The 115,343-nt window shown below is 64.9% G+C and carries 86 protein-coding genes and 1 riboswitch; of the genes, 47 read left to right on the top strand and 39 right to left on the bottom strand.

Features of this window, described 5'->3' with window-relative positions; all coding sequences use genetic code 11:
• Positions 1-24 precede the first annotated feature (24 nt).
• Positions 25-1,302: a sensor domain-containing diguanylate cyclase gene (locus ACODTW_RS15935; RefSeq protein ID WP_488947040.1), complete on the bottom strand. Its 1,278-nt coding sequence runs from the start codon at positions 1,300-1,302 to the stop codon at positions 25-27.
• 402 nt (positions 1,303-1,704) lie between these two features.
• Between ACODTW_RS15935 and ACODTW_RS15930 the strand changes: the two genes are divergently transcribed.
• Both ACODTW_RS15930 and ACODTW_RS15925 read left to right on the top strand, forming a co-directional pair.
• The gene (locus tag ACODTW_RS15930; protein ID WP_488947039.1) at positions 1,705-2,511 is read left to right on the top strand and encodes a transporter substrate-binding domain-containing protein; all 807 of its coding nucleotides are present in this window, start codon (positions 1,705-1,707) and stop codon (positions 2,509-2,511) included.
• Entirely contained in the window at positions 2,508-3,293 is a 786-nt protein-coding gene (locus tag ACODTW_RS15925; protein ID WP_488947038.1) for an amino acid ABC transporter permease, read from the top strand. The genes ACODTW_RS15930 and ACODTW_RS15925 overlap by 4 nt, the downstream gene beginning before the upstream one ends.
• A 42-nt stretch (positions 3,294-3,335) precedes the next feature.
• On the opposite strand, the gene ACODTW_RS15920 is transcribed toward ACODTW_RS15925, so the two are convergent.
• The 6 genes from ACODTW_RS15920 to ACODTW_RS15895 form a co-directional block, all read right to left on the bottom strand.
• Positions 3,336-4,499 (bottom strand): aspartyl/asparaginyl beta-hydroxylase domain-containing protein, encoded by a 1,164-nt coding sequence (locus ACODTW_RS15920; protein ID WP_488947037.1) that lies wholly within the window; start codon positions 4,497-4,499, stop codon positions 3,336-3,338.
• Between the two features lie 453 nt (positions 4,500-4,952).
• Positions 4,953-6,416, bottom strand: a complete 1,464-nt coding sequence (locus tag ACODTW_RS15915; RefSeq protein ID WP_488947036.1) for a cobyric acid synthase — start codon at positions 6,414-6,416, stop codon at positions 4,953-4,955.
• Positions 6,416-7,027 carry a cob(I)yrinic acid a,c-diamide adenosyltransferase gene (gene cobO, locus ACODTW_RS15910; protein ID WP_488947066.1) on the bottom strand — a complete coding sequence of 204 codons (612 nt, stop codon included), beginning with the start codon at positions 7,025-7,027 and terminating at the stop codon, positions 6,416-6,418. Before cobO ends, ACODTW_RS15915 begins: the two co-directional genes overlap by 1 nt.
• Positions 7,027-7,545, bottom strand: a complete 519-nt coding sequence (gene cobU / locus ACODTW_RS15905) for a bifunctional adenosylcobinamide kinase/adenosylcobinamide-phosphate guanylyltransferase (RefSeq protein WP_488947035.1) — start codon at positions 7,543-7,545, stop codon at positions 7,027-7,029. Before cobU ends, cobO begins: the two co-directional genes overlap by 1 nt.
• On the bottom strand, positions 7,545-8,336 hold the full coding sequence (locus ACODTW_RS15900) for an ABC transporter ATP-binding protein (protein ID WP_488947034.1): 792 nt from the start codon (positions 8,334-8,336) through the stop codon (positions 7,545-7,547). The genes cobU and ACODTW_RS15900 overlap by 1 nt, the downstream gene beginning before the upstream one ends.
• Positions 8,337-8,390: 54 nt before the next feature.
• Positions 8,391-10,247, bottom strand: coding sequence for a TonB-dependent receptor plug domain-containing protein (locus tag ACODTW_RS15895; RefSeq protein WP_488947033.1), 1,857 nt, complete (start codon positions 10,245-10,247; stop codon positions 8,391-8,393).
• Positions 10,248-10,470: 223 nt separating this feature from the next.
• A riboswitch (cobalamin riboswitch) is annotated at positions 10,471-10,669 on the bottom strand.
• A gap of 310 nt (positions 10,670-10,979) precedes the next feature.
• Between ACODTW_RS15895 and ACODTW_RS15890 the strand changes: the two genes are divergently transcribed.
• The 3 genes from ACODTW_RS15890 (at position 10,980) to ACODTW_RS15880 (ending at position 17,833) form a co-directional block, all read left to right on the top strand.
• Positions 10,980-13,016 carry a methyl-accepting chemotaxis protein gene (locus ACODTW_RS15890; RefSeq protein WP_488947032.1) on the top strand — a complete coding sequence of 679 codons (2,037 nt, stop codon included), beginning with the start codon at positions 10,980-10,982 and terminating at the stop codon, positions 13,014-13,016.
• Positions 13,017-13,097: 81 nt separating this feature from the next.
• A complete protein-coding gene (locus tag ACODTW_RS15885) occupies positions 13,098-14,333 on the top strand; it encodes a metallophosphoesterase family protein (RefSeq protein WP_488947031.1) in 1,236 nt (411 codons plus the stop codon).
• Positions 14,333-17,833, top strand: a complete 3,501-nt coding sequence (locus tag ACODTW_RS15880; RefSeq protein WP_488947030.1) for an ATP-binding protein — start codon at positions 14,333-14,335, stop codon at positions 17,831-17,833. Before ACODTW_RS15885 ends, ACODTW_RS15880 begins: the two co-directional genes overlap by 1 nt.
• A 5-nt stretch (positions 17,834-17,838) precedes the next feature.
• Here ACODTW_RS15880 and ACODTW_RS15875 read toward each other — a convergent pair whose 3' ends face one another.
• Positions 17,839-19,362, bottom strand: a complete 1,524-nt coding sequence (locus ACODTW_RS15875) for an FAD-binding oxidoreductase (protein WP_488947029.1) — start codon at positions 19,360-19,362, stop codon at positions 17,839-17,841.
• 452 nt (positions 19,363-19,814) lie between these two features.
• Here ACODTW_RS15875 and ACODTW_RS15870 point away from each other — a divergent pair, with 452 nt between their 5' ends.
• Both ACODTW_RS15870 and ACODTW_RS15865 read left to right on the top strand, forming a co-directional pair.
• Positions 19,815-22,214: a TonB-dependent receptor plug domain-containing protein gene (locus tag ACODTW_RS15870; protein WP_488947028.1), complete on the top strand. Its 2,400-nt coding sequence runs from the start codon at positions 19,815-19,817 to the stop codon at positions 22,212-22,214.
• A 10-nt stretch (positions 22,215-22,224) separates the two neighbouring features.
• Entirely contained in the window at positions 22,225-23,544 is a 1,320-nt protein-coding gene (locus ACODTW_RS15865) for an aminotransferase class V-fold PLP-dependent enzyme (protein ID WP_488947027.1), read from the top strand.
• Positions 23,545-23,854: 310 nt separating this feature from the next.
• Here the strand turns inward: ACODTW_RS15865 and ACODTW_RS15860 are convergent, their stop codons facing one another.
• The 7 genes from ACODTW_RS15860 to ACODTW_RS15830 all read right to left on the bottom strand — a co-directional run bounded on the left by ACODTW_RS15860 (position 23,855) and on the right by ACODTW_RS15830 (position 32,701).
• On the bottom strand, positions 23,855-25,168 hold the full coding sequence (locus ACODTW_RS15860) for an MFS transporter (RefSeq protein ID WP_488947026.1): 1,314 nt from the start codon (positions 25,166-25,168) through the stop codon (positions 23,855-23,857).
• 17 nt (positions 25,169-25,185) lie between these two features.
• Positions 25,186-26,574 carry an aldehyde dehydrogenase family protein gene (locus ACODTW_RS15855; protein ID WP_488947025.1) on the bottom strand — a complete coding sequence of 463 codons (1,389 nt, stop codon included), beginning with the start codon at positions 26,572-26,574 and terminating at the stop codon, positions 25,186-25,188.
• A 3-nt stretch (positions 26,575-26,577) separates the two neighbouring features.
• Positions 26,578-28,824, bottom strand: a complete 2,247-nt coding sequence (locus ACODTW_RS15850) for a TonB-dependent receptor (protein WP_488947024.1) — start codon at positions 28,822-28,824, stop codon at positions 26,578-26,580.
• A 99-nt stretch (positions 28,825-28,923) separates the two neighbouring features.
• Entirely contained in the window at positions 28,924-30,111 is a 1,188-nt protein-coding gene (locus ACODTW_RS15845) for an alanine racemase (protein ID WP_488947023.1), read from the bottom strand.
• A complete protein-coding gene (locus tag ACODTW_RS15840; protein WP_488947022.1) occupies positions 30,104-31,501 on the bottom strand; it encodes a D-arabinono-1,4-lactone oxidase in 1,398 nt (465 codons plus the stop codon). Before ACODTW_RS15840 ends, ACODTW_RS15845 begins: the two co-directional genes overlap by 8 nt.
• Positions 31,502-31,517: 16 nt before the next feature.
• Positions 31,518-31,898 carry a c-type cytochrome gene (locus ACODTW_RS15835; protein ID WP_488947021.1) on the bottom strand — a complete coding sequence of 127 codons (381 nt, stop codon included), beginning with the start codon at positions 31,896-31,898 and terminating at the stop codon, positions 31,518-31,520.
• A gap of 170 nt (positions 31,899-32,068) precedes the next feature.
• Positions 32,069-32,701, bottom strand: coding sequence for a TetR/AcrR family transcriptional regulator (locus tag ACODTW_RS15830; protein ID WP_488947020.1), 633 nt, complete (start codon positions 32,699-32,701; stop codon positions 32,069-32,071).
• 447 nt (positions 32,702-33,148) lie between these two features.
• Here ACODTW_RS15830 and ACODTW_RS15825 point away from each other — a divergent pair, with 447 nt between their 5' ends.
• Both ACODTW_RS15825 and ACODTW_RS15820 read left to right on the top strand, forming a co-directional pair.
• Positions 33,149-35,713: a TonB-dependent receptor gene (locus ACODTW_RS15825; protein WP_488947019.1), complete on the top strand. Its 2,565-nt coding sequence runs from the start codon at positions 33,149-33,151 to the stop codon at positions 35,711-35,713.
• A gap of 51 nt (positions 35,714-35,764) precedes the next feature.
• Positions 35,765-37,033, top strand: coding sequence for a histidine-type phosphatase (locus ACODTW_RS15820; RefSeq protein WP_488947018.1), 1,269 nt, complete (start codon positions 35,765-35,767; stop codon positions 37,031-37,033).
• 201 nt (positions 37,034-37,234) lie between these two features.
• Here the strand turns inward: ACODTW_RS15820 and ACODTW_RS15815 are convergent, their stop codons facing one another.
• Both ACODTW_RS15815 and ACODTW_RS15810 read right to left on the bottom strand, forming a co-directional pair.
• Positions 37,235-38,566, bottom strand: coding sequence for a sigma-54-dependent transcriptional regulator (locus ACODTW_RS15815; RefSeq protein WP_488947017.1), 1,332 nt, complete (start codon positions 38,564-38,566; stop codon positions 37,235-37,237).
• On the bottom strand, positions 38,563-40,332 hold the full coding sequence (locus ACODTW_RS15810; RefSeq protein WP_488947016.1) for a sensor histidine kinase: 1,770 nt from the start codon (positions 40,330-40,332) through the stop codon (positions 38,563-38,565). The genes ACODTW_RS15815 and ACODTW_RS15810 overlap by 4 nt, the downstream gene beginning before the upstream one ends.
• 181 nt (positions 40,333-40,513) lie before the next feature.
• Between ACODTW_RS15810 and ACODTW_RS15805 the strand changes: the two genes are divergently transcribed.
• Positions 40,514-40,870 carry a hypothetical protein gene (locus tag ACODTW_RS15805; protein ID WP_488947015.1) on the top strand — a complete coding sequence of 119 codons (357 nt, stop codon included), beginning with the start codon at positions 40,514-40,516 and terminating at the stop codon, positions 40,868-40,870.
• 132 nt (positions 40,871-41,002) lie between these two features.
• Here ACODTW_RS15805 and ACODTW_RS15800 read toward each other — a convergent pair whose 3' ends face one another.
• Positions 41,003-42,337, bottom strand: coding sequence for a dicarboxylate/amino acid:cation symporter (locus ACODTW_RS15800; RefSeq protein ID WP_488947014.1), 1,335 nt, complete (start codon positions 42,335-42,337; stop codon positions 41,003-41,005).
• Positions 42,338-42,777: 440 nt separating this feature from the next.
• Between ACODTW_RS15800 and ACODTW_RS15795 the strand changes: the two genes are divergently transcribed.
• Both ACODTW_RS15795 and ACODTW_RS15790 read left to right on the top strand, forming a co-directional pair.
• A complete protein-coding gene (locus ACODTW_RS15795; protein ID WP_488947013.1) occupies positions 42,778-43,782 on the top strand; it encodes an NAD-dependent epimerase/dehydratase family protein in 1,005 nt (334 codons plus the stop codon).
• 4 nt (positions 43,783-43,786) lie between these two features.
• Positions 43,787-44,890 carry a DegT/DnrJ/EryC1/StrS family aminotransferase gene (locus ACODTW_RS15790; protein ID WP_488947012.1) on the top strand — a complete coding sequence of 368 codons (1,104 nt, stop codon included), beginning with the start codon at positions 43,787-43,789 and terminating at the stop codon, positions 44,888-44,890.
• A 39-nt stretch (positions 44,891-44,929) separates the two neighbouring features.
• On the opposite strand, the gene ACODTW_RS15785 is transcribed toward ACODTW_RS15790, so the two are convergent.
• From ACODTW_RS15785 to ACODTW_RS15775, 3 genes are read right to left on the bottom strand one after another with little or no spacing between them, the layout of a single operon-like run.
• Positions 44,930-46,510, bottom strand: a complete 1,581-nt coding sequence (locus ACODTW_RS15785) for a hypothetical protein (protein ID WP_488947011.1) — start codon at positions 46,508-46,510, stop codon at positions 44,930-44,932.
• Positions 46,507-47,499: a glycosyltransferase family 2 protein gene (locus tag ACODTW_RS15780; RefSeq protein ID WP_488947010.1), complete on the bottom strand. Its 993-nt coding sequence runs from the start codon at positions 47,497-47,499 to the stop codon at positions 46,507-46,509. Before ACODTW_RS15780 ends, ACODTW_RS15785 begins: the two co-directional genes overlap by 4 nt.
• Positions 47,496-48,227 (bottom strand): class I SAM-dependent methyltransferase, encoded by a 732-nt coding sequence (locus tag ACODTW_RS15775; RefSeq protein WP_488947009.1) that lies wholly within the window; start codon positions 48,225-48,227, stop codon positions 47,496-47,498. Before ACODTW_RS15775 ends, ACODTW_RS15780 begins: the two co-directional genes overlap by 4 nt.
• 242 nt (positions 48,228-48,469) lie before the next feature.
• On the opposite strand from ACODTW_RS15775, the gene ACODTW_RS15770 reads away from it, so the two are divergent.
• Complete coding sequence (locus ACODTW_RS15770; RefSeq protein WP_488947008.1) at positions 48,470-49,048, top strand: PadR family transcriptional regulator; 579 nt, start codon at positions 48,470-48,472, stop codon at positions 49,046-49,048.
• Between the two features lie 2 nt (positions 49,049-49,050).
• Positions 49,051-49,866, top strand: coding sequence for a siderophore-interacting protein (locus ACODTW_RS15765; RefSeq protein ID WP_488947007.1), 816 nt, complete (start codon positions 49,051-49,053; stop codon positions 49,864-49,866).
• A 6-nt stretch (positions 49,867-49,872) separates the two neighbouring features.
• On the opposite strand, the gene ACODTW_RS15760 is transcribed toward ACODTW_RS15765, so the two are convergent.
• Complete coding sequence (locus ACODTW_RS15760) at positions 49,873-50,337, bottom strand: hypothetical protein (RefSeq protein ID WP_488947006.1); 465 nt, start codon at positions 50,335-50,337, stop codon at positions 49,873-49,875.
• Positions 50,338-50,482: 145 nt separating this feature from the next.
• Here ACODTW_RS15760 and ACODTW_RS15755 point away from each other — a divergent pair, with 145 nt between their 5' ends.
• Together ACODTW_RS15755 and ACODTW_RS15750 are read left to right on the top strand one after the other, a co-directional pair.
• Positions 50,483-51,580: a DUF2891 domain-containing protein gene (locus ACODTW_RS15755; protein WP_488947005.1), complete on the top strand. Its 1,098-nt coding sequence runs from the start codon at positions 50,483-50,485 to the stop codon at positions 51,578-51,580.
• A 132-nt stretch (positions 51,581-51,712) separates the two neighbouring features.
• Positions 51,713-52,303, top strand: coding sequence for a 3TM-type holin (locus ACODTW_RS15750; protein ID WP_488947004.1), 591 nt, complete (start codon positions 51,713-51,715; stop codon positions 52,301-52,303).
• On the opposite strand, the gene ACODTW_RS15745 is transcribed toward ACODTW_RS15750, so the two are convergent.
• The 5 genes from ACODTW_RS15745 to ACODTW_RS15725 form a co-directional block, all read right to left on the bottom strand.
• Positions 52,263-52,889 (bottom strand): LysE family translocator, encoded by a 627-nt coding sequence (locus tag ACODTW_RS15745; protein ID WP_488947003.1) that lies wholly within the window; start codon positions 52,887-52,889, stop codon positions 52,263-52,265. The genes ACODTW_RS15750 and ACODTW_RS15745 overlap by 41 nt on opposite strands.
• Positions 52,890-52,941: 52 nt before the next feature.
• Positions 52,942-53,805 carry an ROK family protein gene (locus tag ACODTW_RS15740; RefSeq protein ID WP_488947002.1) on the bottom strand — a complete coding sequence of 288 codons (864 nt, stop codon included), beginning with the start codon at positions 53,803-53,805 and terminating at the stop codon, positions 52,942-52,944.
• A gap of 18 nt (positions 53,806-53,823) precedes the next feature.
• The gene (locus ACODTW_RS15735) at positions 53,824-55,647 is read right to left on the bottom strand and encodes an alpha-amylase family glycosyl hydrolase (protein WP_488947001.1); all 1,824 of its coding nucleotides are present in this window, start codon (positions 55,645-55,647) and stop codon (positions 53,824-53,826) included.
• Between the two features lie 112 nt (positions 55,648-55,759).
• Positions 55,760-58,228 (bottom strand): TonB-dependent receptor domain-containing protein, encoded by a 2,469-nt coding sequence (locus ACODTW_RS15730; protein ID WP_488947000.1) that lies wholly within the window; start codon positions 58,226-58,228, stop codon positions 55,760-55,762.
• A 177-nt stretch (positions 58,229-58,405) separates the two neighbouring features.
• The gene (locus tag ACODTW_RS15725) at positions 58,406-59,047 is read right to left on the bottom strand and encodes a LysE/ArgO family amino acid transporter (protein WP_488946999.1); all 642 of its coding nucleotides are present in this window, start codon (positions 59,045-59,047) and stop codon (positions 58,406-58,408) included.
• 56 nt (positions 59,048-59,103) lie between these two features.
• On the opposite strand from ACODTW_RS15725, the gene ACODTW_RS15720 reads away from it, so the two are divergent.
• Together ACODTW_RS15720 and yddG are read left to right on the top strand one after the other, a co-directional pair.
• Positions 59,104-59,574 (top strand): Lrp/AsnC family transcriptional regulator, encoded by a 471-nt coding sequence (locus ACODTW_RS15720; RefSeq protein WP_488946998.1) that lies wholly within the window; start codon positions 59,104-59,106, stop codon positions 59,572-59,574.
• Positions 59,571-60,470 (top strand): aromatic amino acid exporter YddG, encoded by a 900-nt coding sequence (yddG, locus tag ACODTW_RS15715; protein ID WP_488946996.1) that lies wholly within the window; start codon positions 59,571-59,573, stop codon positions 60,468-60,470. Before ACODTW_RS15720 ends, yddG begins: the two co-directional genes overlap by 4 nt.
• 4 nt (positions 60,471-60,474) lie before the next feature.
• Here yddG and ACODTW_RS15710 read toward each other — a convergent pair whose 3' ends face one another.
• Both ACODTW_RS15710 and ACODTW_RS15705 read right to left on the bottom strand, forming a co-directional pair.
• A complete protein-coding gene (locus tag ACODTW_RS15710; protein ID WP_488946995.1) occupies positions 60,475-61,251 on the bottom strand; it encodes an FAD binding domain-containing protein in 777 nt (258 codons plus the stop codon).
• 4 nt (positions 61,252-61,255) lie between these two features.
• Positions 61,256-61,732 (bottom strand): (2Fe-2S)-binding protein, encoded by a 477-nt coding sequence (locus tag ACODTW_RS15705; RefSeq protein ID WP_488946994.1) that lies wholly within the window; start codon positions 61,730-61,732, stop codon positions 61,256-61,258.
• 152 nt (positions 61,733-61,884) lie between these two features.
• Here ACODTW_RS15705 and ACODTW_RS15700 point away from each other — a divergent pair, with 152 nt between their 5' ends.
• Genes ACODTW_RS15700 through ACODTW_RS15685 form a run of 4 tightly spaced genes read left to right on the top strand, consistent with a single transcriptional unit; the run spans position 61,885 to position 66,677 of the window.
• Positions 61,885-62,877, top strand: a complete 993-nt coding sequence (locus tag ACODTW_RS15700; RefSeq protein ID WP_488946993.1) for an NAD-dependent epimerase/dehydratase family protein — start codon at positions 61,885-61,887, stop codon at positions 62,875-62,877.
• 1 nt (position 62,878) lies between these two features.
• Positions 62,879-64,816 (top strand): NTP transferase domain-containing protein, encoded by a 1,938-nt coding sequence (locus tag ACODTW_RS15695; protein WP_488947065.1) that lies wholly within the window; start codon positions 62,879-62,881, stop codon positions 64,814-64,816.
• On the top strand, positions 64,813-65,802 hold the full coding sequence (locus ACODTW_RS15690; RefSeq protein WP_488946992.1) for a hypothetical protein: 990 nt from the start codon (positions 64,813-64,815) through the stop codon (positions 65,800-65,802). Before ACODTW_RS15695 ends, ACODTW_RS15690 begins: the two co-directional genes overlap by 4 nt.
• Complete coding sequence (locus ACODTW_RS15685; RefSeq protein ID WP_488946991.1) at positions 65,799-66,677, top strand: LicD family protein; 879 nt, start codon at positions 65,799-65,801, stop codon at positions 66,675-66,677. Before ACODTW_RS15690 ends, ACODTW_RS15685 begins: the two co-directional genes overlap by 4 nt.
• Here ACODTW_RS15685 and ACODTW_RS15680 read toward each other — a convergent pair.
• Positions 66,652-67,914, bottom strand: coding sequence for a glycosyltransferase family 9 protein (locus tag ACODTW_RS15680; RefSeq protein ID WP_488946990.1), 1,263 nt, complete (start codon positions 67,912-67,914; stop codon positions 66,652-66,654). The two genes, ACODTW_RS15685 and ACODTW_RS15680, sit on opposite strands and share 26 nt — an antisense overlap.
• 185 nt (positions 67,915-68,099) lie before the next feature.
• On the opposite strand from ACODTW_RS15680, the gene ACODTW_RS15675 reads away from it, so the two are divergent.
• From ACODTW_RS15675 to ACODTW_RS15640, 8 genes are all read left to right on the top strand, one after another.
• On the top strand, positions 68,100-70,154 hold the full coding sequence (locus ACODTW_RS15675; RefSeq protein ID WP_488946989.1) for an alpha/beta hydrolase family protein: 2,055 nt from the start codon (positions 68,100-68,102) through the stop codon (positions 70,152-70,154).
• 170 nt (positions 70,155-70,324) lie between these two features.
• Positions 70,325-70,939, top strand: a complete 615-nt coding sequence (locus tag ACODTW_RS15670) for a glutathione S-transferase family protein (protein ID WP_488946988.1) — start codon at positions 70,325-70,327, stop codon at positions 70,937-70,939.
• Between the two features lie 35 nt (positions 70,940-70,974).
• Complete coding sequence (locus ACODTW_RS15665; protein WP_488946987.1) at positions 70,975-73,047, top strand: 2Fe-2S iron-sulfur cluster-binding protein; 2,073 nt, start codon at positions 70,975-70,977, stop codon at positions 73,045-73,047.
• Positions 73,048-73,071: 24 nt separating this feature from the next.
• Positions 73,072-73,251 carry a hypothetical protein gene (locus ACODTW_RS15660; protein ID WP_488946986.1) on the top strand — a complete coding sequence of 60 codons (180 nt, stop codon included), beginning with the start codon at positions 73,072-73,074 and terminating at the stop codon, positions 73,249-73,251.
• Positions 73,252-73,275: 24 nt separating this feature from the next.
• Positions 73,276-74,166 carry a LysR family transcriptional regulator gene (locus ACODTW_RS15655; protein WP_488946985.1) on the top strand — a complete coding sequence of 297 codons (891 nt, stop codon included), beginning with the start codon at positions 73,276-73,278 and terminating at the stop codon, positions 74,164-74,166.
• Between the two features lie 76 nt (positions 74,167-74,242).
• Positions 74,243-75,802 (top strand): carboxylesterase/lipase family protein, encoded by a 1,560-nt coding sequence (locus ACODTW_RS15650; protein WP_488946984.1) that lies wholly within the window; start codon positions 74,243-74,245, stop codon positions 75,800-75,802.
• A gap of 38 nt (positions 75,803-75,840) precedes the next feature.
• A complete protein-coding gene (locus ACODTW_RS15645) occupies positions 75,841-76,590 on the top strand; it encodes a helix-turn-helix transcriptional regulator (RefSeq protein ID WP_488946983.1) in 750 nt (249 codons plus the stop codon).
• 71 nt (positions 76,591-76,661) lie between these two features.
• A complete protein-coding gene (locus ACODTW_RS15640; protein ID WP_488946981.1) occupies positions 76,662-77,582 on the top strand; it encodes a DMT family transporter in 921 nt (306 codons plus the stop codon).
• Between the two features lie 20 nt (positions 77,583-77,602).
• On the opposite strand, the gene ACODTW_RS15635 is transcribed toward ACODTW_RS15640, so the two are convergent.
• Together ACODTW_RS15635 and ACODTW_RS15630 are read right to left on the bottom strand one after the other, a co-directional pair.
• Positions 77,603-79,987, bottom strand: a complete 2,385-nt coding sequence (locus ACODTW_RS15635; protein WP_488946980.1) for a glucan 1,4-alpha-glucosidase — start codon at positions 79,985-79,987, stop codon at positions 77,603-77,605.
• Positions 79,988-80,148: 161 nt separating this feature from the next.
• A complete protein-coding gene (locus ACODTW_RS15630; protein ID WP_488946979.1) occupies positions 80,149-81,264 on the bottom strand; it encodes a hypothetical protein in 1,116 nt (371 codons plus the stop codon).
• Between the two features lie 442 nt (positions 81,265-81,706).
• Between ACODTW_RS15630 and ACODTW_RS15625 the strand changes: the two genes are divergently transcribed.
• From ACODTW_RS15625 to ACODTW_RS15610, 4 genes are all read left to right on the top strand, one after another.
• Positions 81,707-82,984 carry a sugar MFS transporter gene (locus ACODTW_RS15625; RefSeq protein ID WP_488946978.1) on the top strand — a complete coding sequence of 426 codons (1,278 nt, stop codon included), beginning with the start codon at positions 81,707-81,709 and terminating at the stop codon, positions 82,982-82,984.
• A 130-nt stretch (positions 82,985-83,114) separates the two neighbouring features.
• On the top strand, positions 83,115-84,203 hold the full coding sequence (locus tag ACODTW_RS15620; protein WP_488946976.1) for a LacI family DNA-binding transcriptional regulator: 1,089 nt from the start codon (positions 83,115-83,117) through the stop codon (positions 84,201-84,203).
• Between the two features lie 41 nt (positions 84,204-84,244).
• Entirely contained in the window at positions 84,245-85,228 is a 984-nt protein-coding gene (locus ACODTW_RS15615; protein WP_488946975.1) for a glucokinase, read from the top strand.
• Positions 85,229-85,310: 82 nt separating this feature from the next.
• The gene (locus tag ACODTW_RS15610; protein WP_488946974.1) at positions 85,311-86,264 is read left to right on the top strand and encodes a D-glycero-alpha-D-manno-heptose-1,7-bisphosphate 7-phosphatase; all 954 of its coding nucleotides are present in this window, start codon (positions 85,311-85,313) and stop codon (positions 86,262-86,264) included.
• Here ACODTW_RS15610 and ACODTW_RS15605 read toward each other — a convergent pair whose 3' ends face one another.
• The gene (locus ACODTW_RS15605; RefSeq protein ID WP_488946973.1) at positions 86,265-87,437 is read right to left on the bottom strand and encodes a DUF3667 domain-containing protein; all 1,173 of its coding nucleotides are present in this window, start codon (positions 87,435-87,437) and stop codon (positions 86,265-86,267) included.
• Between the two features lie 207 nt (positions 87,438-87,644).
• Between ACODTW_RS15605 and ACODTW_RS15600 the strand changes: the two genes are divergently transcribed.
• Entirely contained in the window at positions 87,645-89,570 is a 1,926-nt protein-coding gene (locus ACODTW_RS15600; protein WP_488946971.1) for an outer membrane protein assembly factor BamB family protein, read from the top strand.
• A 221-nt stretch (positions 89,571-89,791) separates the two neighbouring features.
• Here ACODTW_RS15600 and ACODTW_RS15595 read toward each other — a convergent pair whose 3' ends face one another.
• A complete protein-coding gene (locus ACODTW_RS15595; RefSeq protein ID WP_488946970.1) occupies positions 89,792-90,565 on the bottom strand; it encodes an enoyl-CoA hydratase/isomerase family protein in 774 nt (257 codons plus the stop codon).
• A gap of 192 nt (positions 90,566-90,757) precedes the next feature.
• Between ACODTW_RS15595 and ACODTW_RS15590 the strand changes: the two genes are divergently transcribed.
• The 4 genes from ACODTW_RS15590 to ACODTW_RS15575 all read left to right on the top strand — a co-directional run bounded on the left by ACODTW_RS15590 (position 90,758) and on the right by ACODTW_RS15575 (position 94,646).
• Positions 90,758-91,177 (top strand): PaaI family thioesterase, encoded by a 420-nt coding sequence (locus ACODTW_RS15590; protein ID WP_488946968.1) that lies wholly within the window; start codon positions 90,758-90,760, stop codon positions 91,175-91,177.
• A 109-nt stretch (positions 91,178-91,286) separates the two neighbouring features.
• A complete protein-coding gene (locus ACODTW_RS15585; protein ID WP_488946967.1) occupies positions 91,287-91,649 on the top strand; it encodes a hypothetical protein in 363 nt (120 codons plus the stop codon).
• Positions 91,650-91,746: 97 nt separating this feature from the next.
• Positions 91,747-93,495: an ATP-dependent nuclease gene (locus tag ACODTW_RS15580; protein ID WP_488946966.1), complete on the top strand. Its 1,749-nt coding sequence runs from the start codon at positions 91,747-91,749 to the stop codon at positions 93,493-93,495.
• Positions 93,492-94,646 carry a UvrD-helicase domain-containing protein gene (locus ACODTW_RS15575; protein ID WP_488946965.1) on the top strand — a complete coding sequence of 385 codons (1,155 nt, stop codon included), beginning with the start codon at positions 93,492-93,494 and terminating at the stop codon, positions 94,644-94,646. The genes ACODTW_RS15580 and ACODTW_RS15575 overlap by 4 nt, the downstream gene beginning before the upstream one ends.
• A gap of 208 nt (positions 94,647-94,854) precedes the next feature.
• Here ACODTW_RS15575 and ACODTW_RS15570 read toward each other — a convergent pair whose 3' ends face one another.
• The 3 genes from ACODTW_RS15570 to ACODTW_RS15560 are packed head-to-tail and all read right to left on the bottom strand — an operon-like array spanning position 94,855 to position 96,648.
• Positions 94,855-95,595, bottom strand: a complete 741-nt coding sequence (locus ACODTW_RS15570) for a ThuA domain-containing protein (RefSeq protein ID WP_488946964.1) — start codon at positions 95,593-95,595, stop codon at positions 94,855-94,857.
• 4 nt (positions 95,596-95,599) lie between these two features.
• Positions 95,600-96,136 carry a VOC family protein gene (locus ACODTW_RS15565; protein WP_488946963.1) on the bottom strand — a complete coding sequence of 179 codons (537 nt, stop codon included), beginning with the start codon at positions 96,134-96,136 and terminating at the stop codon, positions 95,600-95,602.
• Positions 96,133-96,648 (bottom strand): MaoC/PaaZ C-terminal domain-containing protein, encoded by a 516-nt coding sequence (locus ACODTW_RS15560; RefSeq protein ID WP_488946962.1) that lies wholly within the window; start codon positions 96,646-96,648, stop codon positions 96,133-96,135. Before ACODTW_RS15560 ends, ACODTW_RS15565 begins: the two co-directional genes overlap by 4 nt.
• A gap of 119 nt (positions 96,649-96,767) precedes the next feature.
• Here ACODTW_RS15560 and ACODTW_RS15555 point away from each other — a divergent pair, with 119 nt between their 5' ends.
• Together ACODTW_RS15555 and ACODTW_RS15550 are read left to right on the top strand one after the other, a co-directional pair.
• Positions 96,768-97,085 carry a 2Fe-2S iron-sulfur cluster-binding protein gene (locus ACODTW_RS15555; RefSeq protein ID WP_488946961.1) on the top strand — a complete coding sequence of 106 codons (318 nt, stop codon included), beginning with the start codon at positions 96,768-96,770 and terminating at the stop codon, positions 97,083-97,085.
• 37 nt (positions 97,086-97,122) lie between these two features.
• Positions 97,123-97,881 carry an SDR family oxidoreductase gene (locus ACODTW_RS15550; protein WP_488946960.1) on the top strand — a complete coding sequence of 253 codons (759 nt, stop codon included), beginning with the start codon at positions 97,123-97,125 and terminating at the stop codon, positions 97,879-97,881.
• A 64-nt stretch (positions 97,882-97,945) separates the two neighbouring features.
• On the opposite strand, the gene ACODTW_RS15545 is transcribed toward ACODTW_RS15550, so the two are convergent.
• Positions 97,946-98,263 (bottom strand): Rieske (2Fe-2S) protein, encoded by a 318-nt coding sequence (locus tag ACODTW_RS15545; protein ID WP_488946959.1) that lies wholly within the window; start codon positions 98,261-98,263, stop codon positions 97,946-97,948.
• Between the two features lie 11 nt (positions 98,264-98,274).
• Positions 98,275-99,438, bottom strand: a complete 1,164-nt coding sequence (locus ACODTW_RS15540) for an acyl-CoA dehydrogenase family protein (protein ID WP_488946958.1) — start codon at positions 99,436-99,438, stop codon at positions 98,275-98,277.
• 281 nt (positions 99,439-99,719) lie between these two features.
• Here ACODTW_RS15540 and ACODTW_RS15535 point away from each other — a divergent pair, with 281 nt between their 5' ends.
• The 6 genes from ACODTW_RS15535 to ACODTW_RS15510 form a co-directional block, all read left to right on the top strand.
• Positions 99,720-100,481: an SDR family NAD(P)-dependent oxidoreductase gene (locus tag ACODTW_RS15535; protein WP_488946957.1), complete on the top strand. Its 762-nt coding sequence runs from the start codon at positions 99,720-99,722 to the stop codon at positions 100,479-100,481.
• 16 nt (positions 100,482-100,497) lie between these two features.
• Entirely contained in the window at positions 100,498-101,787 is a 1,290-nt protein-coding gene (locus tag ACODTW_RS15530; RefSeq protein ID WP_488946956.1) for an aromatic ring-hydroxylating oxygenase subunit alpha, read from the top strand.
• A 187-nt stretch (positions 101,788-101,974) separates the two neighbouring features.
• Positions 101,975-102,943 carry a thiamine pyrophosphate-dependent dehydrogenase E1 component subunit alpha gene (locus ACODTW_RS15525; protein WP_488946955.1) on the top strand — a complete coding sequence of 323 codons (969 nt, stop codon included), beginning with the start codon at positions 101,975-101,977 and terminating at the stop codon, positions 102,941-102,943.
• A gap of 14 nt (positions 102,944-102,957) precedes the next feature.
• The gene (locus ACODTW_RS15520) at positions 102,958-103,971 is read left to right on the top strand and encodes an alpha-ketoacid dehydrogenase subunit beta (RefSeq protein WP_488946953.1); all 1,014 of its coding nucleotides are present in this window, start codon (positions 102,958-102,960) and stop codon (positions 103,969-103,971) included.
• A complete protein-coding gene (locus tag ACODTW_RS15515; RefSeq protein ID WP_488946952.1) occupies positions 103,964-105,706 on the top strand; it encodes a dihydrolipoamide acetyltransferase family protein in 1,743 nt (580 codons plus the stop codon). The genes ACODTW_RS15520 and ACODTW_RS15515 overlap by 8 nt, the downstream gene beginning before the upstream one ends.
• A gap of 633 nt (positions 105,707-106,339) precedes the next feature.
• The coding region (locus ACODTW_RS15510) for a beta strand repeat-containing protein (protein WP_488946951.1) at positions 106,340-115,343 on the top strand (9,004 nt) is incomplete at its 3' end.

The raw sequence follows: 115,343 nt of genomic DNA, 5'->3' as shown, positions 1-115,343 counted from the left end.
AAATCCTGTCGGGGACTGACCGCATCAGGCCGGTTCCAACTGCCGCTGGCGGACGCGGTTGCGGCCGGCGCGCTTGGCTTCCAGCATGGCCATATCGGCGGCATGGATCAGGGCCTCGCCGTCCTGCGGCCCGGCGGGACCGATGGCGGCGACGCCGATGCTGACGGTGCAGGTGATCCGCCCGGCGCGCGTCATGATCTGAAGGCCGGCGATGGCGGCCCGCAACCGTTCTGCGGCCTGCATCGCTTCCTCTGCCGCGGTTCGCGGCAGAAGGATGACGAATTCCTCTCCCCCGAACCGACAGCAGGCATCGCCCGCCCGCATGCTGCCAGCGATGCAGTTGGCAATGGCGCGCAGCACCTCGTCCCCGGCAAGATGGCCCAGTGTGTCGTTCACCTGCTTGAACCGGTCCACATCGACCAGCAGCAGGGACATGTCCTGCCCACTGCGGCGCACCCGGATCATATCCTGTTTCAGGATGTCCCACATCGTGGCCCGGTTGAACAGGCCGGTCAGCGAATCATGGGTGGCCAGCCGGTAATATTCGGCTTCCTGCGACAGCCGGTCGCTGATGTCACGGATGGCTGCCAGCATCAGCCGCCCGTCCCCGTAATCCAGACGCGACAGCGACACTTCCACCGGGATTTCGTGATTGTCCGCATGCAGGGCGAAAACCCCACGGCGCCATGCCATATGGGTGTCGGCGTCGCTGTTGTCGCGGAACATGGTGACCAGCTTCTCATGCCCGGCACGAAACCGCGCGGGCAGCAGCATCGACAGCGTCTGGCCCACCATCTTTTCAGCGGCGTGCCCGAACAGGCGCTCCGCCGCGACGTTGAAAAAGCGGATCGTGCCGCCGGCATCCACGCCGACCAGCGCATCAGGGGCATGTTCCGCCACGGTGTTGGGCGGGGCATGCGCATCATGGCGCCGTTGCAGCCTTCTGATCTCCGCCGCCAGGTCCGGAGCGTGGAGCATGCCGGCCGGCAGGACATAATCCACGCCCAGCCGGCGCAGTGTGGCTTCATTCCCCGTGGAGCCGTCCCGCACCAGACTGAGCAGCAATGCCGCTCGTCCCGTGTTGGACAGCAGATTAAGCAGCCATTCAACACCTGCCAAGGCATCGGGGTCGACAATGATGGCGTCGAAATGCCGGCCGATCATTGCCGGGCTGGAAAGCGCCTCCGACAGGTCGTGGGGCGAAATTCGGACCAGCGTGAGATCGGGAGAGGCCAAGGCCTCTGGCGTGCCGATTGCCGGGCATCCTTCCGTTCCCGACGCGCTGATGAGCAGGATCTGCATATAGGGGAATGTGTGAAATTGCGATTCACGGGAACCCTATCTTGAACAACTCAAATTGACAATTATTATGAATACGTCTGAATCGTATAATATCTTTGTTTGGAATTCTGATTTTATGATTTCAGGTTTTCTTTAACATTCGGATAGCAAAGGAAATTCTACAGAAATAAAGGACAAATCCTGCATCGATTTTCTGGAAAGTGGATGAAACTTGGATTTGCAGTATTGGCAATATCGCCCCATCGTTCACTCAGACAAATTTTCGTAGGGATAGCTTGTTCTTCGCGGCTCTGAACAGGAGGTGGATAGGGATGAAGTCTGCTGCCGGCTGAACCGCCCGGATTTACTGTTGACCATATGCCGCACCGCGGTAACCATGCCCCCTTTATGATTGGAGCTGTCATGGATATGGACCGCCGCCGCCTGTTGACCGCCGCCCTGTCCTTGCCCGTCGCCCTGCCGGCCCTGGCGCAGGGGGCGTCAATGCTGGACCGGGTGCGCAAGGCGGGGGTGCTGCGGGTGGGGACGACGGGGGATTATTATCCCTATTCGTTCCGCGACCTGAAGACCGGTGGCTTTCAGGGCTATGAAATCCAGGTGGCGGAGCGGCTGGCAGCCGACCTTGGGGTGAAGCTGCAACTGGTGCAGGCCACCTGGCCGACGCTGGTCGCCGGCATGATGGCCCGCAAATACGATATCGCCGCCACGGGGGTGACGGTCACCCCGGAGCGGGCCAAGGCCGTGGCCTTCAGCAAGGCGTATCTGCGCCCCACCTTCATCCCGCTGATCCTGAAGAAGGATGCTGAACGTTTCAAAAGCTGGGATGACCTGGACCAGACCGGCGTCACCATCGCGGTGCAGCAGGGGACGGCACCGGAGACCATGGCGAAGAAGGTCTTCACCAGGGCGCGCATCCTGTCCGTGGCTGATCCCGTCATTGATTTCACCGAAGTGCTGGCCGGTCGTGCCCAGGCCGCCTTTACCGACAATCTGTATTTCATGACCAAGATCGGGCGGGAATATCCGCAGCTGACCATGCTGACCAATGGCGCCCGGCCCGGCACCGACACCGAAAATGCCATCATGACGCCCTTGGGCGATCCGGTCTGGGTGGACTGGCTGAATGGCTGGGTCGATGCGCGCACAGCGGACGGGTTCTTTGCCGGCTTGTTCAAGGTCTGGTTCGAAGGCATGGGGCCCGGGAAGTGAGGCTGCCGTTGCGCCTGTTGTCACCCCTGTTGCTGCTGCCCCTCCTGACCGGGTGCAGCGGCGAGGGCTGGCACATTGTCGATCCGACGACGGCGGAGGGCTGGGGCAACCTTTCTTTCCTCCTGGCCGGTGCCGGCCTGACCCTGGGCCTGTCGGCCATGGCGCTGGTGCTGGCCATGGGTGTCGGGCTGGTCACGGCTGTGGCGCGGGGCAGCCGGCTGCGGCTGCTGCGGCTGATCAGCGGCGCCTATGTCGAACTGATGCGCACGCTGCCGCTGTTTGTGCTGTTGCTCTGGGTTTTCTATGCCCTGCCCATCCTGGTGCAGGGGCTGGACCCGGACGGGGTTGGCTTTGCCCTGTTCGGCTGGATCGCGGAACTGACGCCCTTCACCGCCGCTGTCATCGCCCTGGCCCTGAATGCCGGCGCCTTTCTGTCGGAGATTTTCCGGGCGGGGATCGAAGGGGTGCCCAGGGGACAGGTGGAGGCGGCGCAGTCCCTGGGCATGGGGCGCTGGCTGACGCTGCGCCGCATTGTCCTGCCCCAGGCGCTGCGGCGCATGCTGCCACCGATCGTGGGGCAGTTCATCCACACGGTTAAGGACAGTTCACTGGCGTCCGCCATCGGTCTGGCCGAACTGACCCGCCGCGCCACGGAATTGCAGACCCAGACCTATCGCCCGCTGGAGCTTTATACGCTGCTGGCGCTGGAATATCTGGTGATCCTGCTGCTGCTGTCCCGCCTGTCCCGCTGGCTGGAAGGACGGTGGGGCGGGGAACGATAGGCAAAAGAAAGGGGACGGCGCTGTCGCCCGCCGCCCCAGGGGTCAAATGCCGCCGTCGGCCACCGTACCGGTCACATCGTCCATGCTGGTCATGATGCGGGTATAGGCTTCCCGTTCCACATCCGTCAGGTGGGGATGCCAGACGTCGAAGATCAGAACGACGCGGACGTGGTCGCTGTTGTTCCAGGCCTCATGCTCGATCGTGTCGTCGAAGGCCCAGGCCTTGCCTTCCTGCCATTCGCGCGTGTCATTGCCGACACGGAAGCCGCAGCCGGGCGGCACGATCAGGGGCAGATGCACCACCAGACGCGTGTTGGCCACGCCATGATGGGGCGGGATCTGCGTATGCGGGTTCAGCACGGAGAACATGGCGACGGGCGAGCGGTTGGGCACGCGCGGCTGCGGCATCTCCGCCAGCACGTCCATGGTCACGGGACAGCGCGCGGTATTCACCTCCACCGGCCGTCCGCCTTCCAGCAGATGGATGGCGCTCCAGCGTTTGGAATTGTTCAGTGCCCGCCACTGATCCAGCGGTGCCCAGTCCGGGTACTGGATGTAGGGGGCCATGCGGGCCTTGTCCGGGTCTTCCATCACCTGGAGCATTTCGCGCCGGATATCGTCGGTTCCAGCCTCCAGTCGGTCCATCCAGGGACAGTCGGCGCGATCAAAGAACTCAATGGTCGGCAAACCGGGGAAATGGAAATGGGTCGGCTTGGGTGGGTAGAATTTCCGCCGTCCGACAATATGATCGATCATCAGATCGACCCGCTTCGTCTCTGACCGGCCCAGCGCGCCTACGGAACTGCGCAGTGCATCCTCCAGTTCCCGCAGATAATCACCATGCACCTGCTGTGCCCGCGCGATGGCGCGGCGCGTCGGCTCGTCATAGACGGCACCCGGCTGATACTGGGTCAGGGCATTGCCATAGGTCTGCGCCGCCTGCCGCTTCAGCCCCTGCGTCTCCAGCAGGTGTCCGCGCATCAGCAGGGCCAGGAAATTGCGGGGATCGACCCGCAGGACATTGTCCAGTGCGGCATGGGCCGCCGGCATATCCCCGACAGCGCGGCAGGCCACAGCGAGATTGAGACCGATGGACAGGTCGGTGGGAAAACGCTGTGCCGCCTCTTCCAGCATCTCCCGCGCATCACGCAGCCGACCCGTCGCCATCATGCGCATGGCGGTCACATTGGCATCGGGCGCGGTCATCTGGGATATCGCCATACGCCTAGTCCTTTGAGTCTAACCGGAGCGCCGTTGCTATGGCAGAAGCGCTAGACCAATTCGGATCATAGGCATGGGTCCAATTCTGTCCAGACCCCACTTGCAGCTTATGCTTAATTGATGGTTAAGACGGTAACGCCCATCTCCAAATATGTCAAATTACGTCAGCATTGCCCAAAACATGGGCATCTCTTTATTCTTCAGTAGGTTAATGATTGATGCGCTGTCCACGGCCGTTACAGAATCGGAACAATTCGGCACAGACTGGTCGGTGACAGCTCCGTAACGGCCATGCCAGGAAGGTGCCACCTGCGACGGCGGGCGGGCCGTGGGCGCGGGTTCATGCCGCCCACCACCCCTGTGGCCTGGGGGCTTCGGCTGCCATGCATTGTATGGACATTATGCAGTCCGCCTTATGACTGCGGCCCCGGCTGTTCCTTATCGGGCCACGGCCAGCAGGCCATCAAGGTCCAGATGCTCTTCCACCCCTTGCGCGCACGCATCCAGGGCGGCATCGACCGTCGCTTCATAATTCATGGTGGCGGTCAGCCCGAACGCTTTCAGGAAATGCCTGCGGAAGGCGTCAGCGGAGAACAACCCGTGCAGATAGGTGCCGGTGACGCGGCCATCCGCCGTTCCCGCCCCGTCCGCGGCTCCATTCAACAGGTGGATCAGTGGCCGGGCGGCATCCGCCCCCGTGGTGACGCCGACATGCATCTCATAGCCGGCGACGGGGATATCAGCGTCGGCCAGATGGCCGCTGACATAGCGCAATTCCTTGCGGTCGGTCAGCACGGTTTCAACATCCAGCCAGCCCAGCCCATCGACGCTGCCGGCCGGCCCCTCGATCCCGGCGGGGTCGCTGATCCGCCGGCCCAGCATCTGATAGCCGCCGCAGATGCCCAGCACACGGCCGCCCCGCCTGATATGGGCGTGGATGTCGACGTCCCAGCCCTGGGCCCGCAGGAAGGCCAGATCGGCGATGGTGGACTTGCTGCCGGGCAGGATGATCAGGTCGGCATCGGCCGGCAGGGGACGGCCCGGCGGCACCATGGCGACGGAGACGCCCGGTTCCAGGCGCAGCGGATCGAAATCATCAAAATTGGCGATGCGCGACAGCATGGGCACGGCGATGCGCAAGCCCAGCCCCGGTCCCGCCCGCCAGTGGTCCAGCACGACGGCATCTTCGGCCGGCAGGCGCGATGCGGCCGGCAGGAAGGGCAGAACGCCGAAGGAGGGCCAGCCCGTACGCCGCGCAATCTCCGTCAAGCCATCATCGAACAGCCTGATATCGCCCCTGAACTTGTTGACGATGAAGCCCTTTATGGCGGCGCGGTCCGCATCGTTCAGCACGGCATGGGTGCCGACCAGGCTGGCGATCACGCCGCCGCGGTCGATATCGCCGGCCAGGATGACCGGCACATCGGCGGCCAGGGCAAAGCCCATATTGGCGATGTCGCGGGCGCGCAGATTGATTTCGGCCGGGCTGCCCGCCCCTTCCACCAGGATCAGGTCGGCCCCCAGCCCCAGGCGCTGGTAGCTGTCCAGCACGGCCGACAGCAACTGCCCCTTGCGTTGCTGATAGTCGGCGGCCTGGGCCGTGCCAGCCATGCGGCCCTGCACGATGACCTGGGCGCCGACATCGCTCTGCGGTTTCAGCAGCACCGGGTTCATATGGACCGACGGGGCGACGCGGGCGGCGCGGGCCTGCAGCGCTTGCGCCCGCCCGATCTCCCCGCCATCGTCGGTGACCGCGGCATTGTTGGACATGTTCTGCGGCTTGAAGGGCCGCACGGACAGGCCGCGATTGGTAAAGGCACGGGCCAGGGCTGCCACCAGCAGCGACTTGCCCACATCCGATCCCGTCCCCTGGATCATCAGGGCGCGCGGCCGCCGTGCCATCAGAACTCGATCCCCGCCTGGGCCTTGATGCCGGCATTGAAGGGATGCTTGACCAACTGGAATTCGGTCACCAGATCGGCCACTTCCACCAGGGCGGGGCTGGCGTTGCGGCCCGTCAGCAGCACATGCAGGTTGGGCCGGCGCGAGACCAGGGTCGCCAGCACCTCTTCGGCAGGCAGATAGCCATAGCGCAGGGCGATATTGATCTCGTCCAGAACAATAAGGCGATAGCGCGGATCGGCGAACATGGCCCGCGCCTTGTCCCAGGCATGGGATGCGGCCTGGATATCGCGTTCCTTGTCCTGGGTTTCCCAGGTGAAGCCCTCTCCCATCACATGATGGTCGATCAGATCATCGAACCGTTCCAGCGCCACCTGTTCGCCCGTCGCCCAGGTGCCCTTCAGGAACTGGATAAAGCCGACGCGGAACCCGTGGCCGGCTGCGCGCAGCATCAGGCCCAGGGCCGCCGTCGACTTGCCCTTGCCATTGCCGGTATGGATCATCAGCAGGCCCTTCTCCTGCTGGCGTTCAGCCACGCGGCGATCCATCAGGGCCTTGCGCCGTTCCATCTTGGCACGGTGGCGGGCCGCCTCCTCCACGGGGATGATCATCACGCTGTCTCCTTCAGCACCATGGGCAGGCCGGCGGCCATGAACAGGACGCGGCCGGCGATCCGGGCGATGTCCTTGTGCAGCCGTCCCGCATGGTCGCGAAAGCGGCGGGAAAGTTCATTGTCCGGCACGATGCCCAGTCCGACCTCATTGCCGACCAGCACGCAGGGAACAACCAGCGTGGGCAGAAGTTCCAGCAAGGCTGCGCATTCAGCTTCAACATCGCTGCCGGCCAGCATGATATTGGTCAGCCACAGGGTCAGGCAATCGACCAGCACCGGATGACCCGCCCGGTCGGCGGCGCGCAAGGCCCCTGCCAGGTCCAGCGGTTCCTCCAGCGTGATCCAGCCGGGGGCGCGGTCGGCGCGGTGATGGCGGATGCGATCCAGCATTTCCGCGTCCAGCGCCTGCGCCGTGGCGATGTAGGTCCAGGGGCTGGGCAGTGCGGTGATGATCTGTTCGGCCTGCCGGCTTTTGCCGGAACGGGCCCCGCCAATGATCAGGGTCAGGTCGGCCATCATAGTGCTTCCAGGCTGCGGCGCTGCCAGGGCAGCGCATAGGGCATGCCGTGGTGGCCGCCGCGGATCAGGTCTATGCCATAGACATTTTCCACCACGCCGGAATCAAGTACCTGCGTGGGCTTCCCGTCCGCGGCCACCCTTCCCTGCCCGTTCAGCAGGCACAGGCGTGTGCAATGACGCAATGCCAAGGTCAGGTCGTGAAGCACGACCACCACCCCCATCCCGCCCGCCGCCAGCGCTGCCAGCAATTCCATCACCTGCAGCTGGTGATAGGGGTCCAGTCCTGCTGCAGGCTCGTCAGCCAGCAGCAGGCGCGGCTCGCCGGCCAATGCCCGGGCCAGCATGACACGCGCCCGTTCGCCCCCCGACAGCGCCGTGACATTGCGGTCGGCCAGCCCGGCCACGTCGCATTGTTCCATGGCGCGGGCGATGGCAATCCGGTCGGCCGCCGCCTCCCCGTTCCAGGGCGTGGCATGGGGCAGCCGGCCCAGCGTCACCACACGCTCCACCGTCAGTGGCCAATGGCAGGCGGCACCTTGTTCCAGATAGCCGATACGCCGGGCCCGGTCGGGCCGGGTCCAGGCGGAAAGCGGCTTATCCTCCAGTTCCACCACACCCGCGCCGGGGGACAGGAGGCCGGCCATGACCGACAGCAGGGTGGATTTGCCGGCGCCGTTGGGGCCGATCAACCCGACGCACTCGCCGGCTGCCACGGACAGGTCGATACCGGACAGGACGGACCGCCCGCCCCGCCGCACCTGGATCCCGCGCACCGACAATAACGTCATGGCACCCTCCATCAAGGATGACGCCGGATGCCACCGGCGCCATCCATTCATGCATCAGAAGGAGACGCTGACCCCGCCGAAGGCCGAACGGCCGGGCGCGCGGTAGCTGCGGACCTCCTGATAGTCCTTGTCGAACAGGTTCTCCACCCGGCCAAACAAGCTGACACTGTCCAGCACCTGCCAGCGGGCGGTGACATCAACCACGGTGGCACCATCCAGGACGGGGGCCGTGGCCGCGGCATTGTCACGCTGCTTGCCGAAATAGCGCAGGGCCGCCCCCAGATCGATGCCCGACCCGACGGTCCAGTCGATGCTGGCATTGACGGTATCCTGCGGCCGGCGCGGCAGGTCCAGGCCCGTCGTCCGATCCTTGGCATCCAGATAGGTGTAATTGGCCTGCAGCAGCACCGTTTCGATCGGGCGGGCTTCGAAGGTCAATTCGATGCCCTTGGTGCGGGCCTTGGCGATATTCACATAGGCGCTGGTGAAACCGATCATGTCGTCATAGCTGTTGCGGAAGACGCTGGCGCCCAGCGTCACCTTGCCGTCCAGCAGGCGCTGCTGGACACCGGCATCGACACCCTTGCCGTCTTCGGCCTTCAGATTGGCATTGCCGTACCAGGGGGCGTAGAGCTGGTAGAGCGACGGGGCCTTGTTTGCCGTGCCATAGCTGGCACGCAGGATGGTGCCCGTCTGCTGGATTTCATAGGCGCCGGTGGCGCGCCAGGTGGCCTCCGTGCCGAACTGTTCATTATCGTCGATGCGGCCGCCCAGGGTGATGGTCAGGGCCGGCGTGATCGCCGCCTGATACTGGGCGAAGGCCGACTTGGTGGTCAGCGCGTCGTCAATATCGGTGCTGGTGGTCGTGCCCTGGGTATTGGTGGTCTTGGCGCTTTCTTCGTCCACCGACAGGCCGATGGTGGCGACGTCATTGCCACGCAGACGCAGATTGCCCTGATAGTCCAGGGCCTTGCGCCGGCTGTCGAAGGTGGAGAAGCGGTACCAGCCCGTGGGCTCGTCGAAATCGCGGTCGGTGCTGGCATAGCTGGCGGTCAGGCTGTTCTCAAACGCGCCATCCAGCAGGGTCAGCACGCCGCCGGCCCGCGCGTACCAGGTTTCCTTTTCCTGGCTGGCATCGCCATCGGCGGCGAACGGGTCGTATTCGCTGTCCATCCAGGACCAGCCGGCATTGGCTTCGATCCGGAAATTCTCCGTGGCCTTGTAGCCAAGGTGACCCGACACGGACCGCGCATCGGTGCCGTCCTTCTCATTCCCGACAAAGGTACGGGAGAAGCCGTCGGTCGACAGGTTGCTGGCCGTGGCAGCATAGCTGACCTTGTCCTCGGAACCCGACACGGAGGCCTGCTGGCGGAACGTGCCATAGGCACCGCCTTCGACCGTGCCGCGGAAATTCGGCGCGCCTTCGCCCTGACGGGTGATGACATTGATGACGCCGGCCATGGCGTCATTGCCGTACAAGGCACTCTGCGGGCCCTTCAGCACCTCGATCCGGTCGATATCGACGGTCATCAGGCTGTTGAAGTCGAACTCGTTACCCGTGCTGGCGGCGTCGTTCACCTCTACCCCGTCAACCAGCACCTTGACCATGCCGGCTTCCGATCCGCGCAGGCGCAGGGTGGAGGTGCTGCCCAGCCCGCCGGTGCGGGAAATGGACACACCCGGCAGGCGCTTCAGCACGTCCAGCGCCTGTACCTGCTGGCGCCGCTCGATCTCGGCACTGTCGATGACATTGACCGTGCTGCCCACCCGGTCGTCCGATGTCGGCACACGGTTGGCGGTCACAATGATTTCCGCCACCTGCACGGCGTCGGACTGGGCCAGGGCGGCCGTCGCGGGCAGCAGGGCGGCAGCACTCAGCAGCATCGCGCGAAAAGACTTGTTTACCTTCACTTTTGACACCCTTCCGTTTCGTTCATGACGATACCGGACGGTGTGCGGACAAGAGGATGCGATGGCGGATCCCGAACGGGACGCCTTCCCCCTGCCTACCGAATGTCAGTTCCCGGACGGGGTCTGTTGCCCCCGATGCCGACCTGGTTCACCCGCGCACTCCTTCCGAAGCGCCTACGCGAAACGGTGAACCGTCCCATCAGGGCACCCCGCCCAATGGCCGCGCGACGCATTGCCGATGGCAGGTCTCCTGGCTTGCGGGTCGTCGATCCGCCCGGCCTTCCCAGTTTCCCAGTGGCCATATCGGGCATCACTCGCCGCTTACAGTTGCGGGGGCAGCCGTGGCTTTGAACACCGTTGCCGGTGACGTACCACGTTCCCTTTTCATCCCCTTGCGGGGAACCATCGATGTTTCCGTCTTATCCTGCGCCGCATCGAACCGGCAAGCACGCCGTGTGTCATGGCAGCCGGCAGCCTGGCTCATGCTTGGGGTGGGATCGTTCCCAATGAATAGTTTGCAACAATTGAAACTCGATCCCGCCTTAATAAATGACACACTTTCGTGGTATGTGCCTTGGTGCCAATTCAACACGACAGTAACATCCGGCCGTACACATGTATCGATCGGACCCAGAATCGTGCCTATTGGTCGTCATATGTCACGGACAGCGGGAACGGGGGCCGATCTTAATGCTTTCGGCAATGAAATCATCTTTGAAAACCAGATTACTGATGTCAGGCATTGCCCTGTGTCTGGCCCTGGGGTTGGGCCTGACGGCGATGGAGGCTTTCCTGTCGCACCGGACGATCAAGTCGCAGGCGCAGGAAACATTGCGCGAGGCGGCGGGTGAATACCAGCTGATTGCCGCTGATGTCATCGAACGCGCCATCCGCAACGCCACAAACATCAACGCAATGATGGAAGGCGGCGTCAAAAGCAATGGTTTCAGCCGGGATCTGGTTACGACCCAGACCATGGCCGCCGTCGGGGCCAATCCCAACATTGTCGGCGTCACCGTGGCGTTCGAACCGGACGGGTTTGACGGCAATGATGCGGCCGCCATCGGCCAGCCGGGAACGGATGCGAAGGGTCGTTTCGTTCCCTATTACTTCCGCAAGGGCGATGGGACCGTCGGCATAGAGCCATTGATCATGACGGTCGAGGCGGGGATCAAGGAATGGTACCTGGACCCGATCGAACTGAACCGGACATTGCTGACCACGCCCTATATCTATCCGGTCGAGGGCAAGGATGTGCTGATGGTGACGGTGTCGGTGCCCCTGCACCGAAGCGCCAAGGTTGTCGGCGTCACCACAACAGACCTGGCATTGACGGCGCTTCAGCAGCAGTTTGCCGATTTCCGGCCGCTGGGGGCGGGTGACGTCCGGTTGCTGGCCCACAACGACCATTGGGTGGTGCATCCCGATTCCGCCCGCTTGAACAGTGCATTGGAAAAAGGGGCGCTGGCCGATCTGGTCGCGCGCGTCCGGCGGGAAGGCCATGCTGTTCAGGAAATGCTGCCGCTGGATGGTGGCGACCGGATGATCGTGGCAGCGCCGGTGGCCTTCAGTGGCGTGAAGGAACAATGGACGCTGGTGGTGACCCTGCCCATCGGGGTGGTCAACGATGCCCAGATCGCCAACACCACCACGCTCGCCATCATCAGCGTCCTGTTGATCATGGCTGCCGCCATAGCCTTTGCCTGGATGGGTAACAGCGTGACGAAGCCGATCCTGGCCCTGACCGATGCCATGACCAGGCTGCGCCAGGGCCAGCTTGACACATTCGTTCCCGGTGCCGACCGTCCCGACGAAATCGGCCATATGGCGGAGGCCGTGCAGGAATTCCGTGACGGGCTGGCTGAGGCGGAAAGGCTGCGGGCCGACGGCGCCAGGCGGGAGGCGGAGGCGGAAGCGACGCTGCGCGCCGACCGCCAGGCGCTGGCAGAGCGGTTCGAGCGCGAGGTGGGCGCCCTGCTGCGGGCCGTCACCGACAGCGCGGGACAGATGCTGGACCAGATGCGCCAGATGTCCGGGGATTGTGACGACACCCAGCAAAGCGCTTCCATCGGCGCCTCGGCCGTCACCCAGGCCGCGTCCAACGTGCAGACCGTCGCTGCCGCCGCAGAGCAGCTGCGGGCGTCAATCGCGGAAATCGGCAGTCAGGTACAGATGTCCGCCACCGTCGCCTCCCGTGCCGCCGAAGAAGCCGGCACCGCCACAGGCACGGTGGATGAACTGACGCAAAGTGCCGAACGCATCGGCGCCGTCGTCAGCCTGATCTCCGACATCGCAAGCCAGACCAACCTGCTGGCGTTGAACGCAACGATCGAGGCAGCAAGGGCCGGAGAAGCCGGAAAGGGCTTTGCCGTGGTCGCATCGGAGGTGAAAAATCTGGCGACGCAGACGGCCAGGGCCACGGAAGAGATCGCCGAGCTGGTCGGCGGCATCCGCAATTCCTCCGGCGAGGCGGCGCGGGCCATGAACGGCATCGTGACCACCATCCGCACCATCAACGAAACGGCAACCGCCATTGCCGGCGCGGTGGAACAGCAGACGGCCGCCACGCAAGAGATTGCCCGCAATGTGAATGAGGCGGCGCGCGGCACGGAGGAGGCGTCGCGCGCCATCCAGGGCATCGCCGACAAGGTGCTGGCGGTGACCGAAGCGGCGGTGACGGCGCTGGACCGGGCCACCAAGGTTCGTGGCAGCGCCGGGGAGGCCGACCAGCAGGTTGGCCGCTTTGTCGCCCATATCCGCCAAGGCTGACAGAAGCGAAACGATTGCGGAACATCGCCCGGAACGGGTAAGGCTTAAGGCCCGATCCCGTTCCGGTGCCCCCGTCCGCCCATGCGCTTCCTGCACGCTGCCGACATCCATCTGGACAGCCCGCTGCTGGGCCTTTCCGCCCGCGCCGGGCATCGGGCCGACCGCCTGGTGGGGGCCACCCGCCGGGCGCTGGCCCGTCTGGTCGATCTGGCGGTAGAGGAGGAGGTCGCCTTCCTGATCATCGCCGGCGACCTTTACGATGGCGACTGGCGCGATTTCCAGACGGGGCTTTATTTCGCCGAACAGATGGCCCGGCTGGAACGGGCAGGCATCCCGGTCTTTCTGCTGCGTGGCAACCATGATGCCGAAAGCACCATGACGCGGCGCCTGTCGCTGCCGCCCAATGTGCAGGTATTTGACCATAAGAAGCCGCAGAGCTTCCGGCGCGACGATCTGGGCGTCGTCCTGCACGGGCGCAGCTTTCATACCCGCGATGTCACCGACAATCTGGCGGCCACGTACCCCGCCCCGGTGGCCGGTCTGCTGAATATCGGCGTGCTGCACACGGCCCTGGACGGCAGGCCGCCGCATGCGCGCTACGCGCCCTGTTCACCCGCCGATCTGAAGGCCAAGGGATATGATTACTGGGCGCTGGGCCATGTGCATGAACGCGCCATCATTGACCGCGACCCCTGGATCGTCTTCCCCGGCAATCTGCAGGGCCGCCACGCCAATGAAACGGGGGCGAAGGGCGCCACCCTGGTCACGGCCGACCGGGGATGCATCCTGGATGCCGCGCATGTCGTGCTGGACGATGTACGCTGGGCCCGGGTTGAGGTCGATCTGAAAGGATGCGTCGGCGAAGCGGAGATGGCCGATCGCATCGTGACGGCCCTGTCCAGCGCTCGCGATGATGCCGGTGATCGCACGCTGGCCGCCCGCCTGATCCTGACCGGACGTACAGCACTGCACCGCCGGCTGAAGGCAGATGCCGCTCGCCTGGACGCTGAAGCGGAACTGGCGGCGGCACGGGCCGGCGGTGATATCTGGATCGAGCGCGTGTCCGTCCATACCCAGGATCAGGCCGATGCGCCAACCCTGTCGGGCGACGCGCTGGCGGAACTGACATCCGTGCTGCGCAGCCTGCGTGACGATCCCCACGCCCTGGCGCCCCTGCTGGACGATATCGCCCAGTTGAAGACCCGCCTGCCCGAGGCGGCGCTGGCCGGCCTGGAGCTGGATGGCGAGGGGGCACTGACGGCGCTGCTGGATGACGCAGAGGCGCTGCTGCTGGACCGGATGGCGGGGGAAGGCTGATGCGCATCGACCGGCTGGATCTGGAACGCTACGGCCATTTTGACGGGACCAGCCTGGACCTGTCGGCGGGCGATGTGCGCCTGCATATCGTGCATGGCCGGAACGAGGCGGGCAAGTCGACCGCCCTCTCCGCCATCTGCGATCTGCTGTTCGGGGTGCCGGAACGGTCCGGCCTGGGCTTTCGCCATGGCAATAATGCCCTGCGCATCGGCGCGGCCCTGCGGCTGACCGATGGCAGCGTGCTGGAGGTGAAGCGGCGCAAGGGGCGGACGGCCACGCTGCTGGACGCCGATGGCGCCGCCCTGCCCGACAATCTGCTGGCCCCGCATCTGGGCGGGATCGACCGGGCGGGGTTTGAGCGGCTGTTCGGTCTGGATCATGAACGGCTGCGTCAGGGCGGCGACGCCATGCTGGCGGCCGGCGGCGATCTTGCCCAGACCCTGTTCCAGGTCGGGTCCGGCCTGTCGGGTCTTAAGGATGTCGCGGCCCGGCTGGTGCGTGACGCGGATGAGATCGGCAGTCCCCACCGCAAGCAGCAGTCCAAGCCGCTGTGGCAGGCGGTGGAGGCCCATGGCGAGGCGGCGGCCCGCATGCGCAACGAAGCGACCAGGGCTGACGCCTGGGACGCCGCCGTCGCGGCCGTGGAGACGACCCGCAGCCAGTTGACGGCCCTGCGTGAGGGGCTGTCGCAGGCGCAGACGGCGCGCAGCCGGCTGGAACGGTTGCGCCGCGTGCGTCCCCTGCTGGCGCGACTGGATGATCTGGCGGCGGCGCTGCTGGCCGCGGGCGACGGGCCGGATCTGCCCGACAGCCTGTTGGTCCAATGGCGTCAGGCGGAGGCCGGCCTGCTGTCGGCCGAACGGCAGGTGCAGACCGCCGGGGCCGAAGCGGATGCGGCGGAAGCAGCCCTGGCGGAGGCCGGCGAGGAGCCGGCCCTGCTGGCGCTCGCCGTCCGGATCGAAGCCCTGTATCAGCGGCAGGGAGAAATCGCCAAGGCCCGCGCCGACCTGCCCCGCCGCCGGCAGGACCGCGATCAGGCGCTGCATCGGCTGGAACGGGCGGCGCGTGATATCGGTCTGCCGCCCGATCTGGAGCGATTGGGTCGAAATGTGCCTGACCGGCTGCTGGTCGCCCGTATCCGCGACCGGGTGAAGGCCCATGCGCGCCTGGACCAATCGCTGGCCGACATCCGGCGGCGCGAAGAAATGGCTGCCGCCGCTGCCCGTCAGGCCGAACGCCAGCACGGTCCCGACGCACCCGACCCGTACGACCTGTCCGCTGCGGAGGCCGCCTTCACGGCGGCCCAGCGTCTGGGCGAGGTGGAGTTGCGGCTGTCCCGGGCGGAGCGGGCGCAGGCCGAGGGCCGCGGACGGCTGACGCAGGCCGTGGCCCGGCTGGGCCGATATGCCCACGATGCTGACCGCCTGGCGGGCCTGCCCCTGCCTGCATCCGATGCCGTCGAACAGCAGCGTCAGCGTGAAGTGTCGCTGGAGGCCAAGCGCCTGCGTCTGGCCGAGGATCGCCGGCAGCTGGAGGAAGAGGCCCGTCGCCATCGCCAGACCCTGCGCGAATTGAAGGCGGATGGTGAAGTGCCGACCCCGGCGGCGATTGCCGAAGCCCGGCGTCAGCGCGATCTGTCCTGGGCGGGCTTGCGTCCGCTGCTGGACGGCGGCGGGAAGGCCCCGGCCGATGCAGTCCCGGCATTCGAACACAGCCTGCGCACCGCCGACCTGCTGGCCGACCAGCGGGAGCAGGAAGCGACGCGGGTCGCCCGCTTTGTCCGTGCCGAAAGCGATCTGGCGATGTGCCTGGAGCGGCTGGACGATCTGGACGGTGACGCCGCACAGCTGGAGACGGCCGCCGCCGCACTGGCGGCGGAATGGACGGACATGTGGCGGCCATCGGGGATCGAACCCGGTGGACCTGCGGAAATGGCAGCGTTTCTGACCCAGGCCGCCGCTGTGCTGGCCACGCGGGAACAGCAGGGGCAACTGGTCGAGGCCGTAGCGGCGTTGACAGCCGAGGATGGGCAGTGCCGCCGCCACCTGACACAGGTATTGACCTTGTGCGGCGTGGCCGTCCCGGTGGACGGCACCCTGTCCGTGCTGCGCACCCAGGCCGAAGCCGCGGTGACCCGGGCCCGGCAGGCCAGCGACGCCGCCGCCCGGACGGCACAGGAACGCCAGCGCACAATTCTGGCGCTGGAGCAGGCCCGTGCCGATCATGACCAGGCCCTGGCCGACCTGACCGCCTGGCGTGACGGCTGGGCTGCCGATATGGACGCTATCGGTCTTTCTCCGCAATCCGGCCCGGCAGAAGCGGAAGCCGCCCTCAGCACCTGGGAGGATATCGCCGGAGAGTTGAGGGAGCTGCACGGGCTGGATCATCGCATCGTGGCGCTGGAGAAGGACATCGCACTCTATGTCGCCGAGACGCAGGCGGTGACGGTGGAGGCTATGCGCCTGTCCCCCCGTCTCGACCTGCCGGATGATGTCCAGTTGCTGCCCGCTGCCCTGTTCAGCACCCTTGCCGCCGCGCGGGAGCAGGCCGCCCGCCGGCAGGTACTGGCGCAGCGCCACGACAGGGCGCGGGAGGCGTTGCAGATCGCGGAGCAGGACCTGTCCCGTTGCCGCGATGCACTGTCGGACCTGCGCCGTCTGCACCGGCTTTCGGTGGAAGATGACGTGGCGGCCCTGGTTACCGCCGCGGGCAACCGCCGCACGCTGAAGCGACAGGAAGCCGCCCTGCTGGCTGAACTGGCCCAGGCCGGTGATGGAATTGACCCGGCGCAGCTGCGGGCCGATGTGGCCGATATCGACCCCGATGCCACCACGGCGGAGGCGACAGTGCTGGCCGCGGAGATTGACCGGGCGCAGGCCGACCTGCCGGAGGTATCAGCCCGGCTGCGCGATGCGGAACGTACGCTGGAGGAACTGCGCCAACGGGCCGGTATCGGCGGAGCGGCCCAGGACGCGGCCGATGCCGCGGCGCGGGCGGCAGCGTCGGCCGGGCGCTGGCTGCGGCTGCGCGCAGCCTCGCTGCTGCTGTCGCAGGCGGTTGAGCGTTATCGGGACCGCAACGAACATCCGCTGCTGATCCGCGCCGGGCAGATCCTGGCGGCCATGGCGGCCACGGGCGGCAACCCCATCCAGCGGCTGAAGGTCGATTATGGCGATGCCGATCATCCCGTGCTGGTGGGTGTGCGCGCCGACCGCAGCGATCTGGGCGTGGAAGGGATGAGCGAGGGCACGCGCGACCAGCTTTACCTGGCCCTGCGCATCGCGGCCGTGGAGGCGCATGTGCGCCAGTCCACCCCCCTGCCCTTCGTGGCCGATGATCTGTTCATCACGTCGGACGAGGCGCGCACGGCGGCCGGGCTGCGGGCGCTGGCCGAACTGGGCGGTGCCACACAGGTGGTGCTGTTCACCCACCATGAATATGTGGTGCAGGCGGCATCGGCCACCCTGGGCGACGCCGCCTGCATCCATCGGCTGGCCTGATTGCGTCAGGCGGGCTTGATCCCCTGCGCATAGGTGAAGAAGGAGGCTGGGTCGACCTCCCGCTTTACCTGCTGCAGGCGGGCATAGTTGGCACCGTAATAATCCTTCGACCAGTTGGCCAGACTGGGGTCGGGGAAGTTCTGGTAGGCGCCGACCGCGCCTGTGCTTTTGTTGGCGATCTCATAGAACAGGTTCTGCCAGTTCAGGTTCTCGGCGACCCGTTCCTTGCTGTCGGTGGGCACCCACCAGTTGGCTTCCACCGAGAACAGCCAGTCATAACCACGATGGACATAGGCCGTGGCGTCGGCCTTCACATCATTCACCGCACCGCCCGCCTGGAAGAATTTGAAGGCCACCGGCATGGCCGTGCCCGGCTGTTTGGCCGCGGCGGCGAACATGGCGGCCACAGAGTCCTTGGTAATCCCCTTGGCCAGCATGTAGCTGGACTTCTCCTGATAATAATAGGGGAAGGTCGCTTCGCTCAGATAATCCTGTGCGGCCCAATAGGGAATGTCCTTATGGAGGAACTTCTTTTCCGCCACCTTCCACAGGTCGCCGAAAATCCCCTCCAGCGTCTTGCCGGTCCCGGAATGCAGCTGCGCCAGGATGGAGATGGACATGCCGGTTCCCTGGCAGCGCTGCGCCAGGCTGGGCAGGGTGACGCTGATCTTGCTGCCGAACTCGTTGGGTTCGTTGGGCAAGGTGGTCAGCAGCGTGTGGAGCACCTTTTCCAGATCCTTGGTCCAGATCAGTTCACACACCGACACCTTGTCGACGGGGAAGGTCTGCAGGGTAAAGCCGGTATTGATGCCGAAATTGCCACCGGCGCCGCCACGGCAGGCCCAGAACAGGTTCCTGTCATTGCTGTCGTCCGCCAGATGCACGGCACCGTCGGCCGTCACCAGCTCAGTTGACCGCAGCAGGTCCGACCCGACGCCATAGCGGCGCATGTTGAAGCCGATGCCGCCACCCAGCAGGAAGCCGGCCGCCCCCACGGCGTCGCAACGCCCATGGGTGACCGTGCGGCCGATGCGTTCCAATTGCTTGTAGACGATGGAATTCAGCGTACCGCCCTTGACCAGGACAGTGCCCTTCGCCTTGTCGATAACCTCCACGCCGGTCATCAGCGACATGTCGATCAACAGGCCCTTGGTCGCTGAATAGCCCGCGTAATTGTGGCCGCCGGACCGCACCGCGAAAGGCAGCCCCATCTTCTTCACCCAGGCGATCGCAGCCTGGACATCCATGGCGGTGACACAGCGGGCAATCCCTTCCGGCAGCAGATCGTAGCGCAGATTGTTGGGCCGGCACACATCCGCGAAGAACGGATCGCCGGGGCGCAGGACGCCGCCGCTGACCTGCTTGGCCAGATCCGACCACGCGGAGGGCGGCGGGCAGGCAGCACCCCCCGCCAGCGCATCCGCCGCCAGGGCGGCAGCCGGCGTCATGGCTGCTACCTCTGCCGCCACGGCGAAACGGCCTACCCCCACCAGGAAATTACGACGCGACGGCTCAACGGTACGTAGCATGGCTATCCCTCCCAAATTATCTTTTAATCTTATAAGGGCATATGACTAACCGGTCAACTTGACCGTGTAGGGCATAGGATAGTTGCTAGTTTTCGGGGCCCCGTCCCGATTCCCGGTTAGATGGTGGCTGATGCCATACAGCACCATATAAATTGTATATTGTGGGGGCATGCGGACCGAACGAAATGACAATTCCAGGCCAGTTCGGATGGCCCTGGATTATCAGAGCCAAAGACAGGAGATAGATCCAATATAATGGTTAATTATAAGGAGATTTATGTTAACCATTTCTGTGAAATATTCCGGTAGCGAACGCCTGAACATGAAATGATCACGATCATGTAATAAATATTGCCCGAGCACGTCATCTTTACGCGGTAGAGGGGCCTCATCGCCTTTTCAGTCGCGGCGCGTTCTCGCGTCGTTGGCACCCATTGCAATGAGAAGACAAAATGAAGCTTCGCTCCGGCACTGCCCTGGTCGCGCTGTCGCTGACGGCCATGCTGTCGCCCGCCCTGGCACAGCAGGCCGCCACCGGCTCCGAACTCCAGTTGGACGAAATCATCGTCACCGGCACGCGCAAGGCGCAGCGGACGGCGTTCGACACGCTGGCCCCGGTGGACGTGATCGGTGGCGGCACCATCGACCAGACGGTGTCGAGCGAGCTGGTGGATGCGCTGGCCCAGTCCATCCCGTCCTTCAACGTACAGCGCCTGCCGGCGAATGATGGCTTGGCCTTTGTCCGCCCGGCCACGCTGCGTGGCCTGTCGCCGGACCAGACGCTGGTCCTGGTCAATGGCAAGCGCCGGCACCGGTCGGCCCTGCTGGGCAATCGCGGTGCGCAGGGGGCCGATCTGGCCCAGATTCCGTCCTTTGCCATCAAGCGGATCGAGGTACTGCGCGACGGTGCCGCCGCCCAGTACGGATCGGATGCGATTGCCGGCGTCGTCAACATCATCCTGGATGACCAGCCGGGCGTGCAGGCCTTCAGCCAATATTCCAAATATTATGAAGGCGATGGCGAGAACTGGCAGGCCGGCGCCCAGGCCGGCTGGGAAATCGGCCAGGGCGGGCATGTGACCGGCACGGTGGAATGGAACAAGTCCGACGCCACGTCGCGCACGCGCCAACGCCCCGACGCCATCACCTTCCAGCAGGCCAACCCCACCCTGTCCGTGCCCAACCCGGTACAGCGCTGGGGCCAGCCGGAGCTGGAGACGGTGCGTCTGGCGCTCGACAGCGCCCTGCCGATCAATGATGACGGCGCGGAGGCCTATCTGTTCGGCACCTATGGTCAGGGCGACGGCTGGACCGACTTCAACTGGCGCAACCCGGCCAGCACCAGCAATGTCTATAAGAATACCAGCCTGTTCCCCGGCTGGAACGCCAGCCAGGTCTATCCCACCGGCTTCACCCCCCGCTTCGGGCAGGAGGATGAGGATATCAGCGTCACGGGCGGCCTGCGCGGCGACATCGCGCAGGGCCTGCATGCCGATCTCTCCACCTCGTTCGGACGCAACCGCATCGATTACAAGATGAAGGAGAGCATCAATGCCTCCATGGGGCCGTCCAGCCCCACCAGCTTCGATGACGGGTCGCTGATCCAGGAAGAAAAGAATATCAATCTGGATTTCGTCTATGACTGGGATACGGGTGCCCTGTCCGGCCCCGTCAATGTCGCTTTCGGCGGGGAGCGGCGCGAGGAGACCTATGAGATCAAGGCCGGCGACCGTGCCTCCTGGCTGGTCGGGCCCGGCGCATCCGTCGGGTTGGCCACCGGGTCAAACGGTTTCCCCGGTTACAGCCCGGAACAGGCCGGCAGCTTTGACCAGACTTCCTATGCCGGCTATGTCGATGTGGAAGCGCCGCTGACCGACATCTGGACCGTCGGCGTCGCCGGCCGGTATGAGGATTTCTCCGAATTCGGCCATACGACGGACGGCAAGATTTCCACCCGCGTCGAGATTCTGCCGGAACTGGCGCTGCGCGGGTCGGCCTCCACCGGCTTCCGTGCGCCGACGCCGGGCCAGGCCAACAGCACCCGCACCTCGCAGGGGCTGGATACGGTGACGTTGAACACCTTCACGTCGGGCCGGCTGTCGCCATCCAACCCGGTGGCCCAGTATTTCGGCGCCAAGCCGCTGAAGCCGGAGCAGTCGACCAACCTGTCGGCCGGTCTGGCCTTCCAAAATGGTGACGGGCTGTCGCTGACGGCTGATCTGTACCAGATCAAGCTGACCGACCGGTTCAGCCAGTCCTCCAGCTTCACCGTCACCCCGGCCGTGCGCGCGCAACTGATCGCGCTGGGAGTGCCGGGGGCGAACACCTTCACCTCCGTCAGCTTCTTCACCAATGATTTCGATACGCGCACACGCGGCATCGATCTGGTCGGCACCTATTCCCTGCCCGTGGCCGATGGCACGCTGCACCTCTCGGCGGCGTATAACTACAACCAGACCAAGGTGGTCGGCGGGTCGCTGGAAGCCAGCGCCACCCAGCGCCGCCTGTTCGAGGAAGGGCTGCCCAAGCACAATGCCAGCCTGTCGGCCGAATATCGCTGGGACGCGTTCAGCCTGCTGGCCAAGATGCGCTATTACGGCCAATGGACGGACAGTTCCGGCAATGCCACGGGCGACATCTTCCAGACCTTCGGGTCGGAAAGCTTCGTCGATCTGACCGCGACCTGGGATGTCACCGATGCCCTGTCGGTGCGGGTGGGGGCCGAGAATATCTTCGACGCCTATCCGGACGAGGCGACGTTCCAGGCCAATCGCGGCCTGATCTATTCGCGCAACGCCCCCTATGACACGGATGGCGGCCAGTATTATGTTCGTCTGGACGTGCGTTTCTGATCGGACGGATATGAACAGCCTGACAAGACGCGGCCTGCTGCAGGCCGGCAGCGCCGGTGCCGCCCTTCTGGCGGCCGGCGGGGCCACCAAGGCGGAGCCTGTAACGGGGACGGGGGCGGCAGCGGATCTGCCGCCCTTTTCCCTACCGACACCGACGGGGCCGGAAGATGGCCCCTACTGGCGGGCGGTGGCCGACCTCTATGACGTCACCGACGATGTCGTGCAGCTGGAAAACGGCAATTGGTGCATGATGTCCCGTCCCGTGCTGGCCGAATATCGCCAGCATCTGGAACGGGTGAACCGCGAAACCTCCTTCTATGCCCGCCGTGCCTTCGGGCCGGATGCGCAGAAGGTGGTGGCACGGGTGGCGGCGCTGATCGGCTGCGGCACGGACGAAATCACCCTGACCCGCAATGCGACGGAGGCGCTGCTGGCCCTGATCGGTGGCTATAACAAGCTGCGGCCGGGCGATGCGGTGCTCTATGCCGATCTGGATTATGACGCCATGCAGGCGGGGATGCAGGCGCTGCGGGCCCGGCGCGGGGTGGAGGTCATCCGTATCGACCTGCCGGAACCCGCCAGCCATCAAGGCCTGATCGACGCCTATGAACAGGCCCTGACCCGGCATCCGAACGTGAAGCTGCTGCTGCTGACCCATCTCAGCCACCGCACGGGGCTGGTGTTGCCGGTGGCGGAGATTGTGGCCATGGCGCGCAAGCGTGGGGTGGACTGCATCGTCGATGCCGCCCATTCCATCGGCGTCCTGGATTTCAATGCCGACAGCCTGGGCGCGGATTTCGTTGGCTACAACATGCATAAATGGTTGGGCGCGCCGGTCGGCGTCGGCGTGCTTTATATCCGCAAGGGCCGCGTGCCCGACATCGACCCGCATATAGGCGAGGCCGAGGCCAAGCCCGACGATATCAGGGCGCGCGTTCATACCGGCACCCGCGATCTGGCCGCCATCCTGACCGTACCTGCGGCCATCGACTTCCATCAGACCATCGGCACGGGACGCTTGCGCGAACGGCTACGGCATCTGCGCGACCGCTGGGCGGAAGCCTTACGCGACCATCCCGGGTATGAGGTGCTGACACCCGCCGACCCGCGCCTGTCGGCCGGCCTGACCAGCTTCCGTCGCCGGGGCCGGACCAGCGTGGGCGACAACGCGGCCCTGGCCCGCACCCTGCTGGACGATCACGGCATCTTCACGGTGCTGCGCACGGGCCTGGGCAGCGGGGCCTGTGTCCGGGTGACGCCGGCCCTGTTCACGCAAGGTGCCGATATTGACCGGCTGCTGGTGGCGCTGAAGCGGATGGCCGCAGTGTGATGGGGGGCGCCCTGTCGTAGGTCGTGGTGAGGCGAAGCCGAAGCCCGACACCTTATGGCACCGTCGCTGTAGGTGCCTTTTTCCCGTCATCCCGTGCAGGCGCATGGGCGCTAAGTTATCCCCTTGTCCCCTTCCTGCCTCCCCCGCGGAAGCGGGGGTCCAGGGGCCACAAGAACCGCGCTTGGGTGCCCTTGGCCCCTGGATCCCCGCTTTCGCGGGGAAGGCACAATATTTCAAAGGATTGAGTTAGCGCCTGCGGGCAAAAGCCGGGGTGACGGTGGAGGATGCTTCAAGGTAAATCTCTCAGACTCTAATCCCCCAGCGCTGGCGCCGCACGGCGCAGATGGCGCAGGGGGATGATGCTGGACAGCAGGATCAAGGCAGGGATCAGGGCGAACAGGCTGGGGATGGCGGCGACGGCCTGCGGGGTCTGTTCCACACCGCCTTCGACATAGCCCACAGCCCCCAGCATCAGGGCGGCCAGCGCCCCGCCCAGGGCCATGCCCAGCTTTTCGCCGGCCACCCAGATGCCGGCGAACAGGCCGGCATGGCGGGCCCCGGCGGCGCGGTCATCGGCCTCCGTCGCGGCGGGCAGCAGGGCCAGCGGCAGCAATTGCTGCCCCGCCTGCCCGATCCCGGCCAGCAGGGCCGCCAGACAGGCAAGCGCGACATTGCCGGCCACGACGCTGTAGAGCGTGCCCGTACCGACCGCGCAGACGATGGTCGCCAGCAGATAGGCGCGCATGCCGCCGACCTTCGCCCGGATGCGCACCCAGACCGGCATTGTCAGGATGCTGCCGGCCGTCATGGCGACGAACAGCACCGCCACCATGTCGCCCGGCGCTTTCATCACATGCCGCACGGCATAGGGCAGCAGGGCGGCACTGACGGCGATCGACACCATCTGCACGACATAGGAAATCCACAACCAGCGATAGGTGCGGTTGCCCAGCAGGTGGCGCAGGGGCCGGACCGCCCCTTCCGCCGGGGCGGGCTTCGTCTGCCGGAAGCCGCGCGCGGCCAGGGCCGCCAGCAGCATGACCGCCCCGCCCAGCAGGGCCACGGTGATGCCCATCTGGGCAAAGCCGGCCCGGCCGCCGCCACCGGCCTGCACGATCAGCGGGGCCAGACCGCCGGCCGTCAGCACGCCGACACCCACAAACGCCATGCGCCAGGCGACCACACGGGTGCGGGTGGCGGCATCGTCCGCCACCTCCCCCGGCATGGTGACGAAGGGGATGGCGAAAATGGAATAGGCGCTGGTGGCGATGGTGAAACTGACGGTCACCCAGGCCAGGGTCAGGCGCCAATCATCCAGCACGGGCGGGGCGAACAGCATGGAAAAGGCCGGCGGGAACAGACAGGCCCCGGCCAGCAGCCAGGGCCAGCGCCGGCCCGTGCGCTGCTTGGTCCGGTCCGACAGCAGGCCGACGGTGGGGTCAAAGACGAACTCCCACGCCTTGGGCACCAGCACGGCCAGCCCCGCCCAGGCCGGCGGCACCGACAGCACTTCCGTCAGGAAGAACAGCAGCAGCAATTGCGGCGTGACCACGAAACTGGCCGCCGCGATGGACCCGGTGCCATAGGCCAGCGCCCGGCCGTGGGAAACGGTGGAGTGGGACATGGGGGCTCCGGATCGGGTCAGCCGATCAGCAGGCGCAGGATGCGGCGATGCAGATCGGACAAGGGCGGGCGGATCAGCCGGTCGGTCCGCGGCCAGCCGCGTTTGAACACGGGCTTCAGATGGCTGAAATTGTCGAACCCGTCCTGGCCGTGATAACGGCCGATCCCGGATGGACCGACCCCGCCAAAGGGCAGGTCATCCACGGCCACATGGATCAGCGTATCGTTGATGGTGACACCGCCGGCGATGGTCCGGGTCAAGGCCCGGTCGATCAGGGCGCCGTCGCGGCCGAACAGGTACAGCGCCAGGGGGCGCTCCCCCGCACGGATACCGTCCATGGCCGCGTCCACATCGTCATAGGGGATGATGGGCAGCAGGGGGGCAAAAATCTCCTCCCGCATCAGGGCGATATCGGCGGGCGGGTCGATGATGGCGGACGGGACCTGGCTGCGGCCGGGAGCCGGCGGGGACAGGGCCACCACGCGGGCACCCCGCGCCGCCGCCTCGGCCAGCAGGACGTCGGTGCGGTCGCGGCCCCGGTCGCCAAAGACGGATGTCATGCTGGCCGCCCCGTTCAGCACGGGGAAATAGGCCGCCACCCGTTCCTTCAGCGCCGCCAGGAAGGGCTCCACATCGCCGCGCGGGATCAGCACATGGTCGGGCGCCACGCAGGTCTGCCCGGCATTGGTGAATTTGCCATAGGCAATGTCGGCGGCGGCCGAGGCCAGATCCGCCCCCGGCAGAACCAGGGCCGGCGACTTGCCGCCCAGTTCCAGGGTGACGGGCGTCAGATTGACGGCTGCTGCCTGCATCACCATGCGGCCCACGCGGGTGGAGCCGGTGAACAGCAGGTGATCCAGCGGCAGGCTGGCAAAGGCCTGCCCCATCTCCGCCCCGCCGGTCACCACGGAAGCCACATCGGCCGGCAGGGCTTCGGCCACCAGATCGGTGATCAGGGCCGTGGTGCGCGGGGTCAGTTCCGACGGTTTCAGCAGCACGCGGTTGCCCGCCGCCAGGATGCCGGCCAGCGGACATAGCGCCAGTTGCAGCGGATAGTTCCAGGGCGCAATGACCCCGACCACGCCCAGCGGCTGTGGCTCCACCCAGGCCCGGCCGGGCTGCAGCGGCAGGGGCACGGGCCGCCGCCGCCGCCTGGCCCAGCCCTTCATATGCCGGTCGGCATGGCGAAAGGCGGCGATGGTCACGAACAGTTCGGCAAACAGGGTTTCATGCGCCAGCCGCCCGCCGAAATCGGCATCGATGGCGGTGACGAAATCCTGCTGCCGCCTGGCCAGCCCCGCCGCCATGGCCCGCAGCCAGCCCCGGCGTGTTGCCACGTCGGGACAGGGATCGGCATAGGCGGCGACGCGCAGCCGGGCGAAGGCGGCATCCAGTTCGGTTTCCATGGGTCAGTACTGCCAGCGCAGGTAACCGGAAATCTGGCGCGGGCGACCGTAATTCAGGGCGTCCAGACCGAAACTTTCCAGATTGTTGATATCGACGACGTAATCCTTGTCGAACAGGTTGGCGACCGTCAGGCCGGCCCCCACCCCGCCATCGCTGGAGGTCCAGCCCAGTGTGACATCGGCCAGCCAATAGCCGGACTGGCTAAGGCGTTCTTCATTGCGGCTGTCAAAATAGACCTTGGACCGATAGGAGACATTGGCCGTCAGCGAAACCTCGCCGATGCCGTCAATCTCCCGATGGTGACTGACCGTGCCCGTCAGCGACCAGCGCGGGGAGGATGGCAGGCGGTTGCCGTCCAGATCCTCGCCCTGCGACACGTAATCCTGATAGGTCGCGTCCAGGTATGAACCTGACAGGCCCAGTTCCATCCCGGCCACGGGCAGGGCCGTCAGCTCGAACTCCGTGCCCAGGATGCGCGCACTGGCGGCATTGTCGAAAGTCTGCACCGCCAGCCCGTCACGCTGGATCAGCTGGAAGACCTGCAGGTCCTTATAATCGTAATAGAAGCCGGACAGGTTCAGGCGCAGGCGGCGGTTCAGCCATTCGGTCTTGGTGCCGACCTCGTACGCATCCACCGTCTCGTCATCATAGGGCGCCAGGTCGGCCGGGTCGCGGGTATAGCCGCCAAAGAAGCCGCCGCTCTTGTACCCCCGGTTATAGGACGCATAGGCCATGGCGTCGTCTGTCAGCTTCAAGGATGCTGCCAGCCGGCCCGACACGCTGTCGAAGCTTTTGTCCGCCTTGTATTCAAACAGCTCGATGGCCTGTTCAACCGTGCTGCGATAGGTGAAGGACTTCTTGTCCCGGGAATAGCGCAGGCCGGCGGTCAGGGTCAGGCGGTCGGTGGCCAGATAATCCACCTGGCCGAAACCCGCATAGCCGTCCGTCGTCTGGCGGTAGGGATAGCCGACGACGGCCACGTTGTTTTCAACCGACAGGCCCGTGGGGTTGTCGGGCGTGATGAACATCGGCCGCAGGTCGCGCAGCACATCATACTGGCTGTCCGTGTCCAGATAATCATGCAGGTAATAGGCGCCGGCCACGGCCTTAACCTTGTCGCCGATATCGCCTTCGATCCGCAGTTCCTGGCTGAAATCGCGCTGGGTTGCCAGATAGGCGGTTTCGATCAGGTGGTTGGGGCTGGCGTCGGTATCCTCGGCATCGTCACGCTTGGCATGGTCATAGGCGGTGATGGAATAAAGCGTCACCCCGCCCAGGTCCCAGCGCACATTCAAGGTGCCGCCATAGAGGTCGACACGGTCGCGGCCGGCCAGATTGTAATCTCCGGCATAGGGATCGCCGTCAGTATCGGCATAACCCAGCGCATCGGTACAGGCGCCTGTGCCCATTGCCCCCTGGGCGCACAGCCCGTTGGGCCCGGCGGCGGCCGGCACCGCCGGCATCAGGCCGCGGGCCTGGGCATAGAAACTGTCGCCCTTGTTGCGGCCGCCATGGATTTGCAGCAGCGCTTCCACCTTGTCCGACGGGGTGAACAGCAGGCTGGCCCGCCCTGCCCAACGGTTGGTGGCGCCCACATCGCTGTCATCGGTGCGGTTATGGATGTAGCCATCGTCGCGCTGGAACATGCCGGCGATGCGGGCGGCCAGCTTGTCCGCCACGATGGGGGCGTTGGTGGCCGCCTGCAAAGTCACGGCATTATAGCGGCCATACTCGACCTGCCCTTCCCCGCTGACATCGAAGGTCGGGCGACGGGTGGTGATGTTGATGGTGCCGCCCGTGGTGTTGCGGCCATAGAGCGTGCCCTGCGGGCCCTTCAGCACCTCCACCTGCGCCAAGTCAAAGAACTGTCCCGTCTGGGCCAGCGGCGAGGCGACATAGGCCCCGTCGACATAGATGCCGACCGCACCTGATGCATTGGCATTGAAGTCGGACAGGCCGACGCCGCGAATGAAGATCTTGGGATTGGCCGAGGCGTCGGTGGCGGTGATCTGCAGACCCGGCGCCAGCTTGCTCAGGTCCCGTACATCGCGCACACCCTGGTCCAGCAGGGCATCGCCCGACAGGGCGGTGACGCTGACCGGCACGTCCTGCTGGTTCTGCTGACGCTTCTGCGCCGTGACGACTATTTCCTCCAGCACCGCTTCCTGTGCCATCACGGGGTGGGCGGCCAAGACCACCCCCGTCAGCAGCAGGCCCTTCAGCAGCTTGATCCGATTGTTCTTCCGCATGACCCTATACTCCCTGTCCAATGGCCCCTTTCGGTGCCCTCGCGGCCTTTGCCGCGTTTGTTGTGACGCCACCGCCAGGCCCGACCGGCGGTGACAGATTCAGGCGGAGACCGGGAATACCGGCCAGGCCTGGGTAATGTCGGTCCCGTCGAAAACCGCGATGGGACCGAATTGCAGGAACAGCGCCTCGCTCTGCCGCGGACGCAGAAAAATCCAATCGTCGGGGTGCAGGGCCGGCCGGCGTGGCCCCAGCCAGCATTCCTGGTTGCTGGATGGGCCGAACAGGCGGCTTTGCACCAGATCGGGGGGAGAGGCGGGATCGGCCAGCCAATGGCCGCCATGGATGAATTGCGCCTGGGCTGTGGCCGGCCGCAGCCGGGCCAGCAGCGACGACAGCCCATCCAGCCCCGGAAACAGGGCGGGATAGGCCACCTTCAGCAGCGGCGTGGCGATGAAGCAGGCCGGCACATGATGGGCCAGAGTGGCGATGTCGAAATCCGTGGGCTTCACAAAGGCGGAGCCGATGGCGACTTCGTTCCCCGGACTGTCCTGGGCATGCAGCGCATAGGTGGGGCTGCCGGCCGTATTCAGCACCAGCCCCTGCCCGCCCACCGTGCCCCGCAGCACATCCGCCATGGCGCGATAGGTCCGCCGCGCGGTGGCATCGGCCCGGGCGCGCAGGCCCAGGGCGGTCGGGATCTTGGCAAGATGCGGGTCATAGCCCATCAGGCCCGTGACCTGAATGCACGGATCCAGCCCGTCGAGCAGGGCCGCCAGGTGTCGCGGATCAGACAGGCCGCCGCGATGCAGGCCGACATCAATCTCGATATTGATGCGCAGGGTCAGGTTGCGGGCCCGCGCCAGGGCGCTGTACTGCGCCAGCCGTTCGGCCGTGTCGATCAGCCATTGCGGGCCCGGCCCGTCGGTGCCGGCAGCATCATAATGGGCGGCGGCAGCGGCAACGGGCAGCGGTTTGCCCAGCAGCAGGTCGGCACCCGGGGCCAGCCGCGCCATCTCCGCCAGCATGGGGCGGTTGAACACCATGTAACGGTCGCTGCCCAGCCGTCCGGCGATATGGCGCAGCAGATCGGCGCAGGGCAGCGACTTCACCACCAGCCGCACGGGCAACCGCCCGCCCAATGTCGCCGCCACGGCATCGATATTGGCGTCCAGCCGCTGCCGGTCGATGACCAGCACCGGTTCGGCCAGCCCGGCGCGGTGCAGCGCCGCCGACAGGGCGGTGAAATAGGGATCATGTGCGGCCGGGGTCCTGTTGCCGTCAGGCATCCATCAGCACCCCGCGCAGATAGTCGTTCAGGAACCGACCCTCGGGGTCGACCTGTTGGCGCACCGCCATCGCGTCTTCGAACCGGGGATAAAGGCTGGCGAAATCCGCCCGCTTCAACCGGTTCAGCTTTCCCCAGTGCGGCCGGCCGCCATAGCGGCGCAGGACAGGTTCGACCAGTTGGTACAGGAAGTCGTAATCGTCCTTGTAATAGGCATGGACGGCGATCGACCCCGTCATCCGCCCCTGGAAGGGCGACAGCCAGGCATCGTCGGGCGCGATGACGCGCGCCTCGATGGGGAAGAATACGTCGTGACGGTTCTGCTCGATCACCTGGATGACCGCCTTCAGCGCGTCCACATGCGCGTCCAGCGGCAGATGGAATTCCATCTCGTTGAAGCGGACGGGCCGTTCGTTGGACAGCAGGCGCCAGCTTTCATCCACCACCTTTTCTGCCTCCAGGGTGGACAGGACCTGGCGGGCGATCCGGCGGCGCAGGGCGGGTGACCAGCCCAGCCAGTCGCGCAACCGCTTCAGGTCCAGCAGCGCCTCATTATCCTGGGCCGGCGGGCGCGGGGTGGCCGGCGCGTCCGTCTCGTCATGGGTGATGACGGCCGTCATGTCGGTGAAGGGCAGATAATAGAATTCGATATTGCGGTGGGCCGTGCGCAGGGTCGGCCAGTCGGCCAGGGTCTTTTCCAGGGGCTGGATCCAGACATTGCGTTCCACCCGGCGCAGGGCGCTGTTGCGCAAGGTCACCTGGGTGATGATGCCGAAGGCGCCCAGCCCGACACGGGCCGCATTGAACAGATCGGCATTGCGCGTGGCATCGCAATCCAGGATCTCGCCATTGGCCGTGACGATACGGAAGCCGGTGACATTTCCATGCAGGGCCGTCAGGCCGGCGCCCGTGCCATGGGTGCCCGTGGACAGGGCCCCGGCCAAGGATTGTTTGTTGATGTCGGGAAGGTTGGCCATCTCCTGCCCGATGCCGGCCAGGGCAGCCCCCAGATCGACCAGCCGTGTGCCGGCCCGCACCGTGGCGGTTTCCGCGTCATGCGTCACCAGCCCCGCCATTCGGTCCAGCGTGATCAAGGTGCCCTGCGTCGGCACCAGCGGCATGAAGGAATGGCCAGATCCGACGGCACGTAGCGGCCCCGGTGCATCACGGACCAGCGTCGCCAGTTCATCCTCACCCGCCGGGGCGGCGCGCAGTTCGGGATAGGCGGATTGGATGCCCGACCAGTTACGCCACAGCAGGCGGCCATTGGCATCCTGGGCGGGCGGCGTGGCGGGGTCCGGCTGGACACCCACGCGGGATGCCGCCCAGCCACCGCCAGCCAAGGCGGCCGTGCCCCCCATCAGCAGGAAAAGTGAACGCCGTGATAACATGGCGATGAAAACTCCTTCAGGGGGTCTTGGCCGGCGGCTGGCTCATGAAACGGATCAGGGCTTCGTAATCGTCCGGCCGGCAGGCGAAGCACTGGCCGCCGGCCGGCATGCCATTCACCCCCTCCAGCACATTCTTCAGCAGGGCGGGCATGCCCTTGGCCAACCTGTCCTGCCATTGCGCTGCGACGCCCGTCTGCGGCGCACCGCTTTCGGGGTTGGTGTGGCAGGCCAGACAGGAGGTTACATAAATCTCTGCTAACCGCGCGTCGCTCGGGCGCAACGCGGCGATGGTGGCGGCATCCGGCACCGGCGGGTCGGACCGGCCGCAGGATGTGAGACCCAGGACGAGAAAGGGCAGACACAGCAACCCCGTCAGCGCCCGCATGCGCAAAGGCATCGGCATGGCACCTGGAAAAGCAGGATGGAGGACGAGTTGTTAGCTATAACTAACAATGAAGTTAGTGGTAACTAATTTCCGGCAAGCTGGCAAGCGCGCGCACGCGCATGGATCAAGGGTTACGCCATGCGTTCAGTGAAGGGATGTCAGAAATGGGGCTGGTGCGGGCCTCAGCCCAGCCCCTCGCGCAGGCCGCCCATCCACATGCGGGTCAGGCTGTGGCACAGCGGCTCGGGGGCCAGTTCCGGGTCTTCCAGAGCCATTTCAATGACGCTGTAACCGGCTTCCACGGCGATGCGACTGCGCCGGCGCAGTTCCACCGGATCGGCGTCCGGCAGCAGGGATTGCATCACCGCCATGATCCGGTCCGTCACATATTCATGCGATCCGGTCCGCACAGCCGACAGCGATGGCACGGCGCGCAGCGCCCGCATGATCCAGACGGCCCCCGGCACGGCTGCCGTGACCTGGATCGAGGAAAGCAGGAACTGGTAATGCGCGGCGATCAGCCCCTCGTACCCGCCTTGCTCATTATGATCCAGCCAGGCCTCCAGCACGGTGTTCTGTCGCAGCATCAGGTCTTCGCCCATGGCCGCCAGCAACTCGTACTTATCCTTGAAATGCCGGTAAAACACGGGCGGCGTCACGCCCGCCCGCTGGGCCACCAGATTGGTGGAGATGCGTTCGATGCCGACTTCGCCCAATAATTCCGCCCCCGCCTGCATTAAACGCTGACGGGTCGCCAAGGCTCGCGGCGACAGGGTAACGGTATCGATATCACTGCCAAATGCGGCGGGGGGCATGCTGCCTGATCTTTCTTGGAGGGGCCTTTAAACAACGGCCATTTACAGAAGCAGGAAATAGGGCGGGCGGAGCCAATTTTCAACAAACTTTAAGCAACGGCAGGTGGCAACGATCCTGGACTTTGGTCTCTCCTTCCAAGGCCGCATATCGGATCACGCGGCCAGCAAGGGCCACACTGTCGCGCAGCCAGACCCACGAATGCTGTTGCTTGCGAACGATTTCCCGACGGTCGGTTCCGGTAACAGGGGGCATGCTGTCTGACCCACATTTGAATATACCTGCCATGCAGACAAATATCCAAATGATGGTTCCTGCCCATCGCGGTGACTTGTCACGAAAACTTCACCTGAGTTTTTCGACCGGAAGCCGTAAATGCCCACAAGCGCAAACGAGAACAATGCGCATTCCAATATTTACTTGGCAGTGTGCCGCGAAGGAGAGTTTGAATGTCGCCGTCGAAAGCTCGTGGCGCCATGCCGCGCGTCCTCCTGCCTGTCGGCCTGATGGGCTGTGTCAGCATTCTGGCTCTGTCCGCCACCCTGGGCGCATCGGCGGCTGAGGCGTCGGCGGCAGATCCGGCGGTGCTGGAGGAAATCACCGTCACGGGTATGCGTCTGGCTGAAAAGAAGGCTCTGCAAATGAAGCAGAAGGCCCAGAACATTGTCGACGCCATCGTGGCCGATGATGTGGGCAAGCTGCCGGACCAGAATGTGGCAGAGGCCGTCAGGCGCCTGCCTGGCATCTCCGTCGCCAACGACCAGGGCGAAGGCCGCTATGTCATCATTCGCGGCACCAGCCCCAATCTGGCCAATGTGACCCTGAACAACCAGACGGCCGCCGCCCCGGAACCGGATGCCCGTCAGGTGAAGCTGGACGACATCCCGTCGGCGATGATCGGGTCGGTGGAGGTGATCAAGAGCCTGACCCCCGATCTGGATGCCAATGCCATCGCCGGCCAGGTGAACATCAACACGGTCAGCGCCTTTGACCGCAACAAGTTCTTTGCCACGGCCCGCGGCAGCATCGGCCAGTATGAATTGAACGACAAGCACCCGGTCGGTGCCGATTTCACCGTCGGCAATGTCTTCGGTGAGGATCGCCAGTACGGTCTGGTCCTGTCGGCCAATTATGACCAGCGGCCCATCCGGTCGGAAAACCTGCAGGGGTCCAGCAACTGGCGCACCATCGGCGGTTATGCCGTGCCCGACGATTTCCGCCCGCGCGAATATAACCTGACCCGCAAGCGCCTGGGCACCGTCGTCAATTTCGACTGGAATGTCAGCGACAGCGCGCGCGTTTATCTGCGCACCGCCTATGACGAGTTCAAGGACCGGGAGGTCCGCGACCAGTTCCGCGTGGAAATCCCCACCGCCATCACGGCACAGACGGCCACGACCGGCAGCTTCAAGGCGCGCGGCACCCGCTATGTCCGCATGCGCGAGGAAGATGACAATACCGTCATGACCAACCTGGGTGGCAAGTTTGAACTGTCGGCCGGCACGCTGGACCTGGACGCCACCTACACCCGCGCCGTGAAGGAAGACCCGCTGCGCAGCGAGTGGCAGTTCCGGACCGGCAACAACGCCTTTACCGCCACCTATGACCTGACCGACACGATCTATCAGGTCACCCCGGCCGCCGAGGCCTATAACCCCGCGCTCTACAGTGCCAAGAGCGTCAGCTATGACCATCGCAAGGCGGAAGAGAACCTGTATCAGGCTCGTGCCGACTATAAGCTGCCGGTCGATCTGGGGGATGACAGCTTCGTCAAGGTCGGCGCCAAATATCTGTCGCGGCACAAGGCGAACGACCGTGACTATGAAACCTACGACGCGTCGGGTTTCACCCTGGCATCAGCGTCGGTCGGCGCCGGGCGCGGCACCTTTGACGGTCGCTTCCCCATGGACCCGCGCGTCAGCTACGAGGCGGCGGAAGCCTATGTCGCCAGCCATTCCGGCACGCTGAAATACAACCTCTCCGGCTCGCTGGCCAATGCGCTGGCCAATGATTACCGGGTGACGGAGGATATCAGTGCGGCCTATGCCATGGCCTCGCTGAACTGGGACCGGCTGACCGTGATCCCCGGCGTGCGCGTCGAACATACGTCGGGCGATTACAAGGCCAAGGTCATCGCCCCCACCAGCACCGTCACCCAGGATTTCAACTCCTTCGGGGACAAGTCCTATACGGACTGGTTTCCCGGCATCAATGCCCGCTTCGATGTCATAGATGGTGTCGTGCTGCGCGGGGCCGTGACCACGGCCATCGGCCGGCCCAACTATGCCGATCTGCCGCCTTATATCTCCATCGATACGGGTGCGGCCACGGTGGCGCGTGGCAATCCGGACCTGGAGCCGCTGAAATCCACCAATTACGACCTGTCGGCAGAATATTACCTGCCCAGCCAGGGCATCCTGTCGGTCGCCCTGTTCCGCAAGGATATCGACAACCCGATCTATAGTGAGGCGGTGACGGTCACGAACGGCAGTTTCGGCGGCGTCAGCCTGCCCAAGGCCCTGGTGACCACGCCGCGAAATGCCAAGTCGGGCACCGTCAAGGGCATCGAGCTGAATGCCAGCATCCAGGCTACCTTCCTGCCGGCCCCGTTCGACGGGTTCGGCCTGTCGGGCAACCTGACCTTGACCGACAGCGAGGCGTCTGGCGTGTTCGGCCGTGCCGACAAGGTGGCGATGTTCAACCAGTCCAAGCGCGTGGCCTCTGCCCAGGTCTATTATGAAAAGGACGGGTTCCTGGCGCGCGTGGCCTATTCCTACCGCTCGGCCTATCTGGACACGGTGGGCACCGATACGGCCACCGACATCTATACGGCCGGCAATGGTCAGCTGGACGCCCGCGTCGCCTATGACCTGAACAGCCATCTGCAGCTCTATGTCGAAGGGGCCAACCTGACCGACGCGCGCTGGCAGCGTTATATCGGCAATTCCCGCCAGCTGGTGGAGACGGAGCGCTACGGCGCCGCCTTCAAGACCGGCTTCCAGTACAAGTACTGACCGGGTGCCGCCCCGCCGGCACCGGCGGGGCGGTCCGCATGGGGGATGCAAATGCGCAAGATGATGGGCGTGGCGCTGGTCCTGCTGGCGTCGACGACGGCGGGTGCCGGCGAAATGCCGGCCCAGCCGCCGGGGCTGGTGCTGGAAAAGGTGGCGATGTTCATGCGCCACGGTATCCGGCCCCCCACCAAGGAACCGGCCGCCGGTCTGGCCGACCGGCCCTGGCCCGCCTGGTCCGTGCCTTACGGCAATCTGACCGATCGCGGTGCGCAGGGGGCCACGCTGCTGGGCCGGTTCGACCGGCAATTCTTTGCCGCGCGCGGCCTGCTGCCGGCCGAGGGCTGCCCCGCGCCGGATCAGGTCGCTGCCCAGGCCAGCGCCAAGGAACGCGCCATCCGCACGGCCAAAAGCCTGCTGGACGGTTTCGCGCCCGGCTGTCCCATCGCGGTGAAGCACCCGCAGGGCGATGAGGAGGATAGCGTCTTCCACCCCCTGACCCATGACGGGGCGAAGCTGGACCCGGCCAAGGCGACGGCGGCATCGGCCGCGCGGCTGCCGCCGGGCGGGCTGCAGGCCGAAATCGCGCAGTACAAGGCGGAATTCGACATCCTGCAGCGCGCGCTCGGCTCCCAAAGCCCGGAATGGTGTACCAAGAAGAAGCTGCCAGCCGGCTGCAAGATCACCGACCTGCCGACCAAGCTGGAAACGGACGAGGAAGAAGGGCGTCCCGATGCCGGCGGTGCCTTCGCGCTGGCGTCCACCACCAGCCAGACCTTCCTGCTGGAATATCTGGAAGGCAAGCCGATGGAAGAGGTGGCCTGGGGCCGCATCAGCCGGGCGGATATCGAGGCGATGCTGCGTTTCCACCCCGTGAAGTTCAAATATGAAAACCGTGCGTCCTATATCGCCGACCGGGCGGCCGGCCCCATCATGCGCCAGATCGCGGGCGCCCTGAAGGATGGCCCGGCCAAGCTGTTCCTGATGGCGGGCCACGACACCAACATCGCCGATATTGCCGGCATGCTGGACCTGCATTGGCGCATCGACAGTTATCCGGCCGATGACACCCCGCCCGGCGGCGGCATCGGCTTTGAGCTGCTGCGCGACAAGGCAGGCCAGCGCCATATCCGCGCCTTCTACCGGGCCCAGACCATGGATCAGCTGCGCGACCTGCGCCCGCTGGACCTGAAGGCGGAGCCGGCGGTCGTCACCTATATGGACTTGCCCGGCTGCGCCAAGGGTGCCGACCGTACCATCTGCACCGCGGCGGATTTCTTTGCCCTGGTGGACGGGAAGATTGCGGGGGCCGGTACGCCGTAAACGCCTGAGATGCGCCTACCCCGTCACCCCGGCGAAGGCCGGGGTGACGGGGTAGGCGTCTGCCGCGATGAGACTCATATCGGCGCTGACCGCGCCTCACGCTGGACCCCGGCCTTCGCCGGGGTGACGGTAGAGAGGCTGGGAGGACGAACGATCCATCTTTGGGCTATATCCCTCATACCGCCTCCGGAACATCTCACCTCAACGAAACGCCTCTATTTCGATACCGAAACGTTTCAGCTTGTCGTAAAGCGTCTTTCGCGGCACGGACAGCAGGTCAGCCGCCGCCGGCACGTCGCCGCGGCTGTCACGCAGGGCTGTGGTGATCAGCTGCCGTTCGAACGCGTCCACCTGCGCAGCCAGCCCGCCTTCCACCGGCGCGCCCGTCAGCATGGCCGGCAGGCCCAGCGCCGCGCGGTCGGCGACATTGCGCAGTTCGCGGACATTGCCGGGCCAATTGTGCGACAGCAGGGCCTGACGGTCGGCCGGCGGAATGGTGACGGGCGGGCGGCCCAGCCGGTCAGCGGCGGTCAGCAGGAAATGGTCCAGCAGCAGGGGGATGTCGTCGCGCCGGTTGCGCAGCGGCGGCAGGGTCAGGGGCACGACATTCAGGCGGAAATAAAGATCCTCCCGGAACCGTCCCTGTTTGGCCAGCGCGCCCAGATCTTCCTTCGTGGCGGCCACGAACCGGATGTCCAGCTGGATGGACCGGTTAGCCCCCAACCGTTCCACGCGCCGGTCCTGCAGCACGCGCAGCAGCTTCACCTGCGCCGACAGCGGCATGCTTTCGATCTCGTCCAGGAAGACGGTACCGCCATTGGCGAATTCCAGCTTGCCGATGCGGGTCTTGGCCGCCCCGGTAAAGGCCCCGGCCTCGTGCCCGAACAGCTCGCTTTCCACCATGCTGTCGGGGATGGCCCCACAATTGATGGCAACGAAGGGCTTGGTGGCACGGTTGGAGAACTGGTGCAGGGCGCGGGCCACCATTTCCTTGCCGCTGCCCGTCTCCCCCAGGATCAGCACATCGGCACCGGTATCCGCCACCTGCCGGATCAGCCGCTTGACCGCGACCATGGCGGATGACCGGCCCAGCAGGGCGGCATCCAGCCCGTCCTGCTGGGTCAGCGCGTGGCGCAGCGCCCCCACCTCCGCCGTCAGGCGCCTTTTCTCCAGGGCGCGGGTGACGGTGGCGACCAGCCGGTCCGACGCGAACGGCTTTTCAATGAAATCATAGGCGCCGTCACGCATGGCGCCCACAGCCATGGCAATGTCGCCATGTCCCGTCATCAGCACCACGGGCAGCCCCGCATCCAGTTCCAGGCTTGCCCGCATCAGCGACAGCCCGTCCATGCCGGGCAGGCGGATATCGCTGACCAGCACATCCGCCCCGTCGCGGCGCAGCGCCGCCAGGGCCGGCTCGGCGGCGGGAAAGCTGGTGACGGGCAGATCGGCCAGTTCCAGCGCCTGTTCCACGCCCAGCCGCACGGCGTCGTCATCCTCCACCAGCAGGATACGCGGCATTTGCTCTGTCATGTCGGCTCCCCGGCGGGCAGGTCGATGGTGAAGATGGCACCGCCTTGCGGGCCGTTGGCGGCGGTCAGGCTGCCCTGATGGTCGCGGATGATGCCGGCCGAAATCACAAGCCCCAGACCCAGGCCGAAGCCTGGCTCCTTGGTGGTGAAGAACGGTTCGAACAGATGCGCCATATGGTCGGGTGCGATGCCGGGGCCGGTATCGGCGATGGTCAGCCGCACCTGCCCCCCGTCGCTCTGTCCGGTGACGGCGATCTGCCGCTGCTCCGCCCCTGCCACGGCGTCCAGGGCATTGCCGATCAGGTTGACCAGCACCTGTTCCAGGCGCAGCCCGTCGCATTGCACAGTCAGGTCCGGCTGCAGGTCGACCGCCATTTCCGCCCCCGTGCGCCGTATCTTCTCCGCCAGCAGGGTCAGGGCATTGTCGATGGCGCGGGCCAGGGATACGCATTCGGCCCGGTTGTCCGACCGGCGGGCAAAGGTGCGCAATTGCCCCGTGATCCGGGCCATGCGCTCGGTCAGGCCGGCAATGTGGGTCAGGTTCTCCCCCACCCGGTCCAGCTTGCCCCGCGCCAGAAAGGCGGCAGCATTGTCCGACAGGGTGCGCAGCGCTGCCAGCGGCTGGTTCAGTTCATGGGTGATGCCGGCCGACAGCTGGCCCAGGGCCGCCAGCTTGGCGGCCTGCACCAGCCCATCCTGGGCGCGGCTGAGATCCTGGTTGGCGGCCACCAGTTCGGCCGTGCGCGCCGCCACCTCCCGCTCCAGCGCCTCTGACGAGCGCCTCCAGGCCAGCCGCGTGCGGCGGCGTTGCCGCCAATAGAGCCAGGCCAGGGCCAGCAAGGCCGCCAGCCCCACCCCGCCCGTACGGCCGATCGTGCGGGCCAGATCGACACCGTTCAGGCTGGACAGCAGGTAGAAGCGCCAGGGCGTGCCTTCCACCGGGCTGGCCGTGGCGAAATAAAGGTCGCGGGCGCCGGCCACCGACACGGTGCCATCGGGGCCGGGTCGCCAGTCCAGGTCGCGCAGTTCCACCCCTTCATACTGGCGCGTATCGGCCAGGCGCACCTTCTCCGCCGCCGACAGGGGCGACAAAGTGCGGAAGGTCCAGTCCGGCATCGATGACAGGATGACCACGCCATTGCCATCCACGACCAGGATACGGTCGGCCAGCCCGGCCCAGGATTTCTCCACCGGCGCCAGCGACACCTTGACGACGCTGATGCCCAGGGTCAGGCCGCCCTCTTCCAGCGCGCGGGCGAAATAATGGCCGGGTTCGCGGCTGGTGGTGCCGATGCCGTAGAAACGGCCGGCACCCGACGCCAGCGCGTCGCGGAAATAGGGGCGATAGGCGAAATTGCGGCCCACGAAACTGTCGGTCTGGCGCCAGTTGCTGGCGGCCAGGGTGGTGCCCGCCGGGTCCAGCAGATAAAGCGCCGCCGCCCCCGTGCGCGCCGCGATCTGTTCCATATAGACATTGGCGGCGGCGATGGCGGCCGGATCATCCGGGCTTTGCAGGGCCGTGCGCAGGGTGCGCGACAGGGCCAGGATGGCGGGCGTGGTTTCGTGCCGGGTCAACTCGCTGCGCAGGCCGGCAATGTACAGCGCGCGGCGCGGCCCCGCCTGATCCAGCAGGGATTGCCGGGCGATGCCGGCGGCCAGCTCACCCCCCATCCAGGCCAGCAGAAAAGCCAGCAGGGCGAAGGCCGATCCGATCAGGATGGCCTTCGCCCTGCGACCGCTGCCGCGCATGGAGGATGGGGGGATCATGGGCGGCAGGATAGGCGACGTGGCGGCGGGACGGAAGCGGGTTTAAGTTGTATTCCGGTGATCGAAACCGATCATCGGCGCCGACATCAACGGGATGATTGTGGCCGCCGATGGATAAGGTGTTTAAAATTACGTGTGCGGGATCCACCAGCACATCAGACGCGGGCACGGGGAAGTCACAATGATAAAGACCTTGTTGTTCCTGACGGCCGCCTTGACAACCTCTACGGCCTCTACAGGGGTTATGGCCGCCAACTCGAATGCGTTGGGTCCACCCCAAGAGACAGCCTGCCAGGGAATGTATTTACCGATCAGTAATTACAATCGCGGGATCGTGGAGGATGCGATCAAGCGATGGAAGGAAAAGAGCCACGATGATCCACAGGCGATGGAGTACAGAGCGCCAGTCATTATGTCATTCAAAACGGAACGGTGCGTTCAGCTCGCCTTTACTACGGAAATGTTAGGTGGAGAGCCGATATATTGCTACGAACTTGAAACGGATAATGTAACGCGCATACTTGACGATGTTGAGTAACTTTTGAGGTAAATCACCGCCTTGATGGCGTCAGACAATGTGGAGAGACATTTTATTTTCATCCATGTGGCACGCGGCGGCCGTCGCCGCTGTACCAAGCCCCGGGGAGTGTACACTCCCCGGGGCTTGACTTTACTCCGCCGCGGCCAGGACGGGGCGCGGGGCCTCGACCTCGTCCACGCTGGGGTTGGCCAGTTCGGCCGTCAGCTTGTCCATGTCCAGCGCGCCTTCCCACTTGGCAACGACCAGGGTGGCCACGCCATTGCCGATCAGGTTGGTCAGCGCGCGGGCTTCGGACATGAAGCGGTCGACACCCAGGATCAGGGCGATGGAGGCGACGGGGATATGGCCGACCGTGGCCAGGGTGGCGGCCAGCACGATGAAGCCCGAGCCCGTGACGCCCGCCGCACCCTTCGACGTCAGCAGCAGCACGGCCAGGATCGACAGTTCCTGCCAGATGGACAGGTCGGTATTCGTCGCCTGGGCCAGGAAGATGGCGGCCATGGTCAGATAGATGCAGGTGCCATCCAGGTTGAAGGAGTAACCCGTGGGCACGACCAGACCCACCACCGACTTTTCCACGCCCAGCTTGTTCAGCTTGCCCATCAGGCGCGGCAGCGCGCTTTCCGACGAGGAGGTGCCGAGCACGATCAGCAGTTCTTCGCGGATGTAGGAGACGAAGCGGGTGATGGAGAAGCCGGTCAGACGGGCAACGACACCCAGCACGCCGAAGATGAACAGCAGGCAGGTGGCATAGAAGGCGGCCATCAGCTCGCCCAGCGACAAGAGCGTGCCCACGCCATATTTGCCGATGGTGAAGGCCATGGCGCCGAAGGCACCGATGGGGGCGGCCTTCATCAGGATGGCGACGATGCGGAAGAACACGCCCGAGGCCTGGTCGATCAGGTGCAGCAGCGGCCGGCCGCGGTCACCCAGGCTGTGCAGGCCGAAGGCGAACAGCACGGCGATGAACAGCACCTGCAGGATCTCCCCTTCGGCAAAGGCGCCGACAACGGTGGCGGGGATGATGTGCAGCAGGAAATCGACGATCCCCTGTTCCTTGGCCTTGGCGGCGTAGGAGGCGATGGCCTTGGTGTCCAGCGCGCTGGCATCGACATTCATGCCATGGCCAGGCTGCCAGACATTGACGATGACCAGGCCCAGGACCAGGGCGACGGTGGTCAGCACCTCGAAATAGATCAGCGCCTTCAGGCCGACGCGGCCGACCTTCTTCATATCCTCCATGCCGGCAATGCCGTGGACAACGGTGAAGAAGATGATGGGCGCGATCAGCATCTTGATCAGCTTGATGAAGGCATCGCCCAGCGGCTTCATGCTTTCGCCGACGGACGGATAGAAATGGCCCAGCGCCACGCCGATGGCGATGGCGACCAGCACCTGCACATAAAGGCTCTTGTAAAACTTCTTGCCGCCCGCCGGGGCGGTGCTGCTGGCGATCGATGCCATGACGCTTCTCCCAATTCGATGTTGACCATCGGTGGGTTGGGAGCCCCCCGGCCCCGTCCCGCCCTGTTGCATGCCTGTAGGCAGGAGACGTGCCAGAGGGGTCGTTTCATATGGATCAAGGGCTTGGGCACCGGAGCCGGGCGGATTTGTCCGGAAATCCAGACAGAAACCGGCCCGCCCGTGCGGATTTCCGGACAGGGCGGGCCGCTGTGGGGTCAGCCGGGAACAGCATTATTTTCCAAAACAATGATATGGATCGCATTCCGACGCCTTGTTGTTTACTTGCAACCGCCGGCACCACCCTGTTCCCCTCTTCCTTCAAAGGTTGTTTTAGGGTATCCACCGCCGCGGCGTAATCAGGTATACGTGGCTTTGCGTATCCCAACCGTCAACGGGATGCTGGTCGGGCCGAGGGTTGTTTTGTGCAAGAATCGTTAAATATGCCTCTACATCTCCGGGAAGATGAACTGTCCTGGGCAGGGGCACGGGTTCTTGTGGCGGGCGGCCTGGGTTTCATTGGCTCCCGCCTGGCTTTCCGGCTGCTTTCCCTGGGGGCGTCGGTCGTCGTGGTGGATAATCTCGACCCGCAGACCGGCGGTCATCGGGACCATATCGCCCCCCTGCAGGACCGGGCCGATATCCATATTGGAGACGCTGGCAATCCGGAATTGCTTCGTCAGGTCCTGCCTGGATGCGACTTCGTTTTCAACCTGGCGGGAAAGACCGGACACCTGGCCTCGATGGAGGCCCCCCTTGGTGACCTGGATGCCAATTGCCGCGTGCCGCTCAACCTGCTGGAGGCCTGCCGGACCCTGAATCCGCGGGCGACGGTGATCTATGCCAGCACCCGCCAGGTCTATGGCCGGCCCCTGCGCGTGCCCGTGGATGAACAGCACCCGCTGGCGCCCATCGACATCAATGGCGTCCACAAAGCTGCCGCGGAGGCCTATCACGGCCTTTACAACGCTGCGCATGGCTTGGATACGCGGGTGCTGCGGATGACCAACACCTATGGCCCCGGCATGCGGGTCAAGGATGCGCGGCAGAATTTCCTGGGTCTCTGGATCCGTCAGGCGCTGCAGGGGCAGCCCATCGAGTTGTGGCGGGGAGAGCAGCGCCGCGATTTCTGCCATGTCGATGATGTGGTCGGGGCCCTGCTGCGGGCGGCCCGCGTGCCGGCGGCCGGCCGGACCTTCAATGTCGGGGGCTGCCCGCCTGTCAGCATGGGTGAACTGGCTGAACAGATCATCGGTCTGTGCGGCGGGCGCAGCGGTATCGTCAACGGTCCCTTCCCGCCCGAACGGGAACGCATCGATATCGGCCATTACTACACCGACGACAGCCTGTTCCGGCAATTCACCGGGTGGGCACCGCTGATATCGCTTGCCGACGGGCTGGCGGCAACGCTTGACTATTACCGTGACGCCCTGCCGCGGTATCTGTAAGCCCATGCGCGTGCCCTTGAACGATTTGCAGCGGTCCAGCCATCGCGAGGGGGAAGCCCTGACCGCGGCGATGGGGCGCGTGGTCGCGCGGGGATGGTTCCTGGCCGGTCCCGAACTGACGGCGTTCGAAGCGGCCTTCGCCGCCTATTGCGGCCGGGACCATTGCCTTGGGGTGGGCAATGGCACCGACGCGCTGGAACTGGCCCTGCGGGGCCTGGGCATCGGTCCCGGGGACGAGGTGGTGACCGCCGCCAATGCCGGCTTCTATGCCTGCACCGCCATTCTGGCCGTCGGTGCCATGCCGATATTCGCCGATGTCGATGCCCGGACGCTGACCCTGTCACCGGCGGCACTGTCCATGGCGCTGTCACCCCGGACGCGCGCGATCATCGTTACCCATCTCTATGGCTGGCTGGCCGATATGGACGGGATCGCCGATGTCGCGCGCGCCATACCTATCATTGAAGATTGCGCCCAGGCCCATGGCGCTAGCCGTGGCGGCCGGCGCGCGGGTGCCTTTGGCGCCATCGGCTGTTTCAGCTTCTATCCCACCAAGAATCTGGGGGCACTGGGGGACGCCGGCGCCCTGGTGACCAGCGATGCCGATCTGGCCGTCCGGCTGCGCGCCTTGCGCCAATATGGCTGGCGCGAAAAATATGTCGTTGCCGAAAGCGGCGGCCGCAACAGCCGGATGGACGAGATCCAGGCGGCCATTCTGTGCCTGCGCCTGCCGGCGCTGGATGCGCTGAATGTCCGGCGGCGGCACATTCTGGAACGGTATCGCGCTGCCATTGCCGGTGCCGCCCCCGGCTGGACACTGCCGTTCGGGCCGGATCACGCCGCCCATCTGGGTGTGGTCCGCACGCCGGACCGCGCCGGACTGGCCGCAGCCCTGGCCCGGGCCGGGATCGAAACGGCCATCCATTATCCGGTGCCCGACCATCGGCAGCCGGTGCTGCGGTCGCTGCCGGCCGCTGCCGTCAGCCTGCCGGTCACGGAACAGGCGGCGGGACAGATCCTGACCCTGCCCTTGTTCCCCGACATGACCGACGCAGAGGTCGATCATGTCGCCACGACCCTGGCCGACGCCTGGGTCCCGTTTCCCTGATCCGGACGGGGCCCGTCAACCGCCGCCATGGATGGGTTGTCAGGGTGGGGATGGCTGCTGCGGGGCGTCCTGCCGGCCGGTGGTATCGCCGTCACAGGACCAGACCTGCAACCTGTCTGCCAGGGGCCTTGGACGATACAAGGCCAGAAAGGCCGCCTGCACGCTGGCCGGCGTATGGGCGTCTGGCGCAAACGGCGCCTTGCTCTTTGTCAGCCAGTAGCGGCCGTCGCACCGGGTAAGATAAAGATCGATGAAATGCTGGATGGCCTCCGGCTTGCCCAGATCGATCCAGGCGTTATAGGTCAGGATCAGGGGCACGCCCTGGCCGGTCAACCAGGTGATCTGCCGGTTCAATCGGCTGTCCGCCGGTGAGATGGCGATGGCAGCGCCCGGATGTGCCTGCATGAAATCCTGAATGGACCGGCGCAGCGCCACATCCCGCGGCGCACTGCCCAGAATGTCGGCCATCTCCCGCACGGCATGGTGCGCGCCCGTCGCCATCACCAGCAGAAGGGCCAGGGACTGCCCCACGGCACGCGGCGACCAGCCCGGCCGGGCATCCACCGCACGGGCCAGCAGCAGGATGGCATAGGGAAGCAGGGGCGTAAGATGCCAGACAAAGGCCCCCTCCAAGGCGCCCAGCGCGCTGGCCACCAGCAGACACAGGGCCAGACCCAGGATCATCGCCGCGTGCGCCCGGCGTTCGGCCGACGGCAGCAGCAGCGTGGGAAACAGCAGCAGTGTCGACACGACAAGGTTCGACACAAAGCTCCTGATATAGAAGGCCCAAGGCTTCACCGCGGCCAGATAGGCCAGATAATCCCCCGGCGTCGCCCCGGTGGCGATGAAGGGCAGCAAGGCGCCGGCCAGACCACTGGCCCCGGCCCATAAGATGAAGCGGAAGGCGGCGCCCGGACTGTGCAGGGGCAGTGCTGCCAGCAGGGCGGGGCCGATATAAAGCGCGCCCGTCGGCTTCAACGCGGTGGCAAGGCCGGCACAAAGGCCCAGCGCCAGCGTGCGCCGGACACCGGCCGGCCCGGTGACGGCGGCCAGGGACAGGCTGGCCAGCAGCAGCAGGAAGGGATCGGTGCGGAACCCGACACTGGGATATGTCAGCAGCACCAGCCCGACCATCCAGGCCATGGCGAACCACAAGGCCGCCGTACCGGCCGCTGAACGCCGGATCGCATATGCGGTCACAAACAGGGCCGCCATCTCGGCCAGGATGCCCGGCACGGCCGTCGCCCAGGTGCCGATGCCCCCCAGGTCCTGCATGGCGGCCAGGATACGATAGATCAACGGCCCATAGAGCAAGCCGTAATAAAGACCGTCGCTGGGCAAGGGGTAGAGCGGCTGTCCCCGCAGCCAGGCCGCCGCAATGGCGGCGATGGATTCGTTCCACGGGTCCAGCGGACCATATCGCAGAACCACGCCATATTCGACCAGCCGCAGGATGATCGCCCCGGCCGTGACGGCGGCAATCAACAGGCTGGCCGCCTGCGCCCATCGCTGTGCCAGCGGGCGTGCCGACAGTCGGGCGGACAAAATCACGGCGATCAGGGCAAGGCCCGCACCCACGATGACGCGGGGCGGGCTTTGTATCAGTTCCGCCAGGGTCATGGCGCACCCCCTGCCGTCCCCCGATCATCCTGATCGGCCCGGCGGTCGGTCACGGCGCGGATGGCATATTGCGGGCGGGCACTGACGGTCTGGAAGGTCCGGCCGACATATTCACCCAGCACCGCGATCATCAGCAGGATGACGCCCGACACCAGCAACAGGGCCGACAGCAGGCCGGCGCCGGCCGTGACGGGCATATCCTGCAGCAGGTGGCGGACCAGCAGGACGCCCCCCAGAAGGGTGCCGCCCCCCGCCGCGACGATCCCCAGCAACCCGCTGAGACGCAGGGGCACGGTGGAGAAATTCAGGGCAATGTTCAGCCACAGGCGGATCAGCCGCCGCAGGGTGTAATTGCTGTGCCCTTCCTGGCGGGGCAGATGCGCCACCTCCAGCCGGCCGATGGACCGCGTCACCTGCAGCACCAGCCCGTCGACATGGGGAAAGGGTCCGACATAGCGGCACACCTCCCGCGCGGCGAAGGCGGACAGGCACCGGAAGCTGGACAGGTACAGGCCGGGCGGCAGGTTGAGCAGCAGTGCTGCGGTATGATTGGCAAAGGCGCTGCCCAGGTTGCGGAACAGGCTGTGCCGCTTGCGCGCATAGTAGGTGTAGACCACGTCATGTCCGCCATCGCGCGCGAAGGCATAAAGGCGCGGCACCTCTTCCGGCGGGTTCTGCAGATCATCATCCATGGTGATGATGAAATCGCCCCTGGCCAGACCCAGCCCCGCCATGACGGCATGATGTTCGCCGAAATTGCGGGACAGCTGGGCAAAGGTGACGGGCACACGGGACGCCGCTTCGGCCAGCTGTGTGCAGACCTGCCGGCTGTTATCGGCGCTGCCATCATCCACCAGGATGATTTCATGCCCGCCGGCAATGGTCAGGCCCGACAGGGCCGTGACCAGGGTGCCCACGGTCTGTGCCCCATTAAAGACCGGGATCACGATGCTGAGGGCGCAGGCCGGCTTGTCCATCGCTGATGTCATGATTTGACCGCCAGCGCCAGAACGGACCCGCCAAAGGGCAGAGGGATGTTGCGACCAAGCACAAGACGCTCCAGCCCGCACAGGGAGGCCAGAAGCTGATTGCCGAGACCGGAGAAACGCCCGACATCGGAGGTATCACTGCCCCGCCACAGCTTTCGCCGGGCCACCATCAGGGGAAACAGTACCATGTTCCAGTAGGTGACGAAGACCGGCCTGAAACCCGCGTCGCACAGCCGTTGGCGCAACTCCCCGGCGGTCGTGCGCCGGGCGTTCGCCACCTGCCGGTCATGATCGGCTGTCAACCAGGCATAGGCGGGATAGTTCACCAGATAAAGGCCGCCCTTTTTCAGGCACCGATGCGCTTCAGCCATCGCCGCTGCCTCGTCCACACCAGCAATGCTCAGCACGTCGGTGGACAGGACCAGATCCATGCCGGCATCTCTGAAGGGCAGGCAGTCCACACGCGCGGTGGCCGTAGCGGCAACCGTCTTGGCCCGGGTCCACCGACAGGCGGTTTCCGACAGATCGATCCCGCAGATCGTCGCCCGGGGCCAGGCCTGCTGCAACCGGAGCATAAGCCCCCCTGTCCCGCAGCCCGCATCCAGAATGAAAGGCGCATCCGTGGCCAGATGACGGGCGAGGCAAAGCAAGGTCAGTTCATGCAGGCATTGGTACCACCACATCGTGGCGTCCGCCTTATTCATCAAGGCGTACTCAATGTCATCCATCAAGGTCTTCCCCCGTCGCCGCCGGCGTTCGGTGATCATCGGCCCTCCTACATGTTTGCGCGAACATATGCCAGCGGGGATTGCAACGGAAGGTCGGGATGACAGGCCCGGATCACCCTGGTGCACGGACCGAAGCGAATATTCCAGATATATCGGATTTGGGCTGGATCAGGGCTGGACAAATCCCCGACGCCGACTTATATCCGATATATCGCGTTACTGATCGATATGGAGCTTGGATCATGAAAGGCTTTTTGTTTGGCCGCCGCCTGATGTGGGGTGGCGGAGGCCGTGATGGCTGGGGGTTCGGCCATGGGCGGCATGGGCACGGTTTCGGCCATGGCGGCGGCGGCCGGGGTGGACGCGGCGGTTTCGGTCATGGGGGCCTGCGGCTGGTGCTGCTGTCACTGATCGCAGAGAAGCCGGCCCATGGCTATGAACTGATCAAGGCCATCGAGGAACGGTCGGGCGGACGCTATGCCCCCTCCCCCGGCGTGATCTATCCGGCGTTGAGCTGGCTGGAAGATGGCGGTTTCATCAGCATCGCCGTGGGCGAGGACAGCCGCAAGCTGGCCAGCATCACCGAGGCCGGCCGCACCTATCTGGCCGAACAGGCGGACGAGGTGGAAAGGCTGCTGGCGATGATGGGCGATGGTGGTGGCGGGCGGGACCGCGGCACCGACTTCGCCCCGCTGTTCCGGGCCATGGACAATCTGAAGGGCGCCCTGCGCACCCGCGGCATGCGCCCCCTGTCCAAGGGTGAGATCGAGAATATCGTCGACTGGATCGACGAGCTGGCCCGCAAGATCGAAAGGTCGTGACCATGGCACCCGATATATCGGAAAGCAGCCGCGCGCCCCTGCGGGTGCGTTTTGAGCCCAAGCGTCGGGAACTGCGCGTCACGCACAAGGTCGCGCTCAGTCCGCATATGCTGCGCATCGAGTTGACGGGCGATCTGTCGGACTTCCGCTCGCTGGGGTTTGACGATCATGTGAAGCTGTTCCTGCCCGATCCGGTGACGGGCATTCTGACCCTGCCCGATTTCGGGCGGGAACCGCCGGCCGATGCGCCGCGGCCGATCATGCGCGATTACACGCCCGTCTGGTTTGACACAAAGGCGGGCCTGATCGTGCTGGAATTCGCCCTGCACGGGCAGGACGGGGATATGGGACCGGCCACGCGTTGGGCCTTGGAGGCCAGACCCGGCGACATCCTGCATATTGGCGGGCCACGCGGGTCGCAGGTGCCATCCAGCGCCTTTGACGCCTATTTGCTGATTGGCGATGACACGGCCCTGCCCGCCATTGGCCGGCGCCTGCGGGAGGCAGCAGCCGGCACACGCATCACCGTGCTGGCGCAGGTGACGGGACCGGAAGATCGATTGTCCTTCGAAACCCGTGCCGATGCCGAAATCCATTGGGTCTATGGTGGCGGGCCGGCAGCGGTGCCGGCGTTGCAGACGGCGCTGTCCGCCCTGACCCTGCCCGGTGGCGATATCAGCGCCTGGGTGGCGTGCGAGGCGGAACAGGCGCGTCAGATCCGCGCCGCCCTGCTGGAACGCGGGCTGAACCCGGCCTGGATCAAAGCCGCCGGCTATTGGACCCGCGGGCAGGCGGACAGCCATATGCGCATTGAATGACGCCCGTCATTCCGATCGCCGCCATCCGACCCAGGCAATGGCCAGGGCCACGCCGACATGGGCCAGGATGTCGGCCACCGATCTTGCATCGTCCCAGCGCGGAAAAATATCCGGCCAGCGCAGGGGCAGGACCACCAGATACATGACGACATAGAGTCCCAGCCCATATGCCAGGGCCGATGGCCAGCGGTGACGGCGAACAAGGGCCGGGCGGGTGAAAACCAGCAAATAGAAGGCGGCCATCAGTGTGGCTACCGTAACATGGGTGGCCAGTCCCAGGGCGGCCGTGGCCATGCCGCCATCCTTGGCGGCTGGTCCCAGCCAGCCACCGGCCACGCCCTGCCAGACGCGCATCACGGGCACACCGCGCACCATGCCCGACAGGCTGGCATAAAGCCCATCGACCGACGCCCCGGCCAGGCCGGCCAGCAGGATCGTGATCACACTGGATTTACCGCTGTCGTCTGTCATCGCCCGATCCCCCCTTCTTGTCGTTCATGTCAGGTTACGGCCGATGACCGCAGGTTCTGGGACCAATCGCGGGGGCCTGCAAGGGACCGCTTGCCGGGTCGTAGGCGACGGCGGTAAGAGGGCGAAGGGCAAGAAGGATCGGATCATGCTGGATCGGACGCTGGCGGAGAAGTTCGCAACTCTGGCGCTGGGCCATGTCACGCGGGAATATCCCAACAAGCTGGACCATGTGCTGTCGGCGCCAGCGGACGTGTTGGGACCGCGCGACCTGCACCCGATCTTTTTCGGCAGTTTCGACTGGCATTCCTGTGTGCATGGCTATTGGCTGCTGGCCCGGCTGCGGCGGCTGTTCCCCGACCTTGCGGCGGCAGGGGATATCCGGGCCCTGTTCGATGAATATCTGTGCGATGACAAGGTGGCGGGGGAACGGGCCTATCTGGCCCGGCCGCTGTCGCGCGGGTTTGAACGGCCCTATGGCTGGGCCTGGCTGCTGGCCCTGGCGGCGGAACTGGACCGGCAGGGGGATGCGGACGGGCAACGCTGGGCGGCGGCGCTGGCCCCGCTGGCACGCGATTTTGCCGACCGGCTCCGGGCTTTCCTGCCGCTGGCCACATATCCGGTGCGGGCCGGCACCCATGGCAATACCGCCTTCGCCCTGACCCTGGCTTTGGAGTATGCGCGCCAGCTGGGGGATGCGGGGCTGGCCAGCCTGATCGGGGAAAAGGCGTTGGCCTGGCATGGGGGTGACCGCGATGCCCAGGCCTGGGAACCGTCGCAGGATGATTTCCTGTCACCCACGCTGATCGTGGCCGAACTGATGCGCCATGTGCTGCCGGCGGGTGATTATGCCCGCTGGCTGGCGGGTTTCCTGCCCCGGCTGGCGGTGGGGGAGCCGGCCGTGCTCTTCACCCCCGCCCTGCCCAGCGACCGCAGCGATGGCAAGATCGCGCATCTGGACGGGCTGAACCTGTCACGCGCCTGGTGCTGGCGCGGCATCGCCGGCACTTTGCCCGACCCCGCCCGCGCCCTGGCCCTGGATGCCGCCGACCGGCATCTGGCCGCCAGCCTGCCGCATGTGGCCGGCGATTATATGGGCGAACATTGGCTGGCGACTTTTGCGCTGCTGGCGTTGGGCCAGCCGGTGCAGGAGGATCTGCAAAGCCAGATGGGCCGGAAGATAGGGCAATGGAACGCCCTGATCGCAGAGGGCCCATCTGTTGCCGGTGAATATGACCAATTGTAGGTAAATATTCCTTGAAGTCATCGTGGGGATCACCTACCCTCTCCTTTCTCCATGAACGATTCTGTCCGCATACAGGGCCCGGCTTGATCGCCGGGCCCTGTATGCGTTGGGGCGATGGAAAGGGGGTGAGGCATGTTGGACAAGCTGATTGCCGGCCTGCTGGGCGGCGGGGTGCAGGCGCTGGCGGGGGCGGTGACGCCCTTTACCGGCGACAAGGTACAGGAGGAGCAGAGCCGCCATGGCGAGGCGCTGGCCCGATTTCAGCAGTTCGGCGCTGAATTTGCCGACCGTCAGGGCCGGACCTGGTGGGATAGTTTCATCGATGGGCTGAACCGGCTGCCCCGGCCGGCCATGGCGCTGGGGGTTATCGGGCTGTTCGTCTGGGCATCGGCCGATCCCACGGGCTTTGCCGCGGCCGCCCAGGCCTGGTCCCTGATCCCCGACGAGATGTGGATCGTGCTGGGGGCCGTCGTCACCTTCTTCTTCGGCGACCGCACCCTGTTGGCCGCCCGCCGGTCCCAAGGACCGACGGCGGCACAGCTTCAGGCGGTGCTGGACCTGCAAAGGCAGATGCAGGCCCTGCGGCCGATCACCGACGATGCCTATCGCCGGGAAATGGCCGATGGATCAAAGCCGCTGTCGGATGAAGCCATCCGGGAATGGAACCGGCGGCATGAGAAGGTCAACGCTGCGCCAGGGCCAGCTTCGCCGCCAGGGCGATGAACAGCAGGCCGGCCACCCGGTTCAGCCAGCGCTGCGCCCTGTCGGACGCCAACAACCGGCGTGAAAGGAAGCCGGCGGCCAGCGCAATGCCGGTAAAGACCGACAGGGCGGACAGGATGAACAGCAGGCCCAGCAGCGCCACCTGTGCCCCCACGGGGCCGCCATCGGCGGTGATGAATTGCGGGAAGAAGGCCAGGAAGAAGATGGCGACCTTAGGATTGGTCACATTCATGACGATGCCGCGCAGGTAGAGGCGCAGATAGGGCTGGGCCTGCCCTTCCGCCGCCTGTGCCGATGCCGGGCCGGCGCGCAGCGCGCCATAGGCCAGATAGAGCAGGTACGCCGCCCCCGCCAGTTTCAGAATGGTGAAGGCCGTTTCCGACTGCTGGAACAGGACGGCAATCCCAAGGGCGACGGCCGTCGTATGCACGATCAGCCCCGTACAAAGGCCCAGGGTCACCGCCACCCCCACCCGCCAGCCGCGCAGCGCCGACTGGGTCAGGACGAATAGATTGTCCGGCCCGGGAATGAAGGCCAGGATGACGGAGGTGGTAACGAAGGCGACCAGGGTGGCGGCATCAGGCATCGGGGGGCCCTGCGGAAAGGAAAGCGACCGGCTCTCACCCTATCGGTGCCGGTCAGCGCGCGTCCAGCCCCAAGGCCACGGCGCCCAGCACGCCCGACAGGCCACCCAGCCCCGGTTCCACGATGAAATCCCCCGGCGGCGGCAGGGGGATATAGCCCGCCAGATGCCGGCGCAGGGCGGCATCCGCTCCGGCGCGCACGCCCGGCCGCTGCCCCACCCCACCACCCAGCACGATGCGGCGCGGAGCCGTGACCAGGCACAGGCTGACGCAGAGCTGTCCGACATAATCGCCGACCAGATCCCAGACGGGATGATCGTCGGCCAGGGATTCGGCCGGTTGGCCCACCCGGTCGGCGATGGCGGGACCACAGGCCAGCCCTTCCAGGCAGTCGCCATGGAAGGGGCAATGGCCTTTATAGGGGTCGCGGGTCGGGTCGCGGCGGACCAACAGATGGCCAGCCTCCGGATGCAGGGCGCCATGCACGGGCCGGCCATTGACCACCAGCCCGACGCCAATGCCCGTGCCGACGGTGATATAGGCAAAGTCGGACAGGCCGCGCGCGGCGCCCCACCGCCCCTCCCCCATGGCAGCGCCGTTCACATCCGTATCCAGCGCCACAGGCACACCAAAACGGTCAGCCAGCGGCTGCGCCAACTTGGTCTGCGACCAGCCCGGCTTGGGCGTGTTGGTGATGCGCAGGCCGCCGGGATCGGTGGGGTCCAGGCAGACGGGGCCGAAGCTGGCCATACCGATGGCATCAAACGGGCCCAGCCCGGTCAGGGCATCGATGATGGCCGCCATGGTGGTGGCGGGATCGGTGGTGGGGATGCGGATGGTCGAGCTGAGATCATCCGGTCCGCTGCCGGCCGCCACGACAACCTTGGTTCCACCCAGTTCGATACCGGCGACGCGCATGGCTTTGCCCTTTCCCATTCAGCGCTGATAGAGCCAGCACAGACCCCAGGGCCGCACTGTAACGCCCGTCGGGTCGATCACGCCATCTTCCAGCAGGTCGGTCCAGGCGCCAGCGCCAAGCACAGCCGACAGGTCCGCGCGCATCACGCCGCCAGTGAAATTGCCCAGACAGACCAGCCGTTCCCGTCCGTCCGTGCGTTCAAAGGCCAGCAGGCCCGACAGATCAACCTCCAGCGGCCGCGCCGGGTTGCGGGCATGCAGACAGGACCGGCCGCGCCGCAGGTCGGCAAAGCGCGTCAGGGCGGCCAGGGTCGGCCCCCCGTCGCGGGTCCAGTCCATGCGCGGCCGGTGCAGCCAGCGGCCATCATCATGGTCGGGCTCCGACGCATAATCGGGATCGTTGGTCAATGCCCGCTCGTCCCCCATATAAAGGGTGGGAATACCGTCCAGGGCGAAGGTGACGCCATAGAGCAGGTGCAGGCGATCCAGTGCGGCTTGGTTATCCGCCGCGCCATCGCGCACACCGGCCAGTGATGCCGCCATGCCGTTGGTGGAGCGCACGGCCCCCGGTTCCCCCTGGAACGCCCTGCCATCGGCGAAACTGCCCGGCACGACACCGGCATAGAAGTCGGAGATCCAGGCCAGGGTCCTGTCGGGGATGACGCCTTTCAGCGCCCCCCAGATGATATCATCATGGCAGCGCACATAGGTCAGCCACCCCGCCCCCGCCGGCCGGGCCAGCGCATCGTGCAGGCAGCGGGCCACCGGGCCCGTGTCGCCCGTGGCCAGGGCCGCCCACAGGGCCGTCATGGCAGTATTGTTATAGGCCAGATGGCATTCCGGCTGCGCCGCATCGCCCAGGAAGGGCAGCACTTCCGACAAGCCGACAATGGCTTCGGCCTTCAGCGCCACGGCCGGGGCCGCGATGGACAGCAAGGCCCGCCAGGTCCGCACGACCAGATGGGTTTGTGGCAAACCGCGGCAATCCGTGCCGGGCTGTTTCCACAGGAACGGCGCGCTGTCCAGGCGGAACACTTCCGCCCCCTGATTGGCCAGATAGAACAGAACGTCCAGCATTTCGATGAACACGGCCGGGTTGGCGTAGTTCAGGTCCCACTGGAACGGATAGAAGGTGGTCCAGACATGGCCACCCATTTCCGGCACGAAGGTGAAATTGCCAGGCGCCGTCTGGGGGAAGACCTGGCCCAGATGCGCCTCCAGCGCCGCAACCTCCGCCGTCGTTGCCACCACATGGTAGAAATCGCGGAAGGCCGGGTCGCCGGTCCGCGCCTTCACGGCCCATTCATGGCTGTCGGCCGTGTGGTTGCAGACAATGTCCAGGCACAGGCTGATGCCGCGCGCCCGCAGGTCGGCCGCCAGTTCACGCAGATCGTCGATGCTGCCCAGTTTGGGGTCGACCTGCCGGAAATCGGCCACGGCAAAGCCGCCATCGCTGTCGCCGTCGCGCGGCCTCAGCAAAGGCAGCGGATGGAAATAGCGCACGCCCAGGTGCTGCAACGCATCCAACTTGCCGCGCACGCCCTGAATGGTGCCCGCGAACCGGTCGATATAGGTGCAATAGCCGACCATGTCCGGCGACTGGAACCAGTCGGGCGTTTGCTCCCGCACATGGTCCAGTGCCTGCAATTCCGCCGGGCGCGACAGCGCGGCGTCCAGCAGGCGGCGGGCCAGCCGTTCCTCCCACCGGGCCAGATCGTCCCGACCGGCGTAAAGCTGGCGGAAGGCGGCCAGGGCCGGCGGCCAGAACCGGTCGATACGCGCATGCAGACGGCTGGCCAGAACCGGATCGCTGTCGGGAAGGGCGATGGGAAAGGCGGTCATGGAATGTTTCCCAACGGGGAAGGGAAGAAAACCGGCGTCCATGTGATCTCACATGGACGCCGTGGTCCAAAATCCGCCCGCCGTGCCCGCCGGACGGACCCGGACCGGCAGGTCAGAACGTGTATTTCAGGGTCGCCGTGCTGGTCCGGCCATTGATGGAACGGGCACGGATGTAATTATCCGTGTTCGCCACGATCGACCCTTCCTCGGCTTCCGTCAGGCCGACGGCATTGAACAGGTTGTTGACATTCACCGACAGCGACAGGTTGTCGGTGATGATATAATCGGCGAACAGATTGACCTGCACATAGCCGGGCATCACCAGGTCGTTGCTGTCCTGGGCATAGGATTTGGTGGTGCCGATCAGGTTGGTGCCGATGGTGAAGCCCTGATAGCTATAGGACGGCGTCAGCTGGAAGACGAACTTGGCCTGACGGCGGGGCGTATTGCCTTCGACCGCCGGGGTCAGCGCGTCCTTGGTAATCTCCGCATCCGTGAAAGTGGCGCCACCGGTCAGCAGGAAGCCTTCGTAACGATAGCTGGCCTCCAGTTCGACACCCTTCGCCTCGTACGTCCGGTCGAAGAAGCGCTGGGAGGTCGCTTCGAAATTCTGTTCCTGCGTCTTGGCGAAGAAGGCGGTGGCGAACAGGCTGAGATCGTCGCCGCGCCACTTCAACCCGGCTTCATACTGGTCGACCATGTCGGTCGCATCTTCCGACGCCACCGACCCGTCGGCGCGGACGCGGCCGAACAGCAGGCGATCGGCATTGGCACGGCCACCGCGGGAGATGCGGGCAAAGGCGCCCAGATCCTGGCTGACCATGTAATTGGCGCCGACCGACCAGGACCAGTAGCCCCAGGTATAATCCACCGGCGAGGGATGGGCCGTGTCGATGACGGAAACCGACTTTTCCGGTTCCTGGATGATGCCGTCGCGGTTCACATCGACCTGGGCCTGGGTGCTGGCGATGTAGCGGCCATTGGCCTTGCCCTCGTCCCGGCGGATGGAGGCATCGACATTCAGCGGGCCGGATTCCCACGCCGCCGACAGGTACGGCGCGTCGATATCATACTGAACATCATAGCGGCGGGTGCAGCAATTGCCCCACAGCGGCACGCCATAGGCCAGCAGACCATTGCTGGTCAGCTTCTGGCCCGAGGCCGTGTAGACATCCAGCAGGCGCGCGTCGCGGCCGCGCACATCCATGACGAAGGTGTTCCACAGCCAGTCCATCTCGATATTCTGCTGCGACTTGTAATAGCCGGCCGTGATGTCGATGGTGCTGTCGCCGCTGGTGATCGACTTCGTCAGCTTGAAGTCGTTCGCCATGTTGGAGAAATCCTTGATGTCGACGTCGAACATGGCCACCCGCATGGCCAGACCGTTGCCATTCAGGCTGGACGGGCTGGAAATCGTGGTGCCGTCGGCATAGCGCAGGGTTGCGCCCGCCCCGCCGATGGCGGTGGCCAGCGCCTGGGCGCCCATCACTTCCTGCGGGAAGGGGCTGATGAAGCCGCCCTTGGTATCGGCCACGCGGAACTTGTTGGCGACCGACCAGTCATCATTCAGGTCAAACTTGAATTCGGCACCCACGGCGGTGCTGACCGGGTGCATGCCGTCCTTCAGCTTGCCCGTGCGCGGGTTGTTGTCCCCGTCCAGGCCGGGATTGGCCAGGATCAGCGGGCTGTGCGGGCTGTCGGACAGGATGTCGAAGCCGGGCACCGACTTGATGTCGGGATCGGAATTGGTGCCGCGCACCAGGACCGGTTGCGGCAGATAGCCGATGGCGCGGTCGTTCAGGTACTTGAAATAGACGCGCGCATAGCCGTTTTCAAAATTGCGCGTCAGGTTGGCCTTGATCTGGCCGCCATTTTCCGCCGTGTAGTCGGCATTGCGCACGCCTTCGCCCTGACGGTAGAAGCCGCCGATATGGAAATTCCAGTCTTGGGCGATGGCGCCGCCGAAATCGAAATCGCCGCGCGTCGTATCGTAATCAATGCCGCGGGTCAGGGCGAAGCTGCCGCCTTCCTTGTCGCCGGTCTTGGAGATGAAGTTGATGACGCCGCCCGGCGAGTTGGAAGCCAGCGTGCTGGCCGAACCGCCGCGGATGGCTTCCACGCGGGCCACATTGGCATCGGCGCGCAGGAAGATGTCGGCATTGCCAAAGGCGATATCGCCGAATTCCAGGACGGGCAGGCCATCTTCGTGCAATTGCAGGAACTTGGCACCGCCAGCGGCCACGGGCAGACCGCGCACGGCGATATTGGCATTGCCCTCGCCGCCCGTGCTTTCCGAACGGATGCCGGGGATGTTCTTGAAAATCTCCGCCGTGCTGCGCGGGGCCGATTGCAGCAGGTCATCGGCCGACAGGCTGGAGACGGAGACGGAGCTGCGCATCTTGGACGTCTCGCCGACCACAGCGGTCACGACGATCTCTTCCAGCTGCAGGGCATCGGCGGCGGCTGGCTGTTCAGCCGCGGCGGCCTGGGCGACCTGCGTCTCCTGGGCATGAATGGCGGTAACGGCGAACGCGCTCAGCGCCGCGCCCATGGCGGACGCACGCAACAGACGGCTTTTCATGATGGTCCTCCCTAGACCTTTACAATTGGGCAGAACGGTCATTGGGATGCCGTTCCTTGGGGTCGAGTTTGATATTATCTGTATTGCAATCGATTGCAAGTGGGAATTTTAAAGAATCTCCGGCGCGGTTATTTTGGCCTCCGGCAGGCTGAGACATTCCCCAGTCGCGTGCGGTGATCAGTTCCCCGGGACGGCACCCAGCCAGGCACTTGCCAGCGTATAAAGCCCCAGCACGCCCAGGATGACGCCCGTGCCGACATTGATCCAATGCACGGTGCGACCCGTAACGAACCGGCGCAGCAGGGTGACGCCGCCGCACAGGATCAGCCACCACAGGGCCGACCCGACGAAGATGCCAGCCACCAGGGTGCCGTCTTCTACCGGCCCTTTGGTATGGCCGAAGCCGACGACGATGGCGCTCATCCCCAGGATGGTGACGGGGTTGGTCGCCGTCAGGAAGAAGCCGGTGAAGGTGGCGGCGGGCAGATTGCCGGCCATGGGCTCGGCGGCCAGCGGTTTGGGGTCACGGGTCAGGCTGTGGAAGGCCACGGCCAGCAGAAAGAAGCCGCCCACCACCTGCAACAGGCGGATATTGGACGTGATCATGTCCAGGACAGCCGTGATACCGAAGGCGGCGACGGAGGAAAAAGCGGCATCGGCGATGGCAGCGCCCAGGCCCGTGGCCAGCCCCGTGACCAGCCCGCGTTCCAGGCTGCGGCGGATGCATAGCAGACCAATGGGACCGACCGGGGCCGCGATGATCACGCCCAGTACGACGCCACGCCAGAAAACACCGATATCGTCCAGCAAATTCAGCACCTTCCTTGCGCCTGACGGTTGGCGTGACCCGGACATCCGGATAGGATGGCCCGATCATGCCTGACCGCCACCCCTCCCCTTTCGACCTTCTCGACGATATCGGCCTGCACCTGCTGCGCGAATTGCAGCGTGATGCGAGGCAATCCTTTGCCGATCTGGCCCGTCAAGTCGGGTTGACCGCCCCCGCCGTCGCCGAACGGGTGCGCCGGATGGAAGCCACCGGCCTGATACAGGGCTACCGGGCAGAGGTCAACCGCGCAGCCCTGGGGCTGCGGATGATGGCCTATGTGCGCATCCGCACCTTGCCGGGACGGGACGGCGATCTTGAACAATATGTCACCGCCCAGCCCGAAGTGCTGGAATGCCACGAGGTGGCGGGGGAAGAAAGCTATCTGCTGAAGCTGGCCGCCAGCGATGTGCAGCACCTGAACCGTCTGCTGATGGCACTCTCGGCCTTTGGCGCCACCCATTCCGTCATGGTCCTGTCGACCAAGGTCGCCTCGCGCATTCTGGAGCCCATGGGATGAGGATGCTTGCCGCCGCCACTGACCCGGCCGCTGTGCGTCGCGCCACGCTGATCGGGGGGACGGCCATCCTGATATGGTCGACGCTGGCCCTGCTGACCGCCCTGGCGGGGCCGGTGCCGCCCTTTCTGCTGGTGGCACTGTCCTTCGGCCTGGGCGGTCTGGTCAGCCTGATCATCATCGTCATCACGGGCCGCCCCGTCACCATCGCGCTCCGCCAGCCGCTGCCGGTCTGGCTGCTGGGGATCGGGGGGCTGTTCGGCTATCATTTCCTCTACTTTCTGGCGCTGCAGACAGCACCCGCAGCGGAAGCGAACCTGATCAATTACCTGTGGCCCCTGTTGATCGTCCTGTTCGCCGGATTGCTGCCGGGGGAAAGGCTGGGACGACCGCAGGTGATGGGGGCGGCGGCGGGCCTTGCCGGCACCCTGCTGCTGGTGACGGGCGGCAAGGGCGTGTCGATACAGGCGGAATATCTGCCGGGCTATCTGGCGGCGGTGGCCTGCGCCGTCACCTGGGCCGGGTATTCGGTTTTAAGCCGCCGTTTCGGGGCCGTGCCGACGGAGATCGTGGCCTTTTTCTGCTTGGCCACGGCCCTTCTGGCCGTACCGTGCCATCTGTTGTTCGAACAAACGGTGTGGCCGGCCGACGGCTGGGCCTGGGCCACCATCGCCGCCATGGGGGCGGGGCCGGTGGGCCTGGCCTTTTTCGTCTGGGACCATGGGGTCAAGCGGGGGGATATCCAGACGCTGGGGGCCCTGTCCTATGCCACGCCGCTGCTGTCCACGGGCCTGCTGATCATGGCCGGTCGCGCGACGCTGAGCCTGCCTGTGCTGGGGGCCTGCGTGCTGATTGTCGGCGGAGCCTTCATCGCCAGCGGCAAGCTGCGCCGCGGCTGACGGCCTATCCCACCGCCCGGCGCAGCAGCACGCCGGCCAGATGCGCCCGGTAGTCAGCATCGGCATGCATGTCACTGTTCAGCCCGTCGGCTGACAGGGTGACACCGTCCGGCCCGTCGCCGGTGGCCAATGCCATCTCCGCTTCGGTCCAGCGGAAGACGCTGGACGCCGCCCCGGTGACGGCGACGCGCACGCCGTCCGGCCCGCGCGCCACGGCGACGCCAACCATGGCATAGCGGCTGGCCGGGTTGGGCCATTTCAGATAGCGCAAGGTCCACCCCAGAGGGAAGCGGATGGCGGTGACGATCTCCCCCGGTTCCAGGGCCGTCTCGAACAGACCGATGAAGAAATCATCGGCCGCGATGGTGCGGCGGTCGGTCTGGATGTCGGCACCCAGGGCCAGCAGGGCGGCCGGATAATCGGCGGCGGGGTCGGCATTGGCGACGGATCCGCCGATGGTGCCACGATTGCGCACCTGCGGATCGCCGATATGGGCGGCCAGATCGGCCAGCCCCGGCAAGTGCGTGCGGACCAGCGGGCTGGACGCGACATCGGCATGCCGGACCATGGCGCCGATGCGCAAGCCCCCCTCGACCAGTTCCACTTCCCCCAGGCCGGGAATGGCGGAGAGATCGACCAGCACCGTGGGCATGGCAAGACGCTGCTTCAGGGTGGGGATCAGGGTCTGGCCGCCGGCCAGCGGCTTGGCATCGCCGTCCCCGGCCAGGGTTTCCACCGCCTGATCCAGGCTGACCGGCCGCTGATAGTCAAAGGCATACATCGGCTCATCCCTCCCGCAGGGCCTGGGCGCCGGCGCGCACGGCCTTGACGATATTCTGATAGCCCGTGCAGCGGCAGAGATTGCCTTCCAGCCCCTGGCGGATCGTCGCCTCCTCCAGGTCCGGGGCGGTGCGGGCCAGATCAATGGCGCTCATCACCATGCCCGGCGTGCAGAAGCCGCATTGCAGGCCGTGATGTTCGCGAAAGGCCGCCTGCATCGGGTGCAGTTCGCCGTCGGGACCCGCCAGCCCCTCGATCGTCAACACATCCGAACCGTCGGCCTGAACCGCCAGCACCGCGCAGCTTTTCACCGCACGCCCGTCCAGATGCACGACGCAGGCGCCGCACTGGCTGGTGTCGCAGCCGACATGGGTGCCCGTCAGGCCCAGTTCCCCGCGCAGCAGGTCGACCAGCAGCAGGCGGGGGTCGACCTCGTGTTCAGTCGGCCGGCCATTGACGGTCAGCGAAATGGCGATGGACATGGGTCCTCCGGGATGCAAAAGAGCAAATTCTTGTTTTTATTAATATTTTGCGCGCAAGCCTATCGGCGTCGGCATCCGCCGTCAAGACCGTGTCAGGCCTTGCCACCCACCCCCGCTTGCCCGATATAAGATGGAAGGGAGGAGGCGACAACATGGCCTATCTTGTCACGGGTGCCGCGGGTTTCATCGGTTTCCATGTCTGCCGTGCCCTGCGCGCGCGCGGCGTGCGGGTCATCGGTGTGGATAATTTCAACAGCTATTACGACCCGGCGCTGAAAGAGGCGCGGGTGGCGCTGCTGGCCGGTGATGATGGGTTCGAGCTGCTGCGTGGCGATATTTCCGACCGCGACTTCATCGACAGCCTGTTCACGGCCGAACCCGGCATCACCCATGTCGCGCATCTGGCGGCCCAGGCCGGGGTGCGCCATTCGCTGGTCGACCCCTATACCTATATCCAGTCCAACCTGATGGGACAGGTGGTGATGCTGGAGGCCGCAAGGCGCCTGCCCGGCCTTTGCCATTTCGTCTATGCCAGTTCGTCTTCCGTCTATGGCGCCAACAAGGACCTGCCCTTTTCCATCCATGACCGGGTGGATCATCCCGTCTCGCTCTATGCCGCCACCAAGCGGGCGGACGAACTGATCACCCGGTCCTACTGCCATATCTATGGTCTGCCGGCGACGGGGCTGCGCTTCTTCACCGTCTATGGTCCCTGGGGCCGGCCGGACATGGCGCCGATCCTGTTCGCCGACGCCATCCGGAAGGGCAAGCCCATCCGCGTCTATAATCACGGCCGGATGCGCCGCGACTTCACCTTCATCGACGATATCGTGGCCGGCGTGCTGGCGGCACTCGACCGTCCGGCCACGGTGGGCCAGGACAGCGTGCCCCACCGCGTCTACAATCTGGGCAACAACAGATCAGAGGCGCTGCTGGACTTCATCGCGGCAATCGAAGGCGCCATGGGCCGCAAGGCGGAGCTGCTGCTGGAACCCATGCAGCCCGGCGATGTGGAAGCCACCTATGCCGACATTGCCGACAGCGAGGCAGACCTGGGCTATCGCCCGACCACGGGGATCGATGTCGGCATTCCCCGGTTCGTCGAATGGTACCGGGATTATTTCGGCGGCAACGACCGTGCCTGACATGTTTGCCGTTCCTTCCGGTCCGGACGTCATCATCCTGGCGGCAGGAAAAGGCTGCCGGTTCGGCGGAACGGAGCATAAATCGCTGGTGCCGGTTCTGTACGGGCTGGGCACGCTGCCCTTGCTGCTGCGTCAGCTGCGATGCCTGGGACATGGGGGCAAGGTCTGCGTTGTGACCGGGCACAAGGCGACGACCGTGGCCCGCGCCGTGACCGACCACATGCCGACGGCATTTTGTATGGAGGTCGCACCGGGCGGCCCGGACACGCTTCTGCACTCCCTTGCCACCGCCATGGCGCAGCCTGGACTGGACGGGCCCGGCGCGCTGGTCCTGTTCGCCGACAGCCATTATCGGCCGGACGTCCTGGCCCGGATGCTGCGTCTTCCCACTGATCATCTGGCCCTGGCGGCGGAACCCTGGCGGGCCGATGCCGATCATCCTGTGGGCCTGCGGCCCGACGCCGATGATCGGATTACAGCCATCGGGCCCGATATGGTGCGGCCGCCGCTGATGATGGCACCGGCAGTCTATTGGCCGCGCGCCCTGTGGGGGGACGTGCGGCGGGCGGCCGATGCCGGCTATTCCGCCCAATGGCAGGTGCTGCACGGGCTGCTGCGCGAGGGTCAGCTGTCCCACATCCGGCAGGTGCCGGTGGCAACGGACGAGATCACCGATATCGATACGCCGGCGGATGTGCAGAGGTTGCGTGACCGGCTGCTGGGGCCGGTGGCGCTGGATTATTTCCGCACCAACCTGTGCAAGGATGAACGCAATCTGGTGCAGCCGGACACGGCCGCCGGCGGCCTGTTCCTGAAGGTCTGCCTGCATGAGGCGGAGGCGGCGCACGAATTCGCCGTGCTGGAATGGCTGCGCCGGCAGCCGGGAGAGCCGCTGGTCCCCGCGCCGCACAGCCAGGATGGCCGGCAACTGACGCAGCAGCACGTCCAGGGCATCCGGCTTTATGACCTGCTGCGCGGCTTGCGCCTGATCGCCCTTGGTTCGGACAGAGCGGTGGCGGACGCGGCCGACCGGGCCGCCACAACCTTGCTGGGTCGCTGCCTGGGCCGGTTGCAGCGGATGCAGCAGGCGTTGCTGGCCTGGCCGGGGGCAGCCACCTTGCCCCCTTATCCCTTGAACAGCCATGTGCGCGACCTGCTGGCCGTGCTGATGCATCTGTTGCAATTGTCCCCGCTGACGCCCGGTACCTTGCGGGAGCTGGAAGCATTGCGGCAGGTGTGGGAAGGTGCTGATGTCTCTGTTCCCTTCCGGGATGCCACGCCGAAAAACATCCTGGTCGCGGTGCCGGCCCTGGCGCCGCATCGCTGGCGCCGTCCGCACGACCGGTGGCAGGCGGTCAGGGATTGGCTGGCCCAACCCGACGCAGCGGAACGGGTGGACCTGGTGGATTTCGATTTCACCTCCACCCGCCACCTGACCGCGCCGGAGGATGATTTGATCAGCCTGCTGGGCCATGCGGGCAGCCGCGATACGGCTGCGGCGCTGCATCGGCGTCAATGGGGTGCCGCCGATGCCAGCTGGCTGGACTGGCTGCGCGGGCCGGAAGCGCTTGCATACAATGGAATGGCGCCCGATTCTGGGCGGGCGGCCCGTGCCCTGCTGGTCCGCTATCTGCGCTTCGGCGGGCGCAAGCTGGCCTATCGCATCATCAACCCGGCCGGATATGCTGTCCGCTTCCGCCATGACGATCCCGCGCCCTATCTCTGCGATCTGCCGGAAAGCCTGCTGGCCCTTGACCCCGGCTTCGCCCGCTGCTGGCCGGAACTGTTCGCCCAGCTGCGGACCCTGGCGGATGCTGTCACGGCACTTTCCCCCTGGAACCCACGGGAGACGACGCAGGACGCCTATCTGTCGGCACTGCGCCATCCGGTCGCCTATTGGCAGGAAAGCCCGCTGGAGCGGCGGGGCATTCTGTCATGATCGCGCCCGACAGTCCGGCGGGGGCCGCCCTGACCTGTGTAATTGACCGGGTGACAGATATCCATCCGCCCGACCCGCCGGAGCCCGGCGCGGGGCCGGCGGATATTGATGGGCTGATGCGGGCCGTAACCGCCCGGCCCTGGCGGCGCAGCGCGGTGGACACCGATACGCAACATGACATCGCCCGCAAGCTGTCCGACGCCGTCGCCGCCCGACGCCCCTTGGAATTCAGCCTGCCCTTCGGCGGGTACAAGGGCTGGCGCCTGCCCGGCTCCCCGCATCTGGACTGGGCGGAACTGTTCTGGGTCGACTATCTGCGACGCTATGCCGAACGGCTGGCCCGGCTGCATGCACCCGGTGTTGTCATCTCCCTGACCTGCCTGACCGGACTGCTGGGCTGGGTCAACAATCTGCGCCAGACCGACCAGGATACCTATCTGGACGAGCTGTGCCGCCTGCTGAAGGGTCGGTCCAGCCCGCGTGTGGCGCTTCGCCTTGTCGACCTGACCGACCGGTGCGGCGGGGCGGCGGCGGCCCTGACGCAGATGACCGAACGCGAGGCGACGGCACCTGACCCAACACCGACGCAGATGGCCAGCGCGGCACGTAACCTTGTCCGACACGGCGGGGAACAGGATCTGTCCGGCCTGGACAGCGCGGCATGGCAGGCCGCTATCACCCGGTCCGCCCGACGCTGTGCGGTGATGGAGGGGCTGGAACCCCGCCGCACCTTCAACAAGTTCGGACCGCGCATCCAGGTGACCCATGTGCGGGGCGCCAACCTGTCGCTGCATCTGGGCAGTTGCCGCAGCGCCGTAGCCCAGCCCTGGGTGTCCACCGGCTTCCTGGAATGGCAACCGGATGCGGGGGCGTGGCTGGAAAGGCTGGGCAGCGCATTGCCTGTCGGCGTGCGCGACGTGCCGGTCACCCATCCGCTGCTGTCGCTCTCCCCCCTTCTGGGCAGCATCCCCGTGGTGACGACGTGACAAAGGCATCCGCCACCCTGACCCTGAGCGAGGCCGAACTGCAGGCACTGCATGGAGTACAATTACGCATGCTGCTGGATTTCGACCGGGTCTGCACGGCGCTGGGCCTGCGCTATCAGTTGGCAGCCGGGACATTGCTGGGCGCCGTGCGACACGGGGGTTTCATCCCCTGGGATGATGATGTGGATGTCGCCATGCCGCGCGCCGATTATCGGCGACTGCTGGCGGAAGGGCCGGCCCTGCTTCATCCCGACCATTTCCTGCAGCATTGGCGCAGCGACCCTGGCTTCCGCACCCGTCATGCCAAGCTGCGCCGTCATGACAGCGAATTCCGCGAAGCGGCAGCGGCCGATCGGGACTGCCACCACGGCATCTTCATCGACATCTTCCCCTTCGATGGTGTGGTGGCCGACCGCGCCTGGGGCCGGCTGCATTGGCGCATCAGCTGGCTGTTCACCCAACTGGGCCGCATTCTTGATCATCCGGGCGGGGGGCGGCTGACACCCGATCGGCCGCGATGGCAACGGATGCTGGCGCGGCTGGTTCATGGTCTGGGCCGGGTCCTGCCCTTCGCCGTGCGGGTGCGGCTTTACGAATGGTGGATCGACCTGCCGCGCCGGGCCGGTGCCCGCCATGTCACCTGCATGGTGACCGCCCCGCCCGACCTGCGCCGCGCCTGGCACCTGATCCGGCCTGCGGCGGAACTGATTTCGACGGTGCGACTGCCCTTTGAAGGGCATCGGCTGCCCGGCCCTGCCGACCCTGCGGTTACACTGCGTCGACTTTATGGTGGCGACCTGTCGGAGCCGGTGCCGGAACACCGCCGCAGCAAGCATTGCCTGGTCGGCTTCACCTTGCCACGGGACACGCCGTGAGATATCGGGCCAGGTCGGCTGTAACCTGATTCATCACGCCGATCCAATCACCGGGGCGCGATTGCCGGTAAAGCCGCATTCCCGGATACCAGCGCGTTGCCGCCCCCGCACAGCCCCAGCGCCAGTCGGGATCATAGGACAGCAGGTTCCAGACGGGCACCGACAGGGCCCCGGCCAGATGGACGGGCGCGCTATCGATGCTGATGACCAGATCCATGTCCTGGATGCGACCGGCCATCGCCGTAAAGTCCTCTTCGTCCCCGGCAACGGTGAGGGGAAGGCCTGATTCAGCCTGTCCGTCGAAATCGCAGAACCGCCGCGGGGAAAGGGCGAAAAAGGCAGCACGGCCACCGAACAAGCCCAGCAGGCGACGGAAAATCGTAAAGGGCATGGAACGGTAACGGTCGTTCACATGCGCCTTCGACCCGTTCCAGACCACACCGATCCGGGGCTTGTCCCGCCGTTCGCGGCGGGGGGCCTCGCCGGGTACACGCAGATAGGGGACCGGTTGGCCCCCTGCCTCCCCCACCAGCCGCATCAGCGACATGTTCGGCACGGCAATCCGCACATCCGACACATTGCTGTCCCGGTTCGACCGGAACTCGATATCCGCATAGCTGGCGGACAGAAGCGGCAGCAGCGAGGGGTTCGCATAGACCACAAGCCGGGGCGCCAGCCGTTTCACGGCGGGCAGGTAACGGGCGGTCATGATCATGTCCCCATCACCCTGTTCGGAATAAACGGCCAGCGCATCCCCGCCGACCGGACGCCCCGTCCAGCGGGGCAATTTCTGAAGGGCGCTGTTCGTCGCGTTGACGGCCGGGGTCAGACCGATCCGCGCCTCATAGAAATAATAGCCCCCGACATGGCAGCCGATGGCAAACAGGCAGCTTGCCAGCCGGTAATAAAGGACGTGCCGCAACCCATCCTCAAGCGAGGGCGTGCAACGCAGCACATGGCGGTAAATGGCTGCTGCCTCCCGTTTCAGCAGGGCGCAGCGATGGATGTCGGCCAGCAGAATGAGATCGGCCGGCCCCAGCACATCATCCGGACGTAATTCCGCCTGTGCCAATGCCAAGGCGGCATCGGCCCGCCCCGTATTCAGCAGGCAGCGCATCCGGCCAGTAATGATGTCCCGCCGGTTCGCATCGGACGGCAGCACCGCCACGTAAAGGGCATGGGCACCGTGCCAGTCGCCGGACGCGGCCAGCTCGGCGGCCCTGGTCAAGTCATCCATGTCAACAGCCCGTTCCATCCTGCACTCTGCATCGATGCTGGATTTAGCACGGGCGGCATCCGCCCGTCAGCCATGGCCACGGCAGACACAATTGTCACCGCTTGGTAACGCATCTGTTACAGCCCTATCCGGCCTTCGGAACCGCTGGCATCCTTCCGCGCAAATCCGATTGAACGGAGGGATTAATGCGTTTCGGACACTGGGCCCGGGTCGGGCTTTTGTTGACGGTGTCGGCCATCGGACTGGCCGGCCCCGCAGCGGCACAGGACAGGAAGCCGATGTCGGCCGCCGACATGTGGGGGCTGAAACGGCTGGCCTCGCCCGTGCTGTCGCCCGACGGCCGCCAGGCCCTGGTCTCCATCTCCACCTACGACCTGAAGACGGACCAGCGCAACGCCGATCTGTACCTGTTCCCCGTCGATGGCGGCCCGTCGCGTCAGTTGACCACCGACCCCGCCCCGGAAGGCGAAGCAGTGTGGAGCCCGGATGGCAGGCTGATCGCCTTCAGCGCCAAGCGCGACGGCGACAAGGCCCCGCAGGTCTATGTCATTCCCGCCGACGGGGGCGAGGCGCGGCGCATCACCAACGTGCCCACCGGCGCGCGGTTGCCGAAATGGCTGCCCGACAATAAGGGCCTGACCTTCATGACCCGCGTCTGGCCGGAACTGCCGACCTGGGAAGAACAGGGCAAGCGCCTGAAGGATCGCGAAGACAGCAAGATGTCGGCGAAGGTCTGGGACAAGGCGCCCCTGGCCTATTTCGACCACTACCTGGACGACCGCCAGAACCATATCTATGTCACCGACATTGATGGGGCAGCGCCCAAGCCCGTGACCCTGAATTCCGGCGTGTCGGTGCAGTACAATGAGGGGCCGGCCCCCTATGACGTGTCGCCCGACGGCAAGGAGGTTGCCTTCACGGTGGATGTCGACAAGGTGGGTACCCATCCCAATGTCGATATCTTCACCCTGCCCATTGAGGGCGGCAAGCCCGTGGATATTACGGCCACCAACGTGACCGGCGGCGATACCGGCCCCACCTATTCGCCCGACGGCAAGTATCTGGCCTATCGCAAGCGCACGATCTACGGCTTCTATGGCGAGAATGCCAAGCTGATCGTCCGCGACCGCGCCACGGGTGCGGAACGCGACATCACGGCGGGGTTCGACCGGTCGGCCGACGGTATCGCCTGGGCATCCGACGGCAGCGCCATCTATGGCGCCGTGGATGATGCGGCCACGCAGCGCGTCTATCGCTATGACCCCAAGGGCAAGGAGAAGCCCCGGCGGATCACCAGCGAAGCGGGCGACGTCACCGACGTGGATGTTGCGGGCGGACGCATCATCGCCCTGCGCCAGTCGATCAGCGCACCGGCTGAGCTGGTCGCCGTCGACGCCAAGTCAGGCAAGGTCCGGCAGGTCTCCGCCGCCAACGACAAGGCGCTGACCGGGTTCGCCATGGGCAAGGTGGAAAGCGTCACCTATAAGGGCGCCAATGGCGACGATATCCAGATGTGGGTCGTCTATCCGCCCAATTTCGATCCGGCCAAGAAATATCCGTCGCTGATGCTGGTCCATGGCGGCCCGCACAATGCCATCACCGATGCCTTCTCCTATCGCTGGAACGCGCAGGTCTTCGCCGGCTGGGGCTATGTCGTCACCTGGCATAATTTCCACGGGTCCAGCGGCTTCGGCCAGGCCTTCACCGACAGCATCAACCCCGAATGGGGCGAGGTGCCGTATCAGGACACGATGAAGGCGGCCGAATGGCTGAAATCGAAGCCCTTCATCGACAAGGACCGCATAGCCGCGGCCGGCGCATCCTATGGCGGCTATCTGACAAGCTTCATCCTGGGCCGGGAACATCCGTTCAAGACCCTGGTCATCCACGCCGCGGTCTATAACCTCTATACCCAGTATGCGGCCGATTTCAGCGGCAGCCAGGCGCGGTTCAAGGAATTCTGGGAGGATCAGGATTTCATCGCCCGCAATTCCCCGCACATGCAGGCCGGCAATTTCAAGACGCCCACCCTGGTCATTCATGGCGAACAGGATCTGCGCGTGCCGATCAATCACGGGATCGAGCTGTTCAACACTTTGCAGCGCAAGGGCGTGGAAAGCCGGCTGGTCTATTTCCCCGACGAAAACCATTGGGTGCTGAAGCCGCAGAACAGCGTCTTCTGGTATGGGGAGGTGGAACGTTGGGTGAAAGCCCATGTGACGCCGGGGCCGGCGATGTGATGGCGGCGAAGGGCGGGATCGAAAGGTTCCGCCCTTTTTTGTCGGGCGGATTATTCCATCTGGCGTAATGATGAAGTGCTGACCAGACCAATTCACGTCAACACCCCCTTGGCACAATGTTCCCTGGCGGATCGGGAGCGTCCCGGTCCATCCGATCAGGAAACCAAGCCATGAAGCTCTATCATCATCCCCTTTCCGGCAACGCCCACCGCGCCCGGCTGTTCATCTCCCTGCTGGGTCTGCCGCACGAACTGATCGAGGTTGACCTGATGGCCGGCGCGCATAAGCGGCCGGAATTCCTGGCCCTGAACCCGTTCGGTCAGGTGCCGGTGCTGGACGATGATGGCACGATCATTCCGGATTCTCACGCCATCCTGATCTATCTGGCCAAGAAGCATGGCCGCAGCGACTGGCTGCCCACGGAGCCGGCGGCAGCCGCGGCCGTGCAGCGCTGGCTGTCGGTGGCGGCGGGCGAGCTGGCCTATGGCCCGGCGGCAGCCCGCCTGATCAATCTGTTCGGTGCCAAGCTGAACGCGGACGAGGTCATCGGCCGGGCGCATCTGCTGTTGAGCCGGCTGGAGGCGCATCTGACGGGCCGTGACTGGCTGGTCGGGACGGCCCCCTCCATCGCGGATGTGGCCCTCTATTCCTATCTGGCGCGCGCACCGGAAGGCAATGTCGACCTGTCTTCCTATCCGAACGTCAATGCCTTCCTGCGCCGCATCGAAGCGCTGCCGGGCTTTGTGCCGTTCGTCGCCTCGCCCGTGGGCCTGTCGGCAGCCTGACGGCGAACCCGCATCGTCGGATGATGGAGGGGATGATGGGTGACAAATCCATGGGCGCGCTGCCCGTGTGGCATGAGGGCGAGACGGCTATCCAGGAGAAGCTGGGCGTGGCCGCCCGCATGGCGGATGTCGGCCGGCGGGTGATCCGCGATCACATGCCCCAGCAGCACCGTGACTTCTTCGCCCAGATCCCCTTCATCGTGGCCGGCAGCGTCGATCCCCAGGGTGATGCCTGGGCCACGCTGCTGGCCGGCGGGGCGGGGTTCATCACCTCTCCCACCCCGACGCGGCTGGAGATCGAAGCCCGCCGCAGCGCTGACGATCCGGCCAGTGCCGGCATGGCGGCGGGCGATGCCATCGGCCTGCTGGGCATCGAACTGCACAGCCGCCGCCGCAATCGCGTCAACGGCATCCTGCGCCGGTCAACGGGCGGGCTGCTGAGGTTCGAGGTGGACCAGAGCTTCGGCAATTGCCCGCAATATATCCAGCTTCGCGACTTCCAGTTCGTCCGCGATCCGGCCAGCCCCTTCACGGGGGTGGTGCGCGAAAGCGACCATATCGACGATGCGGCCCGCGTCCTGATCGAAGCGGCCGACACGTTCTTCGTCGCTTCCTATGTCGACCGGGAGGAGCGCCGGCAGGTCGACGTCTCCCATCGCGGCGGCAAGACGGGCTTTGTCCGCGTGGCCGATGACGGCACGCTGACCATTCCGGACTTTGCCGGCAACCTGTTCTTCAACACGCTGGGCAACTTCCTGGTCAATGGCAAGGCTGGCCTGGTCTTCGTCGATTTTACGACCGGCGATATGCTGCAACTGACGGGCGACGCCCAGGTCATCCTGGAAGGGCCGGAGATCGCGGCTTTCCAAGGGGCGGAGCGGCTCTGGACCTTCCGCCCCCGTCGCGTGGTCCACCGGCCGGGCGCCCTGCCCCTGCGCTGGGCCTTCCGGGAACAGGGCTGGTCGCCCAATTCGCTGATGACGGGGGATTGGCAACAGGCGGCCGACCGGCTGCGCGCCGCCGACCTGTCCACGCGCTGGCGTCCGTTTACGGTGACGAAGATCGTGGCGGAAAGCCGAACCATCCGGTCCTTCCACCTGATGCCCGGCGACGGGGCGGGCCTGATCGCGCATGAGGCGGGCCAGCACCTGCCCATCCGGGTTACCGTGCCCGGCACCGACAGGCCCCTGATCCGCACCTACACCCTGTCGGTGGCCCCGTCGGACGGGTTCTATCGGATCAGCGTGAAGCGTGAAGGGCTGGTGTCACAGCATCTGCACGACCATGTCCGCGTCGGCGATGTGATTGAGGCACGGGCTCCGGCCGGGGCCTTCACAATCGATGCGGGGGAGAAACGGCCGGCCGTGCTGATGGCCGGCGGCGTCGGTATCACGCCGATGCTGGCCATGCTGCGCCATGTCGTCTGGGAGGGGCTGCGCACCCGCGCCATCCGGCCCACCATCCTGTTCCACGCTGCCCGCACCAAGGCGGAACGTCCCTTCGATGCGGAACTGGCGGCCCTGGTGGAAGCCGGGCGTGGCGCGGTGCGGGTGGTCCGGGTGCTGAGCGATATCACCGACGCCGTGGAAGGCGTTGATTATGACGTGGCCGGCCGCGTCGATGCCGCCCTGCTGACCCGGTATCTTTCCTTCAACGATTACGATTTCTATCTGTGCGGCCCGCCCGCCTTCACCCAGGCGCAATATGACGGGCTGCGCGGGCTGAATATCGCCGACAACCGTATCCATGCCGAAGCCTTCGGCCCCTCCTCCCTGACCCGGACGCGTGACGTCGCCGCCCCGGCCGTGCCGCAGCGCCCCGCGGCCACCGCACCCGTCCCCGTTGCCTTCACCCAGTCGGGCAAGGAGGCACGCTGGACCCCCGGTTCCGGCACGCTGCTGGAATTGGCCGAGGCGCGCGGCCTGTCCCCGGAATTCAGTTGCCGTTCGGGCACCTGCGGTTCCTGCAAGACCAAGCTGCTGTCCGGTGCCGTCACCTATGTGAAGGAACCCACGGCGGCGAGGGCGGCGGATGAGGTACTGATCTGCTGCGCCGTGCCCGCCGCAGCGCAGGGACCGGGCGAAGACCGGCTGCAACTGGCCCTGTAACCCATCCCTGCAAGGACTTGGATCATGAACCTTTCCCTGCCGGCCGGTCACATCGACCGGCCGATCGCCCCCCTGTGGCCCCGGCGATGGCTGCGGGCCGCGCTCATCACGGATGCCGGGAAGCCGCCATCCCCCGATTATTTGGCAGCCATTCTGGACGCCACCCCTTATACCAGTCCGGAGATTCTCCTGCGCATGTTGTAGGAGGGCGCGGACATGGGGAACGGGATGGATCGCTGGCACGTCATGCGCATCTTCGTGAAGGTCGCGGAAACCGCCAGCTTTGCCGAAGCCGCCCGCCAGTTGCACATGAGCCCGCCCGCCGTCACCCGTGCCATCGCCACGCTGGAGGAGACGATCGGCGCCCGGCTGTTTGTCCGCACGACCCGGTCGGTGAAACTGACAGAGGCGGGCAGCCGCTATTTCGAGGATTGCCGCCGCATCCTGGCCGATATTGTCGAGGCCGAGGCCGCGGCCGGCGGTTCCTATGCCACCCCGTCGGGCACCCTGGCCGTCACGGCATCGCTCTTGTTCGGGCAGATGCATGTGCTGCCCATCATCATGGAATATCTGGCACTTTACCCCACCATGGCGGTGCGCACCCTGTTCGTCGACCGGCAGGTGAACATCATCGAAGAAGGCATCGATGTCGCTGTCCGCATCGGCCACCTGCCCGACAGCGGATTCACCGCCATCCGGGTCGGCACCGTGCGCCGCGTCGTCTGCGGCGCGCCGGCCTATTTCGAAAAGCATGGCATGCCCGTAACCCCGGCCGATCTGCGCGACCACCGCATCGCCAGTTCCACCAGCGCCTGGGCGTCGCCTGACTGGCGGTTCGGCCAGGATCAGCGGGTGACCGTCCGCCCCACCCTGATGTGCAACACCAACGAGGCAGTGATCCGGGCCGCCATTGACGGCTGGGGACTGACGCGGGTGTTGCATTATCAAGTCGGTCCGGCCATCGCCGAGGGCCGGTTGCAGGTGGTGCTGGCCGAATATGAGGAAGACCCCCTGCCCATCCATGTCCTTTATCCCGAAGGCCGCCATGCCCCCGCCAAGGTCCGCGCCTTTGTCGACATGGCTGTGGCCCGGCTGCGGGCGAACCGGTTTCTGAATTAGGCGCTGGCGCCCAACTGGCGAATTGTGCCCGCCCCTGGTACCTTGCCCACACGAAAACCAACAAGGAAACCAAGGGATGAACGCCAGGGCTCTTCTCCTCCTCGCCATGTTAGCGGTACCGCTTGCGCAGGCCGCCGATGCCCCCCGGGTTCGCCTTGATGACGGCGCCCTGCGGGGCCACGCGGAAGACGGGGTGGAGAAATTCCTGGGTATTCCCTTTGCCGACCCACCCGTGGGCGTCATGCGCTGGTGGCCGCCGGCACCGCCGGCCCGCTGGCGTGGGGAGCGTGATGCCAGTCGCTATGGCGCCGACTGTGCGCAGAAGCCCTTCATCGGTGACGATGCGCCCTTGGCCACCACGCCGTCAGAGGATTGCCTGTTCGTCAATGTCTGGCGACCGGAAACTAAGGCGAAGAAGAAGCGGCCGGTCATGGTCTGGATCCATGGCGGCGGCTTCGTCAATGGCGGCACCTCGCCCGCCATTTATGACGGCGGCCCCATGGCGCGCAACGGCGATGTCATCGTGGTCAGCGCCAATCACCGGCTGGGCCGCTTCGGCTTCTTCGCCCACCCGGCCCTGACGGCGGAAGCCGCCGGCGGCCCCACCGCCAATTACGGTTTCATGGACCAGATCGCGGCCCTGATCTGGGTCCGGCAGAATATCGCCGCCTTCGGGGGCGACCCTGACAATGTGACCATCTTTGGAGAATCAGCCGGGGGCGTTTCCATCAACATGGTCCTGACCAGTCCGCTGGCGCGCGGCCTGTTCCACAAGGCCATCGTCATGTCGGGCGGTGCGCGCAACACGCTGCTGCCCAGCGTCTCCCTGGCGGAGGGGGAGGTGATCGGCCGCCGCTTCGCCGAAAACCAGGGCATCACCGATGTGGGCGCCGCCGGGCTGGCGGCGTTGCGGGCCCTGCCGGCGGAAAAGCTGGTGGGCAATCTGAATCTGGCCACCCTGAACGGCACGGCCGATTATTCCGGCCCCGTCTTCGAACCGCACCTGTTCGCGGCCGAGCCGCTGTCCCTGTTCCGGGCGGGCAAGGCCGCACCCGTGCCCGTGATGATCGGGGCCACCAGTGCGGATGGCTGGTACAGCGGCGGCAGTGTCGATGACATCCTGTCCGGCTTCGGCCCCCTGAAGGCAGAGGCGGCGCGCCTCTACAATCCGACCGGTGCCGATCCCGCCATCAAGGTCGGCCACCGCGTCACCGGCGATGCCCTGTTCCAGGAACCGGCCCGCGCCGCCGCCCGCGCCATCGCCGGCGGGGGCCAACCCGTCTATCTCTACCGCTTCGGCTATGTCGCGCAGGCCAAGCGCGACATCTGGGAGGGGACGGAACATGCCAAGGAACTGCCCTTCATCTTTGACAAGGTGATGTCGCGCTATGGCGCCCTGACCAGCCGGACCGATACCGACATGGCCAAACGCCTGCAGGCCTATTGGATCGCGTTTGCGAGGAAGGGCGTGCCGGCACCCAAGGGCGATCCGGCGGCCCCCCGCTTCGTGCCGGGCAAGGAACAGCTTATCACCTTCAGCAATGACGGCCCCCTTGTCGGGTCCGATCCGCTGGCGGCCCGCCTGGATGTGATGGAGCGGTTCCAGGACAGCCGGACAGGTGCGAAAGCGCCCTGAACCGGTTATCCTGTGTCCATCCGTCGACAGGAACCATCATGAAGTCGCGCGTCAGCATCGATGTCCGCAGCTATGGGACGGCCCACCCGGCGCACCGGCATGATTTCGCGCAACTGGTCCTGCCGATCAGCGGCATGCTGGAGATTGACATTGCCGGCATGGGCAGCCGCCTCAGCCCCTGCCGGGCCGCGTTCGTGGAGACGGGGTCCGACCATACGCAAAGGGGGGAGCAGCCCAACCGGTCCCTGATCGTCGATCTGGACCCGGCCCTGATGGAACCGGCCATGCATGAACGGCTGGCCCGCCGGCCGTTCATGCCACTGACACCGGCCGCCAACAAGCTAATCGACTATATGGGGCTGATGATCGGCAGCGGCGGGGTACAGGCGACCCATGTCGACCTGTGGACACCGCTGCTGCTGGACACGATCAGCCAGGGACCGATCCAGCCCCGGTCAAGGCTAGCCCCCCTGCTGGCCGGGATCGAACCAGCGATCGGGCAACCCTGGACGGCAGAGCGGATGGCGGACCGCGTCGGTGTCAGCACCAGTCGTCTGCACGCCCTGTTCCGCAGCGAACTGGACACCACGCCGCGCGCATGGCTGGCGGAATTGCGGCTGCGCAAGGCGTGCGAATGGCTGGCGCAGTCCGAGCTGTCCATTGCGGAGATCGCCTATCGCGCCGGCTTCGGTGACCAGAGCGCGCTGACTCGCGCCCTGCGCCGCGCCACGGGTCAGACCCCCGCCGCTTATCGGCGGCGGCAGCAGGAGACAATGCCTAAAGCATGAGAGACGGTGTCAAGACGGTCCCGACGGCGGCTGGCATGCTGCCCTGGACCGAATGACGCTATGTGATTGGCATGAACAGCAAATTCTTGGGCATTGGATGCGGCGTGCTGGCCGGTGCCCTGTGGGGGCTGGTCTTTCTGGCCCCCGAACTGGCACGGGATTTCAGCCCCCTGCAACTGGCTGCCGGGCGCTATGTCGCCTATGGGGTGATTGCCGCCGGGCTGCTACTGCCGCGCTGGCATATCCTGATTGCCAAGGTTGGAAGACGGGCCTGGATGTCCCTGTTCTGGCTCAGCCTGGCCGGCAACATCTTCTATTATCTGCTGCTGGCTTCGGCCGTGCAGTTGGGCGGCATGGCGATGACGTCCCTGGTCATCGGCTTCCTGCCGGTGGCCGTTACCATCATCGGCAGCCGCGATGCCGATGCGGCCCCCTTCCGCCGGCTGCTGCCGTCGCTGGTCATGGCCAGCGCCGGCATCCTGTGCATCGGTTATCAGTCGCTGGCCGGCGGCGATGCTGGCCGGGAAGGATCGGCCATCGGCCTGCTCTGCGCGGTGGGCGCGTTGGTTTCCTGGACGCTCTATGCGGTGGGCAACAGCCGCGCCCTGTCACGGGTGACGCATCTGTCCGCCCATGATTGGAGCCTGCTGACCGGCGTCGTGACGGGGGCGCAGGCGCTGCTGCTGGTTCCGGCGGCTTTCGCGCTGGAACAGCACAGCCAGACGGCGGAACAGTGGCTGCGTTTCGCCGGGGTAGTGGGCAGTGTCGCCCTGTTCGCCTCCATCATGGGCAATGCCCTGTGGAATCGGATGAGCCGGCTGCTGCCCCTGACGCTGGCCGGCCAGATGATCCTGTTCGAGACGCTGTTCGCCCTGCTTTACGGGTTCGTCTGGGAACAAAGATTGCCGACGGCGCTGGAACTGCTGGCCATCGGGCTGGTGACCGTCAGTGTCCTGACCTGTGTGTCGGCGCACAGGGCGGAACCGGCCTGAACCGGCCCCGCCCTTTACCCTTACTTTCCGTAACGGGCCGCCACCGGCGCGTACAGGTCCCAGACCTGCCGGTCACGGACGGACCGCAGCAGCTTCACATATTCGGCATGGCTCCAGGCCAGCGGTGTAGCGCTGTTGGTGCCTTCGCCCACCTCATAGCCCTTGGGCGCCTTGCCGACGCCGTCCCAGACCTGTTCGGGGATCATCAGCCCTTCATTGGCGAACTTCTCCATGGCCCGGACATAGGTCATGCGGATGCTGTCCAGTTCCGCCGGGGTGGCGCCGCCCGGCTTGGCGCTGGCGCGGGCCAGTTCATAATGGCCGCGTTCACCCGTGAAGATCGGCCAGACCCGGCCGCGCTGGCCCGTGCTCATCCCGCCTGTCAGCGGACCGACGCCGTAATTGCCGCCATTGTCCACATCCTCGCCATAGCCGTCATTGCCATAACGGCGCCATCCCGGATATTCGCGGGGATCGCCTTCGAATTTGAAGACATATTTCACGCGGTAATGTTCGTTGATGCCCATATCGTCCAGCTTGGGCAGGGTTTCCAGGATGCTGGAGGCATCGGGGCGGCGCACGCCATAGCGCACCAGTTCCAGGAACCCGGCATCCAGATAGGCATCTTCCTCGCCCGGCTCCTGCCCATTGCGCACACCCAGCGGGCCCTTGTCGTTGGGATCCTCGTTCTGGGTGATGCGCAGGAAATAGCGGCCGTCGCCATAACGGCCCTTGGTGGTGAACATCAGGCTTTCGATGCGGCCATTGATGCTGTCGGCAGCGGCGCGATAGGCCTTGGCGTCATCGCCCATGCCCAGCTTGTCCGCGATCTCCCCCGCCACGACCAGACCGGCAACGACGGCCGCGGTGGTGGAGGGCGAATAGCCGCCCTGTTCTTCCCAGCGTTCCTGCTGGGTCTTGGGCGGGGTGATGGTTTCCTTGTTCCAGTCCAGCCCGACCTTGCCGCCCTTGATCAGGAAATCGGCCGCCGGCTTCAGCAGGGTCGGGTACATGGCGCGCAGCTGCGCTTCCTCCAGCACCCCCGCCTGCCACAGCTTATAGCCCAGCATGATGGGCATCGCCGTCTGGTCCAGCTGCACACCCACCCATTCCGGCGTGCCATCGACATGGGATTTCTGCTGGAACCAGCCGGTGGCGCCCTTGTTGCCCTTGGTCGCTTCCGTGACCTGCACCGTCTTCAGGTAATTGAAGGCGGCCAGCGGCGTCTGGCTGTCGCCAAGCGCCAGAAGGGCCATGGCGCACTGATAGAAGTCGCGCGGCCAGACAGCCTTGTAGCCGGTGGCCAGCTTGGCCGCATCGACCGTGTCACCCCAGGGGGCGGACAGGGACGCGATCAGGGCGCCGGCAAAGCTCTTATCTTCCTGCGCCTTCAGCACCATGGCGCTGGCAAAGGCCAGACGGCCGCCATCGGTGGCCATGGCGGCCAGGTCCTTCAGGGGGTTCAGGCTGGCGACATAATCCTCCCAGCCCACGGTGGCGCCTTCGCCGTTGAACTTGGCCAAGGTGGCGGCGTAGCCGGCCTTCAGGCTGGCATCGGCGGCGGCACCGGCCGCAGCGGCATCGGGGCCGAAGGCGACGACGATGTCATGGGTGGCGGACTGGCCCTCGGACAGGGCCGGCAGCTCACCGGCCAGCGCCACATTGCCCGTCTTGGCCCCCGTCGTGTCATAGACGGCCAGCGCGCCATCGCGGCGCAGGCTGGTCAGCCCATCTGAGGCACCGACAAAACCGACGCTGGCCTTGGCAAAGGGCACCGACGCCTTGATGGTCAGGTGATGCGCCCCTTCAGTCGCGTTCAGCGTGCCGCCCCTGCTATCGGCCTTGTCGCCGACGCCCGTGCCGGCCATCTGCGGATCGGCCAGCAGCACAGGCGTGACCGTGCCCTTCAGCGCCCGAAAAATGGTGCGCACGAACAGCACATCGCGGTCGGGATCGGTGAAGATATGCTTTTCAATTTCGAACCGGCCCTGGCGGTCGCGGTTGACCATGCGATAGGCCAGCGACAGCGGCCGGCCAGCGGCATCGGTGTGCAGGTAGGAGACATGGGCGTCGGTATCGTCATATTCAGTGACGACATAGCCATCGCCCTTCATCGCGAATTGCAGTTCCCGCAACTGCGCCTCGTGGATCAGTCCCTGCATGGTTTCCGTCACCACGCCATGGGCCAGGGAGAACCAGACGCGCGACACAGGGCCCGTGGCCCCGCCATCCTGATAGCGACCCTGAACATAGGCCTCGTAGGAGGTGCCGATGCCCTGCTTGCCGGCATAGGACAGGGTGGGGGCGGTACCCGGCGCACCGGGGGCCGTCGCGGCCAGCGCGCTGCCGGCCAGCAGAGCCGAACCGAAGGCGGCGATAAGGGCGTTACGCGTGGTCCTGATCATGTCTCTCCCCAACCAACTGGATGTTATGCCGGCGCGCCAGGCGCCGTCGGTTGGGGACATTGATCCAGCATCCGGCCACTTGCCGCCGACTGAATACGTATGTTGTGCGCCGCAAAGCGCGCCTCAATACGTATGCGGCCGGCGGCAAGACCGGTGACCGGTTACTTTCCAGCCATATCCAGCACGTAGATCTGGCCCAGTTCGACGACCTGTCTGGCGGCCGCCATCTGGAAACCCAGCACAGCCTTGCCGGCCGCCACCTCCAGGTTGGACTGGGCCTTCACCTGATACAGTTTCCAGTCCTTGCCGATGGACAGCATATTGTCGCCAAAGCCCGTATAAGGCGGGCCATTCATCTGGATGCGAAGCCCCAGCTTGCCATTGCCGTCGGGCGTATCGGCCTCGACCGTACGCGCCCAGAAGGCGATGGTGATGGACTGGCCGGTGGTGATGGCCGGCAGCAGCGGCACCGACACGCCAATGGCGAACGCCTTCTCCTCCGCGGTGGGAGAGGTGACGCGCAGGGCGTAGCCGCCGCCCGTACCGGGTGTCGTCACCTTCGCATGGCTCTGGGTGCCATAGACGCCCCAATCCAGGCTGGCCGGATCGTTCAGCAGCGTGCCGGGCAGGCCTTCCGGCACGGGCATGCGGATCGCCACCGGCTGTGCGCCGCCGGCCGCCGCCGGCTTCATGCCCATATCCAGCACGAACAATTGCCCGATCTCGATCACCTGCTTGGCGGCCGCCATCTGGAAGCCTAGGGTCGCGTGGCCGGCCTCGATGGCCGTATTGGCCAGCACCTTGACCTCATGCAGCTTCCAGTCGGGACCGATGGACAGGATATTGTCCCCGAATCCGGACCAGGGCGGGCCGTCCATCTGGATACGCAGACCGACACGGCCATTGCCATCGGGCGTATCGGCCGACACGGCGCGCGCCCAAAACGCGATGGTGATGGCCTGCCCCGGCGCGACGCCGGCTTTCAGCGGTACATTGACACCGATATCATGCGCCGCGGCCGAAGCGCTGGGCGAGGTGACCTGCAACGCGGCCCCACCGCCAATGCCGGGCGTCTTCACCCGTTTATTCTTCTGCCCCTGCCCATACACCGACCAATCTATGCTGGTCGGGTCATTCATCAATTTGCCCGGCAGGGCCGCCTGCAGCGCCGCCAGCTCTGCCTCATTCGCAAAAGCTGCGGGTGCCTGACAAAGGATTATCGATCCCGCCAGCATGGCAAATGCCATGGCCGGGCGGGCCATTTTCCACAAACGCATGTTTCCTCCCGTTCCCCGTGACCGGGTATTGTTTGACAGCTTAGTTAATATCTCTCGGCGCAACCGGATCAATGAAAATGTGAGCGCTATCAATTTGGGATGGTCTTTGTCATGACCGATTTCATGTCTTCTCTGTCGGGAAAAGAACCAAATTCCATGTTAGCGCTGTCAATGATTGGAGCGTGCTGGCGGCACCGGGCCACCGGCGGCAGACCGGATGGAATGCGCTGGTCCTTCGATGATCTGGACCCGCGAAGGTGGACGGGGCCCGATCCTGGTCAGCGCCATCAGGGCCCGTTCATGAAATTACCCGAACCGACCTGCTTTTTCGTTGCATTGTTACGCATTTCGCGCAAAAAGTGACCGTTCCTACAATTCGGTGTCGACAGCGTTGTCAGTTTCTGCGACATGTCGGACAAAACCAATTCCATGGGAGGTCGCCTTGGCGCAGTCCGTTCCGAGTGCCGGCAAGGGTGGGGAAAGCACCTTTCCGGTAGCCAATAAGATGCTGCCCTTTACCTTCATGCTGTTCTTCATCGTCGGGTTCGTGACCGTGCTGGTCGACCCGCTGGTGGCGAAGTTCAAGGGCGCATTCAATCTCGGCTATGCCGAAGCGATGCTGACCCAGTTCTGCTATTTCCTGGCCTATTTCCTGATCTCTCTGCCGGCCAGCCGCGTGCTGGACCGCCTGGGCTATATCCGCGGCGCCATTGTCGGTTTCACCACTGTCGGGGTGGGCATCCTGTTGTTCATCCCCGCCATCGAGGTGGCGCAGTATGGGGTGTTCCTGGGGGCGCTGTTCATCATCGCCACCGGCGTGACCATGATCCAGGTGGTCATGAACCCGCTGGCGTCGGGCCTGGGCCCGGCGGAGTCGGCGCCGCAGCGCCTGACGCTGGCACAGGCGTTCAATTCCGTCGCCACCATGGTCGGCCCGCTGCTGGCCGGCTACATCATCTTCGACGCGGTGACGGAAGCGGGCGGTGCCACCACCGGGCCCGAGGCGCTGCGCGTGCTGGAAACGCCCTGCCTTGTCCTGGCCGGCATCATGTTCGCCATCGCCGCCCTGTTCTGGCTGCTGCGCGGCAATGAGAAGGTGCAGCGCCGGGAAACCGCGCACTGGCACATGCCGTCGCTGAAGGAAAATCCGCGCCTGGGCTTTGGTGCCCTGTGCATCTTCACCTATGTCGGCGGCGAGGTTGCCATCGGCAGCCTGATGATCAATTACCTGGGCCTGGACAGCACGCTGGGTCTGTCGGAAAGCGTCGCCACCCATTATCTGGCCTATTACTGGGGCGGTGCCATGGTCGGCCGCTTCGTCGGCTCCTATGTGATGACCAAGGTCGCGCCGTCGCGCGTGCTGGCCTTCTGCGCCACGGTTGCCGCCGGGCTGGCCGTCTTCTCCGCCCTGACCACGGGCCCCATCTCCGCCTATGCGGCGCTGGGCATCGGCCTGTTCAACTCCATCATGTTCCCGACCATCTTCTCGCTGGCCGTGAAGGACATGGATGACCAGACGCCGGCCGCGTCGGGCCTGCTGTGCCTGTCCATCGTCGGCGGCGCCCTGGTGCCCTATATCACGGGTGCCCTGGCCGACATGACCAACCTGCACTTCTCCCTGTTCGTGCCGATGATCTGCTACGCCACCATCATCGCCTTCGCCGTGCTGTGCACGAAGGGCGTGCTGGAGAACGGCGTCGGCCGCATCCGCAGCCGCTGATCCGGGTTACGCCGCCGGCCCACCGAAATCCGGGCGAAGGCGTGGGGTTTCATCCCCTGCCCTCGCCCATTTTGGTGGACCCGCGCGGCATTTGCGCTGACAATTCCACCGGTCCAACCGGGAGACACAAATGGCGCCGCCGCATCGCAAGCCGACGATCAACGACGTCGCGGCCCTGGCCGAGGTGTCGATCAAGACCGTCAGCCGCGTCATGAATAAGGAACCTAATGTCCGCGAGGTCGTGCGGCAGAAGGTGATGGCCGCGATCAGCCAACTGGGCTATCAGCCATCTCTGTCAGCGCGCAGCCTGGCCGGCGAACGGTCCTTCCTGATCGGCCATTTCTACGGCGATACCGGCGGCCAATATACCCACGATATCCAGCTGGGCATGCTGAACCGCTGCCGGGCTGCGGGCTATCACCTGCTGATCGAGGAAATCGCCTATAACGCCCCAGATGTGGAGGAGCGGGCGGCCGCCCTGGTCAACCAGGTGCGCATGGCCGGCGTCGTGCTGACCCCGCCCGTCACCGACAATCCCATTGTCCTGGGCGTGCTGCAACGCGCCGGCGTGCCCTATGTCCGCATCGCGCCCGACCGCGATATCGATACGTCGCCCATCGTCCGTATCGATGAATGGAAAGCCACGCGCGACCTGACGGAACATCTGATCGCGCTCGGCCATACGCGTATCGGCTTCATCAAGGGCAAGGCCCAGCACGCGGCCACCCGCCTGCGCTATGCCGGCTTCTGCGAGGCGCTGGCCGACCATGGTCTGGCCCCGCAACCGGACCTGATCGAAGTGGGCGAATTCAACTATACCTCCGCCCTGCCCGCAGCCCAGCGGCTGCTGGAGCGGGCCGACCGGCCGACGGCCATCCTGGCGTCGAACGACGAGATGGCGGCCGCCACCCTGGCCGTGGCCCATGGCATGGGCATCACCGTACCCCAGCAGCTTTCGGTCGTCGGCTTCGACGATATGCCCATTGCCAGTATGGTCTGGCCGCAACTGGTGACCATCCGCCAGCCTGTCATCCAGATGGCGGAAGCGGCGGCCGACATCCTGCTGGAACTGATCAAGCGCAAGGATGCTGGCGTCTGGGAAAACCCGATGCCGCATCGCCAGCTGGATCATGCCCTGATCATCCGTGGTTCTACCGGCCCGGCACCCGATCTGACGACGGGTGCCAAGCTGCGCCCTGTGCGCAGCGCCGGCGGCTGACCACCCCTTCCTGCCAAACCGTCCCGCCCTGGAACGAGATCATGACCAACGGCACCGCCCCTTTCCTGATCGCCGATATCGGCGGCACCAATGCCCGCTTCGCCCTGGTGGGGGCGACCGGCGAGCCCTTCAATGAACAGGTGTTGCGCTGCGCTGATTATCCGACGCTGCAGGACGCCGCCATCGCCTATCTGACGGCGCATGATCTGGTCGGCAAGATCCAGACAGCGACCTTCGCCGTGGCGTCGCCCATCACGGGTGATCTGGTGCGCATGACCAATCTGGCCTGGGAATTCTCCATCAAGGCCGTGGGCCAGGATCTGGGGCTGGCCCGACTGGACGTGATCAATGATTTCACGGCGGTCGCCCTGGGCATCCCCGAGCTGACCCCGGACGATTACACCCAGATCGGCGAAGGTGAGCCGGTGGCGGGCTCCCCCATCGCGGTGCTGGGGCCGGGCAGCGGCCTGGGCGTCTCCGCCCTGGTCCCTATCGACGGCCAGAGCCATTACACGGCGCTGGCCACGGAAGGCGGCCATGTCACCATGGCCCCGGTCAGCGACCGCGAAAGTGCTGTCCTGGCCCAGTTGCGCAAGCAGTTCGAACATGTGTCGGCCGAGCGGCTGGTCTGTGGTCCCGGTCTGGTGAACCTGTATGACACGCTGGCCTTCCTGGACGGGGTGGAGGCGGAGAAGCTGACGGCGGCCGAAATCTCTGAACGCGCCATCGCCAGGCGGGACGCCGTCTGTGTGGAAGCCTTGGACATGTTCTGCGCCATGTTGGGCACGGTGGCCGGCAATCTGGCCCTGTCGCTGGGATCGCGCGGCGGCGTCTACATCGCCGGCGGCATCATCCCGCGTTTCCTGTCCTGGTTCGCCCACAGCCGCTTCCGCAAGCGTTTCGTGGAAAAGGGCCGGATGCGGGCCTTTCTGGGGCCCATCCCGACCTATGTCGTTACCCACCCCTATCCGGCATTCCTGGGGCTTTCCGCCCATGTCCGCCGGGTTGGTCGCGGTGGCCTGTAACGGCAGGCCGTGACACGAGGCGTGTCGAACGGGTAGATTGCGCTCGCCCCGTGGTTGTGCGGGGCGAGGCAAGGGAGCGGCGATGCAGCCGACCGTGAGACAGGTCGTGATCGTACCCGGCAGCCAATGGGCACCGGGCACGGTACGCGCGCAGTTGGCGGAATTCGAACGTCAAGGGTTCGACGACCTGCTGATTCTGGCGGAAAATGGGTTCGCCAGCCTGGATGGGTGCCGGCTGGGCCGTGCTTGTCTGCGTGTGCTGCCCTTCACCGACCTGTCGCGGGCCCTGCCCTGGCTCCAGCATCGTTTCCTGCTACACACGGGATTACAGGCCGTCGACGCCAATTTCAGGGCCATGGCCCTTGGCGGCGACGCCATGCTGGTGACAGCCGACGAAGGGCGCCCGTCGGGCATTGCCCTGCTGTCCAGGAATCTGCTGCTGACGACGGATTCCAGCCTGATGGATGGCGGGTTGGAACTGTTGGCCTCGGCCCGCGCCGTCCTGCCGCCGGCAGCCGCCGAACGGTTGTCGCGGCGGCCGGCCGTGTTCCTGGACCGTGACGGCGTCTTGAACCAGGATACGGGCTATGTCGGACGACGGGACCAGCTGGAATGGCTGCCCGACATGGTTACGGCCGTGCGGCGGATCAATGATGCCGGCTATCGTGCTGTTGTCATCACCAATCAGGCCGGGGTGGGGCGCGGTTTCTATACCGAAGACGATGTGCGCACCATCCATGGCCTGATGGAAGACCATCTGGCGGCATCCGGGGCCTATATCGACCGATTCTATTATTGTCCCTACCACCCCGACGCCGTGCTGCCCGCCTATCGGGCCCCACACCCGGAACGCAAACCGGGTTCCCATATGGTGCTGCGGGCAGCGGCGGAGATGGAAATCGACCTTTCCGCCTCCGCCATGATCGGCGACCGCAACAGCGACATGGAATGCGCTGAAGGCGCCAGCATACGCGGCATCATGATCCAGGGCGATGACATCCTGCAAGCCGTCGCCACCGCGCTGTCTCCCGACTGATCAGCCCGCCACACCCATCGAGATAATGAAAATGACGAAGGTGGTGCTGGTCATCAAGGTGATGAACAGCAGCGCCACGGTACGCCACAGGGCGGAGAAATTGCTCAGCCGGTAAGTGCCCCGAAGCTGAAAGAACATATGCACAGGTGGCGCGAACACGATCAGTGACCCGATCAAACCATCCGAGTTGTTCGTAAACTTGATCAACAGCGAGATGATGATGAAAAGCAGCGACATGAAGGAAAGCGAATAAAGCGAGAAGATGGCATGGTCATACATGGCCACATCCCGTTTCCAGAAGAACAGAAGCCACAAGAACGGCAGGGATATCGGGATCAGAAGCCAGGAAAACTTATAGGCCGTGTTCTGCATCTTGTAGAGCAGTAGCTCGGGATTTTTCAGCTTTTTCTTGATCTTCGCCTCCAGCTCCGGCGAGCCGAAATTGAAGTTAAGGTTCTGATCAATGTTCCCGGCCAGCAGTTCCGGCAGGGTGGAGTTGGCCTCCGCCGTCACCGTCGCTGGCTTGCCCCCGACCCCTTCCTTCACGGCCGCCCCCGCCGCCTCCAGCGTCGCCTTGTAGGTGTCCAGCGCCAGTTGCGCCTTCTCCACCTGTCTGGCCGATCTGTCGCGCTGCTTTTCCAGCGACCGGGTCGGATCGCCCGTCGCCACGGCGGCGGCCAGCTCACCTTCGGCAGAGACCAGATCGTCCTTCGCCTCCTGCAGCCCTTCCTGCAAATGCGCCAGCGCCGCCGCCTGATCCGTCGGGGGAATGGTGACAGGCACCTGGGCAGCACCGCCCAGCAGCGAGAAGACCATGAACATCATGAACACAGTGAACAGGAACATGGCCATGGGCGTGACATAGCGCGCACGATGGCCGTGAATATAATCATAGGTCAACTTGCCGGGTCGGAACATCAGCATGGGCAGGGTGCGCCACGCCTTGCTGTCGAAATGCAGGATGCCGTGGAAAAACTCCTCCACGATATGCAGCATGGACCGGTGCAGATGCCCGTGCTGCCCGCAGGCATGGCAGAAGCGGCCCTTCAACTCCGCTCCGCAATTGGCACAGGCGCCATGTGCATGCCCGCCCTGGCCATGTTCACCCTCGATGGCAGACGCGACCAGTCCCGCCGTCGCCATGGCGCCAACCGATTCAATCCCGTCGCTCATGCATCCCCCCAAGACCGAAGCGCGGGTGCAGCGTGCCAGGGTCATGGGGGCGAGATCAAGCCGTTCCGTCTTCCAACCCGTTGACATCGCCACATAATCACGGGGCGAATGGCTTGATGACCACACCGCATGCAGATAACGTCATTTACGTATATTTTTAATGTGATATTTGTACACATAAATATAATCACCCAATGGGGAGGAACCATGACATCGCAATTCGGGCGTTGGGGGGCGGTGCTGGCGGGCTTGCTGGTCGCGCAGTGCCTGTCGGGCGCGCTGGCCGCACCGCCGGGTGGGGAAACGGTCCGGTCGACCGACCAGTTCCAGAGCGGCCGCGACGGCTTCGCCAACCCCGAACTGATGCCGGGGGCGGCACTGTACAAGGACAATTGCGCCGCCTGCCACCAGGGGGCCGTCTATAAGGCGCCGCACCGCACCTGGCTGGAGATGATGACGCCGGGTATGCTGTACACGGCCATGACCGACGGCATGATGCAGACCCAGGCGGCGCATCTGAACCCCCAGGAACGGCGCGACATTGCCGAATATCTGACGCGGCAGAAGCTGGACCTGACGGCGAAGGAGCCGGAGCCGCCGCGCTGCACGGGCAAGGCGGCGGCTTTCGACCTGTCGCGCCCGCCAGCACCCGTGGGCTGGGGGCATGACACATCGCGTTTCGTGCCGGCCAGCACAGCCGGGTTGACGGCGGCCGAGGTGCCGACGCTGCGGTTGAAATGGGCGTTTGCCTTCCCCAACACCCTGCGCGCCCGGTCACAGCCGGCCATCGGCATGGGGGCCGTGTTCGTGGGTAGCAAGGACGGCACCGTCTATGCCTTCGACCTGGACAGCGGCTGTGTACGCTGGACCTACCGCGCCGGAGCCGAAGTGCGGACGGCCATCGTGCTGGAAAGCTGGCCGGCGGGACAGACCCCACCCGCCCATCCCAGGCTTTATTTCGGGGACGTACTGGCCCGCGCCTATGCGCTGGACGCCACCACAGGTCAGGAGATCTGGGCGCGCAAGGTGGATGACCATTCCAACGCCACCATCACCGGCAGCCCGGCGCTTCATGGCAACCGGCTCTATGTTCCCGTCTCCTCACTGGAAGTGACGGCGGCGGCCGATCCCGCCTATGCCTGCTGCACCTTCCGCGGCGCCGTTGCCGCGCTGGACACGGAAACGGGCGAGACCGTGTGGAAAAGCCATACGATCCCCGACGAGCCGGCGGAAAAGGGGCGAACAGCCGCCGGCACGCCCATTCTGGGCCCGTCCGGGGCACCGGTCTGGAACAGCCCGGCCGTGGATGCGGCGCGCGGCCTGATCTATGTCGGATCGGGGGAGAATTATTCCACACCCGCCGATGGCAACAGCGATTCCGTCATGGCCTTTGACCTGCAAACGGGTCAGCGCCGCTGGCATACGCAGACGACGGCCAGGGACGCCTGGAATGTGGCCTGCATGATGGGCGACAATCCCAATTGCCCCGTCGAACATGGTCCCGACCTGGATTACGCCGCCTCCCCCATCCTGATACGGCTGGCCGATGGCGGGCAGATCATCGCGGGCGGGCAGAAAAGCGGCGCCGTGCATGGTTTCGATCCCGATACGGGTCGGCTGCGCTGGTCGCTGAAACTGGGGCGCGGCGGGGTGCAGGGGGGCGTGCATTTCGGCATGGCCGCGGAAGGCCAGCGCCTTTATGTCCCCCTCTATGACATGGAAAATGCCCGCGATGGCAAAAAGGTGACGGAACCGGCGCGACCCGGCCTGTACGCCGTGGACGCTGCGAACGGCCAATTGCTGTGGAGTCATCCGGCCCAGGATGTCTGCGGGGGCCGGGAATTCTGCGATCCCGGCATCACGGCCGCCATCACGGCCATGCCGGGCGTGGTCTTTGCCGGCCATTCCGATGGCTGGGTCCGCGCCTATGACGGGGCGACGGGGAACATCGTCTGGTCCTTTGACACGACCCGGCCGGTGATGGGCGTCAACGGGGCGGAAGCCAAGGGCGGGTCGATGAGCGGACCGGGCCCCGCCATCGGCGACGGGCATGTGGTGCTGAATTCCGGCTATGGGCTTTATTTCAAGATGCCGGGCAACGCCCTGCTGGTCTTCGCACCGGCCGGCCACTGACTATTCATGCCGGTACCGGAATAAATTATAATGCCAATCTCCCTTGATCGTGACCGATCAAGGGAGATTTCGTGCTCCCTCAATCGCCGAGCGCCCGCATCCGCGGGCTTGGCTTGGCGAGCGCACGAGCGCCGGGCCGGCGGGAGCATGCCTGCAATCCGCCAAAGGTCAAGCCTTCGGCGGATTGGTATAAATCAGTCCGGTACCGGAATATTCCTTGTCTACCGGCCCTGAAAGCGGACAGGCGCCTTGGCGAAGAAGGCGCGCCGTGCCTCTACATGGTCGCGGGTGGACATCAGCATGGCCTGCCCCACCTCCTCCAGCCTCAACACCCCGTCCAGCCCCTGCGGGCCGGCGGCCAGGGCGGCACGGATGGAGGCCACGGCACCGGGGGCGGCATCGGCCAGCCGGGTCGCCCGCGCCAGGGAAACGGCCAGAACCTGCCCTTCTTCGGCCAGCAGGTCGGCCATATGCTCCGCCACCGCCTGTTCCCCGCCGACAATATCGCACAGCATCAGCAATTCCCGCACCCGGCCCATGGGCAGACGCTGCGGCAGCGACCAGAGCAGGCCCAGATCGGGCATCAGCCCGACCTTGCCAAAGGCCGCACAGAAACGGGTGGACGGCGCCACCACCACCAGATCGCAGGCCAGCGCCAGGGAGAAGCCGGCGCCGAAGGCCGCCCCCTCCACCGCCGCGACAACTGGTTTCGATAGCGTAACCAGTTGTCGAACGATGCCCTGACAGGCGCGCATCATGCGGGTGGCGTCCAGCGGGTCATCCTCCTTCATCCCGGCCAGATCGCCGCCGGCGCAGAAGACCCCGCCCTGGCCGGTCAGCACCAGGGCCCGGACGCTGGTATCGGTGTCGAGTGCGCGCAACTGGTCGGACAGGGCAGCGACCAGGGCGGCCCCCAGGGCATTGCGCCGGTCGGGCTGGTTCAAACGGACGATGGCGACGGGCCCGTCACGGTCCACCATCACCGGCGGCTGCATGGTTCCCCCCACCCTTCCGGACAGCGCCAAAGGGGCCGATCCATACAATCCCCATCCATACAATCACCCATACACTCCTCCATACAATCCGGCCGGGACCCCGTCGCGCGGCCAGCATGCGCGCGGATAAGTTTATACATGATCAACATTCTTTGTATATTATGATGCCGGTTCATGCACAGGGTTGGAGCAATGATTATGGTTACGGTGGAGATGCTGCTTGCGGCGGGATGGCAGCCGGAAGAATGGCGGGACTATGCCGGTCTGGTCGGCCCGTTCTGGTGGCGGCAGGAGGGTGAAACACGCGCTTACGGCCTGTTGTGCGGGGAGAAGCACCGGAACGAGCGCGGGACGATCCATGGCGGCCTGATCGCCAGCCTGGCCGACCATGGAATCGGCCTGATCGTCTGGGACAGCGTCGACCGCCGCGCCTGTGCCACCATCCAGATGAACATGCATTATATCGGCGCCGCCCGCGTCGGCGACTTCATTGAAGCCCGCGGCGAAATCCTGCGCTCCGGCCGCAGCGTCATCTATGCCCGCGGCTTGCTGACCGTGGGTGACCGGCCCGTCGCGGCGGTGGATGGGGTGTGGAAGCTGCTGGAGGGGTGAGGCGGGGTTGACCGGCCGGAGCGGACACCCCCGTCACGCCGAAAACGATATGCAATACATGCAACATGAACCGGAGGGCGTTTCAGAGACGCCCTGACGGTCACTCCGAATGCGCAGTGCAGTGGACGCAGCAAATCAGCGTTGGATAAAGAGCAAAGCTGGATTTGCGGGGAAAGTCCGGAATGCGCCCCATGGCAGTCGTACCAGCGCTCTGGTGAACGTCTCGTCAGCGGACATTGGGAAAGACGTTTTGTCCGGAAAGCCGTCCGACAAACAATTTGTCCGGATTGCCATCGCGGACGCCGATTTCCGGACAGCCATCGAGTTGACCGCCAAACGACGGTTTGGCGGACCGGGGTGGGACCGGAAGCTGACGAGCGAATTACCCGCAGCAGCTTGGGTTTACAGACATTGCCATCCGCAGCGACTTCAGCTCGCGCTGCTTCCAGAGTACGGTGATATCGTTGCGTGATGATGTTAAGGTCGCACGACTCACCCCTACTCTTAGCTTTGCTACAACAGTCTTACATTGTAGAATTAAATTTGCGGCCTCCCTTGAGGACGGCGGGATGCCCGCATCTGTCGTATTGTTGCCGCCGCTCGACTTTGCCGTGGCGCCGTCTATAAAATTGGGAGAGTCATATTATTGCATAAAGGTAACTTATAGAAAATTGGAGGAGCGCATGAGGATTAAAAAGGTCAAGGTCACAAATTTCAAATTTTACGAGGAGACGTTCACACTAGCGTTGAACGATGGTCTCAATGTGATCGTTGGTGCCAACGAGTCCGGGAAGACCACAATTCTGGAAGCGATTCATTTGGCGCTAACAGGACATCTACACGGTCGCCCGTTGAGGAACGATCTCACAAACTATCTCTTCAATTTAAACGCACAGACCAAATATGTGGAGAGCCTTAGCACAAAATCTCCACTTCCACCGCCAGCGATTACAATCGAGCTGTTCTTTTCGGGAGCTTCCAGCGACCTGGCGGTGCTTGAAGGAGATGGAAACTCCGATAAGGTCAAGAGCAGCGGCGTAATCTACAAGATCGAATTTGACGAGGAAAATTATAAAGTTCCGTATGAAGAATTGTTGAAGGCCGGTACGCTTGGTTCCATTCCTGTTGAGTATTACACAGTGACCATGCGTTCATTCGCGCGTAAGACCATCACCCCTCGCAGTATCCCTATCAAGTCCGCGTTGATCGATTCCTCCAGTACGCGGCTGCTGAACGGATCGGATGTCTACCTCTCTCGGATCATTCGCGACGTGCTGGAAGAGAAGGAGCGCGCGTCCATTTCCCAGGCCCACAGAAAGCTCAAGGAGGCTTTCGGGGCGGACGAGAACCTTAAGTTAATCAACGAGCGGATCACCAAAGCCGCTAAGATTAGCCAAAAGGCAGTCAGTATCTCTGTCGATCTGTCGTCTCAGACTGCATGGGAAAGCAGCCTGATGACCTACATCGACCTCATCCCCTTCCAGTACATCGGCAAGGGCGAACAATGTGTTATCAAGACTAAGTTGGCTCTCAGCGCCAAGAAGAACGCCGAGGTGACGGCGATTCTACTGGAAGAGCCTGAGAATCACCTTTCACATACGCGGTTGAACGAGTTGATCGCCGATCTTACTGATCAGCACGGGCAGAAACAGATCATCATTTCCACGCATAGCAGTTTTGTGGCCAATAAGCTTGGTCTGGACCACTTGATCGTGCTGCGTCGCGGTGAGGTGGTGCGCATCTCGGAGATGAAAGCAAGCGACTTCTTCAAGAAGTTGGCTGGATACGACACCTTGCGTTTGGCGCTGGCGACCAAGGCCATTCTGGTGGAGGGAGACTCCGACGAGCTGATAGTTCAACGCGCCTATATGGATGCCAACGGCGGCCGGCTACCTATACAGGATGGAATAGATGTGATCTCGGTCGGCACGGCGTTCCTGCGCTTCCTCGAACTGGCGAAACATCTCAAGATCCCGGTCGCCGTAGTCACCGATAATGACGGCGACCCAGCTGCCGTCGAGAAAAAGTATGATGCTTTCCGAAGTTCTGGCACTGTAAAAATCTGCTGCGATCGTGTCGTGGACTCCGGATCTCTTGTCATCAAGGAAAAGCCCTATAACTACAATACTTTGGAGCCGAAACTCCTTAAGGCGAACAATCGTGCGATCCTGAATGCCATCCTCGGGGTGACGACAGATACGGATGACGAACTCCGCATCTATATGCGGACCAATAAGACCGAGAGCGCCTTGGCCATTTTCAACTCGACTGCCAAGATCACCTATCCAGACTATATTATCGAGGCCATCTCTCCGTGATCGGCGATAATAAGATCGTCATCGCCGCCGCCGGATCAGGTAAGACCACCTATCTCGTTAAAGAGGCGATGAAGGTTAAGGGCGAGCGTGTTTTGATTACCACTTATACTGAATCGAACGAAGCTGAAATCCGCCAGAAGTTCTTTGAGTTGGCTGGTTGTGTGCCAGCTAATGTAATGATCATGACATGGTTCAGCTTCCTCATAACCCATGGGGTGAAGCCGTTTCAGGGAGGGCTGTTCGAACACTCTGTTACCGGTATGCATTTGGCTCCGGCTCAATCAGGTTTCAGGTACAAAAACCCCCAAGGCAAGCCCGTCTACTGGTCCGAAGATGAATTTGATAAATATTATTTCGACCCGGCTTGGCAGGTCTATTCCGACAAGCTCTCCAAGCTTGTAATTCGCTGCAACAAGAAAAGCGAAGGAGCCGTTATTGATCGGATTTCCCGGATCTTTTCTTATATTTTTGTAGACGAGGTACAGGACCTTGCGGGCTACGATCTAGACATCTTGGCAGAATTTGCCCGAAGTTCCGTCCGACTTCTCATGGTTGGCGATCCGCGGCAGGTGACGTACCTTACACACCACGAGCGGCGCTACGCAAAGTACGCTGAAGGCAGAATTGTAGAGTTTATACGCAGTGAGCTTCCAAAGAAAGTACCGGTCGTCATAGACGAAACGACTCTGAATCGGTCACACCGCAACAATGCGATCATCTGCGCCGTGTCGTCCCGGCTCTATCCTGGCTTGCCTACTACCCAAGCATGCGAATGCACTCAGTGCCGTACAGAAGTGCCTACACACACTGGTGTCTTTATAGTACGGACTGCCGACTACGCTTATTATCTTGAAACATTTCTACCGATGCAACTACGTGACAAAGTTAACAGCTCCGGTGTGGACCACAGGCGGCCCGCCATGAATTTTGGAGAATCGAAAGGCCTAGGCTTCGACCATGTAATCATCCTGCCTACCCAGCCGATGCGAGACTGGCTCGCCGATCCGACTGCTGAGTTAAAGGCCCTGAGCCGGGCGAAATTCTACGTCGCTCTGACGCGCGGCCGCCATAGTGTGGCGATAGCGATGGATTGGGGCGCTGCACCCTTGCCTAGTGGTTTCACGCTTTATGTGCGTGCAATAGCGGTGTAACGCCGGTTGTGGTCCGGTGAATGGCTAGTTCCAGGTCCAGGGACTGTCACCTTGGGTGATCAAAAGTGGGGCGCAAATCGGAAGTCCGCCTTCTCATAGATACCGTCCGTCAAACCGACGTTTGATGGACAAACAGAAATGGCTGATTTCCCCGTGACCTGACCGAAAACCCGCCCGTCCGCTTCCGCCCCCCCCCCCCTCCCCCCGATCAACTCTCCCCCATCCCCCAGACGATCCCCCGGCGCAGCAGCTCGTAAAAGACCGGGTGCTGCCAGGCGCAGCGTTCGACGAAGGGGTAGAAATCGGCCAGCGGGCGCAGGTCGTAGCGGCCGCGGCAATGGCCCAGGGTCAGGTACAGGATTTCTCCGCCATGGCTGGCGCGGGTGTAGAGGACGGGGTGGTCGGCCTCTGCCCACTCGGAGCGCACGAATTCCGGGGTGGGGCCGGCGAAGCGGGTGGTCAGCAAGGTGTGGTTGCCGGGATGGCAGGTGCAGAGATATTGCTCATCCTCCACCACGAAATCGCGCAGGCCCCGGGTCAGGGGATGGTGCGGGTCGGCCACCTTCACCTTGAACCGGGTGATGGGCGGGTGAGCCTGGAACTGGCTGCCCAGCATGTCCATGAATTCAGGCGCCGCATCGGGGCAATCCACCCTGCCATCGGCCAGGAAATTCAGGATGGAGTTGGTGCCGTGCAGGGCGAACCAGCGGCGGCCCCGGCCCAGAAACTGTTTCAACGCCGCCAGCCCGGCCGCATCAGGGACGATGTCGCAGGTATAGGTGATCAGCATGTCGGCCGCCGCGATGACGGCCGCATCGCCATAATCCCCCAATACCGTCACCCGCATCTGTTCATGGTCGGCCAGCAGCTTCAGCAGTTCCAGGCGCGCGAAGTCGATATCATGGTATCTGCCGCCCGCGATCAGGCAGACATTGATGGCTTTTGACATGGCGTCAGCCCCTTCTGCCCGGCTGGCGGATCGGGTCGGTTCCGTCCCAGTCGCGCGATGCGGCCTGGACCCTGGCGAAGAATTTCATCAGGGCGGGCGTCGCCTCGAACAATTCCACCATGGTGCCGGGGTAGTCCCCCTGATTGTCGAAATAGGCAAAGCCGGTGCCGGCGGCCGTGGTGCCGCCCTGGGCCACGGTCTGCCCCGCCGCCAGGGCGCGGGACAGATCGGCGGCATAATCGGCGCTGGCCACGCCGACATGGTGCATGCCCTGGTGCCCGGCGCCCAGGAATTCGCGATAGACGCTGGGCGCGTCGTTCAGTTGCTGCACCAGTTCGATCTGTAGATCCCCGCTATAGGCCGTGGCCACCGACATGCGCACATCCACGGGCACCCCGCGCAGGGTGACGCTGGCAAAGGCGATGTCGGGCAGCACATAGAAGGGACCGACACCCAGATTGTCGATCCAATGGCGCATGGCCGCATCCAGATCGCGGACGACATAGCCATTCTGCGTGATGGGGCCGAACAGGCGGCTCATGCCCTGTCCTCCTTGTCCGGGAAGCTGCGTGAGGGGGATGGGGCGGGGTCGGGCGCGGGGCTGGGGTGGCTGGCGCGGCGCACGAAGGAGATGCTGTCGAAGCTGATCACCACGGTGCCGTCGGCCTTTTCCACCGCATGGCGCAGGGTGACGATGCCGGCATCATCACGCTTGGCAGAGATACGTTTGGCCACCAGTTCAGAGCGGGCGCGGATGACATCGCCAGGGCGCAGGGGGGCGGCCCAGCGCACATTCTCCCACGCGATGCCGCAGACCCAGGCGATGTCGCCATTCTCCTGCGCATCCAGCACCCGCCAGAGCGCACAGGAATAAAGCCCCGACCCGATCATGCCGCCAAAGGGCGAGCGGGCGGCCAGGTCCGGGTCGGTGTGGAAATATTGCGGATCATATTTGATGGCGAAGTCGCGCATATCCTGCGCTTCCACGGTCAGGGGGCGGCTTTGCGTGCGTTCCCCGATGCGCAAATCCTCCCAGTAACGCCAGCCGGCCATGGGCCGATCCCTCCATTTCCGTATTCTTGTATTGAGAATTGCAGAATTTTGTATGCGCGTCACGGGGGTTTGTATATTTTAGGCGGCAATGATGAAATTTACCGGGAGGGTGAGTGCCGATGGCCCAGATCATTGTCACCGATCGCGGCGGGGACAGCCACGCTTTCCAGGCCGAGAGCGGCCTGTCGCTGATGCAGAACCTGAAGGATCAGGGGCTGGATATCGCGGCCATCTGCGGGGGCTGCTGTTCCTGCGCCACCTGCCATGTGCATGTCGATACGGCCTGGATAGCGGCCGTGGGCGCGCCGGCGGCGGATGAGCTGGAACTGATGCAGGACAGCGCGCATTTCCGGCCGGGCCCGTCGCGCCTGTCCTGCCAGATCCGGGTGGATGAGAAGCTCGACGGGCTGCGCGTGACGCTGGCGCCGGAAGACTGAGCGCGGCGGGAACGAGATAAACATCAGGGAGGAAAATATGGGTCGGGTTGCGGGGAAGGTCTGCCTGGTGACGGGCGCGTCGATGGGACTGGGGCGCGCGGATGCGCTGGCCCTGGCGGCAGAGGGTGCGCGCGTGGTCATGGCTGACGTGGCCGAAGAAGCGGGAGAGGCGGCGGCAGCGGACATCCGCGCGGCCACGGGGGCCGAGATCGTGTTTGTCCGCCATGACGTGACCAGTGAAGAGAGCTGGGCGTCGCTGATCGCCGGGATCGAGGCGCGGTTCGGGCGGCTGGACGTGCTGGTCAATAATGCCGGCACGGTGGTGGTGGCGGATGTGGAGAGCACCAGCCTGGAACAATATCGCAAGGTCAATGCCGTCAGCGCGGAGGGCACCTTCCTGGGCTGCAAACACGCCATCGGGTCGATGAAGAAGACGGGCGGCGGCAGCATCATCAATATGTGCTCCGTCGCCACGCATCTGGGCTATCCGGTGTTCTTCGCCTATTCAGCGGCCAAGGGGGCGGTACGCGGGATGAGCAAGTCCATCGCCATCCATTGCCAGATGCATGGATATAATATCCGCGTGAACACCGTACATCCCGGCGCCATGGACACACCCATGGTGCGCGCCGCCAACACCACCCTGTTCGGCAGCGAGGAGGAGGCGAAGAAGCACCTGCCCCCCATCGGCCAGCCCGAGGATGTGGCCGCCATGATCGTCTATCTGGCCAGCGACGAAAGCCGCTTCGTCAATGGGGCGGAACTGGTGATCGATAATGCGGTGGTGATTTCGTGAAGGCGCGGGGGAGCGTGAGCTCCCCCTCACGGCTGGCGGCGACGGGAGGGCGAGCGAAAGCCCCCTACCCTTCCACCGTCACCAACACCCGGCCGCCCTGCACCTGCGTTTCATAGAGCGTCAAGGGCCGATAGCCGGCGCCGCCCAGGCAGCGGCCGCCATCGGCCAGGTCGAAGCGGGCGCCGTGCAGGGGGCAGGACAGAATGCCGTTGCGCAACCGACCTTCCTCCAGCGTGCTGGCGGCATGGGTGCACATGTTGCGCACGGCCCGGATGCTGTCGCCCGCGCGGCAGAGCAGGATGTCTTCCGCGCCCAGGGTCACGCGCAGCTTGCCCCCGTCCGGCAGATCGGACAGGGCGCAGGCGTCAAAGGTTTGCGCCATTCCCGGCCCCGTCACGAACGCCGCTGGTCAAAGCGGCGGCCGACCATGGCGGCGGCAATGTTGATCTTCTGGATATCGACGGCCCCGCCGGCAATGCCCCAGCCCCAGCTGTCGCGCAACCGCCGTTCCATGCCATATTCATGGGAATAGCCATAACCGCCCATCAGCTGCACGGCCGCCCCCGTCACCTCGCGCGAAATCTCATTGGCGAAGCATTTGGCGACCGAGCTTTCGATCAGGGACGGCAGGCCGTCCTGAGCATTGCTGGCGGCGCGGTGGATCAGCAGGCGGGCCGCCTCCACCTTCATCTTCATTTCGGCCAGCTTGATCTGCACCGCCTGGAATTCGACGATTGCGCGACCAAACTGTTTGCGTTCCTGAACATAGTCGGTCACCTCCTCCAGCGCGCCCGACGCCTGGGCCAGCGACATGGTGGCGTTGCCGCAGCGTTCCAGATCAAAGGCTTCCATCATCTTCTTGAAGCCGCCGGCCCCGACGATGACATTCTCCGCTGGGATTTCGACATCGTCGAAATAAAGGTCGGAACTGGGGATACCGCGGAAGCCCATCAGCTGTTCCTGCGCGCCATAGCTGAGGCCCTTGGCGCCCTTTTCCACGAAGACGGCACCGATGCCCTTGGCGCCGGGATCGTCCGACAGGCGGCAATAGACGACATAGGCATCGGCATGGCCGCCGCCCGAACACCAGCGCTTGGTGCCGTTCAGATACAGCTTTCCGTCGCGATTGGTGACGCGGGTGGTCAGGTCGGTCAGTGCCGAGCCGGCCTCTGGTTCCGACATGGAGATGGCGATGATCATCTCCCCCCGGCAGACGGCGGGCACGACGCGGTCGCGGAGCGCCGGACTGCCGAAATGTTCGATGGCGCGCACGGGGCCGACGCAGGATTCGAACACGGGGAAGGCCACGGCCGAGGAGATCTTGGCCAATTCCTCCAGCACGATCAGGGCTTCCAGATTACCCAGCCCCATGCCGCCATAATTGGTCGGTATATTTATACCCAGGAACCCCAGTTCCGCATACCGGCGTATCCATTCGTGCGGACAGGGTTCGCCCGTCAGGTCCAGTTGCTGGGCCAGGGGACGCAACTGTTCCTGGGCAAAGCGACGCGCGGCCTGCTGCAATTCGCGCTGTTCGTCGGTCAGTCGGAAATCCATGGACCTTCGTCCTCCCTCAATGGGCGCGCAGCCTTATCTTTCCTGGCTTTGGGGCGCCGTTTTTCCTATTCGATTGCAGCCTGCGGCGCGGTGACGCGCGCTGACCGCCCCTGTTATCTATACAGAGAGACAGTTTTTTGTATACACAAAATCGGCATCACTGATATACAAACTGACGAACGGACAAAATCAGCACGGTTGCAGGCTTGCGCCGCCCCCGGTTTGCCATGACCATGAGGGCAGAGGGCGGAAAGCCCCGTGATCAAGGGAGGAGAGACGAGATGGATCTGGGTCTGAAGGGCAAGAAGGCCGTCGTGACCGGCGCCACCAAGGGCATCGGCCGCAAGATCGTGGAGGCGCTGGCCGATGAGGGCGTGGATATCGCCATCTGTTCACGCACGGCCGAAGAGGTGGAAGAGACGCTGGCCGTGCTGCGCGCCAAGGGTGTCAATGCCGTGGGCGAGGCCGTGAATGTGCGCGACGGGGAGGCCTATAAGGCCTGGATCGCGCGCGCAGCCGAACAGCTGGGCGGCATCGACATCCTGGTCCCCAACGTGTCCGGCGGGGCCGGCATGGACAGCGAAAAGAACTGGCAGCGCAATTTCGATGTGGATGTCATGGGCGCGGTGCGCGCGGTGGACACGGCCGTGCCGTTCCTGAAGAAATCCGGCGAGGGGTCGGTGGTGTTCATCGTGTCCACCAACGCCATCGAAACCTTCGCGGCGCCCATGGCCTATAACGCGCTGAAGGCCAGCCTGATCACCTATTCCAAGCAATTGGGCCAGTTCCACGGCAAGCGGCGCATCCGCTTCAACGCCCTGTCGCCGGGCCCGATCTTTGTCGAAGGCGGCGCCTGGGACATGATCAAGACCTCTCAGCCTGATTTCTATAACGCCACCATCGCCGCCCACCCGTTCGGCCGCATGGGCACGGCCGAGGAAGTGGCCAAGGCCGTCGCCTTCCTGGCCAGCCCGGCCGCCAGCTGGATCAACGGCACCCACCTGATTGTCGATGGTGGATATACGAAGGGCGTCCATTTCTGATCCGGGAGTGCGCATCATGCCGATCAAACGGGTCAAGCCGGGCGATTTCACCCGCACCCCCATCGACAAGGCCCCGGACCCGCAGCTGGGCCACGCCATCATCGCCAAGGAGCGCTATACCAGCCCCGATTTCATGAAACTGGAATGGGAGCGGATGTGGAAACGCAGCTGGCTGCTGGGCTGTCGGGAGGATGACATCCCGGAACCGGGCGATTATGTCTGTACGGAAATCGGGCGGGAGGCGATCCTGATCGTCCGCCAAGCCGATATGTCGATCCGCGCCTTCTATAATGTCTGTCAGCATCGCGGCAACCGGCTGGTGCCGCCCGGCATCGGCAAGCTGAAGACGTTCAAATGCGCCTACCACCATTGGGAATATGGGCTGGATGGCGATTATGTGCGCATCCCGGACAAGGAAACCTTCCCGCAGGGCACGCCCTGTCAGGGATTGCCGGAGGTGCCGTGCGATGTCTGGGGCAGCTTTGTCTGGTTCAACCTGAACAAGGATGCCGAGCCGCTGCGGGAATTCCTGGGCGTGATCCCCGAGCATCTGGACCCGTATCATTTCGACCGGATGGCCCTGACCCGGGACTGGACCATCGAATGGGACTGCAACTGGAAAGCGTCCGTTGATGCCTTCAACGAGAGCTACCATGTGCAGGGCATCCATCCGCAGCTGCTCTATTACCTGGATGATCTGGATATCCAGATCGACTGTTACGACCGGCACAGCCGCTATCTGGTGCCGTTCGCCACCACCAGTCCGCGTGTGAAGGAAACCACCGACATCCCGCCCCTGATCCGCCTGATCATGAAGCAGGCGGGCATGGACCCGGCCGATTTCGACGGCAAGACGCGCGAAGTGCGGTTGGCGGTACAGAGATGGAAGCGGGAGAATGGGGCATCACAAGGGTTCGATTATTCGGACCTGAATGATGACCAGCTGACCGATGATTACCATTACCTGATCTTCCCCAACATCACGCTGAACGTGCATGCCGATGATCTGATGCTGTTCCGGCAGCGACCGCACCCGACCGACCCCAACAAGATGTTCTACGATCTGCTGAATTTCCGCCTGCTGAAACAGGGGGAGGAAAAGCCCGAACGGCCGGAACACCGCTTCTACCGCCATGGGGAAAAGTCGTTGGGCCAGGTGCTGGACCAGGATGCCTATAATCTGCCCGGCGTACAGCTGGGCATGCAGTCGGAAGGCTTCCCCGGATTGTGGCTGGGGGATCAGGAACTGCGCATCCGGCACTTCCACAAGGTGATCGACGATTATGTGTATGGGGGGGAGAGGTAATTCCCTTCCGTCCTCTCAACCGTCATCCCGGCGAAAGCCGGGACCCAGGAGCCAAAGGCTCCACCTATCAGCAGCGTCGCCGGACGCAGCGTTAAGCTTCTTTCCTGTGGCCCCTGGGTCCCGGCTTTCGCCGGGATGACGGGAAGATCGGGATCGTCAAAGAGGCCTTTCTTCAAGGAACCAACCCATGCAGCTCAACCGTGACGCCCTGCTTCAGGCCTATCGGCGCATGCGCACCATCCGTGAGTTCGAGGAGCGGATTCATATCGAGAACCGCACCGGGGAGATCGCGGGCTTCACGCACCTGTATGCCGGTCAGGAGGCCGTGGCGGTGGGCGTGTGCGAGCATCTGACGGACAAGGACTGGATCGCGTCCACCCATCGCGGCCATGGCCATTGCATCGCCAAGGGCTGCGATGTCGGCGGCATGATGAAGGAGATCTATGGACGCGCCGACGGCCTGTGCAAGGGCAAGGGCGGGTCCATGCATATTGCCGATCTGGACAAGGGCATGCTGGGCGCCAATGCCATTGTCGGCGGCGGCCCGCCCATCGCGGTCGGCGCCGCCATCGCCGCCAAGCTGGCCGGGCAAGGCCATGTCGCCGTCAGCTTCACCGGTGATGGCGGGGCCAACCAGGGCACGGTGCTGGAAGCGCTGAACATGGCGGCCGTGTTGAAGGTGCCGAAGATTTTCGTGTTCGAGAATAATGGCTATTCCGAACATACGGGTGCGGCCTATGCGCTGGCCGGCCAGGATCTGGGACGGCGGGTGGAGGGGTTCGGCATCCCCGTCTTCCGCGCCGACGGGTTCGACTTCTTCTCCGTGTACGAAGCGATGCGTCAGGCGCTGGAGATCGCGCGGACGGGCGGCGGGCCGGCGGCAATCTATGCCACCTGCACCCGCTATTTCGGGCATTTTGAGGGCGACCCCCAGCTTTACCGCGCCAAGGGCGAGGTGGAGAGGTTCCGGGAGGAGAGCGACTGCCTGAAAGGCTTCCGCGCGCGGGTGACCGACGCCGGCCTGATCGATGCGGCCACCCTGGACGCCATCGATGCCGAGGTTCTGGCCGAGATCGACACCGCCACCAACGACGCCAAGTCAGCCGCCCCGCCCCTGGCGGCGGATCTGGCCACCGACGTCTATATCAGCTATTGAGCGGGAGAGGTTCGATGCCCGTCATCACATTGCGCGAGGCCCTGAACGAGGCCCTGCATCTTGAAATGGCCCGCGACGCCCGTGTGATCGTCCTGGGCGAGGATGTGTCCGGCGGCGCCGGCGGCACGTCCGGACAGCGCGACGCGGCCGGCGGCATTTTCGGCGTGACCAAGGGCCTGATCCATAAGTTCGGGGAAGGGCGCGTCATCGACACGCCCATTTCCGAAAGCTGCATCATCGGGGCTGCCAATGGTGCGGCCCTGGCCGGGCTGCGGCCCGTGGCCGAACTGATGTTCGCCGATTTTGTCGGCGTGGCCATGGACCAGATTTTCAACCAGGCCGCCAAATTCCGCTATATGTTCGGGGGCAAGGCGCGCACGCCGCTGGTCATCCGCATGTCGTTCGGCGCCGGCATGAACTGTGCCGCCCAGCATTCGCAGACGATCTATCCCTTCATGACGGCGGTGCCGGGGCTGAAAGTGGTGGTGCCGTCCAACCCGTACGATGCCAAGGGCCTGCTGCTGACCGCAATCCGTGATGATGATCCGGTGGTGTTCTTCGAGCATAAGGCGCTGTACAGCCGCAAGGGCGAGGTGCCGGAGGGGGAATATCTGATCCCGTTCGGGGAGGCGGCCCTGGTGCGCGAGGGCGAGCATGCGACCATCGTGGCGCTCGGCCGCATGGTGCCGTTTGCTGAAAAGGCGCTGGACAAGCTGAATGCCGAGGGCATCACCTGCGACCTGATCGACCCGCGCACGACCAGCCCGCTGGACGAGGAAACGATCCTGGAAAGCGTGTCGAATACGGGCCGGCTGGTGGTGGTGGATGAAAGCCCGCCACGCTGTTCGGTGGCGTCCGACATTGCCGCCATCGTGGCGCAGAAGGGCTTCCGCGACCTGAAGGCACCCATCGAGATCGTCACGGCCCCGCACACGCCCGTGCCCTTTGCCCGCGAACTGGAACGCGCCTATGTCCCCGGCCCCGCCCAGATCGAGGCCGCCGTGCGCAAGGTGCTGAAAGATGGCTGAGATACACCCCATCACCCTGCCCAAATGGGGCATCGAAATGTCGGAAGGCACGGTCGCCAACTGGCATCTGGCCGTGGGCGCCAGCGCGGAAAAGGGCGCCGAACTGGTCGATATCGAGACGGAAAAGATCGTCAATACGCTCGACCTGGAGGTGGGCGGCACGCTGCGCCGGCAGCTGGCCCAGGCGGGTGACGTGCTGCCCGTGGGTGCCTTGATCGCCGTGCTGGCCGATGCGTCGGTGCCGGACAGTGCCATTGATGCGTTCGTGGCGGGGTACAGGCCCATTGATGTGTCGTTTGAGCCCAAGGAGGGGGGTGCCTCTGCCTCCTCAGCATCAGCCGCGATGCTGAACAGCCACACCAGCTCCTCCTGCCTTCCCCGCGAAAGCGGGGATCCAGGGGTCCCGGGCCCGACCGATGGTGCAGGCGGCCCCTGGCCCCCCGCTTTCGCGGGGGAGGCAACGAAGAGTGACATGAATGTTGAACCTTCCCCCGACCCTGCCCTTCTGGCCGCCCGCAACGAGGCCGCCTATGCCAGCCCGCTGGCGCGGCGGCTGGCCAACCGGCTGGGGATCGATCTGTCCGGCCTGACCGGCACAGGCCAGAAGGGACGGATCAGTCAGGAGGATGTGGAGAAGGCGGCCGCCGCGCGCGGCACTGTTCCGCCAGCGGCACCGGCACCTGAACCGGTGCCTGCGGGGCCCGAACCCCATGCCAGCCCCATCGCGCAGAAGATCGCCCGCAAGCTGGGCATGAGCCTGCATGGCATCAAAGGCACAGGTGCGCGGGGCCGCGTGTCGCTGGCCGATGTTAAGGCGGCGGCGCAGACACGCGGTCTGCTGGATGCACCGACACCGGCTTCCCCTGTAGTACCCCCTGCCCCGCCCCCGCCTCCACCCGCTGCGGGACCGGCGGCGCGCAAACTGGCCGGCGATCTGGGCGTCGATCTGGCCAGCGTCACACCCACGGGGGCCAAGGGCCATGTGACCAAGCAGGATGTGCGTGAAGCGGCCGAACGGGCGTCGGCACCGGCCGTGACGGAAGCCCCCACCTATGACCTGCTGCCGCTGACCGGCATGCGCCGGGCCATTGCCAGCGCCCTGGTCCATGCCAAGCAGACGGTGCCGCATTTCTATCTGACGTCCGATGTCACGGTGGATGCGCTGCTGTCCTTCCGCGAACAGGTCAATGCCCGGCCCAACAGTCCCCGCAAGCTGTCGGTGAATGATCTGCTGATCAAGGCGACGGCCCTGGCACTGACGGAGGTGCCGGACGTCAACGTGCATTGGACGGATGAGGGCATCCGCCGCTTCCGCAGCGCCGATATCTCCGTGGCCGTCGCGGTGGATGGCGGACTGCTGACGCCCGTGCTGCGCGGGGCGGAAGCACTCGACCCCTGGTCCATCGGTGCCAGGGTCGCCGACCTGGCCGAACGGGCGCGCAAGCGTACGCTCGCCAAGGAGGATATCAGCGGCGGCAGCTTCACCATCTCCAATCTGGGCATGTATGGCATCCGCCAGTTCCAGGCCATCATCAACCCGCCCCAGGGCGCCATCCTGGCCGTGGGCACGGTGCGGCGGGAAGCGCGGGAGCGGCCGGATGGCGGGGTGGCCTTCGCCTCGGTCTTGAGCCTGACACTCTCCTGCGACCATCGGGCCGTGGACGGCGCCCTGGGTGCGACGTTCCTGGCGGCCCTGGGCAGGCGGCTGGAGGACCCGATCGGGCTGCTTTTATAAGGGATGGGTGCCAAGGGGGCGCCGATGCCGCGGGCTCTTGGTCCCGGCATCGGCGCTCCCTTTTTTGCGCCTGTACCCGTGATACCAGCGGCGGATCCTACATCCGCAGGACTGGCTACGCCGCACGAGCGGTGCGCCGGCAGTCGCCGCCGGACCGAATCAAGGGGCACGTTCTCCGGTGACCGATGCCGCCTTTTAGTTGTAAACGAATTTACATTGGGGGGCGGTCGCCTCGGCCAATGGCGGTTTGCCTTGGTCATTGGCGGCGTCGCGGGTGCCGGTCGTCGATGATGCGGAATCCGGTCCACAACGCCCGATGAGGGGCGTTCCGGATTGGCAGCGACCGAAATAATTCTCAGTATTGGAAACCCGGAATTTCTGGCGGATATCCTGCCACTTTGGCGATCCCATCGAGGAAATAAACAGAAACCAAAGGAATTTGGCGGCGCATGAATTCCAGTTCAGAATTTATCAAAGCACCTAAATTTTGGGTGCGCCTTATCCTTTTAGGTAGATACTTCTCGTTGTATGTGACATCCACAGGAGAATAGAATCTTCAAACAGGCGAATGTCGCTGTTTTGCCTTGGGGCGCGGAACAGTCATATCGTCGATAGGCACCGGGGGAGACGGCTTTGCGCACCACGATCGGACAGGGTCAGTTGCGTCGTGCGTTGATGGCCGGCGCGTCGCCGATCGTGTTGGCAGCAAGCTTATTGGTTGTGGTCGAGCCATCGCGCGCGGCCGACATCACCATCAGCACCTCCATCACCACCGGCACGGTGTGGAGCGCGACGGCGAACCCCGGCAGCAACCTGACCGTCACCAACAGCGGCACCATCAACACCGCCAACGCCTATGCCGTCACGATCACGGGCACGGCCGGGTCGCAGCTGGGAACGCTGCTGAACAATGGCCTGATCAACGAATCGGCGGCCAACGGCCGCGCCGTGTTCATCCAGGCCGGCAGCGTGTCCGCCCTCGTCAATACCGGCACGATCAGTGCCAACACCTATGCGCTGTGGAATGCCGGCTCCCTGGGCACCATGTCCAACAGCGGCCTGATCAACGGCCGGCTGGTGAACCAGAGCACGATCGGTGCCTTCACCAACACCGGCACGCTGACCTACACGTCCTTCACCTGGGACAATGAGACTCTGGTCCAGACTTTCACCAATTCCGGGCTGATCTATGGCGACCGCGCCGTCTACAGCCAGGGTACCATCGGCACCCTGATCAACACCAATACCGGCACCATCCAGGGCACGATCAACGCGATCACCATCACCGGTGTTGGTGGCATCAATTCGATTGCCAATTCCGGCCAGATCATCGGCAATGTGCTGAATTCCGGCACCATTACGCCCACCATTTCCGGCGGCACGCTCACCACCATCGGCACCCTCACCGGCACCCTGGGCAGCGTCGGCACCATCACCAGCGCCAATGCTGGTCTGCTGTTCAGCTCCGGCAAACTCTATCTGAACGACCATATCAATGTCGGCACCAATACGGTCACCAATGCCGGTGCCTCGCTGAGCGTGACCAGCCTGCTCAGCATCACCGGCACGCTGATGCAGAGTGCGGGCACGATCCAGATCGATCCGAGTGCCGGCCGGTTGGTGGTCAACCGTCCGGTCAGCCTGACCGGCGGCACGGTCGTGGCGGGCCTGAACTCAATCAGCAATTATCTGGCGGGCGATTACACCATCATCGCCGCAGGTGCCGGCTCCAACTATACCGGGCTCAGCCTGGTCACCAGCACGGTTACCGGACAGTCCGCCGTAAGCAGCATCAGTGGCAATAACATCATCACCACTGCTCGCAACAATTATATTGGCGGCACGCTGTCCACCCTCAGCAATTCCGGTACCATCAGCGGGTCCAAGACGGCCACCTATATTGCCGCCACCGGGTCGGTGGGCACGCTGTCCAACTCGGGCACCCTGTCGGGCGCTACGCGCGGCATCTTCATGAATTTCGGTGCCCAGGTCGGCACCATCACCAATTCGGGCCGTATCGTGGCCGTTGGCGGGGCGGGTGCGGCCGGCGGCATCGCCAATGCCGGCACCATCGCCAGCATCGTCAATACCGGCACCATCATCAGCGGCGCCAGCAGCGGTATCGGCCTGAACCAGAATGTCTCTTCGATCGGCCAGATCACCAATAGCGGGCTGATCAGTGCCGCCACCGGCGGCATCTACGACCAGGGCACCATCGGCACCGTGAACAACACGGGGCAGATCCTGGGTGCGCAGGGCCTTTCGATCAATGGCGGCACCCTCAGCCTGCTCAACAACAGCGGCACCATCACCGGCAGCAGCAGGGGTATCTATCTCAGCGGTAAGCTGAGCAGCGTCAGCAACAGCGGCACCCTGAGCGGCCCCGCCGCCCTGTATGTCGCGTCCGGCTCCACCTTGGGCCCCATCACCAACAGCGGGCTGATCGCCGGCAGTATCGTCAATCTCAGCAGCAGCGCCCTGACCATCAGCGGCGGTACCGGCGCCACCATCGGCACGCTGACGGGACAGACCGTCACCAACAAGGGCAGCATCGTCAACACGCTGTCGAATGTGGTGTTCGCCGGCGGCAACCTGCTGCTGAACGACAATATCAACGCGACCGGTCGCACCGTGTCCAATATCGGCGCCTCCTTGCGCCTGAACAGCATCATCAATGTCACCGGCGGCTTCAGCCAGACCAGCGGCACGCTGACGATCGATCCGACGCAGGCCGGCCTGATCGCCACCGGTGCCGCCAGCATCACCGGCGGCACGGTGGTGTCCAGCTTCTCCAGCACGGGCAATTACCTGGCGGGCGCCTATACGCTGGTCAGCGGGTCCAGCCTGGTCCTGACCGGCGCCACCGTGTCGATCAACAATGTCACGGGCCTGTACAAGAGCACCAGCACGATCGGCACCGGGTTGCTGCTGAACGTGAACAATGATTATGTCGGCGGCACGCTGACCACCCTGAACAACAGCGCGACCATCACCAGCGCCAGCACGGGCCTTTATGTGGCCACGACCGGCCAGGTCGGCACGCTGACCAACAGCGGCACGTTGGGTGGTGTGCAGTTCGGCGTCAACAACCGTGGCACCATCGGCACGCTGTCGAATTCCGGCCGCATCACCAACAATAATTTCACCGCCCTGTGGAACCAGGGCAGCATCGGCCTGCTGAGCAACAGCGGCACGATCACCAATTCAAGCTGGGCCATCCTGAATTCCAGCACCATCGCCACGCTGACCAACAGCGGCGTCATTTCGGGCGGCGGCAACGCCATCCAGAATAATGGCGTCATCACGCTGGTCAATAACAGCGGCACCCTGTCCGGCGGCAGCAATGCCATGGCCGGCACCTTCGGCACCATCATCAACAGCGGCATCATCAAGGGCCATATCAACAGCAGTGGCGGCCGGGTTGACACCATCATCGGCGGCAGCGGTGGCACCATCGGCACGCTGATCGGCTTTAACGGCACCACCCTGGGCACGATCGGCATCAGCAGCAATCTGGTCTTCGCCTCTGGCGATCTGCTGCTGCATGACAACATCCTGGCCAAGAGCGTTGCGGCCAGCATCGTGACGGTCAGCAATGTGGGTGCCAATATCACGCTGTCGACGATCGTCAACGTGGACGGTAACTACACCCAGACCGGTGGCAGCCTGAATCTGGGCAATAGCGGCCAGCTGGTGGTCAGCAAGGCCGCCAGCATCACCGGCGGCACCATTTCGGCCGGTAGTGCGGGTCTGTCCTCGACCTCGTCTTATCTGTATGGATCGGCGGGCGGTACGCTGGTTTCCGGCGGGGCCGGGTCCAACTATACCGGCGTCGTCCTCAGCAGCAGCGGCGGCGGCATCACCGGCTTGGCCGTTTCCGGCACGACCAGCGGCACCAATCTGGTGATGCAGGTCGGCAACTACTATGTCGGCAACAGCCAGACCTCGGTCGGCAACACCGGCACGCTCACCAACGTTCTCTATGGCGTCTATGTCGCCTCCACCGGCACGCTGGGCACGCTGGCCAACAGCGGCACGTTGACGTCAAACGACACCAGCGGGGCCGGCGTCTCCAACAATTCCACCATCACCACGGTGGTCAATAGCGGCCTGATCTCCGGTTCCGGCAAGGGCTTCGGCAACCAGTCGACCATCCTGTCGATGCTGAACAGCATCGGCGGCAGCATCATCGGCGGCACCGCAGCAGGCCTGCAGAACGACACCTATTTCGGTACGCTGACCAACGCCGGCTATATCACCTCCGGTTCCGCCGGCTTTGCCAATTACGGCACCATGGGCGTGCTGGCCAATACCGGTTCGATCAATGGCGGGCCGCAGGGCGTCTATCTGGACGGCAACAGCACCCTGACCTCGCTGACCAACAGCGGCACGATCACGGCGGCGCAGAGCGCCGTGCAGGTGAGCGGCCGGCTGACGGTGCTGACCAACAGCGGCAGCATCGGCAATGCCACCAACGCCCTGAACGTGGCCGGCACGCTGGGCACGCTGATCAACCAGAATGGCGGCACGATCAATTCCAGCAACGCGCTCTATGTCAGCGGCAGCATCGGCGGCTTCAGCAACAGCGGCGTGGTCAAGGGCAAGATCGACAATCAAAGCGCCAACAACCTGACCATCACCGGCGGCGCATCCGGCACCATCGGCACCCTGACCGGCCAGTCCGGCATGGGCACCATCAGCAACACGCTGAGCAACCTGTTCTTCGCGTCGGGCAACCTGCTGCTGAACGACCGCATCATCGCCACCGGGCGGACGGTCACCAACAGCGGCGCATCGCTCACCTTCAACAGCATCGTCTCCATCACCGGCAATTACGCGCAAAGTGCCGGTACGCTTGATCTGTCTGCGTCCGGCAGCGGCATCGTGGTCAGCGGCGGAGCCAGCATCACCGGCGGCACCATCGCCACCAGCCTGGTGTCCACGGGCAATTACCTGGTCGGCAATGGCGGGACGACGCTGGTGTCGGCCGGTGCGGCGTCCAGCTATACCGGCGTCAGCATCGCCGCCAATTCCCTGACCGGCATCGGCAGCGTCAGCAACACGGTCATCGGCAACAATCTGCTGCTGATGTTGAGCAATCATTATGTCGGCGGCACGCTGGGCACGCTGACCCAAACGGGCAGCCTCAGCGCCGCCACCGCCGTCTATATCGCATCCACCGGCAATCTGGGCACCCTGGTCAACAGCGGCACCCTGTCCGGCAATATCAACAATCAGTCCTCCAACAACCTGACCCTGGCCGGCGGCACCTCAGGTACGATCGGCACCCTGACGGGCACGACCGGACAGGGCACCATCAACAACACGCTGAGCAATGTCGTCCTGGCGTCGGGCAACCTGCTGCTGAATGACAGCATCGTGGCCACCGGCCACACGGTCAGCAACAGCGGCGCCAATGTCACCCTGACCAGCATCGTCAATGTCACCGGCGATTACGGCCAGACGGGCGGCCAGCTGATCCTGAATGCCGGCGCCAAGCTGGTGGTCAGCGGTGCGGCCAGCATCACCGGCGGCACCATTGCCGCCAGCCTGTCGGCGACGGGCAATTATGCGCCGGGTCTGGAAACGACGCTGGTGTCGATGGGGGCCGCCTCCGCCGTCAGCGGTGTGGTGACGGTGACCGGCCTCAGCGGCCTGATCACCAGCAACACGCTGACCGGCAACAACCTGGTCCTGACCTATGGCAACCATTATGTCGGCGGCACGCTGGGCTCCCTGGCCAATACGGGCAGCGTCAGCGCGGCCACGGCCGTCTATATCGCGTCCACCGGCAATCTGGGCTCCCTGGTCAATACCGGCACCCTGTCCGGCAATATCGTCAATCAGGCCGCCCGCGATCTGACCATCGCTGGCGGGACCGGCGGCACTGTCGGCACCCTGACGGGCGGCACCATCACCAACACGCTGGGCAATGTCGTGCTGGCGTCCGGCAGCCTGCTGCTGAATGACCGCGTCAATGTCGGGTCCGGCACGCTGATCAATGGCGGCGCGTCGGCGGCGCTGACCAGCACCGTTTCCATCACCGGCAATTACACGCAAAGTGCCGGTACACTGACGGTCGATCCGGGCACCAGCGGGCTGGTGGTCAGCGGCGGGGCCAGCATCACCGGTGGCGCCATCGTCACCGGCGTCGTGTCCACCGGCAATTACCTGGTCGGCACTTCGACCCTGGTGTCGGCGGGTGCCGCATCCAACTATACCGGTGTCAGCGTTACGGGCGGCAGCATCACCGGCCTGGTGTCGGCCAGCACCGTTTCCGGCAACAATCTGCTGCTGAATATCGGCAATGATTATGTCGGCGGCACGCTGGGCACGCTGAACAACACGGGCAGCCTCAGCGCCGCCACGGCCGTCTATATCGCATCCACCGGCAATCTGGGCACCCTGGTCAACAGCGGCACCCTGTCCGGCAATATTAACAATCAGTCCTCCAACAACCTGACCCTGGCCGGCGGCACCTCGGGCACGATCGGCACCCTGACGGGCACGACCGGACAGGGCACCATCAGCAACACGCTGAGCAATGTCGTGCTGGCGTCGGGCAACCTGCTGCTGAATGACAGCATCGTGGCCACCGGCCACACGGTCAGCAACAGCGGCGCCAATGTCACCCTGACCAGCATCGTCAATGTCACCGGCGATTACGGCCAGACGGGCGGCCAGCTGATCCTGAATGCCGGCGCCAAGCTGGTGGTCAGCGGTGCGGCCAGCATCACCGGCGGCACCATTGCCGCCAGCCTGTCGGCGACGGGCAATTATGCGCCGGGTCTGGAAACGACGCTGGTGTCGATGGGGGCCGCCTCCGCCGTCAGCGGTGTGGTGACGGTGACCGGCCTCAGCGGCCTGATCACCAGCAACACGCTGACCGGAAACAACCTGGTCCTGACCTATGGCAACCATTATGTCGGCGGCACGCTGGGCTCCCTGGCCAATACGGGCAGCGTCAGCGCGGCCACGGCCGTCTATATCGCGTCCACCGGCAATCTGGGCTCCCTGGTCAATACCGGCACCCTGTCCGGCAATATCGTCAATCAGGCCGCCCGCGATCTGACCATCATCGGCGGGACCGGCGGCACGGTTGGTGTCCTGACCGGCGGCACCATCACCAACACGCTGGGCAATGTCGTGCTGGCGTCGGGCAGCCTGCTGCTGAACGATGCGGTCAATGTCGGTTCCGGCACTCTGATCAATGGCGGCGCCACGATCACGGCGCAGAATGACCTGCAGGTCGGCAAGTTCCGTCAGACGGCCGGCCAGCTCAATCTGGGCGGCAATATCCTGAATGTCGACGGGGCGGCCAGCATCACCGGCGGCACCATCGAGACCAACCTGTCGGCAACCGGCACCTATCTGATCGGCTTCTTAAAGACACTGGTGTCGGCCGGTGCCGGTTCCACCTTTGACGGTGTCAATGTCGCCGGGCTCGGCTCCATCCCCGTCCTGTCGGCCCAGAGTGTGGTCGAGTCCAACAAGCTGTTGGTTTCGTTCGGCAATAATTATATCGGCGGCTATCTGCCCACCCTGGACAATACCGGCAACATCAGCAGCGCGACGGTGATCTATATTGCCCGCACGGGCAATCTGGGGGCGCTGAACAATACCGGCACCATCAATGGCAACATCACCAACCAGTCCGACAAGGCCCTGGTCATCAATGGCGGCAGCGGCACGGTTGTCGGCGCCTTTACCGGCGGCACGATCAGCAGCACCGGTGCCAATGTCGTACTGTCGTCGGGCAACATCCTGCTGACCGACGCGGTCGATGTCGGTTCCGGCACGCTGGTCAATAGTGGCGCCACCGTCAACCTGCCCGCGGCCCTGAATGTCGCCGGCAATTTCAGCCAGACGGCCGGCCAGCTGGTCATCGGCAACAATGTCTTCTCGGTCAGCGGTGCGGCCAATGTCAGCGGCGGCACCATCCTCACCAGCCTGGCGGCCACGGGCAATTACCTGGCCGGGGCGCAGAACGCGACGCTGATCGCCGGCGGCGCCGGGTCCAGCTATGCCGGCGTCAATGTCTCGGCCAGCATCACCGGCCTGTCGGCCAAGGGCACGACCAGCGGCAACAACCTGCTGCTGTCCTTCGCCAACCATTATGTCGGCGGCAGCCTGTCGGCTATCAACAATACCGGCAGCCTGAGTGCCGCCACCGCCGTCTATGTCGCCGCGACCGGTAACCTGGGGGCGCTGAACAACAGCGGCACCATCAACGGCAACATCACCAACCTGTCCAGCAAGGCGCTGGTGATCAACGGGGCCAGCAGTGGTACCGGCAGCTTCACCGGCGGCAACATCACCAGCACCAATGCCAATGTCGTGCTGGCGTCGGGCAATATCCTGCTGGGCGACGGCGTCAATGTCGGCGGCGGCACGCTGGTCAACAGCGGCGCGTCTGTCCTGCTGTCCGGCCCGGTGGCGGTCAGTGGCAATTATGCCCAGAGCAGCGGCGCGCTGATCGTGGGTGGCACGGGGGTCCTGCAGGTCAGCGGGGCCGCCAATATCAGCGGCGGCACCGTCGCCGCCAGCCTGTCGGCGACCGGCAATTACCTGGTCGGCGGGGTTGGAAGCACGCTGGTGACGGCTGGTGCCGGGTCCAGCTATGCCGGCGCGCTGGTCACGATCAGCGGCCTGAAAGGCCTGCTGACCGCCAGCACGGTGTCCGGCAATAACCTGCTGTTGTTCTTCAGCAATGATTATGTCGGCGGCAGTCTCGCCTCCATCGACAATACCGGCAGCCTGAGTGCGGCCACGGCGGTCTATATCGCCGCCACCGGCAATCTGGGGGCGCTGAACAACAGCGGCACCATCAGCGGCAATATCACCAACCTGTCCGCCAACGCCCTGGTCATCAATGGCGCCAGCAGCGGCACCGGCAGCTTCACCGGTGGGGTGATCAGCAGCGCCAATGCCAATGTCGTGCTGTCGTCGGGCAATATCCTGCTGGGTGACGCGGTCAATGTCGCCAGCAAGGCCCTGGTCAATAGCGGGGCGTCGGTCACGCTGGCCGGTGCGCTGAATGTCACCGGCAATTACAATCAGACCGGCGGCGTCCTGAACCTTGCCGGCAATGTGCTGTCGGTCAGCGGTGCGGCCAATGTCAGCGGCGGCACCGTCCTGTCCAACCTGAGCGCCACGGGCAATTATCTGGCCGGGTCGCAGGGGGCCACGCTGATCGCCGGCGGGGCCGGGTCCAGCTATGACGGCGCCAATGTCTCGGCCGGCGTCACCGGTCTGGCGGCCGGCGGCACGGTGTCGGGCAACAATCTGGTGCTGGCCGTCACCAACGATTATGTCGGCGGCAACCTGTCGGCCATCAACAATAGTGGCAACCTGAGTGCGGCCACGGCCGTCTATATCGCCGCGACCGGCAACCTGGGGGCGCTGAACAATAGCGGCACCATCAACGGCAATATCACCAACCTGTCCGGCAACGCCCTGGTGATCAACGGCGCCAGCAGCGGCACCGGCAGCTTCACGGGCGGCGTGATCAGCAGCACCAAAGCCAATGTCGTGCTGTCGTCGGGCAATATCCTGCTGGGCGACGCGGTCGATGTCGGCGGTGGCACTCTGGTCAATAGCGGCGCCTCGGTCACGCTGGCCGACGCGCTGAATGTCA

It is taken from the genome of Niveispirillum sp. FG148 (assembly GCF_057809655.1).
Note: the sequence above shows the minus strand (reverse complement) of the source record. Positions and strands in the feature narration are given on the sequence as shown.

Bases quoted from the DNA above. Each gene is read 5' to 3' on its own strand.
- ACODTW_RS15750 (WP_488947004.1), top strand. From the start codon at position 51,713: ATGTTGGACAAGCTGATTGCCGGCCTGCTGGGCGGCGGGGTGCAGGCG.
- ACODTW_RS15775 (WP_488947009.1), bottom strand. From the start codon at position 48,227: ATGGATGACATTGAGTACGCCTTGATGAATAAGGCGGACGCCACGATG.
- ACODTW_RS15840 (WP_488947022.1), bottom strand. From the start codon at position 31,501: ATGTTATCACGGCGTTCACTTTTCCTGCTGATGGGGGGCACGGCCGCC.
- ACODTW_RS15790 (WP_488947012.1), top strand. From the start codon at position 43,787: ATGCGCGTGCCCTTGAACGATTTGCAGCGGTCCAGCCATCGCGAGGGG.
- ACODTW_RS15930 (WP_488947039.1), top strand. From the start codon at position 1,705: ATGGATATGGACCGCCGCCGCCTGTTGACCGCCGCCCTGTCCTTGCCC.
- ACODTW_RS15835 (WP_488947021.1), bottom strand. From the start codon at position 31,898: ATGCCTTTGCGCATGCGGGCGCTGACGGGGTTGCTGTGTCTGCCCTTT.
- ACODTW_RS15580 (WP_488946966.1), top strand. From the start codon at position 91,747: ATGCCCGCATCTGTCGTATTGTTGCCGCCGCTCGACTTTGCCGTGGCG.
- ACODTW_RS15665 (WP_488946987.1), top strand. From the start codon at position 70,975: ATGGGTGACAAATCCATGGGCGCGCTGCCCGTGTGGCATGAGGGCGAG.
- ACODTW_RS15705 (WP_488946994.1), bottom strand. From the start codon at position 61,732: ATGTCCATCGCCATTTCGCTGACCGTCAATGGCCGGCCGACTGAACAC.
- ACODTW_RS15850 (WP_488947024.1), bottom strand. From the start codon at position 28,824: ATGCGGAAGAACAATCGGATCAAGCTGCTGAAGGGCCTGCTGCTGACG.
- ACODTW_RS15545 (WP_488946959.1), bottom strand. From the start codon at position 98,263: ATGGCGCAAACCTTTGACGCCTGCGCCCTGTCCGATCTGCCGGACGGG.
- ACODTW_RS15845 (WP_488947023.1), bottom strand. From the start codon at position 30,111: ATGCCTGACGGCAACAGGACCCCGGCCGCACATGATCCCTATTTCACC.
- ACODTW_RS15650 (WP_488946984.1), top strand. From the start codon at position 74,243: ATGAACGCCAGGGCTCTTCTCCTCCTCGCCATGTTAGCGGTACCGCTT.
- ACODTW_RS15605 (WP_488946973.1), bottom strand. From the start codon at position 87,437: ATGAGCGACGGGATTGAATCGGTTGGCGCCATGGCGACGGCGGGACTG.
- cobO (WP_488947066.1), bottom strand. From the start codon at position 7,027: ATGATCATCCCCGTGGAGGAGGCGGCCCGCCACCGTGCCAAGATGGAA.
- ACODTW_RS15730 (WP_488947000.1), bottom strand. From the start codon at position 58,228: ATGAAAAGCCGTCTGTTGCGTGCGTCCGCCATGGGCGCGGCGCTGAGC.
- ACODTW_RS15795 (WP_488947013.1), top strand. From the start codon at position 42,778: ATGCCTCTACATCTCCGGGAAGATGAACTGTCCTGGGCAGGGGCACGG.
- ACODTW_RS15695 (WP_488947065.1), top strand. From the start codon at position 62,879: ATGTTTGCCGTTCCTTCCGGTCCGGACGTCATCATCCTGGCGGCAGGA.
- ACODTW_RS15745 (WP_488947003.1), bottom strand. From the start codon at position 52,889: ATGCCTGATGCCGCCACCCTGGTCGCCTTCGTTACCACCTCCGTCATC.
- ACODTW_RS15740 (WP_488947002.1), bottom strand. From the start codon at position 53,805: ATGCGCGTCGCCGGTATCGAACTGGGTGGAACCAAGGTTGTCGTGGCG.
- ACODTW_RS15855 (WP_488947025.1), bottom strand. From the start codon at position 26,574: ATGGAAACCGAACTGGATGCCGCCTTCGCCCGGCTGCGCGTCGCCGCC.
- ACODTW_RS15630 (WP_488946979.1), bottom strand. From the start codon at position 81,264: ATGCGTTTGTGGAAAATGGCCCGCCCGGCCATGGCATTTGCCATGCTG.
- ACODTW_RS15600 (WP_488946971.1), top strand. From the start codon at position 87,645: ATGACATCGCAATTCGGGCGTTGGGGGGCGGTGCTGGCGGGCTTGCTG.
- ACODTW_RS15780 (WP_488947010.1), bottom strand. From the start codon at position 47,499: ATGACATCAGCGATGGACAAGCCGGCCTGCGCCCTCAGCATCGTGATC.
- ACODTW_RS15670 (WP_488946988.1), top strand. From the start codon at position 70,325: ATGAAGCTCTATCATCATCCCCTTTCCGGCAACGCCCACCGCGCCCGG.
- ACODTW_RS15590 (WP_488946968.1), top strand. From the start codon at position 90,758: ATGATTATGGTTACGGTGGAGATGCTGCTTGCGGCGGGATGGCAGCCG.
- ACODTW_RS15815 (WP_488947017.1), bottom strand. From the start codon at position 38,566: ATGACAGAGCAAATGCCGCGTATCCTGCTGGTGGAGGATGACGACGCC.
- yddG (WP_488946996.1), top strand. From the start codon at position 59,571: ATGAGGATGCTTGCCGCCGCCACTGACCCGGCCGCTGTGCGTCGCGCC.
- ACODTW_RS15655 (WP_488946985.1), top strand. From the start codon at position 73,276: ATGGATCGCTGGCACGTCATGCGCATCTTCGTGAAGGTCGCGGAAACC.
- ACODTW_RS15825 (WP_488947019.1), top strand. From the start codon at position 33,149: ATGTCGCCGTCGAAAGCTCGTGGCGCCATGCCGCGCGTCCTCCTGCCT.
- ACODTW_RS15700 (WP_488946993.1), top strand. From the start codon at position 61,885: ATGGCCTATCTTGTCACGGGTGCCGCGGGTTTCATCGGTTTCCATGTC.
- ACODTW_RS15530 (WP_488946956.1), top strand. From the start codon at position 100,498: ATGCCGATCAAACGGGTCAAGCCGGGCGATTTCACCCGCACCCCCATC.
- ACODTW_RS15770 (WP_488947008.1), top strand. From the start codon at position 48,470: ATGAAAGGCTTTTTGTTTGGCCGCCGCCTGATGTGGGGTGGCGGAGGC.
- ACODTW_RS15875 (WP_488947029.1), bottom strand. From the start codon at position 19,362: ATGCTACGTACCGTTGAGCCGTCGCGTCGTAATTTCCTGGTGGGGGTA.
- ACODTW_RS15920 (WP_488947037.1), bottom strand. From the start codon at position 4,499: ATGACCGCGCCCGATGCCAATGTGACCGCCATGCGCATGATGGCGACG.
- ACODTW_RS15785 (WP_488947011.1), bottom strand. From the start codon at position 46,510: ATGACCCTGGCGGAACTGATACAAAGCCCGCCCCGCGTCATCGTGGGT.
- ACODTW_RS15880 (WP_488947030.1), top strand. From the start codon at position 14,333: ATGCGCATCGACCGGCTGGATCTGGAACGCTACGGCCATTTTGACGGG.
- ACODTW_RS15710 (WP_488946995.1), bottom strand. From the start codon at position 61,251: ATGTATGCCTTTGACTATCAGCGGCCGGTCAGCCTGGATCAGGCGGTG.
- ACODTW_RS15585 (WP_488946967.1), top strand. From the start codon at position 91,287: ATGCGCAGTGCAGTGGACGCAGCAAATCAGCGTTGGATAAAGAGCAAA.
- ACODTW_RS15550 (WP_488946960.1), top strand. From the start codon at position 97,123: ATGGGTCGGGTTGCGGGGAAGGTCTGCCTGGTGACGGGCGCGTCGATG.
- ACODTW_RS15535 (WP_488946957.1), top strand. From the start codon at position 99,720: ATGGATCTGGGTCTGAAGGGCAAGAAGGCCGTCGTGACCGGCGCCACC.
- ACODTW_RS15900 (WP_488947034.1), bottom strand. From the start codon at position 8,336: ATGACGTTATTGTCGGTGCGCGGGATCCAGGTGCGGCGGGGCGGGCGG.
- ACODTW_RS15675 (WP_488946989.1), top strand. From the start codon at position 68,100: ATGCGTTTCGGACACTGGGCCCGGGTCGGGCTTTTGTTGACGGTGTCG.
- ACODTW_RS15810 (WP_488947016.1), bottom strand. From the start codon at position 40,332: ATGATCCCCCCATCCTCCATGCGCGGCAGCGGTCGCAGGGCGAAGGCC.
- ACODTW_RS15690 (WP_488946992.1), top strand. From the start codon at position 64,813: ATGATCGCGCCCGACAGTCCGGCGGGGGCCGCCCTGACCTGTGTAATT.
- ACODTW_RS15860 (WP_488947026.1), bottom strand. From the start codon at position 25,168: ATGTCCCACTCCACCGTTTCCCACGGCCGGGCGCTGGCCTATGGCACC.
- ACODTW_RS15865 (WP_488947027.1), top strand. From the start codon at position 22,225: ATGAACAGCCTGACAAGACGCGGCCTGCTGCAGGCCGGCAGCGCCGGT.
- ACODTW_RS15755 (WP_488947005.1), top strand. From the start codon at position 50,483: ATGCTGGATCGGACGCTGGCGGAGAAGTTCGCAACTCTGGCGCTGGGC.
- ACODTW_RS15830 (WP_488947020.1), bottom strand. From the start codon at position 32,701: ATGCCCCCCGCCGCATTTGGCAGTGATATCGATACCGTTACCCTGTCG.
- ACODTW_RS15610 (WP_488946974.1), top strand. From the start codon at position 85,311: ATGCAGCCGACCGTGAGACAGGTCGTGATCGTACCCGGCAGCCAATGG.
- ACODTW_RS15540 (WP_488946958.1), bottom strand. From the start codon at position 99,438: ATGGATTTCCGACTGACCGACGAACAGCGCGAATTGCAGCAGGCCGCG.
- ACODTW_RS15680 (WP_488946990.1), bottom strand. From the start codon at position 67,914: ATGGATGACTTGACCAGGGCCGCCGAGCTGGCCGCGTCCGGCGACTGG.
- ACODTW_RS15660 (WP_488946986.1), top strand. From the start codon at position 73,072: ATGAACCTTTCCCTGCCGGCCGGTCACATCGACCGGCCGATCGCCCCC.
- ACODTW_RS15595 (WP_488946970.1), bottom strand. From the start codon at position 90,565: ATGCAGCCGCCGGTGATGGTGGACCGTGACGGGCCCGTCGCCATCGTC.
- ACODTW_RS15735 (WP_488947001.1), bottom strand. From the start codon at position 55,647: ATGACCGCCTTTCCCATCGCCCTTCCCGACAGCGATCCGGTTCTGGCC.
- ACODTW_RS15800 (WP_488947014.1), bottom strand. From the start codon at position 42,337: ATGGCATCGATCGCCAGCAGCACCGCCCCGGCGGGCGGCAAGAAGTTT.
- ACODTW_RS15760 (WP_488947006.1), bottom strand. From the start codon at position 50,337: ATGACAGACGACAGCGGTAAATCCAGTGTGATCACGATCCTGCTGGCC.
- ACODTW_RS15565 (WP_488946963.1), bottom strand. From the start codon at position 96,136: ATGAGCCGCCTGTTCGGCCCCATCACGCAGAATGGCTATGTCGTCCGC.
- ACODTW_RS15720 (WP_488946998.1), top strand. From the start codon at position 59,104: ATGCCTGACCGCCACCCCTCCCCTTTCGACCTTCTCGACGATATCGGC.
- cobU (WP_488947035.1), bottom strand. From the start codon at position 7,545: ATGGCCGACCTGACCCTGATCATTGGCGGGGCCCGTTCCGGCAAAAGC.
- ACODTW_RS15640 (WP_488946981.1), top strand. From the start codon at position 76,662: ATGAACAGCAAATTCTTGGGCATTGGATGCGGCGTGCTGGCCGGTGCC.
- ACODTW_RS15805 (WP_488947015.1), top strand. From the start codon at position 40,514: ATGATAAAGACCTTGTTGTTCCTGACGGCCGCCTTGACAACCTCTACG.
- ACODTW_RS15645 (WP_488946983.1), top strand. From the start codon at position 75,841: ATGAAGTCGCGCGTCAGCATCGATGTCCGCAGCTATGGGACGGCCCAC.
- ACODTW_RS15555 (WP_488946961.1), top strand. From the start codon at position 96,768: ATGGCCCAGATCATTGTCACCGATCGCGGCGGGGACAGCCACGCTTTC.
- ACODTW_RS15870 (WP_488947028.1), top strand. From the start codon at position 19,815: ATGAAGCTTCGCTCCGGCACTGCCCTGGTCGCGCTGTCGCTGACGGCC.
- ACODTW_RS15820 (WP_488947018.1), top strand. From the start codon at position 35,765: ATGCGCAAGATGATGGGCGTGGCGCTGGTCCTGCTGGCGTCGACGACG.
- ACODTW_RS15570 (WP_488946964.1), bottom strand. From the start codon at position 95,595: ATGTCAAAAGCCATCAATGTCTGCCTGATCGCGGGCGGCAGATACCAT.
- ACODTW_RS15635 (WP_488946980.1), bottom strand. From the start codon at position 79,987: ATGATCAGGACCACGCGTAACGCCCTTATCGCCGCCTTCGGTTCGGCT.
- ACODTW_RS15560 (WP_488946962.1), bottom strand. From the start codon at position 96,648: ATGGCCGGCTGGCGTTACTGGGAGGATTTGCGCATCGGGGAACGCACG.
- ACODTW_RS15515 (WP_488946952.1), top strand. From the start codon at position 103,964: ATGGCTGAGATACACCCCATCACCCTGCCCAAATGGGGCATCGAAATG.
- ACODTW_RS15615 (WP_488946975.1), top strand. From the start codon at position 84,245: ATGACCAACGGCACCGCCCCTTTCCTGATCGCCGATATCGGCGGCACC.
- ACODTW_RS15520 (WP_488946953.1), top strand. From the start codon at position 102,958: ATGCCCGTCATCACATTGCGCGAGGCCCTGAACGAGGCCCTGCATCTT.
- ACODTW_RS15885 (WP_488947031.1), top strand. From the start codon at position 13,098: ATGCGCTTCCTGCACGCTGCCGACATCCATCTGGACAGCCCGCTGCTG.
- ACODTW_RS15525 (WP_488946955.1), top strand. From the start codon at position 101,975: ATGCAGCTCAACCGTGACGCCCTGCTTCAGGCCTATCGGCGCATGCGC.
- ACODTW_RS15935 (WP_488947040.1), bottom strand. From the start codon at position 1,302: ATGCAGATCCTGCTCATCAGCGCGTCGGGAACGGAAGGATGCCCGGCA.
- ACODTW_RS15915 (WP_488947036.1), bottom strand. From the start codon at position 6,416: ATGGCACGGCGGCCGCGCGCCCTGATGATCCAGGGGACGGGATCGGAT.
- ACODTW_RS15620 (WP_488946976.1), top strand. From the start codon at position 83,115: ATGGCGCCGCCGCATCGCAAGCCGACGATCAACGACGTCGCGGCCCTG.
- ACODTW_RS15765 (WP_488947007.1), top strand. From the start codon at position 49,051: ATGGCACCCGATATATCGGAAAGCAGCCGCGCGCCCCTGCGGGTGCGT.
- ACODTW_RS15890 (WP_488947032.1), top strand. From the start codon at position 10,980: ATGTCAGGCATTGCCCTGTGTCTGGCCCTGGGGTTGGGCCTGACGGCG.